This is a genomic window from Agarivorans sp. QJM3NY_33, from assembly GCF_050870865.2.
GTDB lineage: Bacteria > Pseudomonadota > Gammaproteobacteria > Enterobacterales > Celerinatantimonadaceae > Agarivorans.
Genome location: NZ_CP194039.2, coordinates 114084 through 229426 on the forward strand (window position 1 = coordinate 114084; position 115343 = coordinate 229426).

Annotated in this window: 97 protein-coding genes and 2 pseudogenes (2 of these 99 cut by a window edge); 80 read left to right on the plus strand and 19 right to left on the minus strand. The window is 46.4% G+C overall.

Going from position 1 to position 115343, the window contains the following annotated elements:
* The 3 genes in view from ACRRSY_RS00540 to ACRRSY_RS00550 are tightly spaced (each overlapping or abutting the next) and all read left to right on the plus strand, a layout consistent with a single transcriptional unit that may run on beyond the window.
* Positions 1-1032 carry the 3' portion of an amino acid ABC transporter permease/ATP-binding protein gene (locus ACRRSY_RS00540; protein WP_432464149.1) on the plus strand. 495 nt of this gene lie to the left of the window's left edge, so only the last 1032 of its 1527 coding nucleotides appear in the window; the start codon falls outside the window, past its left edge; its stop codon occupies positions 1030-1032.
* Complete coding sequence (locus ACRRSY_RS00545) at positions 1029-1769, plus strand: class II aldolase/adducin family protein (RefSeq protein WP_432464150.1); 741 nt, start codon at positions 1029-1031, stop codon at positions 1767-1769. The genes ACRRSY_RS00540 and ACRRSY_RS00545 overlap by 4 nt, the downstream gene beginning before the upstream one ends.
* Complete coding sequence (locus ACRRSY_RS00550; protein ID WP_432464151.1) at positions 1769-2686, plus strand: 2-hydroxyacid dehydrogenase; 918 nt, start codon at positions 1769-1771, stop codon at positions 2684-2686. The genes ACRRSY_RS00545 and ACRRSY_RS00550 overlap by 1 nt, the downstream gene beginning before the upstream one ends.
* A 12-nt stretch (positions 2687-2698) precedes the next feature.
* Here the strand turns inward: ACRRSY_RS00550 and ACRRSY_RS00555 are convergent, their stop codons facing one another.
* The 3 genes from ACRRSY_RS00555 to yjeH form a co-directional block, all read right to left on the minus strand.
* A complete protein-coding gene (locus ACRRSY_RS00555) occupies positions 2699-3202 on the minus strand; it encodes a M48 metallopeptidase family protein (RefSeq protein WP_432460603.1) in 504 nt (167 codons plus the stop codon).
* A 104-nt stretch (positions 3203-3306) separates the two neighbouring features.
* A complete protein-coding gene (locus ACRRSY_RS00560; protein WP_432464152.1) occupies positions 3307-4248 on the minus strand; it encodes a DMT family transporter in 942 nt (313 codons plus the stop codon).
* A gap of 348 nt (positions 4249-4596) precedes the next feature.
* On the minus strand, positions 4597-5865 hold the full coding sequence (gene yjeH / locus ACRRSY_RS00565; protein WP_432464153.1) for an L-methionine/branched-chain amino acid transporter: 1269 nt from the start codon (positions 5863-5865) through the stop codon (positions 4597-4599).
* A 339-nt stretch (positions 5866-6204) separates the two neighbouring features.
* Here yjeH and cobA point away from each other — a divergent pair, with 339 nt between their 5' ends.
* Complete coding sequence (gene cobA / locus ACRRSY_RS00570) at positions 6205-6999, plus strand: uroporphyrinogen-III C-methyltransferase (protein WP_432455156.1); 795 nt, start codon at positions 6205-6207, stop codon at positions 6997-6999.
* Positions 7000-7056: 57 nt separating this feature from the next.
* Here cobA and ACRRSY_RS00575 read toward each other — a convergent pair whose 3' ends face one another.
* Complete coding sequence (locus ACRRSY_RS00575) at positions 7057-7935, minus strand: DUF2167 domain-containing protein (RefSeq protein ID WP_432455155.1); 879 nt, start codon at positions 7933-7935, stop codon at positions 7057-7059.
* A gap of 225 nt (positions 7936-8160) precedes the next feature.
* Between ACRRSY_RS00575 and ACRRSY_RS00580 the strand changes: the two genes are divergently transcribed.
* From ACRRSY_RS00580 to folE, 15 genes are all read left to right on the plus strand, one after another.
* Complete coding sequence (locus ACRRSY_RS00580) at positions 8161-8943, plus strand: PhzF family phenazine biosynthesis protein (protein ID WP_432455154.1); 783 nt, start codon at positions 8161-8163, stop codon at positions 8941-8943.
* A 330-nt stretch (positions 8944-9273) separates the two neighbouring features.
* Positions 9274-9918: an outer membrane protein OmpW gene (ompW, locus tag ACRRSY_RS00585; protein WP_432455153.1), complete on the plus strand. Its 645-nt coding sequence runs from the start codon at positions 9274-9276 to the stop codon at positions 9916-9918.
* A gap of 567 nt (positions 9919-10485) precedes the next feature.
* On the plus strand, positions 10486-11583 hold the full coding sequence (locus ACRRSY_RS00590) for an ABC transporter substrate-binding protein (RefSeq protein ID WP_432455152.1): 1098 nt from the start codon (positions 10486-10488) through the stop codon (positions 11581-11583).
* Positions 11583-12638 (plus strand): FecCD family ABC transporter permease, encoded by a 1056-nt coding sequence (locus ACRRSY_RS00595; protein ID WP_432455151.1) that lies wholly within the window; start codon positions 11583-11585, stop codon positions 12636-12638. The genes ACRRSY_RS00590 and ACRRSY_RS00595 overlap by 1 nt, the downstream gene beginning before the upstream one ends.
* Positions 12639-12640: 2 nt before the next feature.
* A complete protein-coding gene (locus tag ACRRSY_RS00600; RefSeq protein WP_432464154.1) occupies positions 12641-13426 on the plus strand; it encodes an ABC transporter ATP-binding protein in 786 nt (261 codons plus the stop codon).
* A 35-nt stretch (positions 13427-13461) separates the two neighbouring features.
* Positions 13462-13902 (plus strand): pseudoazurin, encoded by a 441-nt coding sequence (locus ACRRSY_RS00605; RefSeq protein ID WP_432455149.1) that lies wholly within the window; start codon positions 13462-13464, stop codon positions 13900-13902.
* Between the two features lie 3 nt (positions 13903-13905).
* Complete coding sequence (locus tag ACRRSY_RS00610; protein WP_432455148.1) at positions 13906-15117, plus strand: MFS transporter; 1212 nt, start codon at positions 13906-13908, stop codon at positions 15115-15117.
* 494 nt (positions 15118-15611) lie between these two features.
* Positions 15612-16766, plus strand: coding sequence for an efflux RND transporter periplasmic adaptor subunit (locus ACRRSY_RS00615; protein ID WP_432455147.1), 1155 nt, complete (start codon positions 15612-15614; stop codon positions 16764-16766).
* Positions 16767-16769: 3 nt separating this feature from the next.
* Positions 16770-19922, plus strand: a complete 3153-nt coding sequence (locus ACRRSY_RS00620) for an efflux RND transporter permease subunit (RefSeq protein WP_432460606.1) — start codon at positions 16770-16772, stop codon at positions 19920-19922.
* A gap of 240 nt (positions 19923-20162) precedes the next feature.
* Positions 20163-20597, plus strand: coding sequence for an Lrp/AsnC family transcriptional regulator (locus ACRRSY_RS00625; protein WP_432464155.1), 435 nt, complete (start codon positions 20163-20165; stop codon positions 20595-20597).
* Positions 20598-20603: 6 nt separating this feature from the next.
* Positions 20604-20810, plus strand: a complete 207-nt coding sequence (locus ACRRSY_RS00630) for a DUF3565 domain-containing protein (protein ID WP_432455144.1) — start codon at positions 20604-20606, stop codon at positions 20808-20810.
* A 78-nt stretch (positions 20811-20888) separates the two neighbouring features.
* Positions 20889-21440: a DUF3833 domain-containing protein gene (locus tag ACRRSY_RS00635; RefSeq protein WP_432455143.1), complete on the plus strand. Its 552-nt coding sequence runs from the start codon at positions 20889-20891 to the stop codon at positions 21438-21440.
* A 95-nt stretch (positions 21441-21535) separates the two neighbouring features.
* On the plus strand, positions 21536-21946 hold the full coding sequence (gene folX / locus ACRRSY_RS00640; protein ID WP_432455142.1) for a dihydroneopterin triphosphate 2'-epimerase: 411 nt from the start codon (positions 21536-21538) through the stop codon (positions 21944-21946).
* Entirely contained in the window at positions 21936-22673 is a 738-nt protein-coding gene (gene folM, locus ACRRSY_RS00645; RefSeq protein ID WP_432460607.1) for a dihydromonapterin reductase, read from the plus strand. Before folX ends, folM begins: the two co-directional genes overlap by 11 nt.
* A 54-nt stretch (positions 22674-22727) precedes the next feature.
* Entirely contained in the window at positions 22728-23408 is a 681-nt protein-coding gene (gene folE / locus ACRRSY_RS00650; RefSeq protein ID WP_432455140.1) for a GTP cyclohydrolase I FolE, read from the plus strand.
* Between the two features lie 192 nt (positions 23409-23600).
* Here the strand turns inward: folE and ACRRSY_RS00655 are convergent, their stop codons facing one another.
* Positions 23601-24947 carry a DEAD/DEAH box helicase gene (locus tag ACRRSY_RS00655; RefSeq protein ID WP_432464156.1) on the minus strand — a complete coding sequence of 449 codons (1347 nt, stop codon included), beginning with the start codon at positions 24945-24947 and terminating at the stop codon, positions 23601-23603.
* 268 nt (positions 24948-25215) lie between these two features.
* Here ACRRSY_RS00655 and ACRRSY_RS00660 point away from each other — a divergent pair, with 268 nt between their 5' ends.
* Positions 25216-25686 (plus strand): YaiI/YqxD family protein, encoded by a 471-nt coding sequence (locus ACRRSY_RS00660; protein ID WP_432455138.1) that lies wholly within the window; start codon positions 25216-25218, stop codon positions 25684-25686.
* 72 nt (positions 25687-25758) lie between these two features.
* On the plus strand, positions 25759-26319 hold the full coding sequence (locus ACRRSY_RS00665; RefSeq protein ID WP_432455137.1) for a pyridoxamine 5'-phosphate oxidase family protein: 561 nt from the start codon (positions 25759-25761) through the stop codon (positions 26317-26319).
* Positions 26320-26351: 32 nt separating this feature from the next.
* On the opposite strand, the gene ACRRSY_RS00670 is transcribed toward ACRRSY_RS00665, so the two are convergent.
* Positions 26352-26843, minus strand: a complete 492-nt coding sequence (locus tag ACRRSY_RS00670) for a MarR family winged helix-turn-helix transcriptional regulator (protein WP_432455136.1) — start codon at positions 26841-26843, stop codon at positions 26352-26354.
* Between the two features lie 138 nt (positions 26844-26981).
* On the opposite strand from ACRRSY_RS00670, the gene ACRRSY_RS00675 reads away from it, so the two are divergent.
* The 7 genes and pseudogenes from ACRRSY_RS00675 (at position 26982) to ACRRSY_RS00705 (ending at position 32595) form a co-directional block, all read left to right on the plus strand.
* Positions 26982-27974 carry an ABC transporter substrate-binding protein gene (locus ACRRSY_RS00675; protein ID WP_432455135.1) on the plus strand — a complete coding sequence of 331 codons (993 nt, stop codon included), beginning with the start codon at positions 26982-26984 and terminating at the stop codon, positions 27972-27974.
* 58 nt (positions 27975-28032) lie between these two features.
* Positions 28033-28932 (plus strand): ABC transporter permease, encoded by a 900-nt coding sequence (locus tag ACRRSY_RS00680; RefSeq protein ID WP_432455134.1) that lies wholly within the window; start codon positions 28033-28035, stop codon positions 28930-28932.
* Positions 28925-30136 (plus strand): quaternary amine ABC transporter ATP-binding protein, encoded by a 1212-nt coding sequence (locus ACRRSY_RS00685; protein WP_432460610.1) that lies wholly within the window; start codon positions 28925-28927, stop codon positions 30134-30136. Before ACRRSY_RS00680 ends, ACRRSY_RS00685 begins: the two co-directional genes overlap by 8 nt.
* A 285-nt stretch (positions 30137-30421) precedes the next feature.
* Positions 30422-30803, plus strand: a pseudogene (locus tag ACRRSY_RS00690) (GNAT family N-acetyltransferase).
* A 291-nt stretch (positions 30804-31094) separates the two neighbouring features.
* Positions 31095-31628: a GNAT family N-acetyltransferase gene (locus tag ACRRSY_RS00695; protein ID WP_432455130.1), complete on the plus strand. Its 534-nt coding sequence runs from the start codon at positions 31095-31097 to the stop codon at positions 31626-31628.
* A gap of 2 nt (positions 31629-31630) precedes the next feature.
* Positions 31631-31879 carry a DUF2164 domain-containing protein gene (locus ACRRSY_RS00700; protein ID WP_432464157.1) on the plus strand — a complete coding sequence of 83 codons (249 nt, stop codon included), beginning with the start codon at positions 31631-31633 and terminating at the stop codon, positions 31877-31879.
* 23 nt (positions 31880-31902) lie between these two features.
* Positions 31903-32595 carry an aspartate/glutamate racemase family protein gene (locus ACRRSY_RS00705; protein ID WP_432455128.1) on the plus strand — a complete coding sequence of 231 codons (693 nt, stop codon included), beginning with the start codon at positions 31903-31905 and terminating at the stop codon, positions 32593-32595.
* Positions 32596-32696: 101 nt separating this feature from the next.
* Here the strand turns inward: ACRRSY_RS00705 and ACRRSY_RS00710 are convergent, their stop codons facing one another.
* Positions 32697-32897 (minus strand): cold-shock protein, encoded by a 201-nt coding sequence (locus ACRRSY_RS00710; protein ID WP_137672498.1) that lies wholly within the window; start codon positions 32895-32897, stop codon positions 32697-32699.
* Positions 32898-33463: 566 nt separating this feature from the next.
* Between ACRRSY_RS00710 and ACRRSY_RS00715 the strand changes: the two genes are divergently transcribed.
* Together ACRRSY_RS00715 and ACRRSY_RS00720 are read left to right on the plus strand one after the other, a co-directional pair.
* Positions 33464-34354: a DMT family transporter gene (locus ACRRSY_RS00715; RefSeq protein ID WP_432464158.1), complete on the plus strand. Its 891-nt coding sequence runs from the start codon at positions 33464-33466 to the stop codon at positions 34352-34354.
* A gap of 1 nt (position 34355) precedes the next feature.
* Positions 34356-34955 (plus strand): glutathione S-transferase N-terminal domain-containing protein, encoded by a 600-nt coding sequence (locus ACRRSY_RS00720; RefSeq protein WP_432455126.1) that lies wholly within the window; start codon positions 34356-34358, stop codon positions 34953-34955.
* 74 nt (positions 34956-35029) lie between these two features.
* Here the strand turns inward: ACRRSY_RS00720 and dbpA are convergent, their stop codons facing one another.
* Together dbpA and ACRRSY_RS00730 are read right to left on the minus strand one after the other, a co-directional pair.
* Positions 35030-36418, minus strand: a complete 1389-nt coding sequence (gene dbpA, locus ACRRSY_RS00725; protein ID WP_432455125.1) for an ATP-dependent RNA helicase DbpA — start codon at positions 36416-36418, stop codon at positions 35030-35032.
* 280 nt (positions 36419-36698) lie between these two features.
* Positions 36699-37172 carry an NYN domain-containing protein gene (locus ACRRSY_RS00730; RefSeq protein WP_432455124.1) on the minus strand — a complete coding sequence of 158 codons (474 nt, stop codon included), beginning with the start codon at positions 37170-37172 and terminating at the stop codon, positions 36699-36701.
* Positions 37173-37377: 205 nt separating this feature from the next.
* Between ACRRSY_RS00730 and dmeF the strand changes: the two genes are divergently transcribed.
* The 7 genes from dmeF to ACRRSY_RS00765 all read left to right on the plus strand — a co-directional run bounded on the left by dmeF (position 37378) and on the right by ACRRSY_RS00765 (position 47931).
* Positions 37378-38301 (plus strand): CDF family Co(II)/Ni(II) efflux transporter DmeF, encoded by a 924-nt coding sequence (dmeF, locus tag ACRRSY_RS00735; RefSeq protein ID WP_432464159.1) that lies wholly within the window; start codon positions 37378-37380, stop codon positions 38299-38301.
* A 1-nt stretch (position 38302) separates the two neighbouring features.
* A complete protein-coding gene (locus ACRRSY_RS00740) occupies positions 38303-38719 on the plus strand; it encodes a MarR family winged helix-turn-helix transcriptional regulator (protein WP_432455122.1) in 417 nt (138 codons plus the stop codon).
* A gap of 437 nt (positions 38720-39156) precedes the next feature.
* Positions 39157-40905: a methyl-accepting chemotaxis protein gene (locus ACRRSY_RS00745; protein ID WP_432455121.1), complete on the plus strand. Its 1749-nt coding sequence runs from the start codon at positions 39157-39159 to the stop codon at positions 40903-40905.
* A gap of 421 nt (positions 40906-41326) precedes the next feature.
* Positions 41327-43069 carry a methyl-accepting chemotaxis protein gene (locus ACRRSY_RS00750; protein ID WP_432455120.1) on the plus strand — a complete coding sequence of 581 codons (1743 nt, stop codon included), beginning with the start codon at positions 41327-41329 and terminating at the stop codon, positions 43067-43069.
* A gap of 293 nt (positions 43070-43362) precedes the next feature.
* The gene (locus ACRRSY_RS00755) at positions 43363-44544 is read left to right on the plus strand and encodes an efflux RND transporter periplasmic adaptor subunit (RefSeq protein WP_432464160.1); all 1182 of its coding nucleotides are present in this window, start codon (positions 43363-43365) and stop codon (positions 44542-44544) included.
* A 2-nt stretch (positions 44545-44546) separates the two neighbouring features.
* The gene (locus ACRRSY_RS00760; protein ID WP_432460621.1) at positions 44547-46487 is read left to right on the plus strand and encodes a MacB family efflux pump subunit; all 1941 of its coding nucleotides are present in this window, start codon (positions 44547-44549) and stop codon (positions 46485-46487) included.
* A gap of 1 nt (position 46488) precedes the next feature.
* Positions 46489-47931, plus strand: a complete 1443-nt coding sequence (locus ACRRSY_RS00765; protein WP_432464161.1) for an efflux transporter outer membrane subunit — start codon at positions 46489-46491, stop codon at positions 47929-47931.
* Between the two features lie 104 nt (positions 47932-48035).
* Here ACRRSY_RS00765 and ACRRSY_RS00770 read toward each other — a convergent pair whose 3' ends face one another.
* Complete coding sequence (locus ACRRSY_RS00770; RefSeq protein WP_432464162.1) at positions 48036-50087, minus strand: serine/threonine-protein kinase; 2052 nt, start codon at positions 50085-50087, stop codon at positions 48036-48038.
* A gap of 386 nt (positions 50088-50473) precedes the next feature.
* Here ACRRSY_RS00770 and tagH point away from each other — a divergent pair, with 386 nt between their 5' ends.
* The 23 genes from tagH (at position 50474) to ACRRSY_RS00885 (ending at position 80661) form a co-directional block, all read left to right on the plus strand.
* Positions 50474-51820, plus strand: a complete 1347-nt coding sequence (gene tagH / locus ACRRSY_RS00775) for a type VI secretion system-associated FHA domain protein TagH (RefSeq protein WP_432464163.1) — start codon at positions 50474-50476, stop codon at positions 51818-51820.
* Positions 51817-52281 carry a type VI secretion system lipoprotein TssJ gene (gene tssJ, locus ACRRSY_RS00780; RefSeq protein ID WP_432460625.1) on the plus strand — a complete coding sequence of 155 codons (465 nt, stop codon included), beginning with the start codon at positions 51817-51819 and terminating at the stop codon, positions 52279-52281. Before tagH ends, tssJ begins: the two co-directional genes overlap by 4 nt.
* A gap of 19 nt (positions 52282-52300) precedes the next feature.
* Positions 52301-53623, plus strand: a complete 1323-nt coding sequence (tssK, locus tag ACRRSY_RS00785) for a type VI secretion system baseplate subunit TssK (protein ID WP_432464164.1) — start codon at positions 52301-52303, stop codon at positions 53621-53623.
* 24 nt (positions 53624-53647) lie between these two features.
* A complete protein-coding gene (tssL, locus tag ACRRSY_RS00790) occupies positions 53648-54952 on the plus strand; it encodes a type VI secretion system protein TssL, long form (RefSeq protein WP_432464165.1) in 1305 nt (434 codons plus the stop codon).
* 21 nt (positions 54953-54973) lie between these two features.
* Complete coding sequence (gene tssM, locus ACRRSY_RS00795; protein WP_432464166.1) at positions 54974-58513, plus strand: type VI secretion system membrane subunit TssM; 3540 nt, start codon at positions 54974-54976, stop codon at positions 58511-58513.
* Positions 58495-58713, plus strand: a complete 219-nt coding sequence (locus tag ACRRSY_RS00800; protein WP_432464167.1) for a TagF domain-containing protein — start codon at positions 58495-58497, stop codon at positions 58711-58713. The genes tssM and ACRRSY_RS00800 overlap by 19 nt, the downstream gene beginning before the upstream one ends.
* A complete protein-coding gene (gene tagF / locus ACRRSY_RS00805) occupies positions 58695-59381 on the plus strand; it encodes a type VI secretion system-associated protein TagF (RefSeq protein ID WP_432464168.1) in 687 nt (228 codons plus the stop codon). Before ACRRSY_RS00800 ends, tagF begins: the two co-directional genes overlap by 19 nt.
* Before the next feature lie 29 nt (positions 59382-59410).
* Positions 59411-60184: a PP2C family protein-serine/threonine phosphatase gene (locus tag ACRRSY_RS00810; RefSeq protein WP_432464169.1), complete on the plus strand. Its 774-nt coding sequence runs from the start codon at positions 59411-59413 to the stop codon at positions 60182-60184.
* A gap of 8 nt (positions 60185-60192) precedes the next feature.
* On the plus strand, positions 60193-61305 hold the full coding sequence (gene tssA / locus ACRRSY_RS00815; RefSeq protein WP_432464170.1) for a type VI secretion system protein TssA: 1113 nt from the start codon (positions 60193-60195) through the stop codon (positions 61303-61305).
* Positions 61306-61352: 47 nt separating this feature from the next.
* On the plus strand, positions 61353-61868 hold the full coding sequence (gene tssB, locus ACRRSY_RS00820) for a type VI secretion system contractile sheath small subunit (RefSeq protein ID WP_432455107.1): 516 nt from the start codon (positions 61353-61355) through the stop codon (positions 61866-61868).
* On the plus strand, positions 61865-63358 hold the full coding sequence (gene tssC / locus ACRRSY_RS00825) for a type VI secretion system contractile sheath large subunit (protein WP_432455106.1): 1494 nt from the start codon (positions 61865-61867) through the stop codon (positions 63356-63358). Before tssB ends, tssC (ACRRSY_RS00825) begins: the two co-directional genes overlap by 4 nt.
* A 32-nt stretch (positions 63359-63390) precedes the next feature.
* Positions 63391-64944 (plus strand): type VI secretion system contractile sheath large subunit, encoded by a 1554-nt coding sequence (tssC, locus tag ACRRSY_RS00830; protein ID WP_432455105.1) that lies wholly within the window; start codon positions 63391-63393, stop codon positions 64942-64944.
* Between the two features lie 4 nt (positions 64945-64948).
* Entirely contained in the window at positions 64949-65758 is an 810-nt protein-coding gene (locus ACRRSY_RS00835; RefSeq protein ID WP_432455104.1) for a type VI secretion system accessory protein TagJ, read from the plus strand.
* Positions 65758-66234, plus strand: coding sequence for a type VI secretion system baseplate subunit TssE (gene tssE, locus ACRRSY_RS00840; protein ID WP_432464171.1), 477 nt, complete (start codon positions 65758-65760; stop codon positions 66232-66234). The genes ACRRSY_RS00835 and tssE overlap by 1 nt, the downstream gene beginning before the upstream one ends.
* Positions 66235-66237: 3 nt before the next feature.
* Entirely contained in the window at positions 66238-68067 is a 1830-nt protein-coding gene (tssF, locus tag ACRRSY_RS00845; protein ID WP_432455102.1) for a type VI secretion system baseplate subunit TssF, read from the plus strand.
* Positions 68064-69041, plus strand: a complete 978-nt coding sequence (tssG, locus tag ACRRSY_RS00850; RefSeq protein ID WP_432455101.1) for a type VI secretion system baseplate subunit TssG — start codon at positions 68064-68066, stop codon at positions 69039-69041. Before tssF ends, tssG begins: the two co-directional genes overlap by 4 nt.
* Positions 69042-69072: 31 nt before the next feature.
* Positions 69073-71655, plus strand: a complete 2583-nt coding sequence (tssH, locus tag ACRRSY_RS00855; protein ID WP_432455100.1) for a type VI secretion system ATPase TssH — start codon at positions 69073-69075, stop codon at positions 71653-71655.
* Between the two features lie 191 nt (positions 71656-71846).
* The gene (locus ACRRSY_RS00860; RefSeq protein ID WP_432455099.1) at positions 71847-72326 is read left to right on the plus strand and encodes an Hcp family type VI secretion system effector; all 480 of its coding nucleotides are present in this window, start codon (positions 71847-71849) and stop codon (positions 72324-72326) included.
* 70 nt (positions 72327-72396) lie between these two features.
* Positions 72397-74211 carry a type VI secretion system Vgr family protein gene (locus ACRRSY_RS00865; protein WP_432455098.1) on the plus strand — a complete coding sequence of 605 codons (1815 nt, stop codon included), beginning with the start codon at positions 72397-72399 and terminating at the stop codon, positions 74209-74211.
* Positions 74212-74219: 8 nt separating this feature from the next.
* The gene (locus ACRRSY_RS00870; protein ID WP_432455097.1) at positions 74220-74507 is read left to right on the plus strand and encodes a PAAR domain-containing protein; all 288 of its coding nucleotides are present in this window, start codon (positions 74220-74222) and stop codon (positions 74505-74507) included.
* Entirely contained in the window at positions 74500-75378 is an 879-nt protein-coding gene (locus tag ACRRSY_RS00875) for a hypothetical protein (RefSeq protein WP_439033341.1), read from the plus strand. Before ACRRSY_RS00870 ends, ACRRSY_RS00875 begins: the two co-directional genes overlap by 8 nt.
* A gap of 16 nt (positions 75379-75394) precedes the next feature.
* Positions 75395-79792, plus strand: a complete 4398-nt coding sequence (locus tag ACRRSY_RS00880; protein ID WP_432464173.1) for an RHS repeat-associated core domain-containing protein — start codon at positions 75395-75397, stop codon at positions 79790-79792.
* On the plus strand, positions 79792-80661 hold the full coding sequence (locus ACRRSY_RS00885; RefSeq protein ID WP_432455094.1) for a hypothetical protein: 870 nt from the start codon (positions 79792-79794) through the stop codon (positions 80659-80661). Before ACRRSY_RS00880 ends, ACRRSY_RS00885 begins: the two co-directional genes overlap by 1 nt.
* Here ACRRSY_RS00885 and nfi read toward each other — a convergent pair.
* Positions 80654-81328 carry a deoxyribonuclease V gene (gene nfi, locus ACRRSY_RS00890; protein WP_432455093.1) on the minus strand — a complete coding sequence of 225 codons (675 nt, stop codon included), beginning with the start codon at positions 81326-81328 and terminating at the stop codon, positions 80654-80656. The two genes, ACRRSY_RS00885 and nfi, sit on opposite strands and share 8 nt — an antisense overlap.
* Before the next feature lie 314 nt (positions 81329-81642).
* Here nfi and ACRRSY_RS00895 point away from each other — a divergent pair, with 314 nt between their 5' ends.
* The 5 genes and pseudogenes from ACRRSY_RS00895 to ACRRSY_RS00915 all read left to right on the plus strand — a co-directional run.
* Positions 81643-81960, plus strand: a complete 318-nt coding sequence (locus tag ACRRSY_RS00895; protein ID WP_432455092.1) for a hypothetical protein — start codon at positions 81643-81645, stop codon at positions 81958-81960.
* Positions 81961-81968: 8 nt separating this feature from the next.
* On the plus strand, positions 81969-82721 hold the full coding sequence (locus ACRRSY_RS00900; protein WP_432464174.1) for a PoNe immunity protein domain-containing protein: 753 nt from the start codon (positions 81969-81971) through the stop codon (positions 82719-82721).
* Positions 82718-83524: a PoNe immunity protein domain-containing protein gene (locus ACRRSY_RS00905; RefSeq protein WP_432464175.1), complete on the plus strand. Its 807-nt coding sequence runs from the start codon at positions 82718-82720 to the stop codon at positions 83522-83524. Before ACRRSY_RS00900 ends, ACRRSY_RS00905 begins: the two co-directional genes overlap by 4 nt.
* A 244-nt stretch (positions 83525-83768) precedes the next feature.
* Positions 83769-84524 (plus strand): EndoU domain-containing protein, encoded by a 756-nt coding sequence (locus tag ACRRSY_RS00910; protein WP_432464176.1) that lies wholly within the window; start codon positions 83769-83771, stop codon positions 84522-84524.
* Positions 84525-84567: 43 nt separating this feature from the next.
* Positions 84568-84803: pseudogene (locus tag ACRRSY_RS00915) on the plus strand (hypothetical protein); the annotation flags it as partial.
* Positions 84804-85473: 670 nt separating this feature from the next.
* On the opposite strand, the gene cspE reads toward ACRRSY_RS00915, so the two are convergent.
* The 4 genes from cspE to dgcN all read right to left on the minus strand — a co-directional run bounded on the left by cspE (position 85474) and on the right by dgcN (position 88878).
* The gene (gene cspE, locus ACRRSY_RS00920) at positions 85474-85686 is read right to left on the minus strand and encodes a transcription antiterminator/RNA stability regulator CspE (protein ID WP_432455084.1); all 213 of its coding nucleotides are present in this window, start codon (positions 85684-85686) and stop codon (positions 85474-85476) included.
* A gap of 340 nt (positions 85687-86026) precedes the next feature.
* The gene (locus ACRRSY_RS00925) at positions 86027-86884 is read right to left on the minus strand and encodes a D-amino-acid transaminase (protein WP_432455083.1); all 858 of its coding nucleotides are present in this window, start codon (positions 86882-86884) and stop codon (positions 86027-86029) included.
* 12 nt (positions 86885-86896) lie between these two features.
* Complete coding sequence (gene dgcA, locus ACRRSY_RS00930; protein WP_432460639.1) at positions 86897-87871, minus strand: N-acetyl-D-Glu racemase DgcA; 975 nt, start codon at positions 87869-87871, stop codon at positions 86897-86899.
* Entirely contained in the window at positions 87871-88878 is a 1008-nt protein-coding gene (dgcN, locus tag ACRRSY_RS00935) for an N-acetyltransferase DgcN (protein ID WP_432460640.1), read from the minus strand. The genes dgcA and dgcN overlap by 1 nt, the downstream gene beginning before the upstream one ends.
* Positions 88879-89694: 816 nt before the next feature.
* On the opposite strand from dgcN, the gene ACRRSY_RS00940 reads away from it, so the two are divergent.
* From ACRRSY_RS00940 to ACRRSY_RS00960, 5 genes are all read left to right on the plus strand, one after another.
* Positions 89695-91059: an alanine/glycine:cation symporter family protein gene (locus tag ACRRSY_RS00940; protein ID WP_432455080.1), complete on the plus strand. Its 1365-nt coding sequence runs from the start codon at positions 89695-89697 to the stop codon at positions 91057-91059.
* Between the two features lie 78 nt (positions 91060-91137).
* Positions 91138-92217: an alanine racemase gene (gene alr / locus ACRRSY_RS00945; protein ID WP_432455079.1), complete on the plus strand. Its 1080-nt coding sequence runs from the start codon at positions 91138-91140 to the stop codon at positions 92215-92217.
* A gap of 496 nt (positions 92218-92713) precedes the next feature.
* Entirely contained in the window at positions 92714-97276 is a 4563-nt protein-coding gene (locus ACRRSY_RS00950; protein ID WP_432464177.1) for a thrombospondin type 3 repeat-containing protein, read from the plus strand.
* Positions 97277-97300: 24 nt separating this feature from the next.
* Positions 97301-97936 (plus strand): outer membrane beta-barrel protein, encoded by a 636-nt coding sequence (locus ACRRSY_RS00955; RefSeq protein ID WP_432460642.1) that lies wholly within the window; start codon positions 97301-97303, stop codon positions 97934-97936.
* A 372-nt stretch (positions 97937-98308) separates the two neighbouring features.
* The gene (locus ACRRSY_RS00960; RefSeq protein WP_432464178.1) at positions 98309-99235 is read left to right on the plus strand and encodes a homocysteine S-methyltransferase family protein; all 927 of its coding nucleotides are present in this window, start codon (positions 98309-98311) and stop codon (positions 99233-99235) included.
* Positions 99236-99386: 151 nt separating this feature from the next.
* On the opposite strand, the gene ACRRSY_RS00965 is transcribed toward ACRRSY_RS00960, so the two are convergent.
* Positions 99387-100076, minus strand: a complete 690-nt coding sequence (locus tag ACRRSY_RS00965; protein ID WP_432455074.1) for a GntR family transcriptional regulator — start codon at positions 100074-100076, stop codon at positions 99387-99389.
* 358 nt (positions 100077-100434) lie between these two features.
* Between ACRRSY_RS00965 and ACRRSY_RS00970 the strand changes: the two genes are divergently transcribed.
* From ACRRSY_RS00970 to ACRRSY_RS00995, 6 genes are all read left to right on the plus strand, one after another.
* A complete protein-coding gene (locus ACRRSY_RS00970) occupies positions 100435-101622 on the plus strand; it encodes an ABC transporter substrate-binding protein (protein ID WP_432464179.1) in 1188 nt (395 codons plus the stop codon).
* A 91-nt stretch (positions 101623-101713) separates the two neighbouring features.
* The gene (locus ACRRSY_RS00975) at positions 101714-102583 is read left to right on the plus strand and encodes a branched-chain amino acid ABC transporter permease (protein WP_432455072.1); all 870 of its coding nucleotides are present in this window, start codon (positions 101714-101716) and stop codon (positions 102581-102583) included.
* 4 nt (positions 102584-102587) lie between these two features.
* On the plus strand, positions 102588-103559 hold the full coding sequence (locus ACRRSY_RS00980) for a branched-chain amino acid ABC transporter permease (RefSeq protein WP_432464180.1): 972 nt from the start codon (positions 102588-102590) through the stop codon (positions 103557-103559).
* Positions 103556-104338, plus strand: coding sequence for an ABC transporter ATP-binding protein (locus tag ACRRSY_RS00985; RefSeq protein ID WP_432455070.1), 783 nt, complete (start codon positions 103556-103558; stop codon positions 104336-104338). Before ACRRSY_RS00980 ends, ACRRSY_RS00985 begins: the two co-directional genes overlap by 4 nt.
* 3 nt (positions 104339-104341) lie before the next feature.
* Positions 104342-105064, plus strand: coding sequence for an ABC transporter ATP-binding protein (locus ACRRSY_RS00990; protein WP_432464181.1), 723 nt, complete (start codon positions 104342-104344; stop codon positions 105062-105064).
* A gap of 5 nt (positions 105065-105069) precedes the next feature.
* Positions 105070-105765 (plus strand): aspartate/glutamate racemase family protein, encoded by a 696-nt coding sequence (locus tag ACRRSY_RS00995; protein ID WP_432460650.1) that lies wholly within the window; start codon positions 105070-105072, stop codon positions 105763-105765.
* Between the two features lie 103 nt (positions 105766-105868).
* Here the strand turns inward: ACRRSY_RS00995 and ACRRSY_RS01000 are convergent, their stop codons facing one another.
* Entirely contained in the window at positions 105869-108049 is a 2181-nt protein-coding gene (locus ACRRSY_RS01000) for a phosphatase PAP2 family protein (RefSeq protein ID WP_432464182.1), read from the minus strand.
* A gap of 248 nt (positions 108050-108297) precedes the next feature.
* On the opposite strand from ACRRSY_RS01000, the gene ACRRSY_RS01005 reads away from it, so the two are divergent.
* The 4 genes from ACRRSY_RS01005 (at position 108298) to ACRRSY_RS01020 (ending at position 113634) form a co-directional block, all read left to right on the plus strand.
* Complete coding sequence (locus tag ACRRSY_RS01005) at positions 108298-108984, plus strand: hypothetical protein (RefSeq protein WP_432464183.1); 687 nt, start codon at positions 108298-108300, stop codon at positions 108982-108984.
* A 687-nt stretch (positions 108985-109671) separates the two neighbouring features.
* Positions 109672-110526 carry a diguanylate cyclase gene (locus tag ACRRSY_RS01010; protein ID WP_432464184.1) on the plus strand — a complete coding sequence of 285 codons (855 nt, stop codon included), beginning with the start codon at positions 109672-109674 and terminating at the stop codon, positions 110524-110526.
* 11 nt (positions 110527-110537) lie between these two features.
* Entirely contained in the window at positions 110538-112031 is a 1494-nt protein-coding gene (locus ACRRSY_RS01015; protein WP_432456117.1) for a methyl-accepting chemotaxis protein, read from the plus strand.
* Positions 112032-112266: 235 nt separating this feature from the next.
* A complete protein-coding gene (locus ACRRSY_RS01020) occupies positions 112267-113634 on the plus strand; it encodes a (Fe-S)-binding protein (RefSeq protein ID WP_432464185.1) in 1368 nt (455 codons plus the stop codon).
* Between the two features lie 287 nt (positions 113635-113921).
* Here the strand turns inward: ACRRSY_RS01020 and ACRRSY_RS01025 are convergent, their stop codons facing one another.
* Entirely contained in the window at positions 113922-114110 is a 189-nt protein-coding gene (locus tag ACRRSY_RS01025; RefSeq protein ID WP_432460653.1) for a hypothetical protein, read from the minus strand.
* Between the two features lie 12 nt (positions 114111-114122).
* A protein-coding gene (locus ACRRSY_RS01030) for an alpha-amylase family glycosyl hydrolase (RefSeq protein ID WP_432464186.1) crosses the window boundary here: on the minus strand, positions 114123-115343 show its end. Its footprint extends 2334 nt past the window's final position; only the last 1221 of its 3555 coding nucleotides appear in the window; the start codon falls outside the window, past its right edge; the stop codon is at positions 114123-114125.

The following is a 115343-nucleotide window of genomic DNA, read 5'->3' on the forward strand; positions in this document are numbered from 1 at the left end:
AGTTCATTGGTCTCGGCGATCTCTTTACACGAACTGCTAGCCACCGGACAACGGTTATATTCGCAGAATTTCTTAGTCTTGGAAACGCTATTGGCGGTTGCCGTTTATTACGTGATGATCGTGACGGTGTTTGGCTCAGTTTTACAATGGTTAGAGAGGAGAATGGATGTACCGTCGCGTAGCCCAGAGAGCCTAAGTGAAGCGCAATGTGCTGCTCTACGCCAAACGGCTCAGCCGCTAGGGGTCAATAAAGCCAGTGTTCAGACGGGCATGCCACCTGCGTTAGAAATTCAACAATTACGCAAGTCCTATGGCCAAAATACGGTGCTTAAGCAAGTTGATTTAAAAATTGCGCATGGTGAAGTGCTTAGCATTATCGGTCCCTCTGGCTCGGGTAAAACCACTTTGATCCGCACGATTAATCGTTTAGAGCAGATCGACAGCGGTGAAATCGTATTGTTTGGTGAAGACTATATTAAAGGCGGTGCCTTGGTTAACAAAAAAGCAGTACGGGCCGGGATGCTGCGGATTGGTATGGTTTTTCAAAGTTTCAACCTCTTCCCACATATGACGGCGCTCGATAACGTGATGCTGGCGGTTCGTTATCATGGGCAAGCTAAAAATCAGGATTTGAATCGGCGGCAGGCCCTTTTCCTATTGGATCGCGTGGGGCTACTGGCGCATGCCGAAAAATATCCGCACCAACTCTCTGGAGGACAACAGCAGCGGGTTGCTATCGCTCGCACCTTAGCCTTATCGCCAGATATTATTTTATTCGATGAACCGACTTCGGCGCTCGATCCAGAAATGGTTGGTGAAGTCTTAAAGGTGATACAAGATTTAGCCCGTGAGGGCATGACCTTAGTGATTGTCACCCACGAAATGGACTTTGCCTTGTCGGTTTCAGATCGGGTGGTGATGATGGAAAATGGATTACTTCAGGTGAATGCCAGTCCAGCGGAGATCATGCATGCTGATAGTGCGACACCTGAACTATTGCGAGTGCGCGAATTTATGGGGAGACAAACATGAGTTTAAATGTGTGTGAAGAACGACAGTTGCGTCGTGATTTGGCGGCGGCCTATCGTTTAGCGGCCATGTTGGGATGGGAAGATACAATTTATACCCACTTTTCGCTTCGACTCCCCGGATCTGGTGAGCCCAAGTTTCTGATTAATCCTTTTGGACTGATGTTTGATGAGGTTTCTGCGAGCGACTTAATTGTCGTGGATGGGCAAGGGAAGGTTCTTGGAGGACAAGCCGATTATAATCTTGCCGGTTTCACCATCCATAGTGCGGTGCATATGGCCCGCGAAGATGCGCATTGCGTGATGCATACCCATACATTGGCTGGGATGGCGGTGGCGGCCTGCGATCACGGCTTATTACAGTTGAATCAAATTAGCACCGAATTTTATCAAGGGATTGGTTACCATGCCTATGAAGGGGTGGCTTTTAATCTTGAAGAAAGAGCGCGTATTCAAGCTTCTTTGGCGGACCATATGGCGCTGATCTTACGCCATCATGGTTTGTTAAGTGTTGGTCATAGTGTTGCGGATGCTTTCCAAATTATGTTTTATTTGAACAAAGCCTGTGAAATTCAGCTGGCCTGTGCTCAGATTGCGGCACTGACGCCAGTCTCGACGATCCAAACTCAATTAAGCGACTATGCGAGCCAGCAGTTCCGCAAGGTGGCACACGAGCGTCAGGTGGTGTGGCAGGCTTGGCTGCGCAAGTTGGACCGGATGGATCGGAGTTATCTAGATTAATGAGCCAAACATCGATTCTAATTGCGAGTAATGACCGCGATTTTGCGGACTCGTTACGCCAAACTTTTATTGAGCAACGAGCGGATATAAGGATTTATTTGGACGGTGAAACTGGTGCGGATCAAGCTTCTGTTGCCGCGTGCTGGTATCCCGAGCAACAATTACTGCAACGTTATCCAGGCTTGAAAATGCTGCATTCGTTGGCCGCTGGTGTTGACCATTTGGGGCCAGATTTATTAGCTTGCGGTCTACCGGTTTGCCGTATTGTGGACTCACAGCAAAAGCAGGGCATGCTTGAATATGTCTTGTGGGGCGTGCTGCATTATCATCGTCATTTTGATCAAGCCTTGCACAATCAAAAGATACAACACTGGCAACGTTATCCTCAACGGCCCGCTCAGCAGCTCACTGTGGCAGTGATGGGGCTTGGCGAGATTGGGGCTCATGTTGCGTTAGGTTTGGCTCAATGGGGCTACCGAGTGGTGGGTTGGTCTCGCAATCAAAAATCCTTGGCGAAAGTAACGACTTATTGCGGGGAGTCTGCTTTCGCGGCGTTTTTAAATCAAGCAGATATATTAGTCAATTTGCTACCGCTGACCCCTTTGACTGCGGGGATTTTGAATGCTCAGTTATTTCAGAAACTGCCACTCGGAGCGGCTTTAATTAATGCTGGGCGTGGGGAACATGTAGTAGATGAGGACTTGATCGCAGCGCTCGATCAAGGACGTTTGCGCGGGGCGATTTTGGATGTCTTTGACGAAGAACCTTTGGCCGCAAAACATCCTTTATGGCTACATCCCAAGGTTTCTGTGACCCCCCATATGGCTTCTGAAGCGTCGAATACGGCAATTGTGACGCAGCTGCTGGAAAATACCCGTCGATTGGCCCAAGGCCTAGCTTTGCTGCATCAAATTTAGCCTGTGAAAACACTAATAAATGGGCCCGAGCTCTTCCAGTTGGGTAAGGTAGACCCGAGTATCAAACTCTAGCTGGTGGTAGTTGGGCAGCATATGCTGACAGAGCTGATAGAAGGCTTTGTTATGCTCTTTTTCTTTGAGATGGGCCAGCTCGTGCACCACAATCATCTTTAAAAAAGGTTCCGGAACTTTTTGAAACAGTTTGCTGATGCGAATTTCGTTCTTGCTCTTGAGTTTGCTGCCTTGTATTCGGGAAACATAGCTATGTAGGCCCAGCGCATGTTTTACCACATGAATTTTTGGATCGTAAATCACCTTGCTTAAGGGGGCCGATTTACGAATATAACGATTTTTTAACTCGGTGGCGTAGTCGCGTAGCTCTTTGTCATTATGGATTTGGTGGACCTTGGGGTATTTGTTCAGTAAAAACTCGGCTAATTGTTGCTGGTCGAGTAAGTACTGGATCCGGTCACTTAATTCGCTGGGGTAGGCACTGAGGTATTTAAGAGTCGACATGGTCGGGCTGTGGCTCCTGTGCAAGGGTTAATTCAATACCCACTCGGCGCTTAAGGCCGGGCGGGGCTGGCGCACTATAACGAATTTGGCGCCAAGGCTTAAGTTTATTTGCGGTTCAGCAGCGTCACGGCCGCCACCACCAGACCGATGCCGAGGATTTGCCCCCAGCTGACCGAGTGTTCTAATAAATAGCAGGCCATCAAGAGGGTAAAGATCGGCCCGACACTGCCAGAGATGGCGGTTTTTTGTGCGCCGATTCGATGGATCGCTTCGCTAAACAGAAAGGAGGGGATCACCGTTGAAAACAGCGCCATACACAGCGCATAGCCATAAACGGACGGAGCATAGTGGTTGAGCTGAGTTGAACTATCTTGCAATGAAAAGTGAACAAAGATAGCTAAACTTGCGGCAATCATCGCAATACAGGTAAAAGCCTGGCTACCGATTTGACTGACTATTGTTTTACTGAAAACCAGATAGCAGGCAAAGCTAAAGGCGCTGGCAATCACCAGCCCGGTGCCTAGCAGTAGATCTTGATTGACCATTTGGCCCTTGGTTTCACTCCACATCATCATGGCAACACCTAACCAGCTGAGAGGTAAAGCGAACACCACCAGTCGTTGTGGTTTTTGGCGGTAAATCAGCCAACTCAGGATGATGGTAAAACTGGGGTAGGCGTAGAGCACCACACGTTCCAAGGGGGCTGAGACATACTGCAATCCACTTAAATCCAAATAGCTGGCAAGGTAGTAACCGCTGATGCCAACTGCTGCTGCCTTTAAGAGGTGGCTGGCGATCGGCTTGTGAGTAAAATGGCCCTGTTGCCACCACCATAAGCCAAGGCCGACATAGAGCGGTAAACTAAAGGCCATGCGCAGGGTCATTAGGCTAGTGGGGTCGATGCCATGTTGGTAGGCGAGTTTTATCCAAATGCCTTTCAGTGAAAATAAGGCGGTTGCGAGCAAGGCAAACAGTAAGCCAAGACTGCTGGGAGCTAGGGGGATGCGCCGTCGTGTGGCAAGGCGAAAGTAGTGGGTAATATTCATGTCTTGGCTGCCTTCTATGGAGAGAGAAAGAGGCTACGAAGGCATGTTCACCGGCTGCGCTTCGCAGCCAGTAACAATTAAATCTTATTGTTCACCGCTGCTCGAGTTCAGCTGCCACCACAGATCAAGCCCTTGACACCTCGCATTGGTGCGGAGCAGCAGCTTACTGTTGCTTAAGGTGTGATGGAATAAGTGCATGCTTGATCCTTGATGGTGGATCTTTAATCTAAGTGGAATGCCCTGTGAATTCAAGGCGGTATTTTGTTAAATCGGGATAAAGCGCGGGTCAAACAGGCAGCGCCGCTCCACTGAGGGCGCTGCGATGCGGCAAAGACATTAATTTATCCCTTATCCGGCTTGGTTTATTTTTGATCTGGCTCTGGCTCTGGCTCTTAACAGGGCGTGTCCGCTAAGGAAAGCCAAGCAGAGTAACAGTGCATAGGCACTTTGCCAACCGAGTTCGAATAACAGCAGAGCACACAGGGCTGCACTAAATAGTGCGAGGTAGCGAGCCACTCCCGGCAGAAGAATACTACCGGCGAGCATACTGAGTAGGTAGACCACAATAAAATTGCCATTGGCGTAGCGGATCAGGTGCTCTAGGGGTAAGTCGAGGAGCCAAGCAGCGATACAACTGAGTCCGCAGGCACCCACGATGCTAAATAAGGCAGTTGTTGGCACCTTGCTCTTAGACAAATGTGCAAATAAGCTTGGCAGTTGCTGTTCGTCGGCCATACTCCATATGAGCCGAGCAAAACCTTGAATGTAGATGTTAATGCTGGCAAAACAAGCCAAGTAACCTACCATCGCCGCCAGCCATTTGGCCTGCGGGCCAAACAATATGGCGACCAAATGGGGCAGGGATTGAGTATTCGCGTATTGGTTGCCAAAGGCTCCGTATTTTAAAACCACCACCGAGGCCGCCCAATAAACAATGCCAGCCAATAGCGCGCCGAGTAATAGCGCGATCGGAAAATCCCGTTCTGGGCGGCGAAACTCTTCGCCCATGTGGGCAAAGGCTTCGATGCCGACAAAACACCAAAACATAACGGTGAGTGCTGGGGCGATACTGGGCACATCAATATGACGGGGAAGCTGTACATCGGTCAGGTGAATATCGGCTTTCCACCATAACATGCCCACCAACGTGATGATGGCAATAGCGATTAAACCCTGTACATTTCCAGATAGTTTTGCGCCTCCTAATCCCAAGAGTAGCATTGCGAAGAGGCTCAATAGTTGGATTGCCAGTGCGCTGAAGGCGCTGAGCTGAAACAGTGATTGCCAAAAACCTGTGGCCATCACTAAGGCTGCTGGCAAACCTACGGGTAGCACCGAAATAAACAGAAAGGCGGTCATCTTTTCTGCCCGGTCACCCAAGGCTTTTCCTACAAAATGGGCCGCACCTCCGGCATGGGGGTGACGCTTGCCGAGTGCGGCAAAGGTAAAGGCAATCGGTAATACCAGTGCCAGCAATATTAACCATGCCACCAAAGCACTTCGCTCGGCGATACTGGCGGCCATGGCTGGTACCACAAAAATTCCGGTTCCTAATAATGAGGTCGCGAGTAAGGCGACACCTTGGCCAATACCCAATTGTTGATTTAAACGGCTCATCCTAGACTCTGTTTGATAACGGTTAGCTAGAGATGATAACGCCGAACCGCAATTTTGCTAGCTGTTAAGTCAACGGAATTGCGCGACAGAGTGTCGGTACTGACCGTGAATTTAACGGTGCGCGTGGTGAGGTTTGATGAGTAGAGTCGATGGCAGAGAATGCGTTGAATTTGAGCAATATCAAGACATTTTTAAGGACGGTGTTCATCCTCTTAGCTTACTGGTATTCTAGCCCAAATACAGTTTAACCGCTGTGATGACTTCCAATAAATGGTAAGACAAAACAATGGCTTAGATTATTTTATAAAACATAGACTTTAATTTTATAGCGAGATAAGCATGTCTGACAGTAAGCCTGATGACCAATATACCAACTCCTTTCAACAGCAACAGGGCTTTGTCTCGTTGGTGGGAGCGGGTCCCGGTGATCCTGAGCTATTGACGGTCAAAGCGGTGAAACGGATCCGCTGCGCCGATGTGATTGTTTATGATCGCTTAGTCTCGCAAGAGATTCTTGATTTGGCCTCACCCACAGCCGAGATGGTGTATGTGGGTAAAAAGTTGGACCATCACTTTGTGCCGCAAGCCGAGATCAACCAAATCTTGGTTGAGCAAGCCACACTGGGTAAACATGTGGTGCGTTTAAAGGGCGGCGACCCGTTTATTTTTGGCCGCGGTGGTGAAGAATTACAAGCTTTGGCCGAGGCGACGATTCGCTACGAGGTGGTACCTGGTATTACGGCTGCGGTAGGCTGCACCGCCTATGCGGGCATTCCACTGACCCATCGAGACCACGCCCAGAGCGTGCAGTTTATTACTGGTCACTTAAAACAGCACGGTGAAGATATAGATTGGCCTTCTTTGGCCCACGCGAATCATACCTTAGTATTTTATATGGGCTTGAAGCAATGTCCGCAGATCCAAGCTAATTTGTTGAGCAATGGCTTAGCGGCTAGTACTGCTTGTGCGATTATTGAACGCGGTGCCACGCCACAGCAACGGGTTTTCACGGGTTGTTTGGCGCAATTGGCTGAGCTGGCGGCGCAGGCCGAAAGTCCTTCGCTGATCGTGGTGGGTAGCGTGACCAAATTACATCAGCAACTGGGATGGTTCAAGCCAGAGCTGAGTGATTGATTTTGCTGGATTAATAAAGCCGAACATCGTCCGGCTTTAGCTTGGATAGCGAATGATTTAATCGGCTTTTTTACGGCGAAAAAGACCTTTTAGCAGCGCCCCTAAACCGACCACGATAATGACTGCAAATTTCTTTAAAAATAACAGTGCGACCACGAAGAAACCAGTTTTAGCTATCACTTTCCCTGCCACTAAAGCGCCTAGGCCGTAGGCCGCCACTTGGTCGATATCGGGATTGAAATCGAGATAGCTAGAGCCTTGATCGAAGTTGGCTAAAGCTAATACCGAATCCAGATTTGCAGAGATGGTTGCCAGCTGATCCATGTTGGCAATAAAGTTTAGTACTAACACACCTTTTCGACCTAAGATCCGAATGTTGTAGTTTAGGGTATGGACTTCTTGGTCGCCAAATTTGAGTTCTTTTGCCCAGTGTAGTTTATGGTGACTAGCATCATAGTAAGGGCTTGCTGCCCAGCCGACTAATTGGATGCTTTCATAGCCTTGTTCGATCCGCTGCTGGTTATCGGCCTTGGTATCGGCTTGCATTTCTTGCAGTAGTTCAACATAGTCGATGTCTTCGGCATCGCTATCTGAAACGTAACCATCTTCCTCGTACTGGATACTGACTGCCCATGAATCTGAATCAAAAGGGGTATACTCTGCGGGGAAAAGCATGCCTAAAACCTGCTGTCCCGGTGGATTACCCCACACTTGTTCCAGTACCGTTTTTGAGTCTTCCGGATTTAAGTAATAAAAAGAATCGGGAACGTTCAAGGTGGCGTTGGCATCGGAAATGACAATTTCACCGGTCTGCCGATCTAAGGACTGCCAGATCCCACGCGCCCACTGTTGGTAGTCTTGATCGTTTGCATCGTTGCTGCTGGCCGTTGCGGATAAACATAACAGCAGGCTGCTGAAGATGATTCGGTAAAACATAACTATCCCTGTTCTCGTATTTGATGTCGGCGGCTATTGTAAATGACTTGCTGCCTATTTTATTGATTCAAATCTCCATCGTTACAAGTAGTTGTAAATGAGCTACTTTTATTTGCTAGTGCCATGGATGGTGTAAGATGAGATGCATCAGGCAATGCGACTCTCATGAGGCTCATTTCATAGACTCAATGCCTAACACATGAGCAAGGGGGCTCGCGAAGCGCTTTGAACGACAAAATAAGGGGCTGGAATATCAAATCATATGTCTACGATGTGTTTTGTGGTGAATTTGCCGCAGGCAATCCTTGTGGCGTGGTGGTGCTCGAGCGCTGGCTGAGTGATGCTGAGTTACTCGACTTAACCAGAGAAATTGCCCAGCCAGTGACATCTTTTGTACTTGTCGAAGACAAAACTTACCACATTCGGTGGTTTTCACTGCTGGGTGAAATAAACCTTTGTGGGCATGGCAGTCTGGGGGCGGGGGCCGAAATCATCAAGCGCTACCAGCGCAAGCAAGTCGACTTTCAAAGTCGTTATGGTCAGCTAAGGGTATCGGAGAACCAAGGTTTTTTTTCAATGACGCTACCTAGTTGGCGGGCAAAACCATATGCCTCAAATATGCTGGGCAATGAATTTTTGCTACCTAAACATCGGGATGTATTTACCACCCGAGATATGGTTCTTGTTTTGGATTCTGAAGCGGCTGTAGCGAGTTTTAAACCCGATTTTGAACAGCTCAAATTAATCGAAGATCAGCATGCCTTTATGGTGACGGCACAATCCAGTGATAATGAGTATGTACTGCGATACTTCGCCCCCAAGATTGGGATCCCCGAAGATCTCGCAACTGGCTCTGCGCATTGTTCTTTGGCGCCCTATTGGTTCGATCAATTAAAGTGTCGAGAGCTATATGCACGCCAGCTTTCCAGCAGTGGTGGACAATTTAAAATCGAAAAAGCGTCGAATCAGGCCATCGTGCTCTCTGCTCAGGCGAAACCACGGATCTAGTTTAGGCGATTGAATGGGGCCTCAAAGGTCTTGTTTTTCCTGTCATGCCACCAACAACCAGCTTAGATCTCGCACCGAACATTTCTGTTAAACAAGTGATTCTGAGGGATGACTGCTTGTCCATTTTAATGACTGGTTTTAAAGGCTTTGGTCAATATCTATCGCCATGTCAACACTTATTGGCAAATGTTAATTAAGATCACGCGTCGAAATAATTTATGCTGTATTTTGTTGCAAATTGATATCCATCAAAGTCGTATGGTTATTTCGTGTTACTGTGCGCAAACAAAATAGCAACGTTTGATCAACCATAAGTAAAGGAAAAATAAAATGAAAAAGACGTTATGTGCGATTGCTGTTGTTGCCGCATTCAGTTCTAGCAATGTATTGGCTCACGAGAAAGGGGATTTCTTTGTGCGTGCCGGGGTTGCGAGTGTGATACCGAATGACAGTAGTGATGGTATTTTGGGGACTTCGAGCCAGTTGGCGGTTAATTCGGATACTCAATTAGGCCTGAACCTTGATTATATGATGAGTGATAATGTTGGAATAGAGTTGCTCGCCGCAACACCTTTCTCGCATGAGATTTCTACCGATCTGGGGGGGCTTGGAAATATCGGCAAGACCAAACACTTACCGCCAACTTTAATGGCGGAATATTACTTTGGTGATTCGCAATCAGCCTGGCGTCCTTACATCGGTGCGGGGGTGAATTATACGACCTTTTTTGATAGTTCTTTTAATAGCACTGGCACCAATGCCGGTCTCAGTGACTTGAGTCTTGATGATTCTTGGGGACTTGCTGCGAATATCGGGGTGGATTATAAACTCAATGAAAATTGGTTCTTAAATGCCTCGATATGGTATGCCAATATTGAAACCACTGCTCACTACAAAGCGGGCACGGAGAGTAAATCTACAGATGTGAAGATCAACCCGGTTGTGGTGATGCTCTCTGGTGGCTACAAATTTTAATGATGCGCGATTGAAAGAAACGCGAATACATTTTTCTTGCGTAGTGCTTGATTAGCGCGGTATCAAAGGATCAAAGTATTGGCTGTTAAATTTGAGTTTTATGGTCTAGTTTTTTTGACTACGGGCCATAAAGCACAAATTAAGCGAATTGATTGGCGGCTAACTCGATGAGTTAGCGCTTATTTCAAAACTCGTATAATTTAATCTACTGTTCAATATTTAGTTTCAAATTTTAGGGAAATTGCAACACCTTCAACTAAACGCTTGCTGTCATTCCCCAGCTAGAGTCCCGCAGCTTAAAGCCTGTTAGTTTGTTGAATGAACTAGTTTACTGCATGGAGCTCGGCTACTGCGCTTAGCGTGATGCTATATGCCATCATCTATAGTGCGCAGTGACATCAGCCCTTCTTTTCTGAGCATTGCTCTGCTTCTGGATCTTAGCTCTTTCTTGGATAAGTCTCGCTTAAAAAATTCAGGTGAAATTTAACTTGCTTCAATCTTAGTAATCCATAGAATGCACATGATAATCATTATCACTCGCTTTTTAGATGCTTTATGAGGTTTTAAATGAAAGGATTGGCGTTTAGCGCAGCTTTAGGGATGTCTTTGTGGTCGATGACGGCTCAAGCAGAAGTTAAAATAATTGAAGATGTATTGGGTCGCTCCGTGCAAGTGGATGTGCCAGCAGAGCGCGTGGTACTAGGATTTTATGCTGAAGACTACATGGCAATTGGTACTGAGAAGGCCTTTGATCATGTGGTTGGGATCTCTAAAGATACTTGGCAAGCCTGGCGCCCCGCGAGTTGGCAGTTGTACACCGACTATCGCCCATCACTAAAAGCCATTCCAGATGTGGGTGAAGTTGAGTCGCAAACCTTCTCCGTTGAAAAAGTTCTGAGCCTAAACCCCAGTGTGTTGTTATTGGCTGACTGGCAGTATAAGGGCCTTGGAATGGATGTAGACGCCATTGAAGACGCCGGTATTCCGATTGTGGTGGTGGATTACAATGCTCAAACCTTGGAGCGTCACTTAAAAAGTACTCAAATTATCGGTGAATTAACTGGCCAGGAAGCACGCGCCGCGAAAATTGCTGATGAGTATCAGACGGTGGTTGAGCATATTCACGACACTATCGCCAAGGCCAAGTTACCAAAACCACGTACTTACGTAGAGTTTGGGAACCAGGGTCCTAGTGAGTATTCTTTCACCTATGGTAAAAATATGTGGGGCGCGATGGTCACCAGCGCGGGTGGCGATAACATTGCCGCGCCATTCATCGAGTGGTGGGGACCAATCAATCCAGAGCAAGTATTAGCCTCCAACCCGCAAGTGATCTTCATTACGGGCACCGAATCGGGCAAAAAATCGGATGCCATGGTGATGGGTCAAGGGATTGCTCAATCGCTGGCGGTAGAGCGTCTTAAAGGTTTCACTCAACGTGCTGGCTGGGAAAGCCTGGACGCTGTCAAGAACAAACGTCTGTTCGGTATTTACCAAGGTGCATCGCGCACCATCCTTGACGGCAGCATGCTGCAATTTATTGCAAAAGCGCAGTACCCAGAGCTTTTCAAAGCACTCGATCCGGCACAAAATTATCTTGATTTTTATCATAAGTATTTGCCTGTAAGTCCTAAAGGCAGCTTTGCCGTACAAATGACTGATTAATGCTAGCATCCAGCCTCATTGCAGATGCGGTCAATCACCAACGTCGCTCGGAAAAGCGGCGTTGGTGGGTTTTGGCCGGCTTACTGCTGTTACTGGCATTTTCCTTTTTGCTGGATATTGCAACCGGACCTTCATTATTGGGCCTGACGGATGTGTTTCGGGCCTTAATGGAGGGGCTTGGTGCGCCTGTTGAGGTGACCACTACCACTAAAGTGATCGTGATGAATCTGCGTTTGCCCATCGCCTTAATGGCGGTTGTGGTTGGTGGATCTCTGGGGGTGGGTGGCGCTGAAATGCAAACCTTACTCAATAATCCGATGGCCAGCCCTTATACCTTGGGGATGGCGGCTGCAGCGGGTTTTGGCGCCGCCTTTATGTTGTATCTTGGCGGCTTGGGTTTACATTCGCAAATCGCGGTGCCGCTGGGTGCCTTCGCCTGTTGCATGTTATCGGCAAGTTTGTTGTTTGGCCTGGCGATGATGCGACATATCACTTCCGGTCAATTAATTCTGGCCGGCATCGCCTTGCTATTTTTGTTTCAGTCGCTGCTTTCCTTGGTGCAATTCATCTCATCGCCGGAATTAAGCCAGCAAATTTTGTTTTGGTTATTTGGTAGTTTAACCAAAGCCAATTGGACCAATTTTCTAATCACCGCCATCGTAACGCTGATTTGTGTCGCGGTGTTGCTGAAAGATGCCTGGCAACTAACAGCGCTTCGCTTAGGGGAAGAACGGGCGAAGAGTCTTGGCGTGAATGTGGCTCGCTTGCGTATTAAGACTCTGATTATAGTGGCCATTATGACCGCAACCGCTACCAGTTTTGTTGGCATAATCGGCTTTATTGGTATTGTGGCGCCTAACATTGCCCGTATGCTGGTGGGTGAAGATCAGCGCTACTTCTTGCCATTATCATTTTTGGTGGGGGCATTTTTGCTGTCCAGCGCCTCGGTGTTGTCGAAAGTGATTGTACCCGGCGCTTTATTCCCCATCGGTATTGTAACCGCGATTATTGGTGTGCCGTTTTTCTTTTGGTTGATTATGAGTAAGAGGCGCTAAGCATGCTGGAAGTCCGTGAATTATCTCTGGCATTTGATGACTTAGTGTTGGCTGATCGTCTTAGCTTTTCGCTGGCTGCCGGAAAGACCCATGTGATTATCGGCCCCAATGGGACCGGTAAAAGTTCCTTGCTAAAAACCTTGTTTGGTGACATTCAGCCACAAGGCGGAGAAGTACTGTTTGAGCATACCCGGTTGACCAAGTCCAACCTGAATCCTTGGCGCCAGCAGTTTGGCTATATGCCGCAGGATATTCGTCTGGATGTGGGTTTGAGTGCCTTAGAGGTGGTGCTGTTGGGAAAAATGAGTGCACTTTCCCTCAAACTAGACGATTCCTTGCTCGAGCAAGCCTTACAGGCTCTGGACGCCATTGGTTTATTGCACTTGGCAAATCGCGATGTGCGAACCTTGAGTGGCGGCCAATGCCAGATGGTTTTGTTCGCTCAGGCTTTGATGCGTCAGCCTAAGATTTTAATGCTGGATGAGCCGGTGAGCGCTTTGGATCTGCATTTTCAGCAAGTGCTACTGAACCATCTCGATCAGCAAACCAAAGCCAAGCACTGGGTTTCACTGATGATCCTGCATGACCTTAATCTGGCGGCGCAGTATGCCGACAACTTATTGGTGTTGAAAGATGGTCACTTGATTGCTCAGGGGGCACCAAAAGATATTTTGTATCCAGAGCTAATTGATAAAGTGTACGGGGTAAAAGTAGACGTTCAACTGGACAGTTTAGGGGCGCCGTTTATTCGAACGCGACGGCCCGGTCACGCAGCCGTTCACGGATAAAAACCATCAAATAAAATCGATCGAAGGAAATGAAGATGTCGAGTAAATACCTTGTTTTGGCCCTGTTGGCATGCTTGTCTGTCAGTCCGCTGTCGGCAAAGGAATGGCAGGTTAAAATGTTGAGTTATGGGGACGCCGGTTCGATGGTATTTGAGCCCGCTTTTTTGCAGGCGGAAGTTGGCGACAGCGTTACTTTTGTTCCCAGCCAGTCAGGACATTTTGTTAAGTCTTATGTGGTGCCGGAGGGCGCGTCGGGCTGGGCCTCTAAAATGGATCAAGCTTATACCATTACGCTGGAGCAACAGGGATTGTTTTTGTATTACTGCCCACCACATTTAATGATGGGCATGGTAGGGTTGATTCAGGTTGGTGAGGCGGTGAATAAAGCCACCTTTGAACAAAAATATCCGCGTTTACGTGCCAAAGTGGCACTCAGCCCAGAGCGAGTGGATGCTGTTGTTGCCCAGATCAAATAGTCGATGAAAGCAAATCATTTGCTGGCCGACTGGCAAGGCTTGTCAGCTGCCAGTCGTGTATTGGTGATTAATGGCTTTAGCTTTAATCTTGGCTTCTATATGTTATTGCCGTATCTGGCAGATCATTTACAGCGTTCGCTTGGTTTGTCGCCTTGGTACGTTGGTCTGGTGATTGGCTTGCGGGTATTTAGTCAGCAGGGCATGTTTCTGGTGGGCGGCACTCTCGGCGATTATTTCGGTTACAAGCGCCTAATTCTGGCTGGCTGCGTGGTACGGGTGGCTGGTTTTGCTCTATTAGGCGTCGCCGAAAGCCTTCCCTGGTTGTTACTCGGCGCCTTTTTTACGGGGTTTGCCGGAGCGCTCTTTACCCCATCCAGCAACGCCTATCTGGCTTATGAGGCGCCCGATCTGGCGCGTCGAGACCGGATTTTTGCGCTGCAAAACTGGACCAGTGAAGCGGGCATGTTGTTAGGTCCCTTGCTGGGCATTCTTTTGGTCGCCAAAAATTTTATGTGGGTTGGCTGCTCTGCCGCCGCGATTTTTGCGATTTTGTTTTTGATCCAATGGCGCTACCTACCCAAATTAGCGGCTCAGGCAAATCGTGAGCAGGGAGCCCAGCCTTTTTGGTTGCAGTGGCGGTCGATGTTACAGCATCGGCATTTCATGGGCTTTATTGGCTTTGCCTGCGCCTTTCAGTTGTTGTTTCATCAATTGTATTTGGCACTACCCAATGAGGTGCAAATGCGCGGCCTGAATTCAGATGTGATCACTTGGGTATTTATGACCTCTTCGGCACTGGGTATTGGCTTACAGATGCCCATCAGTCGTTGGGTGGCTCGAAATATTGGTCCGGCCGCGGCGATGGGCATCGGTTTAGCCCTAATGGGCCTGTCCTTTTTGTGGTTTTTAGTCAGTGTATCTTCTTGGCAGGCCGCCAATTTTATCGCTTATGCGGTGATGTTTAGTTTCGGCTCGATGCTGGTTTTACCCCTACTGGGCTCGTATGTGGCCCGTTTTTGCAGCGCAGCTGAGCTGGCCAGCCATTATGGTTTATACGCCTGTATTGGCGGGGTTGTGGCTTTGCTTGGTAACGTTGCAGTGGGTTGGTTGTTAGACGTCGATGCTTTACCGCGCCAGTCGGTTTGGCTCGGGCTTGCGTTGATCGGTTGTTGCTCGGGCTTTGGCCTGTATCGACAGGTTCGTCATTTACCTTAGTGCTAGAGGTGGATTGGTGATTGATTTGGCAGGATCAGCATGGCGAATGACTTGATTGTGGTGTGCTAACCGCCACGACTATAAATGAGCGCTCGTCATTAGCATTCCGAGTGTTGCTTAAGCCGTAGTTGCCTATTGCAAAGAAATGTAAATTTTATATCTATTTAAAGTCAAAGATATAAAAATCATTATTTTAGTTAATTTTATATGGAGTAGAGGGCAAGGATTTAGATAGTTTTTGACGAAATTTTCAGTCATTAACTCTTAGCTTTTTCGACTTTGATGACAAAAACACGACAGAAAGATTAAAGCTTAAGCACTATGGTGGTTTGCTAATCAATTTTGTTCTCATTCACACACCATTCGCTCATTCAAATGACTCAATATCTACTGTAATTACAGGCTTGCAGTGAGTATTTAGTTCCTAATTAAGGCTTAGGCGCATGTTGCGTCGAGCAAGTATTCAGCCATTTTTGCAGTCAGGAGATTTATGCATGACTAAAGTATTTAAATCATTCCGTTTTACTTTGCTCGGTTTAGCGGTGGCGTTTTCCCTTCTTGCTTGTGACACTGAAACAACCAAGGCGAAACCTGCAGCGGCTCCAGCGATGCCTGCGGTTACTGTCGATGCGGTTGTCATCAAAACCCAGCCTATAGAGTTAGCAACCCGTCTTCCGGGTCGCACCAGTGCTTTTCGGGTTGCAGAAGTTCGGCCACAGGTGGAAGGGATTGTTTTGCAACGCTTGTTTGTTGAAGGCAGCACGGTCAAAAAAGGTGATGTGTTATTTCAAATTGACCCTGCAAGCTATGAGGTCGCGTTAGATAGTGCTCAAGCGACGCTTGCTTCAGCGCGAGCGGTACTCGAAAGAGCAGAGCTACAGCTGAATCGTTATCAAGCTTTGATAAAAAAACGAGCGATCAGTCAACAAACTTACGAAGATTCCCAAGCGAGTTATCGTGAGGCGGTGGCATCGATTATGTCAGCTAAAGCGGCGGTTAAATCGGCGCAAATTAATTTAGATTATACCAAGATTAAGGCCCCTATCTCGGGTCGTATTGGCTTGTCGGCGGTGACTGAAGGAGCCTTAGTGACCGCAAATCAAACAACTTATTTGGCGGTGATTAAACAGCTGGATCCTTTGTATGTAGACATTTCTCAGTCTAGCTCTGATTTGATGAAACTACGCAGTAATCATCCTCTGGGCGAAAAAACACTGGGTGCGATTCAGTTGTCGCTGGACGATGGGACACCAGTAGCAGAACCAGCAAGCTTGCAATTTGCGGATGTGAGTGTAGACCAAGAAACAGGCACGGTGAATCTTCGCGCCTTGGTACCTAACCCCGATTTGTTGTTATTACCAGGCATGTATGTTCGGGCCGAAGTCCCCACCGAGACTCGTGCTGAAGCGATTCTGGTGCCGCAGCGGGCGGTTAGCCGGGATGTGACCGGACGCGCTCATGTGATGTTGGTGAATTCAAAAAATGTAGTTGAAGATCAAGTGGTTGATGCAGTTCGAGTGGTGGGGACTCAGTGGTTGATTGATGCTGGCTTAAGTGTGGGCGATCAGGTGATCGTGAATGGCCTACAAAAAGTGAAACCCGGAAGTGCAGTGCAGCTGAATATCTTAGCACTTGATGAAGGACAGTAAACTATGGCTCGTTTTTTTATTGATAGGCCCATTTTTGCATGGGTAATTGCCATTGTTATTATGTTAGCAGGGGTGTTATCGATTACGTCACTACCGGTGGCGCAATATCCGACAATCGCTCCGCCAGCGGTGAGTATTTCTGGGAATTATCCAGGCGCTTCGGCACAAACCGTAGAAGATAGTGTGACGCAAATTGTCGAACAAAACATGAATGGTATTGATAATTTATTGTACATGTCATCGACCAGTGATTCTTCGGGACGCTTCTCTACCACCTTGACCTTTGCGTCAGGCACCGATCCAGATATTGCGCAAGTACAGGTTCAAAATAAGCTTAGTGTGGCGGAATCTTTACTCCCGACTGCAGTGGTGAATCAAGGGATCTCGGTTGCCAAATCATCCAGTAGCTTTTTGATGGTGATCGGCTTTTATTCCAAAGACGGTAGCATGAACAATATCGACTTGGCGGATTATGTCGTCTCTAAGGTGAAAGATCCTTTGAGTCGAACCGAAGGGGTTGGTGAACTGCAGGTATTTGGTTCTCAACATGCTATGCGTATCTGGCTCGATCCACATAAGCTGAATAAATATAGTTTAACGCCAGTTGATGTGACCAACGCTATTAGCGCGCAAAACACCCAGGTATCGGTGGGTGAATTAGGCGGCGCTCCTTCGGTGCCGGGTCAGCAGCTGAATGTGACCGTGACCGCGCAAGGGCGTTTGTCATCGGTGAAGCAGTTTGAAAACATTCTATTAAAGGTAAATAGCGATGGCTCGCAAATCCGCTTAGAAGACGTTGCGAGAGTGGTGCTGGGAGGGGAAAGCTATGCTTCGGTGGCGCGTTATAATGGCCACTATGCAACTGGCTTGGCGATTACTTTGGCTAGTGGGGCGAATGCCTTGGATACTGCCGAAGCGGTGACAGCAAAAGTTGCTGAGTTGCAGAAATTTTTCCCTGAATCCTTGGAAGTGGTATATCCCTACGACACCACGCCATTTGTCAGAATTTCTATTGAAGAGGTCGTGCAAACGCTCTTTGAAGCCATTGCATTGGTATTCTTGGTGATGTTCTTGTTCCTCCAAAACTTTCGGGCGACCTTGATCCCAACTATTGCGGTTCCTGTTGTATTATTGGGAACTTTTGGAGTGATGGCGGCATTTGGCTTCTCGATCAATACCTTAACCATGTTTGGCTTGGTTCTGGCGATTGGCTTGTTGGTCGATGATGCGATTGTGGTGGTTGAGAACGTGGAACGGGTGATGGCCGAAGAAGGCTTGTCTCCGCGTGATGCCACGCGAAAATCGATGGGACAAATTACTGGTGCACTGGTGGGGATTGCTCTGGTGTTGAGCGCAGTATTTGTACCAATGGCCTTCTTTGGGGGCGCTTCAGGCGCGATTTATCGACAGTTTTCTTTAACGATTGTTTCGGCCATGGTGTTATCGGTGATCGTTGCGATGGTGTTAACCCCGGCGCTATGTGCAGCGTTGTTAAAGCCGGTCAGTGAAGGCGCGCATACCCCTAAACGTGGGCCTTTAGCCTGGTTTAACCAAGGCTTTAATGCCAGTACCCAAAAATATCGAGGGGTAGTGCAACGTGGTGTACATCAAAAAATCCGCTATGGGATCGTTTATATTGCGGTGATTGCTGCCTTGGCTTCGCTGTGGAATAAATTGCCAACGTCATTTCTTCCCGAGGAAGATCAGGGGGTATTGATGGCGATGATTCAACTACCTACTGGTGCCACTCGTGAGCGGACCATGGCAGTATTGGATAAGGTTCGGGGGCACTTTCTCGAGGGCGAAAAGGACGCCGTGGAGTCGGTGTTCTCGGTGGCTGGTTTTAGTTTCGCGGGCAGTGGTCAAAATATGGCGATGACTTTCGTGAAGCTGAAGGATTGGGATCAGCGTACCAATCCAGGGCTATCGGTGAAGGCGATTATAGGTCGAGCTTGGGGGGCTTTATCTCAGGTGAAAGAAGCCTCGATATTTGCCTTTAATTTACCGCCAATCCCTGAATTAGGCACCGCCAGTGGTTTTGATGCTTACCTGATTGATGAAGGTAATTTAGGTCACGAAAAAATGATCCAGGCGCGTAATCAGTTACTGGGGATGGCTGCTAATAATCCGAATTTAAACGCGGTGCGACCTAACGGCATGGAAGATGCCCCTCAATTTCGAATTGAGATTGATTATGAAAAAGCCATGTCAATGGGCGTTGCGGTGAGTGACATCAATAGCTCTTTGCAAACCGCTTGGGGTTCTAATTATGTGAATGATTTCATTGATAATGGGCGGGTTAAAAAAGTATATGTTCAAGCAGATGCGCCATTTCGTATGAACCCAGACGATTTCTTGTTATGGCATGTTCGTAATGCCAACCATGAAATGGTGCCGTTTAGCGCATTTGCAAGCACTCATTGGAGCTATGGTTCACCACGTTTAGAGCGCTTTAATGGGTCACCAGCTCTTAATATTCAAGGTGCGGCAGCGCCGGGTAAGAGTACTGGTGACGCGATGGATGCGATTGAAGCGATTGTAAGTCAGTTGCCGCAGGGAGTGGGTTTAGCTTGGAATGGCGTGTCTTACCAAGAGAAGCAAAGTGGGGCGAACTCGGCCTTGCTATATTCGATCTCCTTGTTGATCGTATTCCTTTCTTTGGCGGCCTTATATGAAAGTTGGAGTGTACCATTCTCGGTGATAATGGTGGTGCCACTAGGGATTTTTGGGGCAATTATTGCTGCAACTTTCCATCACTTATCCAATGATGTGTATTTCCAAGTTGGGCTATTAACAACAGTGGGATTGTCGGCGAAAAATGCCATTCTGATTGTTGAGTTTGCGAAAGCACAATATGACCAAGGGATGGACCTTATCGCTGCGACCGTAGAAGCTTGTCGGATGCGTTTACGCCCAATTATCATGACTTCTATGGCCTTTATTTTAGGAGTATTACCTTTGGCCTTAAGTTCTGGTGCTGGGGCTGCTAGCCGTAACGCGATTGGTTGGGCGGTTGTTGGTGGTATGATTTCAGCCACGGTACTCTCGATATTTTTTGTCCCAGTGTTCTTTGTTTTGGTGATGCGTCTATTTCGTACCCAGCCAAACACTATTCAGCAAACAGCGGGAATTGAGCAGACTACAGAGGATAATTAATTGAGTAGGCCGGCGCACTTATTGGAATTGATAGTGCTTTAAACTAATTTTGTTCGACATGTTTTCAACACCATCAGCTTGGCTGATGGTGTTTTTTTATGCGAAAACGATAGCCATGGATAAATTTCTCGCGGGTCGTTGATGACGCTCGCCAGCGCGTAGGAGTCGATTTCCCTGTGTTTGATTGTTGAGTACGGTCAAAGAGCCTGCTATAACATTTGCTGGTGCTGATATGATGGAATGATATTTTTGGATAAATTTGATCAACAGATTGTTGCATTGTTGGTAGATAATGCCCGTATGCCGGTGAGTCAAGTTGCCCGTGAAGTGAGCCTGTCGCGTTCGGCGACCGCTGAACGGATCCATAATTTAGAAAAGCATGGGATCATTAAGGGTTATCATGCAGAGCTTGGGCATGGCGACCAGTCACCGTTGATTGCAGCGCATTTTGAATTACGTTATAACGAACATCATTGTGAAGCCTACGCGGCGTTTATGCGAAAAATTCCTGAAATCAAACGTTGTCAGTCGATCAGTGGCGATGTGGATATGTTGCTCTATGTTGAGGTGGAGTCGATGGCTCGTTTAGAGGCGATTCGTCTGCAGCTGGAGCAGATGGAAAAAATGGTGATGGTTCGCACTCACATGGTATTACGCGAAATGTTTAATCGTTAACTTCATATGGATCAAGTGATTGTGGGCTTTCATCTGGATGAGCAGCAACATTGGATTGCAAAACTCGCCTGTGGCCATAGCCAGCATTTACGGCATCAGCCACCATGGCAAAATCGTGCTTGGGTGTTCGATCATCACGCTCGCTTAAGTCGCCTAGGTCAAACCTTGTACTGTACCAAATGCCTCAAATCGGTTCCTGCCGATTGGATTTAATCATTATTTCAATTTCATCGATCGTTTTCAGTTGTTTCCCCGTTATAAGCATAGGATTAGGCTGCAAGGTAGATTGTTATGCGATTGGCGCAAGGCAGACATCGACGCTATTTACTTTTCATCGTTTTACTGGCTGGCCTATTCGGTTGTGCTCGTGATGATGTGGGTGCTTATGCTGCAAACCACCCACAATTGATACTGAAAGATTTTTTCAATGGTGAGTTAACCGCCCATGGTATTGTAAAAAACCGAGATGGTGAATTAATCCGCTATTTTAATGTTAGCATGCAGGCCCGTTGGGATGAGCAGGGGCAGGGAACACTTGACGAACACTTCGAATTTGATGATGGGGAACGACAACGGCGGATATGGACTTTACAGCCGCAGGAAGATGGTGGTTACCTCGCCAGTGCTAATGATGTGAGTCAACCAGCAAGCATGCGGATCTCCGGCAATGCGTTGTTTATGGAATATGTATTAAGTTTGCAATACCAAGGGAAGCCTTTGGACGTTAATGTGAAGGACAAAATGTATTTGGTGAACCCGCGTACCATCATTAACGAATCGCAAATCAGTAAATTTGGTTTTACGCTTGGCTCTGTGAGCTTGGTGATCCAGAAGCTGCCTTGAGCACAAAAGCTAATTAAATAAAGTAAATACCTTGTTAATTTCTAGTAAACTAGACTAGGTATTATGAATAGCATCATTTAATAAGAGAGAATTGGATGTCGAATGTGTCTAATCTAGCGCCTCTGGCGAGCAGTTTTAGTTTAGATCCTGCCCTGATTACGATTACTAATTTGCGGCTTCGTACCTTTATTGGTTTTAATCAAGAAGAGCTGAGTAAACAACAAGATGTGGTGATTAACGCAGAAATTCGTTATCAGGCTAGCCAAGCCTGTGTCGCGGATAGTGAAGATTTGGCGCTGAACTACAAGCTGATCACCAAAGCGATGATTGCCCATGTGGAGCAGGGGCATTTCAGACTGCTCGAAAAATTATGTGCCGATTTGCTGAATCTGGCGATGAGTGAACCAAGAGTGATTAACGCACGGATTACGGTGGATAAACCGCATGCCTTGCGGTTTGCCGATTCGGTATCGGTGACTCTATCGGGCACTCGTAATGCCGATTAAGGTTAGTGAAATTCACGCGCCAGTTTTGATTACTGGTGCTGGACAGCGACTCGGATTAAGCATTGCTAAAGACTTGTTAGCTCAGGGCTATCCGCTTCTGATTAGCTACCGTAGTGAAACCGCTGGTGTTGCCGAGCTACGTGAACTGGGGGCGGACTGTGTGGCGGCCGATTTTAGCCAAGATGCCGGTATTCAAAGTTTTATTACTTATGTGTTAAACCATTATTCGGTGTTGCGGGCGGTGATCCATAACGCTTCGCAGTGGTTAAAAAATGCAGCTTTAGACGATGAACATGAGTTGATGCGTCAGATGTGGTGTGTGCATGTGACGGCTCCGTATCAGATGAATTTGGCCTTCGAAAGTCTATTAAATCAACAGCATCAAACTGGCGAGACCAGCGATATTATTCATTTAACGGATTATGTGGCAGAAAAAGGCAGTGCCAAACATATCGCCTATGCTGCCAGTAAAGCTGGTCTGGCCAACTTGAGTCTCTCTTTTGCTGCTCGGCTCGCGCCTGCCGTGAAAGTTAATAGCATTGCGCCTTCGTTATTGATGTTTAATCAGCACGATGACGCAGCGTATCGTCGTAAGGCATCGGCCAAATCGCTGATGGCGAAAGAAGGCGGCGCGACTGAAGCGGTCGCCGCGGTGAATTTTATTATGAACAGTCAATATTTAACGGGTCGCTGCATTGCTTTAGACGGCGGTCGTCACCTCGTTTAATGTGAATAGCCCTGCATGGGCTTGACCTATCAAGACAATCTAAAGGAAGTGATTATGAAAGTAGCGTTAGCCGAAAAAAAATTTAGCAAAGACGCTTGCTTGTCACCGGAGGCAATTCAAGTACGCCAAGCCTTGATTGCAAGAGGTATCGAAACCCCCTTGCTAGAAAATCAGTTAAGCAACGAGCAAAAGTACCAAAAAATAAAGGCTTCATTAACTGAGGTGGTGAGTACTCTGGGTTTGGATCTTCGTGATGATAGTTTGGCGGAAACTCCGCATCGGATTGCTAAAATGTTTGTGGATGAAGTGTTCTCAGGCTTGGACTATTCGCGTTTTCCCAAAATTAGCATCATTGAGAATAAAATGGCGGTGGAAGAAATGGTGAAAGTTGCCGACATTTCCTTTACCAGTACCTGTGAACATCATTTTGTGACCATCGATGGTTTGGCGAAAGTGGCGTATATTCCCAAAGATAACATCATTGGTTTGTCGAAAATTAATCGTATTGTTCGTTTCTTTGCCCAGCGTCCGCAGGTGCAGGAGCGTTTAACCCAGCAAATTTTAGTTGCTCTACAAAGCCTATTAGGCACCGAAGATGTGGCGGTTTCGATGGTCGCGACCCATTTTTGCGTGAAGGCGCGAGGGGTGATGGATGCAAGTTCTTCTACCCAAACCTCTGCTTTTGGTGGTCAATTTAAGTCGAGTCAATCCACGCGTAGAGAGTTCTTGGCCTAAGGCCCGGATTTAGTGATTAATTTTACCACTATTTTTGATTTGACTGATGAAGCAGCCCAAAGCAGGGTGATGTATGCCATGGGGGATGTTTAAACAACGCTTCATTTTAAAGCAAAATTCAGCGTTGCTGTTCAAGGCACCTTGGTGAAGGTGTTTTCCCCTATTGCCTATTACAACAGGGGAACATTCAGTTTATTTATTGCCTGAAGTACTGCTTGCAGGTTTCGCGAAACGTTTACTCTTCGCTGCACCACCAGTATGTCGGCGATTTTTCCCAACTGGCTTATTGCCGCGGGCATTTTCACTCGAGCGTTGTCCATCTTGGTGTTCAACGCGTGGATTTCTCGGTTTTTTGGGTTTTTTCGGTTTTATTGGGCGACCGTCTAAGCGAGTCGGTGGTAGCACGACACTCGGCTCAAAACCGGCCTCTTCTTTACGCTCCAATAGTGCTCCAGTTAAGCGCTCGATACCACTGAGGTCGGCAATTTCATCGGCACAGACCAATGAGATGGCTTGACCAGTCGCGCCTGCGCGACCCGTTCGACCAATGCGATGCACATAGTCTTCAGATACATTCGGTAAATCAAAGTTGACTACTTGTGGCAGTTGGTCAATATCCAAGCCGCGCGCCGCGATGTCAGTGGCGACTAAGACTCTTACTTCACCACTTTTAAAGTTGGCTAAAGCTTTGGTGCGTGCACCCTGGCTTTTATTACCATGAATTGCCGCTGCACTGATGTTTCGCTGTTCCAGATGTTTGGCTAAGCGATTCGCTCCATGCTTGGTTCGGCTAAATACTAAAACTTGCTGCCAGTCATTTTGTTTGATGAGTTGGGTCAATAAGCCTGACTTCTTGCTTTTATCAACAGGCACGATCCATTGCTCGACCGTTTTGGCTGCCGCATTACGCGGCGTCACAGAAATTTCGACCGGATCTTTTACCAAGCTCTTGGCTAGCGTGCGAATTTCATTGGAGAAAGTCGCTGAAAACATTAAGGTTTGACGCTGTTTGGGCAATAAAGCCAGAATTTTTCGAATGTCATGGATGAAGCCCATGTCCAACATCCGGTCAGCTTCATCAAATACGATGACTTCCAGTTGTTGGAAGCGAAAGGCATTTTGCTGGTATAAATCGAGTAAACGGCCTGGCGTTGCCACTAAGACATCGGCGCCACGACGTAGTTTTTGCATTTGCGGGTTAATTTTAACCCCACCAAATACCACGGTAGAGCTTAAAGGTAAGTTCTTACCGTAAGTGGCGACACTTTCACCAACTTGAGCCGCTAACTCGCGGGTGGGCGTTAATACTAGCGCTCGCACCTGATTGGCTCGGGCTTTTGGCCCCTTGGATAATATTTCTAACAGCGGCAAAGTGAAGCCGGCGGTTTTACCGGTACCGGTTTGCGCGGCTGCCATGATGTCTTTACCTTCTAAAATCACAGGAATAGCTTTGGTTTGAATGGCTGAAGGTGTGTCGTAGCCTTGTTCGGCAACGGCTTCAAGAAGGGGTTTGGATAAACCCAGGGAATCAAAGCTCATAGAAAATTGTCTCTTGTGGTAAGTGGTTAAAACATGGCCGCCGAATTGGCTGGGCGTGCAGCTTACAGCAAGTTCGCCAAGAGCGCCATCCTTGCAGTTACTGATGCAAGGTTTTGCCATTGATTATGGCAGCCGCAACCGACTCTGTCTTGTTTTCCCCGGCTTGATGGAGTCGCGTTGGTCGCTGTTGATGGGAGCTTGGCTTGTAATTGAGCAGATTTTAGGCATAGTGAAAACTATTAAGTGAAGTAAGGAAGATAGTTACAGTATGAAAATTTGGGTTGATGCCGATGCCTGTCCGGTGGTGATTAAAGAGATTCTGTTTCGGGCTGCCGAACGTATGCAATTACCGTTGATTTTAGTGGCTAATCAATATATTAACACGCCGCCTTCGAAGCTGATTAGCAGTATTCAGGTTAGTGCAGGTTTTGATGTCGCGGATAATGAAATTGTGGCGCGGGTAGCACCGGGGGATTTGGTAATTACCGCTGATATTCCTTTAGCCGACGAGGTGATTAGTAAGCAAGCGCAAGCCCTGAGTCCACGGGGTGAACTGTATACGAAAAATAATATTAAAGGGCGGCTGAATATGCGGGACTTTATGGATACCTTGCGTTCCAGTGGGATGCATGCAGGAGGCCCTGCGGCGATGAATCAATCGGATCGAAAGGCTTTTGCCAGTCACCTTGATAGAATTTTGGCTCGTTACCTGCGCGAGTCGCCGACGAAGCCATCGTGAGTGTCAGTCGCGATATTATAGTTGACTCGTTTCAGCGTTGATTTTGATAGCAAATATGAAAAGGAGGAGCAAATGGGAAAGCAGTTTGTGTCGATGAGTCATCAGCATATTGAGTTTATTGAGCAACAACAGCTATTTTTTGTTGCCACGGCAGCCGCACAAGGCAAAGTGAATGTTTCACCCAAGGGAATGGATTCTTTTCGGGTACTCAATTCGCAACAAGTGCTTTGGCTTAACTTGACTGGTAGTGGTAACGAAACCGCAGCCCATGTGCAGCAGCTGCCTCGGATGACAGTGATGTTTTGCGCCTTTCAGGGGAAACCGTTGATCCTTCGTTTATATGGTCAGGCGACGGCTATTCACCGTGCTGATGAGGCTTGGCAAGACTATATCTCGATGTTTCCTGCACAAGCAGGCGCTCGCCAAATATTCTTGCTAGAGATAGAGATGGTGCAAGGTTCTTGTGGTCTATCAGTCCCATTTTTTGACTTTGTGGGACCGCGAGATGAGTTAAGTTCGTGGGCTGAAAAACAAGGCGAAAGAGGTATTGAACAGTATTGGGCTAAGAAAAATCAACGCAGTCTCGATGGCGTGGCTACCCATATTGTCAACTTATCTAAGCCAGCCACTTAAGCTCAAATTATCATTTGAGCTGTAAGTAATTTTTAACGTTGTAGTTCTTTATTTGGTGCTTCAATGTCTAATAATGGGGACGCATCAATTTCTTCGGCATTCATCATCGCTGCAACGTGTTGTAACGAGGATAAGATCTGAGTTTTTTCCCAGTCGTTCAAATTTTCAAAACGCTTAATAAATTGCTCGTGTAATAGCGGTGGAACCGTGGTTAATATGTCCATGCCTCGCTCGGTGAGCCGTGGGTTGACGATGCGTCGATCGGTCGCGCTACGAACGCGTTCAATAAGCAGCCGTTCTTCCAAGCGATTCAGGATGGTGGTAACCGTGGCCTGGCTTAACGAGACTTGGTCAGATAGCCGCTTTACCGTTACTGTGCCTAATTCTTCAATTGCCCTGAGGACCATCACTTGAGGAATTGTTAAGCCACAGGCTTTTACAATGCGTTTCGACTGTAAGTCAGTCGCGCGGATAATTTTTCGAAGCGAGATGAGAACATCTTGCCAGTACGCTGATTTTTCCATGGTCACCGAGCTTTTTGATTTTTGCCTAGTATATCCCATACTTAGCCTACAGGGTATGTTCAGCTATTCGTTTGAACTCTAATTATTAGAGATGTATTATTAGCGCCACTAACTGAGGCATCAAGGAAGGAAATAATCATGAAATTTAGATACGCAGCATTGCTGTTAGTCTGTGGTTTTGTTCAGGCAGAAGAGGATTGTGGCAGTGTAACCATTGCCGATATGAATTGGAGTTCTGCATCGCTGATCGCCAATGTAGACAAGTTTATCCTTGAGCAGGGGTATGGCTGTGAAGCGGAGCTAGTTCCTGGTGATACAATGCCAACCACAGTTTCGATGATTGAAAAAGGCGAACCTGATATTGCGCCAGAGTTGTGGACCAACTCGGCCAAGGATGCCTTGGAACGCGGGGTCGCCGAAAAACGCATTCGTTTTGCTGGACGTTCGCTCTCCGATGGCGGAGAAGAAGGTTTTTGGGTTCCACAATATATGGTTGACCAATATCCTGAACTGGCCACTATCGAAGGCATTAAGCAACATGCCGATTTATTCCCACATCCTGAAAGTAAAGAACTTGGGGGATTTTATGGATGTCCGGCGGGCTGGAATTGCCAAATTTCATCTGGGCATCTATTTACTGCTTTGGCGCTAGAAAAGTCGGGCTTTGAATTAATTGATCCTGGTTCGGGTGCTGGTTTATCTGGCTCTATCGCAAAAGCCTATGCACGCAAGCAGGGTTGGTTTGGTTATTATTGGGCACCTACGGCGGTATTGGGAAAGTACAAGATGGTCAAAGTTGACCTTGGTAGTGGTATCGATGAGCAAGAGTTTTTGAGCTGCACCACACAAGAAGACTGCGTTAATCCTAAAGTGACGATGTACCCACCTTCTGCGGTGTACTCGGTGACGACCGAAAGTTTTGCCAGCAAAGCACCACAAGCTTATGGATATATTACTAAGCGAGCGTTTAGTAATGCCCAAATGAATCAATTATTGTCATGGATGGAAGACAATCAAGCTGATGGTGATGCTGCTATGTATCATTTCTTAAGCGAATTTCCAGAGACTTGGAAAGCTTGGGTTTCACCCGAAGTGGCTGCAAAAGTTAGTCAAGCGCTAGCGAGTATGTAATTGATTGTTTTATAGGCCAGCCTCAGCTGGCCTTTTTCATTTATTAAGAGGTAGTTTTATGGCGGATTCGTCGTGGCTGGATAGCTTTCCACAAATGAGCCGAGCCGATCTTATTATGATACGCAAAGGCCTAGATGGGGCATATCGAAGTTTTTCCCGAGAGTATGGCGAGGCCATTGAGTCGTTTTTCGATCCCTTACTACAATTTTTAGTGTGGTTCGAAAAATTACTTATCAACACACCATGGTGGTTAGTTTTATTGGTTTGCGCGGTGTTAGTTTATCTGGCCAGCCGTTCTTGGAAACTGGTGATCGGCAGCGTGGTATCGCTATTGCTGGTGGGATATTTTGGTATGTGGGAAGACATGATGCGTACCATGAGTATTATTACCGTTTGCACCATGCTGGCGATTGCTTTAGGGATCCCCATTGGGATCGTAATGGCGCGCTCTAATCGTGCGCAAGCCATCATCACCCCAATGCTTGATGTGATGCAGACGCTACCAGCCTTTGTGTACTTGATTCCGGTGGTGATGTTGTTGGGTATTGGTAAGATTCCAGGTGTTATCGCCGTGGTTATTTATGGTATTCCTCCGGTCATTCGCCTCACTAATTTGGGGATCCGTTTAGTAGATAAAGAGGTTTTGGAAGCGGCCACGGCCTACGGCGCTAACGCTTGGCAGAGGTTATTTGGGGTGCAAATACCCTTGGCGATGCCAACGATTATGGCGGGTATAAACCAAACCATTATGATGGCTTTATCGATGGTGGTGATCGCTTCCATGATTGGGGTGAAGGGTTTAGGCCAACCCGTACTGAAGTCGATTACGAATCAGTATTTTACTCTAGGTCTACTCAATGGACTGGCAATTGTTGCGCTGGCAATTATTTTCGACCGGACCTCTCAGGCTTATGCCAAGCGTACTCAAGCGCATTTACAAGGACTCAAACATGACTAAGTCGCTAATTAAGATTGAAGGCTTATATAAGTTGTTTGGGGAAAATGCGAAGCAAGTGATGTCGATGGTTGAGGCTGGCAAGTCTAAGGACGAAATCCTCGCTGAAACTGGCCATACTCTAGGTTTGAAGGATATTAATTTAGAGATCAAACAGGGTGAAATTTTCGTAATTATGGGGCTTTCTGGCTCCGGGAAGTCGACCTTAATTCGTCATTTTAATCGTCTGATAGACCCGACTAAAGGGGTGATTAGTATTGAAGGCACCGACGTGATGAAGTTAAGCCCTAAGCAGTTGCAGGACTTCCGTCGCCATAAAATGTCGATGGTTTTTCAACGTTTTGGTTTAATGCCTCATCGCAGTGTGATTGAAAATGTCGCCTATGGTTTAACGGTGCAGGGGCTTGCTAAAGAACAACGTTTGGCGAAGGCGCAGCAATGGCTAGATACCGTCGGTTTAAGTGGCTATGAGCAACAATATCCCTCACAGTTATCGGGAGGACAACAGCAGCGGGTTGGTTTGGCGCGGGCCTTGTGTACCGATGCTGAAATCTTGTTGATGGATGAAGCCTTTTCTGCCTTAGACCCTTTGATCCGTAGCGAGATGCAAGATCAGTTGATCGAGTTACAAGAAAGCCTGCATAAAACCATCATCTTTATTACTCATGACTTGGATGAGGCCTTGCGTCTGGGAGATCGGATCGCAATTTTAAAAGATGGTGAAGTGGTGCAGCAGGGCACGCCAGACGATATCTTATTGAATCCGGCCACCGATTATGTAGAAGCCTTCGTGAAAGATGTGAACCGTGCTCGAGCCTTAACAGTGGAGACGGTTATGCAGCCTCCCGCGCGTCGAATTACTGCCGATACCATTAGTGAAGCCTTGATGCAGATGAAAAAAATCAAAGGCGACTATGCCTATCACGTGACGGAGGAGGGTTATCAAGGAATCGTCACCCAAGACGCATTGGAGGCTGCCTCGAAAACCCATGGTGATGCCTGCTTTACGTCGAGTGAATGTGAATATCAAGATGTCCCGACAATTTCTCCGGATGCGGCGATTGAGAGTGTGCTCACCGATTCTTTAGAAACGAGTTATTCGCTGCCAGTGGTTGATGATGAAGGGAACTTAAAGGGCGAGCTTACCCGTCGCTCGGTGGCAGAGGTATTTGCCGACTCGGATTCTGAAGCGAGTTCGGTAAAATAAAGTCTTCTCGTTCAACTACAGGTACTGTTCTCCGAATATGGCTTCTGTTTTACTAGGGGCTGTTGAACTTGGGGATTTGTAGGTTCGAGATCACCGCTCACTATCCAAGATAATGCCCTAAGTTTGGTTACACTGAGTCTACGGGAGAATGTAGTCCTGAGTTTTAGTATTGTGCCAATCGCGGCAAATCATGATCTGGAAGTGAGCCAAATTACCGAGCATGCAGGCTTGGAGTTTGGCGCTGTGGGGGAGGGATTTGGTCCTTCCGACGCAGAAGTGAAGTTCATGAGCCAGCACTATCGTCAGCCGAAAGCAGGTTATTGGGTCGCTTTGGTCGATGGTCAGGTCGCTGGATGCGGTGGTATTGCTTGCTTGGATCCAGCGAATGGCAGCTGTGAACTACGTAAGCTATTTGTATCACCGCACTATCGTGGCCGGGATTGGGAAGGCTTTAGCGCTGCATTGTCTTCAATTTGCGACGGAGCAAGCTTATCAACAGAGCTATTTAGATACCTTGAGTAGCATGAAGTCGGCAATTCACTTATACACTTCTTTGGGATTTAAACGATTAGTGGAGCCCTTTTGCGGTAGCATTCATGATGGCTGTGATGTGTGGATGCTAAAGTCCCTAGCGATGAATGCAGATAAAAATTTTATATCCGCCTGAGTCGTGAGAAACACGCCGGTGATGAATCACCAGCGTGTTTGTTGTGGTGTTTAAGCTAGGGCCAGTACTTCATCTAAATTGATGATTTCTAATATGCCACTCCAGATTTCTCCTTCTTCACTGTTCATGTAGCAGAAGCCATTTAGCCAACCTGCTTTTTGTTAGTAAAGTCAGTGAATAGCGGCTTGGATTGCTCTGCGTTACCCTATTGAAGGTACTTTGCTTGTGATTGTGAGGTGCTTTGTTTAAATTGTGACTTTATTATCGGGCTTTTAAGTCTTTGGAGTCGTCATGATACGAAGCGTTGAACCGCAGGATTTGGCGCAAATGTGTGCCATTTATAACCATTATATACGTAATTCAGTTGCTACCTTTGAAGAACATGAAGTGAGTTTGGAGGATTTCAGTCAGCGCATCGAAAAAATTACCCAGCGTTTTATTTGTTTAGTTTATCAAGGGCAGGATAAGGTCTTGGCTTATGCCTACGTGAGTCCTTGGAAGGAGCGCAGCGCCTATCGTTTTTCAGTAGAAAGTTCGATCTATGTTGCCGCGGATGCTGCTGGTCAAGGTGTCGGTCGAGCACTTTATCAGCAACTCATCGAGACCCTGAAAGATTATCCTGTGGCTACTATTTTAGCTGGAATATCCTTGCCTAATCCTGCCAGCATTGGCTTGCACCAAGTTTTGGGTTTTAAAAATGTGGCTGAAATTGAACGGGTTGGCCGCAAATTTGGGACTTGGATCAGCGTTGCTTACTGGCAGCGACACATTAAAACCGAGCAACAACTGCTGCAGCTAGAAGCAAGTACGGATCTGGAGCCTTAACCATGTCTGAAATTAGTTTTTCTAAACAACATAAAGATATTTTGGTCGCTAAGGTCCAAGCATATTGTGAGCAACAGCTGAATCTCGAGATAGGCCAGTTTGATGCTGAGTTTTTGCTCGATTTTTTCTCCGAAGAGCTTGGCGCATTCTATTATAACCAAGGTTTGCAAGACGCCCAAACAGTGGTGCAGAGTCGAGTTGATAGCATCAGCGATGCACTGTATGAAATTGAGAAACCCACTAAGTGGTAATGGATGAGGAGTGAAGCGTCATCATGAAAACAATTGGCATTTTAGGGGGAATGAGTTGGGAGTCTAGTTTGAGTTATTATCAGTTACTCAATCAAGGCATTAAACAGGCTATGGGCGGCTTACATTCGGCCAAAATTAATTTAGTCAGTGTCGATTTTGCTGAAATAGAAGTTTTGCAACATCGTGGTGATTGGGACGCTTTGGCCGATAAAATGGTCGCGGGGGCTTTGGCGGTGCAAGCGTCAGGTGCAGATTTTTTGCTGATTGCTACGAATACCATGCATAAGTTAGCGCCTCAGGTGGTGAATGCGCTCGATATTCCATTACTGCATATTGCCGATGCGACTGCCCAATGTTTGCGCAAAGACCAGATCCGTCGCGTAGGTTTATTAGGAACCCGCTTTACCATGGAGCAGGATTTTTATGCTGGTCGTCTGCGGGAGCATCAGCTTGAGGTCTTGGTTCCCGATGAGCATGGCATGGCACTGGTTCACGATATAATTTATCAGGAATTATGTCAGGGCATGATTTCGGCAGCTTCTAGAGCGATTTATTTGCAGCAAATTGAAGCGCTGCATGCTCGAGGGGCCGAAGCGATTATCCTCGGTTGTACCGAGATTGGTTTGTTAGTGAAACAGCAAGACACTGCGATCAAACTATATGATACAACGGCTTTGCACGTTGCAGCTGCGGTAGAATTTGCCTTAGAAGAATAAAGGCAGAAAAACAAAAACGGCCCCAAAGGACCGTTTTATTAGCTTAAAGCTAGTGTCTAATTAATCGTAGACTAATTGGATACTAATGCCTTAAAAGCAGCTTAGGCAACAGTTACGTTTGCAGCTTGAGGACCTTTTGGACCTTCTTCAACTTCAAACTGAACTTCTTGACCTTCAGCTAAGGTTTTGTAACCGTCGCTTTTAATTGCACGGAAGTGAACGAATACGTCTTTTCCGTCTGGACGCTCAATGAAACCAAAACCTTTTTGCTCATCGAACCATTTTACGCGACCTGTAGCCATGAGTAATCTCCAAAATATAATAAATAAAATTTACGCCAAAAGCGGGCAAATTATAGGGTGCCGAAAGATGCAGAAATTACTGACGAACAAACAAGTAATGATCCGAAAATCATGCAATTGTATGGGGCATAAATATCCGCTGTAACCTTTACCAGCGAGCAGAAGTGTAACTTATATTGGGGCAATGTAAAGGTGAATGTGTGATCTTCTCGATCTGTTTCGAGTAGTTTATAAGCAATATTACTGGATTATCTCGCCTGGAACCGCGTACTGCTTGGCTGTAGCTCGCTTATTGTGCCAATCTTGTCATTAAAATTTCATTTATGGCACTGATTGTTTACAGTTTTAAGGTTTCATTCTCTGGTGACGTTGCTTGAGGGCGATCCGCCATGATTGATATGGATAGTGATCATTTACGGGCTGGTGTTATTTGGATGTATTTTTTGTTCGAGCTAAGGCGCTTTAGTGAGCTTGTCTGATGATGACTTCTGAGATAGAACAGAGGTGAAGATTTATCCACGAGTCGAACTCCAGTATGCTGACTCATATCCCGTTTGATTGAGAGTATGCCTGTGTTTAAATGGTCCTCCCGTTGGCAAACTAGTGTGGCCACCATCATCGCTTTGATTGCTTTTGCGGGTAATTCAGTCTTATGCCGCTTGGCCTTAGCTGAACAGCAGATGAATGCTGCAGCCTTTACTAGTGTGCGCTTATTTGCTGGCGCATTGATGCTGAGTCTATTGCTGGGCATGCAGTCTAGAAAAAATACTGGGGGGGGGCGCGGAAGTTGGTACTCGGGTGGTTTGTTATTCATTTATGCGAGTTGTTTTTCTTTTGCTTATCTTTACCTCGATACAGGTATTGGTGCCTTAATCCTATTTGCTGCGGTGCAATTGAGCATGCTTGGGATGGCGGTACTCAAAGGTGCGCGTTTGCATTTGGCGGAGTTATTGGGAATTATTTTGGCCTTTAGTGGCTTGGTATGGTTATTGATCCCTTCCAATGAGCGTCTGCAGATTTCGCCATTAGGTTTTAGTTTAATGGCCGTCGCTGGGATTGCATGGGGTTTATATAGCCTTAAAGGCCGAGATTCTGTTCGTCCTCGAGTGGATACCACATTTAATTTTTTGCGTAGCCTGCCTTTTTTGTTACTGCTCATCCCTTACTTGAGCTCAATTAAAATCATCAGTAGCGAAGCGCTATTATTGGCCTTGTTATCCGGTGCGATTGCTTCTGGTTTAGGCTATTGGATTTGGTATATTGCCTTAGCGGGCTTATCGGCAAGCCAAGCCGCAGTCGTGCAGTTACTGGTCCCGATTATTGCCGCGGGTGGTGGTTGGGTATTTGCCAATGAGTCTTTGGATCCAAGCTTTGTACTATCGGCAAGTTTGGTGTTGGGTGGTATTTTACTGACTATTCTCGCGGGGCGGCAACGGTCTCTTTCAATAAGGAAATAAAATGACTCGTTCTCTAAATTTGGTGGTGGGACGTGGCTCGACTTGGTCTATTCGTGCTTATTTGTGTTTGCAACTGATTGAATTTGAGTTCGATCTAAAGGTAATCGCCTTGGGCGAAGTGGGTTACCGAGAGGTTTTGGCGAAGTATTCAGCGAACGGCTTGGTACCAGTGCTGCAATTATCCAATTTAGCTATTCATGATTCGCTGGCCATTGTCGAATACCTGAATGAATGTTCGGCTGGGAAGTTATTCCCAGTCGATCCGAGGCAACGCGCCTATTGTCGTAGCTTGTTAGCCGAGCTGCATTCGGGCTTTAGCCGGATCAGGACTCAGCTTCCCTTTGAGTTTGCTCCGCTGAGCACTCAACCCGATGGTAGTGGTTTGACTGAAGAATTGGCGCGCTTGCAAGCGATTTGGCAACAGTTTGGAGCCGCTTTTGCTTTTGGGGAGCCAGGGGCGGTGGATGCGTTTTATGCGGTTATGGCCCAGCGTTTACACCATTACGGGATTGATTTTGAGGGTGCTGCGGGTGCTTATCAACAGTACTTACTTGGGTGGCGGCTATTTAAAGATGCGCTGGCCGACGCTCAGCGTTGGTAACGGGCGCGGCGGCTTGAGATCTGGCTTAAAATGAGCCAGGTGTACTGTAGCGGTACACTTGGCTTCAGCAGCTTTTAGCAGGGTAAATGGCGAACCCGAAACGAGCGACCTTTCATTTTTCCGTGCTCTAACTTTTTGCGTGCGCGTTTTAAAACTTCCCGCTCTACAGCAACATAGGCGCGGTTATCGAATAGGTTTATTTTGCCCACTTGCGCTCCTGCGATACCATCTTCTCCGGTGAGAGCGCCTAGGATATCCCCTGCTCTAACCTTTTGTTTCTTGCCGCCATCAATTTGTAGGGTGGCCATGGTTGGTGGGGGGGGCGTCTTATTCAACAAAGTCATTGGCGGTAAATCTTCATCGACGATTGGGCGTGCTAAATAGTCTTCTAATAAGGCAACTTTGTAATGCTCATTATCGCTATAAAATGAACAGGCAATCCCTTTACTACCTGCTCGGCCAGTACGGCCTATGCGATGCACATGGATTTCTACGTCACGGGCAATCTGGTAGTTAATTACGGCATCTAAGGCGTCAATATCTAAACCACGGGCCGCGACGTCGGTGGCGACCAAGATGGAAGCACTATGATTGGAAAATTGCACCAGTGTTTGGTCACGATCGCGTTGTTCTAAATCGCCATGTAATGCTAAGGCATTAAAGCCTAACTGTCGTAATTCGTCGGCGACTTCCTGAGTTTCCCGTTTGGTATTACAGAATACTACACTTGATTTAGGGCGATGTTGTAACAACAGTAAACGCAGGGCAAGCATTCTTTGTTGGTTGTCATCGACCTTGAAAAAATGTTGAGATATTGAGCTGTCATCGTGGGTACTGGCGACTTCAATGCGAACCGGCTCACGCATAATGTGTTTCGAAATACTCTCGATTTGTTCTGGAAATGTAGCACTAAATAATAGTGTTTGACGTTCACTAGGTGCCAAATCAATGATCGCGTCGATCGCGGATTGGAAGCCCATTTCTAACATTCGATCGGCTTCATCTAAGATCAAATTTTTGACGTGGTCTAAGCGTAAAGTGCCTTTGCTGAGATGTTCTTCAATACGACCGGGGGTGCCAACGACAATATGTGCCCCATGTTCTAAGGAGCCAATTTGTGGGCCAAAGGGCATGCCTCCACACAGCGTGAGTACCTTAATGTTATGGATACTGCGAGCTAATTTACGAATTTCTTTGGCAACTTGGTCGGCTAACTCTCGAGTTGGACATAGCACCAGCGTTTGAATTCGAAAACGTTTCACTTCCAACGCATTGAGCAAGCCTAAACCAAAGGCAGCAGTTTTTCCCGAGCCAGTTTTCCCTTGAGCAATCACATCTTTGCCGGCCAAGATTGGGGGGAGACTTTGCGCCTGAATTGGCGTCATCGAGCAATAACCCAGGGTTTCCAGATTTGTTAATAAATCGGGGTGCAGGGCAAGGGTAGAAAAATCAGTTTGGCTCACAATGGCGTCCTCTTCGAGGGTGAAAATAAAGTGTCGACCGCAGCAGCAATTGCATCGGGGGCGCGATGATAGCTGAAAACCGCGCACAATTGGGTAAAAAATAGCAATTTTTTGCCCGCTAGTGAGAACCGTTATTGCCAATAATCTTAGTAATCAAGTATATAAGCGAGCAGCAAAGATGCCGACTATTGCTTATTATGCTCAGATTATTGCCGATACAAAGCAAACTTTGCTTAGCCAAGCGGCATTTGTGTTTTTGCCGCTGGGTTTGCTTGACGTGTTAGATCAACAGATCTTGATCGATGGCTTGATAAGCGCTGGCCGAGTTGATTAACGCGTGTGCGGTAAGGCTGGGAACCCCATATACCAGGGTTTCAACGGCATAATCATCCGAGAGCTTATCTAGTAAAATCGCAAAATCGCCGTCTCCAGACAACAGCACCACCATATCTACATGGCGTGCGGCTTCGAGCACATCGATGGTAATACCCACATCCCAATCGCCTTTGGCACTGCCATCGCGGCGCTGAATAAATGGTTTGAGTTTGACCTCAAAACCGATGTGTTTTAGCGCTTCTTGAAACTTTTGTTGTTGGTTATCTCCGCGATCGATGGCATAGGCATAGGCGTTGACGATATCCCCTTGATGTTGCAGTTGTTGCCAAAGCCGACGATAGTTAAATTGCCGACTATAAGCCTCGCGACAAGTGTAATAGATGTTCTGTACATCGGCGAACAGGGCGATTTTTTTCACAAATAATCCAATCAAATAGCAAGCACTCTAGACTAGCGGCTGGTTGAGTCGGATGCAATCGAAAGCCTACTGGCGAGATTGGCATTGAGATCGAGCAGTCGTTTTGTGGGTTGTTCGGTAAGACTTGAATATTAAAGTATTTAGATTGACAAATAGTTTGATTATCAAATATTATTCATTTCAAATAATTTGGAGTTGAAACAAAATGTTGCATCAGTCTGATCCTGCTACTCAACGTCGTTGTCGGGCCTTTGTTAGTCATAGTCCTCAAGGTGAGAGTCGGACGCGTTATGTGTTAGCTCTCACCGTGGTGACCATGTTGTTAGAAATTACCGCTGGAAGCCTATTTGGCTCGATGGCCTTGTTGGCTGATGGTTGGCATATGGGTACCCACGCAGCCGCCTTTATGATTACGCTGTTTGCTTACCGTTATGCGCGTACTCATGCGAATAATCCGGATTTTTCCTTTGGGACCGGTAAGGTGAGTGTATTAGGCGGTTATAGTAGCGCTATCGCCTTAGGGATGGTGGCGTTGTTAATGGCAGTAGAATCGATAGAACGCTTGTTTAACCCGCTTTCGATTCAGTTTAACGAAGCTATTGGTGTGGCACTGCTTGGCTTGTTGGTTAATCTTGCAAGTATGTTGTTATTACAAGAAGGGCATCATCATGGTCACGACCACGACCACGACCGTCAAGGTTCTCATCCGCAGGACCACAATTTAAAAGCCGCTTATATGCACGTTCTGGCGGATGCCCTTACTTCGGTGTTGGCTATTGCTGCGTTATTTATTGGTAAATATCTTGGCTGGACTTGGCTCGATCCGGTGATTGGTGTGGTGGGCGCTTTGGTGATCAGTAAATGGTCTTGGGGTTTGATTAAGCAAACCAGTCCAATTTTACTGGATGCGAATATTGCACAAGTCTATCAGCAAAAAGTTCTTGCTTGTTTGGAGCTAGGAGGGGACAAGGTCAGCGATATTCATATTTGGCGAGTGAGTGCCGATCATTATTGTGCAGCGATTTCAATTATTAGCCCATCGCCACGGCCTTTAAGTGAATACAAGCAGCGCTTAGCCCAATTTGATAAGATCCATCATCTAACTATTGAAGTGAGCCATGGAGCGTGACATGCAATCCCTAACCACCCTTAATCATTTATTGACCGAGTTTTACGACAAGTTTTCTTCTTGGGAATTGTCGGTGGTTAAAGAGAGTGCTTACTCCTTGGCTCAGGTGCATACTATCGAGGTGCTGGGTAATCATGGGGCCATGCGGATGAAAGAATTGGCTGAGAAATTGGCCATTACCACGGGGACGCTGACGGTGCAGGTAGATAAATTAGTAACCGCTGGTTTAATCGAGCGACGCGCACAACAAGATGACCGGCGGGCTATTGTGGTGGCTTTATCCGAACAGGGTTTGCAGGTCCATCAGTATCATAACCAACGCCATCTTGAATTAGTCACGGATTTAACTCGTCATATCGACGCGCCACAGCTAGAAGTCTTAATCGATAGCATGCAAAAAATGAATCGTGAATTTTAAGTCTGGTGAGTGGTTTTGTTTCAATTGAGCGCTTCACCGCTTCACTAAAATCAGGTCGAAATAACAAGGCTCTCTCATATTTGCAAGCCGTTTGTGATGAGTTGAGAGCTAGTTTGCGTATTCATGAACTTTCGCTTGCACTTGCCTTGTCAATCCCCTTAGAGTGCAATTCTTATCTTTCATTATTATTTTCCTATATAAATATCAATAAGGTAGTCGTTGTTGTAACTGCCTTCTTTATGGCTATAAAACTGACTATTTGGAATTTGAGATTATACTTAGTTCTATAACTAAATCGGTTTGTGCTGCGCTAGGCTTGCTTGACATGAAGTTCTGGCGTTTTACTGAGTTATGGCAAAGGCATTCAATGCTGCGCTGGCTTGAAGATATCTAAAATTATTCAGCAGCCTCTCGCGAGGTAAGTTAATGGAGTTACTATGTTGAAAACGTTTTCATTTAAAGGGAAGTTGATTGCTTTGTTTGTTGCGATTATAGCGGTGACTTTGCTTACTTCTTATGTCAGCGTGAATCACTACATCAGCCAATATATTTATCGCTCAGATAGCACTAACATTCGGGTTCATCTTCGCTTAGTACAAGACAAGATAGCTTCAGATATTAACGCCAAGATCCTGCTGGCTAAAAATATTGATGTTGGCCTGGTGAATGTTAAACAAATTCATGAGCAAAGCGGCTTTTATCGGATTGTGAAGCTAATTTCGGAAGACATGGGGGTGTCTAACGAAGAGATGTTGGAAGAAGATGAACAACTGCGCCCGTATGTGGACCAATGGCAAGCGGCCAAAGGGCAAGATATTGCAATCAAGGTGATATTTGAAGAACAGCGTCCTTTGTTGGAAATTATTAGCCCTAAGGATGGTGAGTTTTTCTATCTGGATTTAAGTTATCTGGTAGCCCTGTTGCAGGACTCTTCCATCGACGGTAGCTATATGGAACTGGTTGATGACAATGGCGAGCAATTATACAGCGATAAACCGCAACAACAGAATGCCGATTTAGAAGCCATCCCGATGCCCATCAGCGTGAATGGTAAGCAGTGGCAGTTAACGGGTTTTATTGACCCGGCGTTTATTCAAGCCAATACCAACCGGTTGAACAATGCGATTACCTTGAGTTTGCTATTTGCTTCGTTATTTATTGTGGCCCTGAGTATTTTTGCCTTACGACTAGCTTTTAAACCGATTAATTCCTTACGTCAATTGGTACACGACTTGGCCCAAGGTGATGGCGATTTATCACGGCGTTTACAGGTGGAAAGCCACGATGAATTGGGTCAAATAGCAGAAGACATCAATCATTTCATCATGAAGTTGCAAGCGATGATGTTGGAAGTTGCGGGAGCGGGGCAAAAAATAGCGGGAGAAGTGAGCAAGCTCTCGGAGCGGGTTAACGCGAACCAAGAGTTGTTAAATCAACATACCCAAGAGACGGAACAGGTGGTGACAGCAGTCACTGAAATGAGTTCGACCTCGGAATCGGTGGCGCAAAGTGCTGCAGATACGGCTTCGCTGACTCAGCAAGCGAGTGAAGAGGCACAACGCTCTCGAGAGGTGGTTCAGTTAGCCGTTGAAAGTGTGAATCAATTGGTGACGGAAGTTGATGGGATGTCGGAGTCGGTACAAAAGACCACCGAAGATACTCAAATGATTGGCGAAGTGCTGAAGGTGATAGGAGATATTGCAGCACAAACTAACTTATTAGCATTAAACGCGGCGATAGAAGCAGCCCGAGCAGGAGAGCAAGGACGTGGTTTTGCGGTGGTAGCTGATGAAGTGAGAGCATTGGCGGGTCGAACTCGCGACAGTACCGAACAAATTGATGCGATGTTAGCGACCTTGCGTAGTGGAAATCAAAATATCGTGCATAGCATGGAAGCGACAAAACGCAGTTGTCAAAGTAGTGCCGAGAATACTTCACAGGTGATGGGCTCATTGGATGTGATGGCAAATGCGGTGTTAGAGATTAATGATTTGGCGACTCAAATCGCGACGTCGGTGGAAGAACAAAGCTTGGTGGCAGAGGAGATTAATCGCAATATGATTGCCATTGGTGACGTGGTGCATGTGCTCCGAGAGCGTGGCGACGAAAGCCTCGCAAATACCAATAGCTTATCTGATTTTAACCACTCTTTAGAGGAACAGGTGGGCCAATTTAAGCTCAGTTAATTCTGCGTTTAAGAACGTTTATTTCGCTACATTCGTCGAAAATAGCCTATGACTGGTTCTATTTTCGACGAACTTCCCCTTAGCTATGTTATCTCTTTTCAGAGCATGTCGTTGGTGTCGATTGATTGGCGTGTGCCTGTTTATCAGCCGTTAAATGTCTACCAGCAGCGCGGATGTATGGCATGGGCATCGGCCAAATTTCTCATTTTTGTATATCCCCCCCCATTGACTTACCCATAACGTTTGCCAAATAGTCTCGGAAAGGTCAAGGGTGTTGCACACTGGTATGACCATTAACTATCTGTATTTTATCGTAAAAATTGTAAATCTGCCGATCGACTCAAAGAAATAGATTTTTTTGATATATAGACTAGCAGTTTGCCCTTAAACGCAGGGCCCTTGTATTTATGGAGTAAAAGCTTTGAAAGGTTTTTCATTTAAGGGCAAATTGATAGCATTATTTGTTGCGATTATAGCGGTGACTTTGCTTACCTCTTATGTCAGCGTGAATCACTACATCAGCCAATATATTTATCGCTCAGATAGCACTAACATTCGGGTTCATCTTCGCTTAGTACAAGACAAGATAGCTTCAGATATTAACGCCAAGATCCTGCTGGCTAAAAATATTGATGTTGGCTTGTTGAGTGTAAAAACAGCACCTGAACAAAGCGGTTTTTATCGAGTGCTGAAAATGGTCTCATCACAAATTGGTGCGACTAACGAAGAGATGCTAGAGGGGGATGCACTCAAACAGTATTTCGATAAATGGCAAGCGGCCAAAGGGCAAGATATTGCAATCAAGGTGATATTTGAAGAACAGCGTCCTTTGTTGGAAATTATTAGCCCTAAGGATGGTGAGTTTTTCTATCTGGATTTAAGTTATCTGGTAGCCCTGTTGCAGGACTCTTCCATCGACGGTAGCTATATGGAACTGGTTGATGACAATGGCGAGCAATTATACAGCGATAAACCGCAACAACAGAATGCCGATTTAGAAGCCATCCCGATGCCCATCAGCGTGAATGGTAAGCAGTGGCAGTTAACGGGTTTTATTGACCCGGCGTTTATTCAAGCCAATACCAACCGGTTGAACAATGCGATTACCTTGAGTTTGCTATTTGCTTCGTTATTTATTGTGGCCCTGAGTATTTTTGCCTTACGACTAGCTTTTAAACCGATTAATTCCTTACGTCAATTGGTACACGACTTGGCCCAAGGTGATGGCGATTTATCACGGCGTTTACAGGTGGAAAGCCACGATGAATTGGGTCAAATAGCAGAAGACATCAATCATTTCATCATGAAGTTGCAAGCGATGATGTTGGAAGTTGCGGGAGCGGGGCAAAAAATAGCGGGAGAAGTGAGCAAGCTCTCGGAGCGGGTTAACGCGAACCAAGAGTTGTTAAATCAACATACCCAAGAGACGGAACAGGTGGTGACAGCAGTCACTGAAATGAGTTCGACCTCGGAATCGGTGGCGCAAAGTGCTGCAGATACGGCTTCGCTGACTCAGCAAGCGAGTGAAGAGGCACAACGCTCTCGAGAGGTGGTTCAGTTAGCCGTTGAAAGTGTGAATCAATTGGTGACGGAAGTTGATGGGATGTCGGAGTCGGTACAAAAGACCACCGAAGATACTCAAATGATTGGCGAAGTGCTGAAGGTGATAGGAGATATTGCAGCACAAACTAACTTATTAGCATTAAACGCGGCGATAGAAGCAGCCCGAGCAGGAGAGCAAGGACGTGGTTTTGCGGTGGTAGCTGATGAAGTGAGAGCATTGGCGGGTCGAACTCGCGACAGTACCGAACAAATTGATGCGATGTTAGCGACCTTGCGTAGTGGAAATCAAAATATCGTGCATAGCATGGAAGCGACAAAACGCAGTTGTCAAAGTAGTGCCGAGAATACTTCACAGGTGATGGGCTCATTGGATGTGATGGCAAATGCGGTGTTAGAGATTAATGATTTGGCGACTCAAATCGCGACGTCGGTGGAAGAACAAAGCTTGGTGGCAGAGGAGATTAATCGCAATATGATTGCCATTGGCGACGTGGTTCATTCGCTGCGGGAACGAGGAGAGGAGAGCCTCATCAGTACCAATGGCTTATCGGATTACAACCATGCCCTAGAAGCACAGGTGGGCCAATTTAAGCTCAGTTAAGGTTACATACTAGGAGCGGTGTGCTTGCGCGAAGCATGCTGACGTAGTGGCGTCGAAGTTCAGTGTATCGGTTCGTTATACTGTTTAGGTCGCGCCATTACTACCTCGCGTTTAAACGGACGAGGTTCAATTTTCTATTGCATCATCTTTAGCCGCTGGCGGCTATTGTCAGCGATACCTTTACGCTTCTTTACACTTGTAAGACTGCCTCTTTTAAATGAAATCGTTATACTAAATAACCTGCTGAATTATCAGGCTAAATTTTTTAGCTGTAACTTTGATGTCTGAATAGTATGAAAAAATTTGCGAAACGTTTATCGATGGTTTTAGTGCTGTTTTTGTTCGTAGCAGCAGTTGGATCGCTCTATTACAGCTCTCGCCCTGAAGCCGAACCAGCTTATGTGACTGAAGCTGTACAACGCGGTGATATTGAAAATACCGTATTGGCAAACGGCATGTTGCACCCTGCCAAGCTAGTCAATGTTGGGGCGCAAGAATCCGGGCAAATCAAACACTTAGCTGTTGGGCTTGGCGATGAAGTTACACTGGGCCAATTGATTGCTCAAATTGATAGCCTGAGTCAGCAAAATGCCTTGAAGCAAACGCAAGCGTCATTAGCCAGTATTAACGCGCAGTATCGTGCTAAGCAGGCGCAAATTCATCAGGCCTTACTTGAGTATCAAAGGCAACAACGAATGCAGGCCGATAATGCCAGCTCACGTGCGGATTATGAAGTCGCAGAGGCAAATCTTGCCATCTATCAGGCTGATCTGGAGCAATTAAAAGCCGAGCAGCAACAAGCTGCGATTACCGTGGATAGCGCCAAGGTTGATTTAGGTTATACCACGATTGCTGCACCCATGGCTGGTACGGTGGTATACACCTCAGTAGAAGAGGGGCAAACCGTAAATGCGAATCAAAGCACTCCAACCATCATCGAATTGGCACAACTCGACACCATGATCGTGAAGGCGCAAATTTCGGAAGCGGATGTGATTCATGTGCATCCTGGCCAAGACGTTTATTTCACCATTTTGGGTCAAGCCAAACACCCCTATCGTGCGCAATTACAGGCCATCGAGCCTGGACCTACCTTAATGGATGGTGATGATAGCGATCTGAGTGTCAGTGACAATGAAGCGATTTATTACAATGGTTTATTTGAAGTGGAAAATCCCGGTCATACCTTACGAATTGGCATGACAGCTCAAGTGTCGATTGTGTTGGATAAGGCGCAAGACACCTTACTGGTTCCCGCTCAAGTGCTACAGAGAAAGCCGGGTTCTAAAGGCCGCTATCAAGTGCCGGTGTTGGTGAACCAGCAGCTGGAGTATCGAGATGTGCAAGTGGGCATTAACAATAAGATCCATGCCCAAATACTTAGGGGTTTAAATGAAGGTGAGTTAGTGGTTGTGGGGGCTCCTGGTGAGAGTAACGCCGCAGGTAATCGCCGTCGTTCGCCAATGGGTTTTTAGTCATGAGTGAAGCCTTACTAGAAGTCTCCAACATTTCGCGTTCTTTTAGTGCTGGAGAGCAGCAGCTGACGGTTCTCAAGCAAGTGAGTTTATCGATCCAAAAAGGGGAAATGGTCGCAATTGTGGGAGCCTCGGGCTCGGGGAAATCCACCTTGATGAATATTCTAGGTTGCTTAGATAAGCCGACTCAGGGACGTTATTTAATCCAAGGTCAGGATACTTCAACCATGGATGTAGATCAGTTAGCCGCCCTGCGACGTGAGCACTTTGGGTTTATTTTTCAGCGTTACCACTTACTGAGCGATTTAAGTGCGGTGGCCAACGTTGAAGTGCCGGCGATATATGCGGGTAAGAATAAGGTCGAGCGTAAAGCACGGGCACAGGATTTACTGAGCCGTTTAGGTCTGGCTGACCGTTTCGACCATAAGCCGAGCCAACTCAGCGGTGGCCAACAACAGCGCGTGAGTGTTGCGCGCGCGTTGATGAATGGTGGTGATGTGATTCTTGCGGATGAACCCACTGGCGCACTAGATAGCCAAAGTGGCGAAGAGATGATGGCGCTGTTACGCGAGTTACATCACGATGGTCATACTATTATTTTAGTGACTCATGATATGCACGTGGCACAATTTGCTGATCGTATTATTGAAATCAAGGACGGTGAAATTCTCAGTGATCGCCGCAGTAGCGCTGGTTCGACAGCGACACTGGCTAAAGTGATGTCAACGAACAAGCCCGGGTGGTTTGCTTGGGACCGCTACTTAGAGGCCTTGAAGATGGCCCTGTTAGCGATGTCGAGTCATCGCTTACGCACTTTTTTAACCATGTTAGGTATTATTATTGGGATTGCTTCGGTGGTATCGGTGGTTGCCTTGGGTGCTGGTTCACAACAAGCCATCTTAAAAAATATCGCTTCGATGGGTACCAATACCATTGATATTCGACCGGGTAGCGGTTTTGGCGACCGACGTTCGGGTCGGGTTCGTAGCTTAACCGCAGCCGATGCCGATGCGCTAAAACAGCTATCTTTCGTCGATAGCGTGACGCCTTCTTTAAGTACCAATGTCACCATTCGTTTTGAGAATCAAGCGGTAACAGGTAGCGTGGAAGGTGTGGGACCGGAGTATTTTCGAGTAAAGGGTTATCAACTCGCGCAGGGTCAATTTTGGGATCAAGCCAGTGTCGATTCCTTAGCGCAACAAGCGGTCATCGATAGCAATACCCTTAAGTCGTTGTTTCCTGACCAGTCCCCGCTGGGTCAAGTGGTGTTTCTGGGCAGTTTACCGATCCGCATTATCGGCGTCACTCAGCCCAAAACCAGTGCTTTTGGCAATAGCGATTCGCTAAAAGTATGGTTACCTTATACCACGGTTGCAGGGCGGATGATTGGCCAGCGTTACCTCAATAGCATTACGGTGCGCATCGATCAGTCTGCCCCCAGTAATGCTGCCGAGCAAGGGATTATTAGCTTGCTTAAAATGCGTCACGGTAAGCAAGACTTTTTTACCATTAATACCGATACCATCCGACAAAATATCGAGAAGACCACCGCTACCATGACCCTATTAATTTCTGCTATTGCGGTGATTTCTTTAGTGGTTGGTGGCATTGGTGTGATGAATATTATGTTGGTATCGGTGACCGAACGAACCAAAGAAATTGGCGTGCGGATGGCGGTTGGTGCGCGTCAAAACGATATTTTACGTCAATTCTTGATTGAAGCAGTGTTGGTTTGTTTGTGCGGTGGGGCGATTGGTATCGGCCTAGCATATCTGATTGGGTTTGTTTTTGCGTCTACTGGCGGTAGTTTTCAGATGATATATTCAACCAGCTCGATTGTGGCAGCCTTCGCTTGTTCCACCTTAATAGGTATTTTATTTGGCTTTTTACCCGCCCGGAATGCCGCCAAACTTGATCCCGTTGATGCACTGGCAAGGGAGTAGCATGATGAATTCACAGTTGTATAAGTACAGCACTGTTGGGCTCGCAATGAGCTTATTGACGGCTTGTTCTCATTTCAGTCGCAGTGAGTTTCATCCACCCGAGGTGCTTACGCCGCAAGTTTGGCAAGACGCAGTCGAACCAAGTGAGGCGACAACAAACACGCTTGCTAGCCGTTCGCTTAGTCAAGATCGTTGGTGGGAGAAATTTAATAATCCTGAGTTGGATCGACTCATCGAACAGGTATTGCAGACCAACAACAATTTAAGCTTGGCAACTTTAACCTTGCATAAGGCCCGTTTAGAAGCTGGCTTGAGTGAAGATCAACTCTATCCTCAGTTGTCTTCGAGTTTGTCTGCTGGTCGCAGTAAAGACTTCAATGATGGGGCCAGCAGTGGCTCCTATCAGGCGAATATTTCGGTGGGTTATCAAGTCGATCTGTGGGGTAAGGTTGCGGCAGATATCGATCAGGCGCGTTGGTTAGCCATTGCCAGTGCTGAAGATCGTGAAAGTACCGCACAAAGTTTAGTTGCCACCACCGCTTCACTATATTGGCAACTTGGATATCTCAAGCAGCGTGTTAGTCTCAGTAATGGTAGTATTAAAGACGCGCAGCAAACCTTGCAGTTAACTCAGTCCCAGTACCAATCGGGGGCGGTGACCATTCTCAATGTATTGGAGGCGAAGCGCAGTCTGGCCAGCCTGCAAGCCAATCATAGCCAGTGGTTACAACAGCTTCACGAGGCGCAAAATGCCTTGGCAATCCTTTTTAATCAACCTCCTGCAGAGGACCAACTGCAGATAAAGCAATTACCCGAAGGGCCGATGCCCTTGGTGATCGAAGGCGTTCCCGCTGATATTTTAGTGCGGCGTCCCGATGTGAAGGCCGCGCTGTATCAACTGAAGGCAGCCTTGGCCGGCAAAGACTCAAGCACTGCGAGTTACTTGCCCGCCTTGAGCCTAACGGGATCGCTAGGTAGCTCTTCGAATCAGCTGAAAGAGTTGTTACGTAACCCTATTGGGACGTTGGGAGCAGAGTTAGCGTTACCTTTTTTACAATGGAATCAATTGCAGCTTAATCAGCAGATATCCGAAGTGCAGTATCAGTCGGCAGTGGTCCAATACCGTCAAACTCTCTATCAAGCATTTGAAGATGTTGATAACGCATTATCGGCACGCCAGCAGTATCTATATCAAGGGCAGCGTTTAATTGAGCAATATCAAAGCGCCAAAGAGGCGGAGCGGATCTATCAAAGTCAGTACCGAAATGGTGCCGTTGGGATTAAAGATTGGCTAGATGCGCAAGAACAATTGCGTAACGCCGAGGCTTTGCTACTGGAAAATCGTTACCAACAGTTTGTTACTCAGGCGACCTTGTACTTAGCTTTAGGGGGAAGTGACATTGCCCCACAGTTAGCTGGTAAATCGAGCGATATAAAGTCTTAGTTGTTGAGCCGCAGCTGCTTTACTCGCTGGCGGCTTAACTTATTGCAGTCACAAGTTTGTAGTCTCGAACAAAAATGCGCTACGAGCTCGAGTACTTTACTTAATTAAGCATTCTCGGCAGTGGCGCGGGCATCTTGTACTTGAGTCATTAAATCTTGTGCTTTTTTGATCACTGCGCTGGCTTCTTTAGTGCGACGTTTTTGTAGTAAGTAGTCGGAAAAGCGTAAGTATTTATTTGCCATACGTTGACGAGTCTGTACCAGCAAAGAGAAATCATTAGGAAGCTGTTTCGCCATCGATCGTACTTCTTTAGCCAGCTTATCGAGTGATTTGATTCGGTTCATATTATTGATGCGTTGCTGAAGGTCATCAAATTGGTGTTGATATACCAATTCAGCCGCATGGTAGGGGAAGTCAATCTGTTGATTTTTGGCTTTGGCTTGCTGGTAATCCGCCATTTGCTGAATTGCTGACTTTAAGGCATTTGCTTGGGCAAGGCGTTGCTGCTGTTGTTCGCTATTACCAAAGAAGGCTTCGCCAGCTTCGATCATTGAAGCGAGTTTGATTACATCGAGCTTGTCGCGCGCATTGTCAAATAATTGGGTGAATACCTGCTCTGATTTCTGGTTAGGTTGAAACTGAAAATCTGTTCTAACCTGCATTAAATCGCGGTAGATGGTGTAGATATCATCACCGTCTTCACTATGTTGGTAACGACCTTGCTCTAGATGTGTATTGAGACGTTGGCTGAGTGCTTCCACTGTGCTCATCCATCCCTGATTGATATCTTCGGCGGTTAGGGCAAGAGCGTAAGAGTCTGGATAGATGCGATTTACCTCTTGTAATAGAGACTGAATGGCATAGTAATCAGGATAAGCTATGCCTTTATTATTAAGCAGATTGTCAATTTTTTTTTCATAGTAATTAATTACCAAGCCTTGCTTTTGACGCAATAAGGCTTGTTTAGGGATTGCTTGTTGATCGGTAATTGTTGCTAACAGCGGCAGAAATTGTTGTGGGCTTAGTGCTAATAATTCACGATTGGCTTGTTCGATTTGTTGTCGCGAAGCCAAGTCGAGTTGTGACTGTTGGACCTGTTGGTGTAAGTGCTGATAAGTCACACCTGCGGAGGCAATCAGAGCGAAGGTCAAGCAAACACTTAGGGTTGGGTTTATATAGCTTTTGGTTAAGTCTTTTTCGAGTGTAGCTAAATCAGTTGTTCGTTGCTTAATGTTAAATTTTAGACCTTTTTTTAAACTTGCCCAGCGTAATATGGAGACATGCTTGGGCTTGTCAGGGAATATATTTTCTTTTGCCGCTTGATTGACGGGCTTGCGATTAAATGGGTGCTTACTGGTAAGTAATTCATAGCTGATGCAACTAAAGGCAAACACATCGTCGGCGATGCTGGGGTTTGCGCCTGCCAATAACTCTGGAGACGCATAAGTGGGGGTAAAGCCACTAACTGGAGAGGTTTCTTCTGGCTTGTCAGCCGCATATTGATCTGCATTTAAATTAAGCGCTCGGGATACGCCAAAATCGAAGATCTTAATGGTTCCATCACGTGCCAGCATGATGTTGCCAGGCTTTAGGTCCGCATGAACTACACCGTTGTTATGCGCATAACCTAGGGCCGATAGTAATTGCTTCAGTAAAGCAAGGGCGCTCTTGAAAGGCAGTCCATGAGGACGGTGACTTTTAATTATTTCATCTAGAGTTTGTCCGTCTAGCCATTCCATGATCAAATAATAGTCTTCTTGGTCAACTCCAAAGTCATAAACCCTAATGATATTTGGATGACTCAAACGCTGGGTTTTTCTGGCTTCTCTGATCAGGATCCGAGCTGCGTCGGGCTGGTTATGAAACTCTTTCTGTAGCAGTTTAATCGCAACATAGGGCTGGCTATCACCAGCCGCTTCAAGTAATAAATCTTTCGCTCGATAGACATCACACATCCCACCGTGTCCTACCAGACCTTCAATTTGATAACGTTTTTTGATCACCCGATTGATCATTTTACAGTCATTGCTGTTGGACGTTTCGCTTTCTTGGATTTTTGAGTCTGCTAGGTTATTCGATTGATATATTTGTGTATGACCGACCTTGGTTTCGTCTTTTAATTTTTTGTCAGTATGTTTTTTACTTGAATCATCCATGAAGCCGCCGTATATAATTTAACCAAATTTTTGTTATGGTGATTTATTTAATTTGTCATATAAATGAATTTATTTTTTATTGCCACTAATAACCAATATATTATCAGCGGAGTATGATGCCAATCTTTACTGAGTTTTCCTTATTGGGAGTCCGTCCTCTCAGTTCTTTCAGTCTAAATAATTTAAATTACATTAACAACAATATAATCACTAGTAAAATTCGAGTTAATTTATATTTATAAAAAGTTTTTATTTTTATTGATTAAATTATTCTTTGAGTGTAATAATACGGCCTCTTTTTTGTAATGATATTTTGGTCATTAGTTATCTTGGGTTGATGGGTTCTACTTAAAGTAAAAGAGAATGCTTCTAGGGGACGGAAGATTATGGATTTGTGTTTATCTGTGATGAGTTATCACAGGTTTACCTCTGGCGTGGAAGAAAAAAAACATTTCTTCAGTGATTCAGGGGAATCGGTACTGACGATTGGGCGGGCGAGTCAATGCTCTTGGTGTTTACCTGATCCAGAAAGAGTGATCTCTAGCCGTCATGCTAGGGTCGAGTTCAATCAGGGGGTATTTTGGCTTTACGATACCTCAACTAATGGGGTTTTTGTTAATCGTTCGGTTGAACCCATCGAAAAAGATAAACCTTATCAATTGGTTGATGGTGATATCTTGGCGATTGGTGATTATGAAATAGCGGTCAATTTGTCTGCTTTACCGGAGGACTTGCAAACTCAAAAAGTAATCTCTGCGCCTGTAGCTGCAGAAGATTTTGGCGTTCTTGCTGAGCCGTCATCGCCAGCTCCTAACTCGCTCAGTTTAGATTCCAGTCTAAATGCCAATCTAAGTGATGCTTTTATCTTGCCCTCAGCTCTGACGCAAGATTCGTCATCAAATATTCCAGAGGATTGGAATGCTTTATTTGCTAACGATCCTAGGATTGAAAAATCGTTAAGCCTTGAGCCTGAAGTGACTGAAGAACAGCCTATTAATACAAAAATAGTCCATTCGCAGACACTCAACGCTGGCGTTGCCAAAGCAGAAAAGCTGACGTCAGCTTTTGTTTCGGATATTGATCGGGGTCAGTCTCGTCCATCGGCAACACCACTCTCAGCAAATTCGATTGATGAGCAGACGCATCTTGGTGCTTTTTTAGAAGGGATGGGCATTTCTGCCGATCTTATTTCTCAAGAAAATCCGATCCGTTGGTGGCATCAATTAGGAGGGATAACTAGGGACTCTCTCGATGGGATTATGAACACTTTACATAATCGAGCAGCATTTAAAGAAAATACTCGGATTAACCAGACGACTTTTCGTAAAAATGAAAACAATCCATTGAAATTTTCAACCAATGCTGAAGACGCCCTTCATAACTTACTACAGCGTAAGACCTCAGGGTTTCTCCCTCCTGAACGAGCGGTAAAGGAAGCCTTTATTGATCTCGAGCGACATGAATACGCCTTGCTTTCCGGTGTTGAGGGGGCCGTGGCGAGTGTCATGCAATTGCTTGACCCCAAATCGATAGCGTCGAAGGTCCACAATACGCAGGGCATCGCGAAGTATTATTCGGCAATTGAAAAGCATAAAAGCTGGAATCGTTATTGTTCGGTACACAGTGATTTAGAACATGAATTTAGCCAAAACAACAATGCTTTCTATATGGAAGATTTTGCGAAGGCTTATGAGGCGACTTTAAAGCGCATAGACCAAAAGGGACAACGATGAGCAAAATAGGGAAATTAGTACTTAGTATGCTGTTGAGTATGTCAATGTTGGGCTGCACGGTAGCCAATTATGTAGTCGAACCATATTCAAAACTGCAATTTAGTGTGGCTAAAAATGTTAACCCCGATATTACTGGGCGAGCTTCTCCTGTGGTGGTGAAGGTTTTCGAATTGTCTTCAAGAACCTTGTTTGATAGCCAAGATTTTTTTGCTTTATATGATGATGCAGCCCAAGTTTTAGGCCCAGACTTGATTCATAAGACTGAGTTTGAATTTGAACCTGGCAGTCAGTCTGAATATAAGTTGTCACTTTCCCCTGGGGTACGTTATGCCGGCGTTTTAGTTGCGTATCGAGATATCGACACCGCGAGTTGGCGAGAAGTTGTCACAATCGATCCTACCAATTACAAAACTTTTAATATTCATGTCGGCGAACTCGCCGTATTTGTTGGTAACCCATGATGCAATTGGGGAACAAGAAATGAGCGATTTTTGTCGTGTGGCTTGGACTGAGGGTATGTTTTTGCGTCCTCAGCATTTTCAGCAACAAGAACGTAGTTTAAGTTTTCAGCAACAACAAATGTTGCAGCAGTCAAACTACTTTTGGGGAATCAATGAGTTAGTGATCGACAACGCATTGTTAAGTCATGCGAAGTTCGGTTTGTCAAAGATAAAGGCTTACTTACCTGATGGCGCGTTGATGGTTTCTCCTGAACGCGATCCATTACCGGAACCGCTATCGCTAGATAGTCGTGTTCGCGACCAGATGGTGTTAATTGCGATTGCGACCGAAAAGTCGAATAGTTTGAATGTATCGGCTCAAGCGAATAGCGTCACGCGTTACCGTTTTGTTGATCACGAAGTTGCTGATACCTCGCTCGGTAATGATGCAATAGAGGTACTGCAGTTGGCCCAGGCTGGCTTTGAATTGAAGCTAGAAAGCGACAATTTATCGGGTTACACAACTTTGCCGGTTGCCAAAATTAGTGCTGTTTCTAAAGAGGGGCAAGTGACTTTAGATGGAAAATTTGTACCTCCTTGGCTGAATGCGCAGAACAATGCGGTGCTAAAGCAGCACTTATTAGAAGTTCATGGTGTGATGCGTCAACGGGCAGAAGCTTTAGCTGCACGGATTGGCGCTGGTCAGGGTAGTACTAGCTCAATTGCCGATTTTTTAATGTTGCAGTTACTGAATCGCTATGATGCATTGCTGGGGCATATCTTACATACCAGCGGTTTGCATCCTGAACGCCTATATCAAGAATTGGCGAGTTTGGCTGGGGAACTCGCTACTTTTTCTAGTAAGAATAAGCGAGCACCGCAGTTGCCTGCATATCAGCATCAACAACTCACAGGAGTATTTGGTGACTTGATGGTAGTGCTTAACCAATATCTAAGCATGGTGCTTGAGCAAACCGCGATTCAGTTGCCTTTAGATCAAACTAATTATGGTATTCGGATTGCTCAAGTGCAAGATAAAGGGCTGCTTGATCGCGCTGAATTTGTGTTGGCGGTTACTGCCAGCCTTAGTTCCGATGAGTTACGCAAGCGTTTCCCCGCGCAAGTGAAAATTGGTCCGGTAGAGCATATTCGAGATTTGGTTAACAACCAATTGCCGGGTATTTCCGCTGTTGGTTTGCCAGTTGCACCGCGGCAAATTCCCTATCATGCCGGTTTTCATTATTTCAAATTGGATAAGAGTAACGACTATTGGGCGCGCCTAAGCGCGAGTGGTGGGATTGCCATCCATTTGTCGGGTCATTATCCAGAGCTTGAAATGAATCTCTGGGCGATTAGTCAGTAATTTGAGTACCAAGGAAGAGTATTGATGTCAGAAGCTACAGTGATGAAGCCTCGGCCAGGGAATCGCGGCGCGAACAAGTCTGTCAGCGATTTAGGCAAAATTGCGGCTAGCGCGGCAGAAGCCGAATGCACCGTGGTTATCACGCCTTCGAAAAATAAGGAACGGGGGGTTCAACTCCCTAAGTTTGGCGATAATCCCTTGATTGACGAAGCGAGTGTTTTGTTATCGATGGTGGGGCAAATTCGATGTACTGCGAAGCATGGAGATATCGCGTCGTTACGCCAAGTGTGCATCGATAAGATTCGGGATTACGAAGCCAATTTACGTCACCTACAAATGAGTGCCGAGCAAATTGAGGCGGCACGCTACTGCATGTGCTGTTTTATCGACGAGACGGTACTCAATACTAACTGGGGTGGACAGTCGATTTGGGCGAGTGACAGTTTACTCTCGACTTTTCACTCGCAAACTTGGGGGGGGGAGTACTTTTTCACCTTACTCGATGAAAACTTAGTCGCCCCTCATCAAAAGGCCTCCCTATTAGAGCTGCAATATTTATGTTTAGCCTTAGGGTTTGTCGGAAAAATGCGGGTAGCAGAGCGAGGTCAAGACCAGCTAGAAGCCTATCGTCAACAAGCATTTGAACGTTTACAAATGATACATGGTGAGTCTGAAACTGCCTTATCTTCACAAAGTAACGCTAGTGTCAATATGATGAAGGAGGCTGGTGGTGGGATCCCAATCTGGGTGCTGATGGCTATTTGGGGTGTGCTACTGCTGTCGATTTATATGGCCAGCAGTTATTTCATTAATAACTATTCAGATCAGGTATTCAATCGACTCAATACTTTGGCGCGATGGGACGCTGCTGTCGAAACTTCGGTTGAGCGAGATGACCAACAATTATTGATGTTGCAGCAGCGTTTACAAACAGAAGTTAATCGGCAATTACTGGAGATTCATCCGCTCAGTGATCGAGTTCGTATCACGATTCATTCAAGCGAGTTATTTGCGCCAGGAAGTGCAGAAGTGAAGTCTGCACTGGTGCCGATATTACAAAAACTGTCTCGAGCTTTAGAGTCAACCAGTGGTCGGATCCTAATCACCGGACATACCGATAATCAACCGATCTTTACTAGTCGTTACCCATCTAATTGGCATCTTTCGTTAGCGCGAGCGACCGCCGTTGCTAATACCATGTCGGTGGGCACTTTGTTACAGGGGCGCTTGTGGCCGGAGGGACGAGGTGACTCAGAGCCTCGAGCAAGTAATGACTCAGAATCTGCGCGGGCGTTAAACCGTCGGGTTGAGATTGATTTGCTTTATTAAGCATTGTTAAAGGATCTAAAAATGTTTATCAGGTTGTTTTTTCAACGCTTATTACAGTTATTAAAATCCAAATGGACGATTAAAGTGATTGGCTTTTTAGCTTTATCCTTTTTAATTTGGTTTGGTGGTCCGCTCATTGCTATTGCTGGCGCAGAGCCCTTCGTGGGGGCATTAGCGCGTTGTTTGACGATTCTTATTGTTGCGATGATCTGCACCGTGTATCAGCTATGGCAGCATTTACGCCGTCATAAACAAGATCAACAAGCGGTTCAATCGTTACTCGATGGTGAAGGGGAACAGAGTAACGATGAAGATAGCCGTAGAGAAGTTGAGACGTTACGTGAGCGAGTGGTGACTGCATTAGAAGTACTTAAGAATTCCAACTTGGCAAGAGGCCAAGGGGTATATCAATTGCCTTGGTACATCATGATCGGCCCTCCGGGAACCGGAAAAACCACGGCTCTAAAAAATTCAGGTTTAGAATTTCCCTTGAAAGACAAATTGGGAGATGACCCCTTAGCTGGCGTGGGTGGGACGCGCCATTGTGACTGGTGGTTTACCAACAAGGCCGTATTAATCGACACCGCAGGTCGTTATACCACTCAAGATAGTAACAACGTAAAAGACGCTAGAGCTTGGTTGGGTTTTCTCGGATTACTTAAAAAGTATCGAACCAAGCGGCCAATTAATGGTGCTGTTGTTACGGTCAGTTTGGCGAGTCTATTGCAGCAAACTCGTACCGAACGCAATTTACATGCTCGGGCAATTAAGCAGCGTATTCATGAGCTTAAAAATCAGCTCGGGATGCAATTTCCAGTCTATGTGATTTTAACTAAGGCCGATCTAATCGCAGGATTTAGTGAATTCTTTGCTGATTTGAATGCGAATGAGCGCGAGCAAATTTGGGGGATTACCTTTCCTTTGGTCGCGGAAAATCCGGAGTTGGGTGTTGTTGGTCAATTTAATCGAGAATTTCATGGCCTTCTGAAGCGGATCCAAGGTCGATTAAACCAGCGTTTACAGCAAGAACGAGATATCGATAAACGAACCTTGATGTACGAATTCCCGAAACAAATGCATTTATTGCAATCGAGTATTGATGATTTTCTAAAAGAGGTTTTCTCGCCGAATGCTTTTGAAGAAGCGCCTATGTTACGTGGTTTATACATTGCGAGCGCAACCCAAGAAGGGAAGCCAATTGATCGTGTGATGACCAAAACGTCTAGTGGTTTAGGTTTGGGTCAGGTGCCACTGAAACAACAGGCCGGGGAAACTAAAGGCTATTTCATTAAACGTTTATTAGAGGATGTGATTTTCCCTGAGCAATATCTTGGCTCGGTTAATCGATATCACCAAAAAAATGCCTTGTGGACTCGCCGATTGGTGATTGGTACTTGTTGTTTGAGTTTATTGCTATGCAGCGTGTTCTGGTACAACAGTTATCGTTGGAACAAGCAGCTCGTTGATCATAGTGAGATGGCGGTTAGTCAATATCAGGATCTGGTTAAGCCGAGTTTAAGTAAAGATACCGATGTGATAACCCTTGTCCAGGCTTTAAATCTGTTGCGTGACTTACCCGCAGGTTTTAGCCATCAGCTGGTCGATAAAGATGTTCAGCGGATGGGTTTGTATCAAGGTGATAAAATTGGTCAACCAGCACAAGCGGCATACCAACGAGCCTTACAGGGATATTTTGCGACTTACCTCACCAATGCGCTGAAAACTGAGTTAGCCGAAAATGAGGTCTATTTGGAGTACCTCTATGAGTCATTAAAGACTTACTTAATGATTTACGATGCTGAGCATCGAGATCTAGAGCTGTTATATAGTTGGTTTGAGGTGTATTACGAACGCAAACTGCCGGGCGAAATTAATCAAACCCTTCGCCAGGATCTGATGGCCCATACTCGCAATTTGTTTCGTGTTGGGGTCAATACGGTTGCTGTCGATGAGCAGGCGATAGCGCAGGCGCGTAGTGTATTAACCCGGATGCCTTTGGCCGAACGGGCTTATCAACGCTTGCGTATCGAATTTCTTTCAAGCCATGTCGCTGATTTTAAGTTGAGTGATGTGTTGGGACGCCAAGGTCGCCAAGTGTTCAATCGTTCAAGTGGTACCCCTTTGCATGAGGGGATCCCTGGTTTGTATACCTATAGTGGATTCCACGGTTTATTCCGCATTGAAAATAATCGGATTGTTAAACGTTTGATGGAAGACAGCTGGGTGTATGGCGATAGCTTATCGATTGATGAAGCCACTCGCGATGAAGTGGTGCAAGCGGTGAGAGAGCGTTACTTTAAAGACTATGTTTATGAGTGGGAGCAGTTACTCGCAGACATTCAACTGAAACCTTACGCTTCGGCACGAGAAGGTGCCGAGTTAGTTCAAAAGCTCACAGGCTCTGAGCGGCCGATGCAAAGCTTGATCCTTGCGGTGCAAAAAGAGTTGCGCTTAAGCGATGTTACGCTTAGTGATAAAGCTAAGCTGGCAGGGGATGTCGCGGCCAATGCGGCCGACGTGGCGTTTAAAAATCAAAAGGCTCGAATTAACCGTTTTTTACCCAACGATATGTCGGCGGCGAAGCTTTCCTTGCCCGGCGTGGAAGTTGAAGCGGAGTTTGAAGATTTACTCAGTATTAACGAGGCTGACTTAGAAGGTTTGCAAGCTTCACTATTAGAGCTTCGCGATTATTTAGAGGTTTTATCAGAGTCGAATAATAAACGCGCTTATACCAGTTTAATAAATGATAGTAGCCAGGCTGCGGTTAGTAGTGCCTTACGCCGTAGTCGAAAAATGTTACCAGCTCCTTTTGCCTCATGGATGAGTGAGTTGTCGAATCAAACCGTCGCCTTGGCTAAACGAGGCGCGCAGGTTCATGTGAATACGATTTGGAAGGATAGCGTCTACAAGGAATATCGAGCAGCTATTCGAGGTAAGTACCCGTTTAGTCATAAAGCCACTGAAGACGTTAGACTCAAAGATTTCTCTCGCTTTTTCGGTTATGGCGGAACCATGGACCAGTTCTTTGAGCGTTACCTAAAGTCTTCGGTCGATACCAGTAAGCGAGTCTGGAAGCTAGAACGCTCGGTGGGAATTGATGCAGACTCCCTCAAGGTCTTTCAACAAGCGCGACGGATCCGCGACGTATTTTTCGAACCTGGTACCCAAATACCGCGAGTGGAATTTGGTTTAAAGCCCCTATCTCTGGATGCCCATATCAATAACTTCAGAGTTGAAATGGGTGAGCAGGAGTTGGTTTACCGGCATGGACCGCGGCGTACTTCGCATTTCATTTGGCCTGGCGACGCCAGTCGCAGTACCCGTTTAGCTTTTGTACCACCTAAATCGGGCCATTCAATTTCTGAGACGTTCCCTGGCAATTGGGGCTTGTTTCGAATGCTCGATGGTTTGTTAGCGCAGCGTCCAGCGAGTCGTAAAGACAACATTCTCGATATCGAAATTAAAGGGAATAAGGTAAAGCTCGAGTTAATTCCGAATACTGCCATGCACCCTTTTTGGTCTAACGATTTGGCGAGGTTCGCATGTCCAGTCAGCCTATAAGCGGATTTGGTTATTTTGGAAAAGTCCCAGCTCGAGGTGATTTTATTCAAGGTCATTTACCCAACGATTTTGTGAGCGCTTGGCGTGAATGCTTGGTTGTCAGCGGTGACGGTGGTCAGTTGGGAGCAGCGTTATTACAGTCGGTTACGAGTTTTTGGTCTAACGATTTGGCGAGGTTCGCATGTCCAGTCAGCCTATAAGCGGATTTGGTTATTTTGGAAAAGTCCCAGCTCGAGGTGATTTTATTCAAGGTCATTTACCCAATGATTTTGTGAGCGCTTGGCGTGAATGGTTGCAAGCTGTGACCGCTGTCAGTCGCGAACAACTCGGAGAGCAATGGTTAGATCGTTATCTGACCAGCCCCATCTGGCATTTTGCTCTTTCTGCTGGCGTATCAGGAGAGTCTGCGATGGGGGGAACGTTGATGCCTAGTGTTGACCAAGTTGGTCGCCACTTCTACTTCACTATGGCTAAACCTGTGAATGTGCAGCCAGTCAGTCTTTGGCAGCAGCGAGAGTGGAGCGAGCACAGTGAACAGAAAGTACTTAAATTGCTTGATGATGATACCGACGTACAACGTTGGGCTGAAAGCATTCGTCAACTCGACTGGTTGGAATCTATCGCAGTAGCTAATCCAGTATTAAATGGCGCCAAAGACTCTCAACAACTGGTATTAGAAAGTGAGCAAGTAATCAACAGTGAAAACTTATTGCATTTGCAACTACGTCAGAGCTTAGGGCGCTACTGCATATGGTGGACTCATGGTTCTGAGCATGTACCTGAATGCACGCTGGTGACCGAAAGTTTGCCGTTAGTTAGCCAGTTTTCAGCCATGTTAGATGGGCAATGGGAGCATTGGGGATGGTAGCGCATTCAACATTGTTAGACGGATTTTTTGTGAGTTTCGCACGAAGCCATCCTGGAAAAGTGCGTCCATATAATGAAGATGCTGTGCTTGATTTACGTGAAGCTGGCGTGTGGGTGGTTGCCGATGGCATGGGGGGCCATGCGGCCGGAGATATTGCCAGTCAAATGGTGATTGATAGTGTGACGCAAAGTGTTGAGTCAAGCCCAACTGAGCATTTAAGCATTGATTGCCTACGCAAGGCCTTACTTGGTGCCAATCAGCAAATCATTGACTATTCGCAGCAGCACTTAGCGGGGAAAACGGCAGGCAGTACGGCTGTGTTACTGCAGATTCGAGATGGTTTCTATCATTGTCTTTGGGTCGGGGATAGTCGTATTTATCTGTTTCGCGATCAGCAGTTACAGCGTAAAACTCGCGATCATAGCCAAGTCATGGAAATGGTCGAACAAGGTTTAATTGCTGAGTCTGAAGCAGAGCAGCACCCTTTGTCGAATGTGATTACTCGAGCCATTGGGGTAAGTGAAGCGCTGACCGTGGATCAAAGCTCCGGTCAGTTGCTACCGGGAGATCAATTTTTATTGTGCTCCGATGGTTTAACCAAAGAGCTCAGTGATGCTGATTTGGCGATGTGCATGCAAGCGAACAGTGTTTCTGATATTGGTTTGGCCTTGATGCATTCCGCTTTGGTGAAAGGCGCGAGTGACAATGTGAGTTGTGTGTTGGTGAAGGTATGTCAAAGCGATACCGGAACTGATGAAGAACATTGTGACGATACGGTTCCCGTATTTTTTAATCGGCGCTAGGAGCTTAAATGTTTGACCAACTGTTCGAGATTGATTTTCTGGCATTAGCAAAGCCTCTATCTGAAGCGCGACCTTGCGGTGAAGACCCGCGCTTAGATGCTTCACCTTTATCGACCTACTTTACGCTTAAAGATGTTCGTAATGGTGCTCGGGCCGCAGAGCGTAATGCCTTGGTGGATAACGAGCCGCTTTTGAGCCTCGCTCATGAGTGGGACCCCATAATTCAGCGAGTTCCCGAGGTATTGCTCGATACTTGTAAAGACTTAGAACTCGCGGCTTGGCTGATTGAAGCCTTGGTGCGCCGCAAAGGATTTAAGGGCATAAAACTGGGCTTTGATGTTGCGCGTAGCCTGATTGAACAGCATTGGGAAGATCTGTACCCCAGCCCAGATGAAGATGGGCTACTTACTCGCGTCGCGCCTTTGATCGGACTTAATGGTTATGACGGTGAAGGCACCCTGTTAATGCCGATTGCTTGTGTGCCTTTAACCGAGCTGGTTGAAGACCAAGCCTATTCCTTGTGGGAATTTGAACAAGCGAGCGAAGTGGAGCGTTTCGATGATACTAAGCGTAGCCAGCGTTATGCCGCTGGCGCGGTGCGGCTGGAAGATATTACTCACACGGTGAAAGCGACTCGAGGCAGTTTTTTTGTTGAGTTGTTAAGTGATATTGAAGCCGCCATGGAATCCTATCTGCTTTTATCACAGTGCATTGATGAGGCGGTTGGCGAACCGCAGCCCAGTTCTCACATCGCTAAGCGTCTTACTGAATGTGCAGAGGCGGTACGTTATATCGCCGCTGATAAATTGGCTGAAGCTGAAAGCCAGTCAATGACGCAGCAAGTGAGTATGGCCTCGACAGATGGCGCGCTTTCTGCCGCGGACGCAGTTAGTCCTCATTCGCGGTTAAATAGCCGGGTAGAGGCGATTGCTCAACTGACAACAATAGCAGATTTTTTTAAACAAACAGAACCTCACTCGCCAATGGCTTATGCCATTGAGCAAGTGGTTCGTTGGAGTGGAATGAGCTTACCGGATTTACTCCAAGAGCTGATTACAGATAACGATGCTCGAACCGGGTATTTCCGATTGACCGGAATTATATCGGAACAACAAGACTAACGTGGTGCTTAGCGCTCTACGTGTTAATCAATAACAAGGAGATTGATATGGACAGTATCCACGGCAAGTTGTCTCGGGTACGCAAACCAAGAGTCCACATTACTTACGATGTGGAAACTGAAGGTGCTGCAGTTAAAAAAGAATTACCGTTTGTCGTCGGAGTGATGGGGGATTTTGCGGGCGACAATACCACGGCATTGAAGCCGCTTAAAGACCGTCGTTTTATTCAGATCGATCGCGACAATTTTGATGATGTATTGAAGCGAATGAATCCTAAATTAGAGTTTAAAGTGGATAACAAACTTGCGGACGATGATTCATTGATGTCCGTCGAATTGGCTTTCCAGTCGATGAAAGATTTTGATCCTGCAGCCGTGGTTAATCAAGTCGAGCCATTACGTAAGTTGATGGATACACGTAATAAGCTTCGTGATTTGATGACCAAAGTCGATCGCTCAGAAGACTTAGAAAATATTTTGGAAGAGGTCTTAAATAATACCGACTCTTTGCAAAAATTAGCGGGTGAACTAACGAAAGATGTTAATCCGGAGGGCGCAGCATGAGTCTTGAAAGCCAAACCGTTCTAGACCCAAGTGTTGAACAAGCGCAGGGCTCTATCTTGGAGCAGGCGATTGGCGCGACGAAGCAGACGGACTACTCTCGCTCAGAAGAATTGTTAAGAACACTTACTGAAGAAGCGTTGAAAGGTACCGTGACTTGGAATAAAAATCTTACCGTAACTTTTCGAGAAGCGATTGCCGGGATTGATGAACTTATTTCCAAGCAGCTTGCTGAGGTGATGCATCACCCAAGTTTCCAAAAGCTGGAAGGATCTTGGCGTGGTTTGAATTACTTAGTGATGAATTCTGAAACTAGTCAAACTCTGAAAATTCGAGTGCTCAGCATGAGTAAGAAAGAGTTGCATAAAGATTTGAGCAAAGCGGTTGAATTTGATCAGAGCCAAATTTTCAAAAAGGTTTATGAATCTGAGTTTGGAACGCCAGGGGGTGAACCTTACGGTGCCTTAGTTGGTGATTATGAGTTTACCAATCATCCAGAGGACATCGAAAGTTTAAGTTTGATGTCGAATGTTGCAGCGGCCGGCTTTGCGCCCTTCTTATCGGCATCATCACCGGCTTTATTTGGTTTTGATAACTGGACCGAACTAACCAAGCCTCGTGATCTTGAGAAGGTGTTTGAGTCTTTAGAGTACACCAAATGGCGTTCATTCCGCGAAAGTGATGATTCTCGATTTGTGACGCTAGCTATGCCGCGAGTATTGGCGCGTTTACCTTATGGTGAAGCGACAACGCCGATTGAAGAATTTCGTTATGAAGAGTTTGAACTTGATCCGCAAACTGGCATGTCGAAAACCACTGAGCATGATGAATACTGTTGGATGAATGCTTCCTATGTATTAGGTGCGCGGATGACCGAAGCTTTCGCTAAGTATGGTTTTTGTACTGCTATTCGTGGTGCCGAGGGAGGCGGCAAGGTTGAAAACCTGCCTTCGCACCTCTTTGTTTCCGATGATGGCGATCCAGATTTGAAATGCCCAACTGAAATTGGCATTACTGATCGACGTGAAGCGGAATTGAGTAAATTAGGTTTTTTGCCTTTGTGTCACTATAAAAACACCGATTACGCAGTGTTTTTTGGCGCGCAAACCTGTCAAAAATCCAAGCGCTTTGATAATCCAGATATCACTGCAAATGCGGCTATTTCTTCACGTTTACCATACATCATGGCTACCTCTCGTTTCGCTCATTACCTTAAGGTGATGGCTCGCGACAAAATTGGCAGTTTTATGGAAGCTGAAGACGTTGAGAATTGGTTGAATCGATGGATCTTAAGTTATGTCAACGCCTCTGAGGGAGGCGGTCAGGAGATCCGTGCGAAATACCCATTAGCTGACGCTAAGGTTCAGGTAAAAGAGATCCCTGGTGCGCCGGGTTCCTACAACGCCGTGGCTTGGTTACGGCCTTGGTTGCAGATGGAAGAACTCACCACATCGTTGCGCCTGGTCGCAAAAATTCCAGAAATTGGCGGATAATTAAAAGCGGGCCGCAAGGTCCGCGTTTTCTCATGACAATGACTCAAACTTTACCATCTCTGCGCTTTGTGGATAGCCAAACTTTGCAACAAATTGATGTTGAACCGTTGCGGATCGATGCGGATTGGTGTGCCCAAAGTGAAGTCGTGGATCAATTTCTGGCCACTGAAGATGCCTATCTCGCCTTGCGTATTTGGCTGGAGAAGGATAATCAGCAGCTTGAATCATGGTCTGCAGAGCGCTTGCGGCCAATTTTACTGCGGGCTATTCGTGATATTGATGAGCGCCTGAATAACCAAGTGAATGCGATTATTCACCATCCTCACTTTCAACAGTTAGAGGCAAGTTGGCGGGGGCTTGAGTATCTTACTGCCCAAATAGGTCCGCAAGAACACAGCCTTGTGACCAAAGTGAAGTTGATTAGTATCAGTTGGCAAGAGTTGTGTCGCGATGTCTCTAGAGCCATCGAATTTGATCAAAGTGAGTTATTTAAACAGATCTATAGCAATGAATTTAATATGCCTGGTGGAGAGCCCTTTGGCATGCTTGTCGGCGATTATCGAGTGAGTCATAAAGCGCGTAACGGTATTGCGATAAATGATTTAGAAGCGCTGCGGGCTATTAGTCTTACCGCCGCAGCCGCTTTTGCTCCTTTTGTCACGGGGGCAGATCCTTCAATGTTGGGGGTCGATTATTTCAGTGAATTGGCGTCGGTGCGTGATATTGCGGCGCAGTTCTCTCAAGATGAATACCTGTTGTGGCGCAAGTTAAGAAGTCAGGAAGACTCGCGATTCTTAGGTATTGCTGCACCAAATATCTTGATGCGGGAGCCATATCAGCAAGATGGCCGACGTCAAGAAGGCTTTATGTTTGTTGAGCAAGTGAATGATCCGGAACGCGATTATTTATGGGGAAATGCGGCCTATGGTGTGGCTTCGGTAGCGGTACGTGCATTTAGAGAGTCGGGTTGGTTCAGTCAAATTAGAGGCTTACAGCCGGGTCAATATAAACATGGTCTGGTGTTTGACTTGCCTGGTTCAGATTTTAAGCTGTCACGGCATATTCGTTCAGCGAAGCCCCCAGTTAATTTGCAGGTGGGAGATCGACTAGAGAAACAGTTGTCTGATAGCGGTTTTATTCCGGTCTCCACTGTTCCTCACACCGAGCACTTAGTCTTGTATAGCAATGCTTCGGTGAATCTACCTAAGCATTATGACAGTATGGCGGTGGCGGTGAATGCGCGCCTCTCCTCAATGTTGCAATATGTATTATGTGTCTCGCGATTTGCTCATTATCTCAAGATTATAGGACGTGACCGGGTCGGCAGATTTGATAGTGCCCACTTGATCGAACGTGATCTACAGCGTTGGTTGCATCGCTATACCACCGCCTCCGATGAGGCATCTGACGAAATCCGAGCCCGTTATCCGCTGAATGAAGCCAGTATCCAGGTTAAAGAGCAGCGGGGTAAACCCGGCCATTACTACTCCATTATTCATTTACGACCACATTTTCAGCTGGATCAGATGGTATCCAGTATTCGCTTGATAACCGAGTTATCGCCAAGCTACCACCAAGCAGGATAAATAGATGCAACAACAAATAAAACAGTTGATTCAACAGGGACAGTTAAGTGAAGCAATTGCCGCGACTATCGCGCATTTAAAAGTAAAACCTAAAGATTTAGATACGCGCAGTAGCTTTATTGAGTTGTTGTGTATTGATGGCCAGTTAGAGCGCGCCGATCAGCAGTTAGATCTATTGGTGAAACAGCACCCGCAATGTGTACCAGGGGCATTAAACATGCGTCAGTTAGTACACGCGGCTCAATCTCGAGTTGATTTTGCGCACGGTGGCGATACCGCCAGTTTGGTGAGTGGTGCAAAGCAAAGCTTAACTCAGCTTATTGAATTGCGTTTAGCGTTGCTCAATAAAGATCAGCGTGCATTAACGCGTGCAGCGCAGCAGTTGGAGCATTTGCGTGAATCTGCTGAGTTAACAATCAACGATCAAACTTGCACTGAACTTCGTGATTTAGATGACAGCTTAGCGGGTTACTTGGAAGTGTTTGGCTCAAATGGCTTGTATTATTTTGTGTCTTTTGCCGATGTGACTTGGCTAAAGTTACTCCCCGCGACCAGTCTATTCGAACAGATCTGGCGTCGTGCTGAATTAGATATAAAAGATGGTCCTTCAGGTGAAGTATTCCTGCCGATGACTTACCTCGCTAGTGAGAGCGACGCTGAAAAATTGGGTCGCGAAACAGATTGGCAGCCCTTGTTAAATAGTGAGTTCTTTCAAGGACGAGGGCTAAAAATGTGGCTAGTAAACGATAATGCGCTGGCTATATCTTTGCTTGAGTCTTGCTCTACTCTTAGCTGCACAGAGACGGTTGAGTGATGAGTGGTTTACCAGCTTTGCAACTGTCCTTACTTGATCGTTTGTGTAATACCCATGATGACGCGCTGGCTTCAAACGGCGTTTACTCTATCTATGGTCGACAGGCTTATCGGCAAAGTATTCGTCGAGATCTAGAGGCCTTGCTGAATGCTAAATTGCATTGGCATACCTGGCCAGAGTGGTACCACGAGCTCGATCTTTCTTTATTTAGCTACGGACTACCCGATTTCTCGTCAATGCCTTTAAGTAGTCAGGATGGAAGAGAGAGGCTCTGTCAGATTGTTGAACAAACGATCCGCAAATTTGAGCCGCGCTTTATTGATGTATCGGTGTCGACGGTAAGCGATGAGCAACCGCTGGATCGAGTATTACGTTTGCGGATCCATGCCTTGTGTCATGCCGATCCTGAACCGGAAGAGATGACCTTCGATTCCGAAGTTGAACCCGTTTGCTTAGGCATAAAAATAGTTGAGTAAGTCATGAGTGATGAACTATTAAAGTATTACAATCGTGAACTTGCTTATCTGCGTCATATGGGGGCCGAGTTCGCCGAACGTTATCCTAAAGTGGCTGGGCGTTTGCGGATCAGCGAAGAAAGTGTCGAAGATCCGCATGTATCTCGTTTATTAGAGGGCGTTGCTTTGTTAACTGCTCAAGTGCGGCAAAAGCTTGATGACAGTTTTCCTGAGCTTACGGAAGCTCTACTTGGTCAACTTTACCCTGATTATCATGCACCGATCCCCTCGATGTCAGTGATTAAGATGAGCACTCAAAACGTCACTGACTATAGTTTGATGATCCCTAAAGGGACGGAATTAGATACCCAAGTTCCGGGCTATAAAAGTTGTCGTTTTAATACGTGTTACGACGTGCAAATGTGGCCGATAGAGCTTACTAAAGCGAGTTTTGAAAGTGCCCCCTTTAAAGCGCCTCGGCCCAATTTTCAAAAGCATGTTAGCGCCGTTTTAAAATTAAGACTGAGTTGCGAATTTGATGATGTGTCGTTCCGTGATTTAGGTATCGACAAGCTGCGATTCTATATTCACGGCCAACCACAGCTGAGCTATCAACTTTATCAATTAATTTTTCAATCGAGTGTTGGTATGGCATTTGCCAATCCTGACAGTATGCAGGCTCGCCAATATTTGCAAGCAAGGCATATACATGCGGTCGGCTTTGCCGATGAAGAAAAGGTCGTACCTTACGAACAACGTAGTTTTAATGGCTACCGTTTGTTGGTTGAGCATTTTTTATGTCCTGAGAAATTCATGTTTTTTGAGCTTCAAGATCTGGAGCCCAATTGGTTTGGTGAGCAGCATGAAGTGGACCTATATATCTATCTTGACGCCGATTCTGATATTCTGGCGAAACAGCTTAGTGCAGATAACATCTTACTTGGTTGTGTACCAGTGGTGAATCTGTTCGAAGATGAGTTGGAGCCGCTGCGCTTAGATCCCGCTCGGTTTGAGCATCGTCTGGTGCCTCGCTATCGTGATGCGGATATCTCCGAAGTGATTCGCATATTAGATGTAGAAGCTTTTGATCAGCACGACAATGGTGTTGCAGTCACGCCTTTTTATGGTAGTCAGCTTCCTCATTATGTGCCTGCGGGTCATCTATTTTGGACGCTGCGTCGTGAATTCAACAAATGGGCGGGAGGCCATGACGAGCCGGGCGTAGAGAGCTATTTATCAGTGGTTGATGGCAATGCGAAGCCGCTGGATATCGAGCAGCATGAACAATGGCTGATTTCAGCGAAAGCTCTGTGCAGTAATCGAAATTTGCCTGCAAGACTGCCCTTTGGTGGTGGTCAACCCTCGGTCGTGATGCCCAGTCGCGCTGACTCTCTAAAAAATGTTCGCTGTTTGCTGCCATTTAGCGAACCGGTGCGACCGGCAATGTTTGATGCTTCTCGCTGGCAATTGGCCAGTCACCTAACGCTCAATCACTTTACTCAGGCAAATGCAGTCCAGTTGTTGCAGGAGTTGTTGCAGTTGTACGACTTTAAACAGTTACCGCAAACCAAGGTGTTGATTGAAGCTATCACCAGTCTGGATGTTCAGCGAGCAACCGCAAGAGTCGTACAAAATGGTCGAGTTGGTTTCTGCCACGGTTCGGACATCGAGCTTGTATTTACCAACCAAGATTTGTCTGGCACCAATCTGTTCTTTTTTGGCAATGTACTGGCACACTTTTTTGCACAATACACCACCATTAATAGCTTTACCCGTTTAACGATTCGAATACTGGGCCATGCTCAAGCATTGCATCGCTGGCCCGCCTTGGCGGGAGATATGGAGCTGTTATGAATCTCTTTGAAGGCTTAAATAGTGGCAGCGAACAAGATTTTCATCATAGTGTGGTCGCGATCCAAGCAAGTCGGGGGGGCGTTCATCATGGAATAGGCTCCGATACGCTGCCAAAGCACGAAGCGCTGCGTTTTAAAGTGCCGCAAAATTTAGGTTTTCCGGGAAAAGCCTTAGCGAAGGTGGTGGTGCCAGAGTCGGCCTCGCAACCTTACCAGGTGTACGTCAATTTCATGGGCCTAACCGGGCCTAGTGGCGTATTACCCAGCCATTATAGTGAATGGGTCATGGAACGTTGCAAACAAAAAGATGAATCGATGCGTGACTTTTTAGACATCTTTCATCACCGCGTTATTTCTTTGTACCACCGCGCTTGGGAGAAATATCAGTACCCACTGCAATATCTGCGTCGCTTACAAACTGGGCAATCCGATCCTATTTCTTTGGCTTTGCACGCATTAGCGGGGACTTCTACTTCTAGTCAACTTTATGTCGGCGGACTGTTTTCTCAAACCATACGCAGTGCACAAGCCTTAAAACAAATCGTTCAGCTGATATCAGGCTGTCAGGTGGTGGTTCATCAGCGAGTCGGGCAGTGGCTGAGTTTAAATGAATCTGAGCAAACGCAGTTAGGAGGCCGATTCACCCCTGAAGGTCAGCATGCTCAGCTTGGCAGAAGTGCCACCTTGGGCAGCAAAATATGGGATGTGGGCTCAGCCATTGACATTGATATTCAGGCCGACAGTCAAGCGGCGGCTCAGCGTTTGTTACCAGGAGGGCCGTTATTGGATCTATTGCAACAAACCGTGGCCGCATATTTACCGAATCATATTCGTCCTCGTTGGAGTTTAAGTGCACGTTATCGAGATATGCCGAGTGGGCGTTTAGGTCATTGCAGCTTGGCTCTTGGGCGCGGCGCATCCTTAAGCATGAATAGTCGGCACATGGAACAGTACACCAAGATAGTGATTGCGTAAGCGCATTCGAAAGCAAGGAAAGGGAATAAAAATGACCACAATGAGTTTGAAATCAATGGTTGAGAAGCTGTCGCCAGCTGCCAAGCAAAGTTTAGAGTCGGCCGCCGCGCTATCTAATAGCCGTAGTCATTTTAGTGTTGAAGTTCAGCACTGGCTGTTGGCAATGTGTGAGCAGCGCAGTGAGGATTTATACATCATCGCTCAGTATTATTCGCTTGATTTAGCGGGCTTTATTCAGGATTTAAATCGTAGTCTTGAACAAGCTAAAACGGGTAATCCACAAACCCCAAGTTTGTCTCCGCAAATTGTGAGTCTATTAAGTGCAGCATGGATGGTCGCGACGATTGAATACCAGCAAACCAGCATTTTTCCAGTGCATATTCTTCACGCTTTATTGAGTGACGATACTTTAAGTTTCACCACCATGGATTATTTGCAACATTTGGAAGCCATTGAGGTTAGTCAACTGAGCCGTATTTGGTCGGGCCTGCAAAATAACGTTGGTGATGGCACTGTTCAGACTCAATCCTCAGCTAAAACGCCTAACTTAGAGCAGTTTACCATCGACTTAACCGAGCAAGCTCGACAGGGCCAACTCGACCCAATTTTAGGGCGTGATGATGAAATCCGTCAGATGATCGATATTTTAACTCGTCGACGGCAAAATAACCCAATTTTGACAGGTGAGGCTGGGGTGGGTAAAACGGCCGTTGTGGAAGGTTTAGCTCAACGTATTGTCGCCAAAGATGTACCTGAATCATTACAGAATGTGAGGATTCAGGTCTTGGATTTAGCCTTGCTACAGGCAGGTGCTGGGATGAAGGGCGAGTTTGAAAATCGTTTAAAGTCGGTGATCAGCGAGGTAAAAAACTCGGCAATCCCAATCGTTGTTTTTATCGATGAAGCGCATACGTTAATTGGCAGTGGCGGCCAAGCTGGGCAGAACGATGCTGCTAATTTACTCAAGCCAGCCTTGGCGCGGGGTGAACTGCGAACAATTGCCGCTACAACTTGGGCTGAGTACAAGAAATATTTTGAGAAAGACGCTGCCTTGACGCGTCGCTTTCAAGTGGTGAAAGTTGAAGAGCCTAGTGAAGACAAAGCGATCGTCATGTTGCGAGGTTTGCTGCCAGCGATGGAAAAGCATCATCGAGTCAGTATTAGCGATCAAGCTTTACAGGCAGCAGTTTGTCTTTCAAATCGTTACATTAATGGTCGTCAACTACCCGATAAAGCGGTGGCCTTGCTCGATACAGCTTGTGCCCGGGTAGCGATGAGCCAAGCGGCAACGCCAAGCCAGGTAGAGCATTTACAGCGACAGCAGCAACAACTCAGTGCTCAAATTGAGCAATTAGAGAGAGAACAGTTGACGGGTTCTAATCATCAAGCCCTACTTAGCCAACTTAGCTGCCAATTGGTAGATGTTCAAGCTGCCTTTGCGCAAGCCGAAAGCACTTGGCGTGACGAACAGGGTTTGGTGAAAAAAGCCAAGCAGTATGTTGATGAGATTTTAAATGTGGATCATGACGATCGGCTTGAGTTACGTCGTCAGCTGGTGGATTTGAAAGCCTCTTTAGCGGAAGTGGCTCAACCGATGGTGTTCTTAGAAGTTGATGAATTACTCGTTGCAGAGGTGATTGCTGATTGGACGGGTATTCCTCTTGGGCGGATGCAAGCTAATGAGATAACTACGGTTTTGAACTTATCACAGAAAATGGCCGAGCGGATTATCGGCCAGGATCACGCTCTAGATTTAATCAGCAAAGTAGTACAAACCACCCGTGCTCATCTCAGTGACGAGCGTAAGCCCAATGGGGTGTTTTTACTCACGGGACCCAGCGGTACAGGTAAAACGGAAACCGCTTTAACTTTGGCTGAACAGGTCTATGGCAGTGAAGATAACCTCACGGTAATCAATATGTCGGAGTTTAAAGAGGAGCATAAAGTCTCTTTATTAGTCGGCTCTCCTCCGGGATACGTGGGGTATGGTGAAGGGGGCGTGCTCACCGAGGCTGTGCGGCGCAAACCTTACAGCGTGGTATTACTGGATGAGATGGAAAAAGCCCACCCCGGAGTGCAAGACATATTTTATCAGGTCTTCGATAAAGGCTCGATTAAAGATGGTGAAGGTCGAGACATAGACTTCAAAAATACCATCATCATTATGACTTCGAATGTTGGAACTGATACCACCACTGCTTTGTTTGAGGATCAAGAAACAGCCCCTGATATTGACGGCTTAAAACAGGCGCTTAACGATGACCTGCTCGCCGTATTTAAGCCGGCTTTTATCGGTCGCTTAAATGTGATCCCTTTTATTCCTCTAAATCACGTCACACTGCAGCAGATTGTTCGTTTGCAGTTACAGCGTGTCGAACAACGGTTTTCCAAGAGTTATAAAGGAACATTACGTTTTTCTGAGCAAGTCGCTGAATATTTGAACCAACAATCAAATAACGCAGATATAGGTGCGAGGGCGATTCAAAATAATATTCAAAATGATTTATTGCCGATTATATCGAAAAAGGTGTTGGAGGCTGTTTTTTCTAAGAAAAATGTCGGATCAATCTTAATCGATATACGTGATTCTAATTATTGTGTAGAAACAGAGTGATTTATGTTTATTTATTGATATAAATATCTATAATGTGTTATTCGAAGTTGTGATGGTTGTCTTTTTAATTTGTTTTTTACTGGATTGATTTGTGAGATGGCTGCGACAAGTAAATTTGCTCGTTTAAGGCGATGCATTAATAACCTAGCCCTTATGGGTATATTTTTAAAAATTAGCTAAAGGAACTTAGCATGCAAGCAAATACTTATTTGAAATATGGTGATATTAAAGGCGAAGCAACCGCTGAGCAGTACAAAGATCTAATTACGCTGTTATCAGTTGATTGGTCGGTGAGTCGTGAGATCACTTCTCATACGGGGACTGCCCAAGATCGTGAAGCGAGCGCAACGCGCTTATGTGATGTCACAATTTCAAAAATGCAAGATAAAGCTTCGCCTGATTTATTCAAAGAAGCCACTATTGGTAAGGGTAAACCAGCAGTTTTCCACATTACTAAGCAAGGTGAAAAAATTGAAGAAATCATGAAAATCGAGTTAACCGATGCGATGATTTCTAGTTATGCTGTTTCGATTCAAGATGATCGTCCGGTAGAGCACATCACGATTTCTTACACTGAAATGATGATGACCGTTACCCCAACTGATGATCAAAATAATGTTCAAGCACCACTTGTTTACGGCTATAGCGGTGTTAAAGGTCAACAAATGTAATTGTTCTTACCTATGGGGTAGTTTTTAACTATCCCGTTTTTATCTTTATTTATTGTGAAAAATGAGAAATATGAAAAAGGCAAGCCAGAGCAAGAATATCATACAAATAGAAACACCTTTAGGTAAGGATGTACTCCACCTTACTCAATTTGATATTCAAGAAGGTATCTCTATTCCTTTTTCTATAAATGTTTCTTGTTATAGCAATGGTCAGCTTATTTCTCAGGATGATCTTATTGGTAAATCAGTGACGGTTAAATTAGATTACCAAAAGTCTGAAGAAACTGTTACTCGCTATTTTAATGGTTTTGTTTCTAGCATCCATGCATTAGGTAGTCGTATTTCTAGCGAAGCCGAAGGGGAAAAATATCAGGATTATCGTTTGCAGCTGGTATCGGGTTTACATTTTTTAAAGCAACGAATCAATTGCAGAATTTTTCAGAAGCTTAGTGTAGAACAAATTGTCAAAAAGATACTTACTGAACACGGTGTACCGATGCAGAGCGAGCTTAAGTCAACTTACTCGAGTTTGGCATTTAAGGTTCAATACAACGAAAGTGACTTAGACTTTGTGCATCGCCTATTAGAAGAGGCGGGCATTTTTTATTTTATAGAACATCGTAAGAGCAAGCATTCTGTGGTTTTAGTCGATGCTTTGACCGCTTACCGAGAGGCTGAAGAGTCGCAGGTCGTTTTTACTACCGGCTCCTTAGCCGAAGCGCATGTTTTTTCTTGGAACGGTAATTTTCAGCTCCCTGCTGGACGCTCGGTTAAGTATGGATTTGATTTTATAAAGCCCAAAGTAAAACCAAAGGGCGAGCAACAAAAAGTAGCCGTAAGTAAACAGCAATTAAGTAGTGAAGTCTTTGAATACTATGCTGGTTCTGAATTAAACCCGGAGTTGCAAAATTCTGCGAATATTGCTTTAGAAGCGATGCAAAGAGATACCTTGTTGTGTGCTGGTGGTAGTACTTGCGCGACTTTTTCGGCAGGCCAATACTTTACTTTCAAGTCTCATGAAGATCCAAAACAGCTGAACAAAAGTTATTTGATTACCCAGCTGTCTTTAAGTGTCGCCATCGTTAGTCAAACGGGAGCCGCGAAAAATAGTGGTCAGGTATTACACAATCAGTTTTCGTGCATACCTTCCGAGGTGCTATTCAGACCGTTACAGGTCACCCCGCGCCCCTTGATCCATGGCACTCAAACCGCCTTAGTCACAGGCGATCCTGGTGAAGATATCCACGTGGATAAATATGGCCGGATTAAAGTCTTATTTCATTGGGACCGTGAAGCCAAGCCAGATAGCAGTAGTTCTTGCTGGATCCGGGTGGCGCAAAATTGGGCGGGTAGCCGTTATGGCGCATTTTTTTTGCCGAGAGTGGACCAAGAAGTACTGGTGAGTTTCCTCAATGGTGATCCCGACCAACCAGTGATTACCGGAGCGTTGTACAACGGTGATCAAATGCCGCCCTACGCTTTACCCAGTAAGAAATTCCAGTCGGGTATTAAAACGCGTTCTACTAAAGGGGGCGGGGAAAGTAATTTCAACGAGATCCGTTTTGATGATGATGCCGGAAAAGAACTGCTCTACCTGCAGGCGGAAAAAGATCTACAAACCGAAATTAAGCAGTGTCAAATCGAAAAAATTGGTAAAGATTTGACGATTGAGGTAGCGGAGAACCAGTCGCAGAAGATTGGAAAAACCCTGCTGCTTGATGTTGGAAAAAATCTTGATCTTGTCGCTGGAAGCAAGGTCACAATTAAGGCTGGTGGTGCCTCTATTATTTTATCGAGTGGTGGCAATATCGACATTAAGGGCTCGTCCATTTCTATTAATGGTTCGGCTATCGCCCTTAAGGCGCCTTCCATCTCGTTAAACTAGGAAATTACATGGGTAAGCCAGTCGCAACGTTGGGGTCGTTTCATATGTGTCCTAAGGTTGAAAATAAAGTACCCCATGTGGGAGGGCCCGTTGCCAGTGGTAATGGAGGAGTCACTGTGGGCGGGATGCCAGTTGCCTGTGTTGGTGACAAATTAGTGTGCATTGGCCCTCCAGATTCAATTTCTACGGGCTCCGGTTCGGTCACTGTAGGGGGAAAAGCGGTAGCTCGCTTAGGTGACTCGACCGACCATGGTGGCAAGATATTGGCAGGTAATCCAACGGTGTTAATTGGCTAAGATGATTTTAACACTAGACATTGAAGCGATGCAGTTGGGCCAATACGATGACCCAGTCAATATTTTTGAGCTTAGCGAGAAGCAGGCCTTGCAGCCAGAATTAAGGCTTCATCAGCAAGGCTGCTTACGCCATTTTAGCTTTGACCACACAGTTACCGAGCGCTTGCTTGAGCTTCGTTGGGATGCCGATGCGGTTTTCGTATTACTACCCGAGGCCCCGATTGTTCAGGCTAAAGGGAAAGACTATCAGCGGCTTCTTGACTTGATCCCTAGTATAAAAGGTTTAGCCAAAGTGTATTTGTTCCCCTATGGCCGGAGTGCTTTGCAATTAGCTATGCGTCAAGCGGTTAAGCTGTTTTCGCAACAGCAAGTGAGTGATATTCAGCTCATTGCCTACCATGAGGACCCGCGTTTAATCACTCTTGTGAGAGAACCGAGCACTCCTGCCAGCCAATGTTTTATTGCCGGCCGACTGCGTCCAGCAGACAAAGGCTTTGTGATCCCTTGGACCGGTTACGAAGTGCAGACTTCAGATAAAAGCACTCAAGCTACGATTGCAGCACTGATTCAGCGCTATCAGCGTCAATGCGGCAAGTCGCTCAGCCAATGTTATTTCCCAACTGCGTTGCCGCAAGCTTTGAGGGATGGCTGGTTACACAGTGTTGAGTATTTTCAAGACAGCCTTACATCGCGCAGCCAGTTTATCTTTGCCGATGCACTGATTGGCGACTTGGGGGTGTGTAGTGGTATCTATAACTTATGCCATTGTTTAATGCTGTATCAGCAGCAAAAATATGCTGGAACAAGCTTTCAGCTGGCTCTTTCCGATGATGCCTATCGGAGCGCAATGACGCTTCGTTGGGTCGCTTAGTGGTGTAAACAGCAGTATGGATGGAACCCAAAAACAAGTTGTAACCGCTAACGATGGTTTTGCTTATGAGTTTTTTAAAGGCATTAAAAAAAATACCTCAATATCAATTTCTTTTACTGATGTCGCGAGCGTTGAGCTGTTTTTAACGAAGTTTAATGGGGCCGTCAATGCTGCTGGAAAAGGGCTGCATACGGTTTATCTTTTGTTGCCTTTAAATAAGCGAAAGCAGCCGCGGCAACAGCTTGTAAATGCTTTACTCTCTGGCGAAATTTGGTGTTATCAGCAGCGGGTAAAACAGTTGCCGATTTCATCTCCTGCTTCGACTCCCTCTCGGAGTTCATCCGTCCAAAATGAACCCAAAGCTCCGGGAGGGCGCTCGAAGACTCAAGTACAAACTCAAGACCAGTACGCAAGTGAGCCTGTTGCACAATCGATTGATCATCAAGATACCGTATTGTGCGGCGATCCTGTTGCGATGAGTAGTGGTGAGGAAGTCCTTCAGTTGGTAGATGTTCATCTACAGGGGCATGTAGCACTGTGCTGGCAGCGTATTTATCGTTCTAGTTGCTCCCACCTTGATCTGGGACTGGGTCTGGGTTGGCGTAGTAATTTTCATTATAGCTTAGAGGAAGATTTCGGCGAACAGCCGTGCTGGCAATTTACCGACGCATTGGGTCAAGTATTCCGCTTTCCATATGTTGCCGTCGGAGCCAAAAGCATTCAAGTTAAATCCGGTATGGTGCTGCGGCATCAAAGTGATGATATTACCATCAGTCACGCGGATGGCAAAACACTGTACTTTAGTAAAACGCAGCAAGCTTGGTTACTGACCAAATTAAGTGAAGGAGTGGATCGTGCATTCTTGTTGAGCTATTCAGCGGCGCATCGACTGATTGGTGTCGCGGTGAATCGTAGTCAACGGATCTATTTACGTTACGACCTAAAGGGCCATTTACTTGAGGTGTGCTCTAGTAGAGCTCAAGATGCGCAAATTTATGCGAATTATGGTTACGATGACAAGCGTCGGTTGATTCGCGCAAGCAATCGCTTCGCTCAGCAAGAGCACTACCGTTATCAGCAAGGTTTGTTGATCCAAAGAACACGCGCTTCGGGATTTCGTCACTATTTCCGCTGGGATGGTAGTGACCAACACGCTCGGTGTGTTGAGCAGTGGGGCGATAATCAGCACTATCATTATCGTTTTGAGTATCAGCCGGAACAAGGGATTAGCCGTAGTTTCGATAGTTATAATAACTGTTGGACTTACTTGCATAATGCGCAGGGTCAATTGCTTAAAAAAAATGCGCCCGATGGTGCCACCTGGCGATTTGAATATGATGAGTTCCAGCGAAAAATTAGCCAAACTGAACCAAATGGGACAACTACGTGTTTCCATTATAATAGTGCAGGCCAGTTAGTTGCCGAGCTCCATCCTAACCAAAGCTTGACTTGTTATTCCTATAATCGTTTAGGTTTTGTGAATCAGATTGACTATGCCGATGGTTCATCACTCAAACGGGAATACAACAGCTTAGGTTTACTTACCCAAGAAATCGACGTTCAAGGTGTGGTCACTCAATATCGCTACGATGCGCACAGTCGTTTAATCAACAAGTCTGCCGGTAATCAGCCTGCACAGTTATTTTGGTGGAATGAACAAGGTCTGCTGAGCGCCAAGCAAGTGGGCGATGCCCTGACGCGCTACAGCTATAACGCTATTGGGGAATGTAATGGTGAAGTGAATGCCTACGGTTGGGTTAGTCAGTATGTTCGTAATGCCCAAGGGCAGCTGATTGAGGTAGTTCATTATCACCAAGACCAGCCACAGCAAACCCGGTGCCAGCGATACGCCTATGACCAAGCTGGACGGCTCAGCGCCCGAACCAACCCGCTTGGTCATACCACCAACTTTGAATATCAAGGATTATCGCAGCCTAGTAAACAGATTAACCCCGATGGTTCATGGCTTGCTTTTAGCTACGATAAGGAGCGCAACCTAACAGCCATTGAGCGTAGCGACGGTCAGCGTTATCAATTGGAATACGACAGTTGTGAGCGTATACGTCAAACCATCGGTTTTGATGGGCGCGAGCAAGCCTATCAATACAACCTGGCTGGTCAACTAATACAGTTAGTGGAAAACAGCGAGCGTTTGGTGCAGCTGAAGCGAAATAGCTTAGGCCAAGTGATTGAGCAGCGTAGCACCGCCAATGGCATGACTTTAATTAACGACTTTGCTTACAACTTACAAGGCAAACTAAGCCAAGCCAATAATAGCGCTCGTAAAATTCGTTTTAATTACTTTGCCAATGGTCAGTTACAGGAACACTGGCAAGACGACTGGCATATCCGCCATCAGCTTAATCAGCAAGGCTTGCGCAGCCAAACCCGCTTACCTGACAGCAGTATGCTTCGTTATCGCTACGATGAACACGGTCGCTTAAGTGAACTAACATTGAATGGCCAAGCACTGATATCCCGCCAGTTTAATGCCAGCGGCAGCGAGCTAAACCGCGAGCTCAGTGCTAGTCATCAACAGCATAATCATTACGACCCTCAAGGGCGTTTGCTGAAGCAAGAGTGGCAGGGCGACACATTAAATCTGGCGCGTGACTACCGTTTTGATGATGGCGACCAATTGCTGGGGGTCAACGATAGTGAGCTGGGCGCACAAAATTACAGCTACGACCCGCTTAGCCAACTCACCAAGGCCACCTCTCACAGCGGTGACAATCAAGCCTTTAGTTTCGACAGTTTTGCTAACCCCAAACAAGGCGAGTTGGTCGGCGATAAACTGCTGATGCTCAACGAGCGCAGCTACCGCTACGACCGCTACGGCAATCAAGTACTCGCTAGCCAAAGTAAGGTGCGTCAGCAGCGGGTATTTAATGGTTTGAACCAACTGGTCCGGCTGAGTGAGGGGGGAAAACATGCTGAATATCATTACGATGCTCTTGGGCGTCGTAGCCGTAAAATCACCTCCAGTGGCACCACTGACTATCTCTGGGAGGGCCAACAGCTAATCGGTGAACACTGCCAAGGGCAATTTACCTGGTATGTGTACGAGCCTAATAGTCACCGCCCACTGGTCATGATTAAACAAGGGCAGGTTTACCACTACCATTTAGACCATATTGGCACGCCTATTCGTTTAAGTGATGAGCAAGGCAACATCGTATGGCAAGCCCACTATCAGGCCTACGGCGCAATAGAGCAACTAAGCGTTAAGCAAATAGACAACCCGCTGCGTTTTCAAGGCCAATACTTTGATGATGAAAGCGGCCTGCATTATAACCATCACCGTTACTACTGCCCACAGCAAGGGCGCTACATCCAGCAAGACCCGATTGAACTACTCGGTGGCTTAAACCTCTACCAATACACTCCAAGCCCGACTAACTGGGTAGATCCTTTGGGTTTGTGTAAAGAGGATGGTGCCCCTTTGGTTGCTGGACTCCCTCTATTGGCTCCGGCTGCTCAGCCCTTAGCATCAACAGGCTCGCAAGTATTAGGACAATACGCTACGCGGCAAGCCGCCAACCAAGCGGTTTATGCTGTTGCGGAAAGGTCTTTATTGGCGTCATTGATACCCAAAACACCATGGGCACTGCTGTTTTATTCGGCTGAAGTCGGAGCGGGTTCAGATGATGTAGCCGGTTTTATTCAGCAACAAGCTCAGCAAGATGAGCTGGGGCATCGAACGTGGTTGGCTAATGGTGGTGATGGTAGTATTGAGGAGTGGAAGTCTCGGGGTAAGCCCTCTGAGTTGGTGGCTAATGTTACTGAGGAAACTGGCTTGGCAGATGAATTTAAGCTGAGCGATGGGCAGAAAAATGATATAGTTTCTATCAGAAAAATATTTGGAGATAATTTAAATTCTAGAGTTGAAATTGAAGCTAATGCATTAATTGCAGCAGGTAGAACGGATGGGGTAGCACTTTCTTGTGCTGGTATAGCTGAGCAAGGCATTGTGGGTGAAACCTTTCAAAATATTCCTTTCTCTATGAAAAAAGGAAGAACTTTCCCGGGCACTGAGAGGTTTGGGGAAAATAATGGTTTCATCAGAATAACAGACCAAGCGGCTTACTTGGATGAAGTAACAAGGCTGTATGCGAAAACTGGTAATGATTTAAATCCTGTGATAAGGGACCAAATCAAAGCGCATGTGAGGCAAGGTGCCGAGTTTGGACTTCGTGATGAAAAAGGGTTGAAGGGTATGCCAGGGCTTCATGCGGAAATACAGTCTGCAAATTATGTGTTGAATCAAGTGAAAGCAAAGCCAGGTTTTGATATTAGTAACGTACAAGTTTCAACCTATAAGCTTCAGAACAGCCCTGGTCAAGGTGGGCCATTTACAGCTTGTAATCATTGTAGTGGTATTTTACAGGGTTTTGATATATTGACTGGTCATTGATGATGATAGTAGTTAAAAGTGAACTTGAATTTGATAGTTTCAATAAAGCGTTCTATTGCGGGAGCTTGTTTAGTGGTGTCATTATAGATGTTGTCGATGGTGTTGTGGTTGAAAAAAAAATATGTCGCCAAGGGAAAATAGTTGGCGATTACACCTTACCATTTCCACTTTATGAAACCAGTAAACTAGAAATTGATGCTGAATTTTTAGACGGATTTGACGAACCTTTTAAATTTCGAGGAGAGCTATATAACGGTGTTGCTTACTTTTTTTATAAGGGTGAACATTCGATAGTAAAACAGTATGACAATGGAGAGGAAGTCTCGGAAGCAAAGTATTTAAATGGCATTTTACAAAGTTTAGAGCATGCTGAACAGGATGATCGCATGACACAAGATTATGTATGGGATGAGGGTGGAAGTATTAAAGACTTTTGTATTCATGCTGTAGGTAAGTTTCAGATGGCCCTGCATTTTGAGTCTGAAGAAAAGATATCGTTATTGACTGTACGTGGTCACTATTTCCAAGAAATAGAAGCATCAAAAGGCTTAGTATTAGTTGATAAGTTTTATAGTCCAGACTTCTTGAGAGAGATTAGTGGCGGAACGAAGTTAAATATCTCTGGTTCGAATATAACTGATAGTATGTTTAGTGATTTACTTCAGGGTGATGGACTGAAAGACACTCAGCAGCTTCAAATATATAATACTGGTATAACTAATGTAAGTTTTCAAAAAATAATCAGACTGATTAAGCTTTCTGAGTTGTATGTGGAATCTGACATTTTGACAAATGATGATGTAAAGCATTTCAAACTAGCACATCCTAACTGTTATGTGAGGTTTAATGGTGAAGAAGTTATTATTTAGCTTTTAAGGTTGCACGAACTGTTTGATCCGCTTGTCGAGTTGTCTCTGGTAGCCGGTATTTAGGAGAGAGTTTTAGTACCCATTCACAGGCCGTTGCGAGTGAAATACGGTGGCCGATTGAAACGTAAATAGGATTGATACCAGTTTGCGTTCTTAATGCATTACCAATTATTTCATTGTTATCAACAAGAGGCGCAATTGCGCCTCTTGTTGTATCTGGATTTTCATGTTCTCCGAGTAATCGTGTCTTGCCACAGCCGACAGTCGGTACATCAAAGATCACTCCCAAATGACAGGCCAACCCAAAGCGCCGGGGATGAGCAAGACCTTGTCCATCACAAATGACTAAGTCAGGTGTGTGTTTAAGCTTTGAAAAGGCCTTCATTAGCGGTGGTAGCTCGCGAAAAGAAAATAGACCAGGAATGTAAGGGAAATTAACAGTATCAGTTGCTGTCGCTGTTTCGATTACTTCTAAAGTAGTTGTGTCAAGAATGACGGCTGCAGCTATTAGTTTGTTGCTTTCCTTGGAATAGGCGACATCAACTCCGGCAACCAGATGAATTTTACCAAATTGATCTTTTTGTATTACTTTAGCTGCAAGTGAGTGCTGAAGTTGCAAGGCTTCTGTTTCAGTAATATCCCAAGAGTGTGTAATGACTGGCTGCATAAGAAATCTGTATCTGTTTGGTTACAGCAATGAACATCATGGGCACTTAATCCAATATACTTATGTATTGCCCATTCGTTATGCATTCAGTTGCATGTAGTGGTTAGAAACATTCTATTGCTTTGGGTGATCGTTTTGTCCCAAAGGCTATAATTAATCAGCATATTATGCACGTTTTCAGTTGTTGTAAAGGGTGAATCGCCCTTAGTTTGTCGGAGGCTAACTTTCTTGAGAGAATTAGCCAATGAGCAAAAGAATTACCTATTCCCCAGAAGTCCGTGAACACGCAGTGCGCATGGTTCTGACATCAGAACGTGAGTACTCGTCCCGATGGTGTTTACCAACACCCCAATCCGCCCCCTGATTTTGTGATTACCGAGGCGAAATACGGCAAATCGCGCTTGGGTAAGACAACGACTGGCAAGCAGATGAGTGATGACTGGGTGACGGACAAGCGCCTAAGGGATGCAGGCATCACTAGCAGGAAAGAGCGTGATAGGATTCTAGACGCGCTTGACGAGGGTGATGGTAGTGTTGAAAAAATGTTAATCCGCAATAAAGCAGATGGCACAGTCGTCGCAAAGCGATTAGATAAGCACGCTAAAGTTGTTAGTTCAGGATTGATTTTATAAGGTACAAGATGATTAGGGATACGAATAAAAGCAAAGAATATTTTGAAGAGTTAGTTGACTACAGCCAAGAGTCGATTAAAAAAAGAGCTCTAAAGCTTTCATCACAAGCTGAGTTGGGTGTTTCAACCAAGCTCAATTTGTCTTTCCGCCTACTGACAAATCATATTGTGTTAATGCAAGAACGCTATTCGCTTGGGGATGACTTAAGTGAGTTTGAGTATCTCTTAGAAATGGCTATTGAGTATCGCCGCAAACAGAAGCAATTCGCAGATGCCTTGCCTTCAAATGAGCAAAAATATCGTATTGGTTGGGAAGAAATTCGCGAAGATTATTTGGCAGACATTTTTTTGAAATGGTTGAGTTTTGCCTATTGCTTAGATATGGGGCAAGCCTACTACCAAGAGGTCTTAGATTTAATTGGAAACCAAGGTCGAGATGCCTTGTTTGATAACATCGCGGTTAGGCTGGGCGATACCGAGCGCGAAGTTGCAGAGAGCGTCTTGTTCAAACGCCGCTTCAACAAACTGTTCAAAGTGATTGAGGCTGAACCTGCTGAGCGCCCTAAGCTGATGTTGGCTTACTTAGATGCATGGTACAAGCTAGAGGGTAGCCCAGATTACCACTTGATGGATGGAGAGGCTTACGATGGTTATTGGTGCTGGGAAGCGGCTTTAATTACTAAGCTTTATGAGATAGATGACCGCCTCTATATCGACCATCAATACTACCCCAAAGACTTGGTTCACTGGAGTGAGCAGTGATTCGAGACCAACGCCGTGATGAGGCCTATTTTAGCGAGCTGTTAAGCGATTTAGACGAAGCGCTAGCAGAAACCCAACAGGCGCTAGATGAAGGGGTTTTTACCTCGCTCAGTGAACAAGTCGATGTGGCCCAGCAACTCTTCCAGCTTGCCATCATGCGTGCAGTCGCGCATTACTCTTATGGTAGCGATATGGTCTCTCTTAAGTTATCCGTGTTGGCGATATTGCCTTATCGCCAGCAGCTAAGTGCCACCGCAGATAAACTGCCCGCTGTACACCAATGTTATCGCCAAGACTTTGAGCGTTTAGGTGGGGTAGGTGAAGCCTGCGGCTCAGCCAATATTAATCGCTATGTTTACGCTTTATGGTGGTTAGCCTTGTTGGTTGCGGTGGGGGCAGAGCAAACGCATATTCAACAAGTTCTAGACATCATCGCAGAGCGGGGTAACGATGCGCTATTAGACCGTATTGCCCATAAGTTAGGGGATACTGACCGCCCCATTTCTTCCACACTTTACTACCCCTGCACATATCAAGCGCTATTGGATGCCATAAATAGTAAAGGCGATGCTCAAGCAGAACATCTGAATGTGTTTATAAGGCAGTGGTACGACAGCCTAGAAGATGCAGATTGGTTCGATAAGCATTTATGTGACTGTGAATTTGAATACACCGACTATTACGTTGGCTACTGGTGCTTTGAAGCGGCTTTAATAGTCACGCTTTTTGACACTCCTAAAGCATCCATGAATGAGCATGTAATGTTTCCCCGCGCCTTAATTAAGGGGGTTGTTCGAGGCTAATGATTCAACTTTCATTTATAGATTTTTATATTTACAAGGCTAAGTAAGCAATCACCTAATCCCTTGGCTTGGGTGGTGTCAATAAACCTAATGACATAAAAGCAGTGCAAGCGGCCTGCATGATAACCATCACCGTTACTACTGCCCACAGCAAGGGCGCTACATCCAGCAAGACCCGATTGAACTACTCGGTGGCTTAAACCTCTACCAATACACTCCAAGCCCGACTAACTGGGTAGATCCTTTGGGTTTGTGTAAAGAGGATGGTGCCCCTTTGGTTGCTGGACTCCCTCTATTGGCTCCGGCTGCTCAGCCCTTAGCATCAACAGGCTCGCAAGTATTAGGACAATACGCTACGCGGCAAGCCGCCAACCAAGCGGTTTATGCTGTTGCGGAAAGGTCTTTATTGGCGTCATTGATACCCAAAACACCATGGGCACTGCTGTTTTATTCGGCTGAAGTCGGAGCGGGTTCAGATGATGTAGCCGGTTTTATTCAGCAACAAGCTCAGCAAGATGAGCTGGGACATCGCACGTGGTTGGCGAATGGTGGCGATGGGAGTATTGAAGAGTGGAAGTCTCGTGGTAAGCCCTCTGAGTTGGTGGATAGTGTTTCAGATAAGTCTGTCGATTTAAATGCAATTGCGACTAGAGATGTTGGTAATGTTACCGCACCCATTGATTTCGATGGTCACATTCTGAGTGGAGAAGTCAAACCAAATGGAAATGTGGTTGGTGGTCATTCGACAGCGACAGGTAATGTACGTGTGATACCAGGAACTGAGTCTCAACCAAATGCTCAAGGCGTATATACCGCTCAGATAGAAGTACCAGACCCGTCTAGTCCTGATGATTTCTTACCTAAAACTAATAATGGTGGTATATCTACGATGTTTCCAGATTCGTGGTCCGCAGATCGAATTAAAGTCGAGGTGGATGCTGCTTACCAAAATAAGGTGGTTACTGGAAATAAATGGAGCGGTGTAACACCTAGAAGATAACCTAGACACCCACCCTAATTGGTAAAAGTAGGCATAAGCAACAATGCTTATATTCATATCCAAATATACAGGGTGCTTGTTTGTGTCGCGTTCACGTCAATCACAGGTCAGTCTCCAAGATACACCGTACTATCAATGTGTCTCCCGCTGTGTTCGGCGTGGATTTCTTTGTGGCAAGCCTCTCACTCCGGGCAGAGCTATGAGCATCGCATAGAGTGGGTAGAGCAGCGTATTCTTCTGTTAACTCAGGTGTTTGCCATCGATGTTTGTGCCTATGCTACTGCCTAACTAGACACCCAACCGAATTATAACGGCAAGCTGGTTGAAAAGCGCAGCAGGCAGTGGCGCTGGGGCTATGATGACGGCCGCCGCCTGGTGGCCGAGCATAGCTCGGAGCAGGGGCTGACCGAATATCGCTACAACGCGCGCGGGAAGAAGGTCGCCGTAGCCGTAAAATCACCGCCCAAGGCCAATTTATCTGGTATGTGTACGAGCCCAATCGCCACCGCCGTATTCTTCAAAATGGGAGCTATCTTAGGTCTTGATAAGTAAAGGCTTGGTTTATATGTTTGTTTGAGCAATATGGATGCTCACGATGATTTAACAACGGCTATTTGTGTTTGCCGTTATTAGAACATGATGTAGTTTGAGAAGAAATATGCTACTTAGCGGGTTTATTATTTTGTTGGCGTGATTGTTGAAACCAAAACCGTTGTCGACCTGTTGAACGAGACATAGATGTCCTTATAATTTTTATTTAATGAAGCGGTACGATGCGATATTTAAATTATCGATGTATTTATTATGAAGTAAATAGAGGAGGTCATGACACTAACAAGAAGTCGTTATTGGAAATGCGTTGATGATCTAAGTTACAGAATAAATAGTGGATTAATCGTTAATAGAGCCAACGTAAATGCCAATGTAGCATTTACGTTGATAGCATATATTATATTGCTTCTACGTTAGCAGCTTGAGGACCTTTTTGGCCCTGCTCTACGTCAAATGATACTTTTTGGCCTTCAGCAAGGGTTTTAAAACCTTCTGAAGCAATTGCGCGAAAATGTACGAATACGTCAGCGCCACCGTTGTCTTGAGTGATAAAACCAAAACCTTTGTCTTCGTTAAACCATTTTACTGAACCAGTTGTTTTATTAGACATATTGTGTCCCTTAATATTTAAAATTCATAAAGTTATCGCGATAATGCGAGCGCTGAAATTGAATTATTGAATGTGACGATAAAGCTAAGGGAAAACTGAGGATAACAACCGTAACGAAGAAATTCTGAGGTTTACATTTACTTGATGGTTCACTAATAACTCTGTATAGCAGAGCAAGATAATAGTACCTGAGTTTCGAGTATTGTAAAGCCATATTTGAAATATATAAATTCAGTGGATCCTGTCGGGGCATGTTTTTATAGTGTTTACGCTGAAGCTCAGCTAGAGAAGGAAGACCTGATACACATTTGTATCAGGTCTGAGAATTGTCTTGAGCGACTTATATTGCTGCCGCTTGTGCGACTTTAATGTATATTTCACGTAGCTTTTGGGCAATAGGACCTGGTTTGCCATCGCCAATCGCTTTGCCGTCAATCTCAATCACCGGCCATACAAAGGTGGTTGCCGAACTCACAAAGGCTTCTTTCGCTGCATAAGCTTCTTCAATGGTGAAGTTGCGCTCTTCCACTTCCAGTTGAGCATCTTCGGCGAGTTGTAATAAGCTAGCGCGAGTGATGCCATGTAGAATGTCGTTACTTAAAGGCCGAGTAATGATTTTCCCTTGCTCGGTGACGATATAAGCGTTGTTTGAGCTTCCTTCGGTGACATAACCGTCTTCAATCAACCAGGCATCGCTAGCACCAGCTGCTAGCGCAGCTTGTTTCGCTAGGCAGGGGGCAAGTAAGCCTACGGTTTTTATGTCGCGACGTTTCCAACGAATATCAGGGATGGAAATCACCTTCATGCCTTTGGCGGCTTTGGGGCAGTCGATCAGTGGGCGGGATTGGGTGAATAATACCAAGGTCGGAGCGGTGTCTGCTGGAAAAGCAAAGTCGCGATCACCGGCATTACCACGGCTAAGTTGCAAGTAAATGCCACCTTCTGTTAGCCCATTTTGCTTGATCAGTTCGCGTTGGATCTCGGTGAGCTGCTCGCCGCTCACTGGCAAGGTCAGTTCGAGCTCAGCGCATGAGCGTTCTAAGCGGGCCAAGTGGCCGGCATTATCGATGAGCTTGCCATCGAGCACCGCGGTGACTTCGTAAACCGCATCCGAGAATAAAAATCCACGGTCAAATACCGAAACTTTTGCTTCTAACTCAGGGACATATTCCCCATTCACATACACGATACGTTGCATGATTATTTCCTCTTAGCCCCACAGCTGTGCTGTGAAAGGCAACATCTCATTATTATTAAATTCAAAGCCGTGTTCGATGTCTTCACTGAGTAGCAGGGGACCATCGAGGTCAACAATTTCACAGCCCTGCGCTACTACAAAAGCTGGTGCCATGCTAAGCGAGCTAGAGAGCATACAACCCACCATGATTTGTAGACCGGCTTGTTCGGCAAGTTCTTTTAAAACCAGTGCTTCGGTCAAACCGCCAGTTTTATCAATTTTTATGTTGATCATGTCATATTTACCGATAATGCCCGGTAGGCTCGCGCGGTCGTGACATGACTCATCGGCGCAGATAGGGATCGGTCGCGATAGACTTCTTAAAGCCTCATCGTCACCCGCTGGAAAAGGCTGTTCAATCATCGCTACATCTAACTTAATCAGCTCAGGGATCAGTGAGTTATAGAGTTCAACTGTCCAAGCCTCGTTAGCGTCCAAGATGATCTTGGCGTTTGGTGCACCTTGGCGGACGGCTGCGACGCGTTGCAAATCTTCAGCTCCACCGAGCTTCAGCTTAAGCAAGGGGCGAAACGCATTTTCGGTCGCGGCTTGCTGCATCTTTTCCGGTGTATCTAAAGATAAGGTGTAGGCGGTGGTGAGAGCCGCTGGCGTGGCTGACACTTTTTGCCAAATGGAAATACCTTCGTGCTTACATTCTAAATCCCACAAGGCGCAGTCTACGGCATTACGCGCGGCACCCGAAGGTAATAACAGTTGTAGCTCTTGGCGCGACAGGCCTTCACGTAAGCGTGGCAAAATCCCTTCAAGCTGAGCGAGTACACTGTCGATAGATTCTTGATAGTGGGCGTAAGGAACACATTCGCCACGGCCAATTTTTCCTTGGTCTTCCAGCTCGACAATAACCGTTTCTGCTTCGGTTTTACTGCCGCGAGAGATGGTGAAAGTTCCGCGGATTGGCCAACTTTTTGTAGAGAAACGAACCTTCATTATAGCTCCGCTAATTTTTCAACAATACGGCCTACACCTTGACGGAATGGATCAACGACTGGCAAACCAATGTTTGATTCAAGTTGCGCCATATAATCTAGAGCTTCTTTTTCTTCTAGCTGAGAAGTATTCACTGAAATACCAACAAATTGTACGTTTTTATTGGTGAGGCTGGCAGTTGCTAAGTTGGCCTGCATACAAGTGTCGATATCAGGTAGTGAATAGTCGGGGACGCCACGCATATGGGTGCGGGTTGGCTCATGACATAATACCAGTGCGTCAGCTTGTGAACCGTGAATGAGACCTGTAGTTACGCCGGCAAAAGAAGGGTGAAATAAAGAACCTTGACCTTCGATGATATCCCAGTGGTCAGCGCTATTGGCTGGTGCAATCGTTTCAATGGCTCCGGCAATAAAATCGGCCACCACGCAGTCGGCGCTCACGCCTTCACCACAGATTAATATTCCGGTTTGTCCGGTGGCTCTAAAGTCGGCATTAAAACCCTGCTTTTGAGCTTCTTTTTCGATAGCTAATGAAGTATACATTTTACCGACTGAACAATCGGTACCTACCGTGAGTAGACGTTTTCCGGCGCGTTTTTTACCACTGGCGACTGGGTAGGCTTGGCTTGGGTAGCGAACATCGAATAATTGGCGACCATGCTTCTCGGCACATGCAACGAGTTCTGGGATGTCGCTGAGTTTGTTATGTAGACCCGCCGCGATATCAAGACCTGATTCTAGTGCTTCAATTAATACACTAACCCATTCATCGGAGATGATGCCACCGCGATTAGCGACACCAATGACCAAAGTTTTTGCTCCTGCAGTTGCAGCTGCCGCAATCGAGAGGTCCTCTAAGCCGCAATCCGCATTACAAGAAGGGAGGCGAAATTGACCCACACAATACTCGGGATGCCAGGTTTTAATGCCTTGGGCTACTTTGGCTGCAAGTTGATCGGCTGCGTCGCCAAGAAACAATAGATAAGGTTTTTTCAGTTCCATCATTAATACTCCGTAAACGTGTTGCTGGTGAGTCACTATTTAGGCATCAGCAGCGTCATTGATCTTGAATGTTGATAAAAACTCTCTGCAAGAAACATGACAAAATTTCGCATGTAGTGCTTCTTATGGTCAAAAACACTTTACTCAAAATGAGAGGATCTGTTGGCAGATGACAGAACTAGGGTATTTTTGATAGCCTTATCATATTTAGGAAATGCTGTTACTTTTGTTTTTGGTGGGGATTAATGTCTTAAAAATTTTGCGTTCCAGAATATTTCATCAGCAATGATGGAAACTTGGATTTATATAATATTGATCTTAAGTTCCTCGGTAGATGGATGCTCTGCGCCTCTGTCTGATATTTTTATTCATCCCATCTGACTTTTTATTTCGTCTCATGTAGGTACATCGAATGTGAATGAGGAACTGCGGTTATTTATTGCACCCAAATGGGGCTTTGTTCTGTGATGTTGCACATATTTGGTGCTATTTAGCTATTTTTTCGAATTGATTTACACTACTATGTCAAATGTTAATAAAATGTATCAGTATGTTTCTATCTGCCTTTTGTCGATAAAAGAGGTTTAAATAGAGCATTTATAGATAGCGTTTTATTCTTGCTTTTGGCTTGTAATATGGCGAATTATTCTAGTGAGTAATAAGCTGTGTCCATGTTATGACTATTTAACATTTGTTAGTGTTGGTCGTCGCTAAGCTACTCATAACACGCCGTTATGGATGGTGTTTGGTAGATTGGTCTACTACTTGCTGTGACTAATCTAAATCGCTTTCTTAAATATAATTATGGAGAACAAATAAATGGACTTTATCTCTGGGCTGATTGGCCAGCTCAATGGCATCGTTTGGGGTGTACCAATGTTGGTGTTAATTTTGGGCGTCGGGATATTTCTCACCGTAGGCTTGAAGTTTATGCCGATCCTCAATATTGGCCCGGCTTTTAAACTGATGTGGGATGGCCGAGGAGCAAGTGGTAAAGGTGAAATCCCGCCTTTTCAGGCATTGATGACGGCGATGTCAGCCACTGTTGGTACGGGTAATATCGCGGGGGTTGCGACAGCGGTCTTTATTGGTGGTCCGGGAGCATTATTCTGGATGTGGATGACTGCTTTATTAGGGATGGCCACCAAATACGCCGAAGCCGTATTGGCGGTTAACTACCGTGAAAAAGATGAAAATGGCAGCTATGTTGGCGGCCCAATGTATTACATCAAAAATGGTATGGGCAAGAAATGGGCCTGGCTGGGCACCTTGTTTGCGGTATTTGGCGCGGTGGCATGTTTTGGGATTGGCAACGCGGTGCAGTCAAACTCGATTGCCCAGGTGCTAGAGTCTAACTTCTCATTTTCGCCGTTAATGGTTGGCTTAATCATTATGGTACTGGCGGGCGGGGTTATCCTTGGGGGCTTAAAACGAGTGGGTAAGTTTGCTGGTGCCTTGGTGCCAGTGATGGCGGTTGCCTATATCGTTTGTGGCCTTATCATTTTGCTGATGAACCTTGGAGAAATTGGTCCAGCGATTATGACGATTCTAGAACATGCCTTCACGCCGGCTTCGGCTCAAGGTGGTTTTGCTGGTGCAACAGTCTGGATGGCGATCCGTTTTGGGGTGGCGCGCGGGGTGTTCTCTAACGAAGCCGGTCTCGGTTCTGCGCCGATTGCCCATGCGAGTGCTCAAACTGATGAACCTGTTCGTCAAGGCTTGATTGCCATGTTAGGAACTTTCCTTGATACCTTGGTTATTTGTAGCATTACCGGTCTGGTGATTGTGATTTCAGGCGCTTGGACCGAAGGTGCCTCGGGGGCTGCGTTGACCTCTGCCGCCTTTGAGCAAATTTTACCTGGCTGGGGCGGTTACTTGGTTGCTATTAGCCTTGCTGTATTTGCTTTTACCACGATCGTTGGTTGGTCTGTTTATGGCGAGCGTTGTGCTGAATACCTGTTTGGTCCTAAGGCCGTTCTACCGTTTCGTTTATTGTTCATTGTGGCTTTGCCGGTCGGCGCAATTATGGAGTTAGACTTTGTTTGGTTGCTGGGTGATACCCTGAATGCAATGATGGCTATTCCTAACTTAGTTGCCTTAGCGGTGTTAAGTCCGGTGGTCTTTAAGTTAACCAAGCGCTACTTTAGTCAGCAGCAAGCGCCTAATGGGGTTACCGAGTCATAATTTTATTGTGTGAATCAGCCTTGCCAAGCTTCGACCTTGGCAAGGTGCCATCTTTAATTTTCTAGTGAAGGAGGAAGGATGCTCACTGCAGAAGCTGTGATCGATCTACAGGCTTTACAGCACAATTATCAGGTTTTGAAGCGGCTTTGTCCCAAGCAGCAGTTGGTTGCAGTGATTAAAGGTGATGCTTACGGCCACGGTTCGGTGAATGTCGCCAAAGCCTTGCCTAGTGCTGATATGTTTGCCGTGGCGAGAATTGAAGAAGCGCTGGAACTGCGCGCAGCAGGTATTATCACGCCGATCCTACTGTTAGAAGGCTGTTTTTGTAGCGAAGATTTAATGCTCGCTGCCGAGCACCAATTTCACACCGTGATCCATAGTGACTTCCAGTTACAACAGTTTACCGCAGCACATTTGCTCAGGCCTTTGCACGTGTGGGTGAAGCTCGATACAGGCATGCATCGAGTGGGGATTGAGCGTCCCCAGTTTAATGACTTTGTTCAGCAGCTTCAGGGCTGCGTTAATCTCGCCGGTGAGCTGGGTTTTATTAGCCACTTGAGCTGCGCTGATGACTTAGATTCAGCTACCACCCGCCAGCAAATAGCCTTATTTGAAGACTTAACCAAGGACTATTCTGGGCCCAAAACCCTTGCGAATTCGGCTGGCGCGCTGTATTGGCCCGATGCGCAATATGACTATGTGCGCGCCGGGATCTCGTTGTACGGTATTGCTCCTAATGAGCAACAAATTGGTCAGCAACATCAGTTAAAACCAGTGATGAGTTTGAAGTCGAAATTGATTTCGGTGCGTCATCACCGCAAAGGTGAACCGATTGGATACGGTGAAATTTGGCGAGCCACAGAAGATACGCTGATAGGAGTGGTCGCCATGGGCTACGGTGATGGTTATCCTCGTTCAGCACCCGCAGGTACGCCAGTCTATATTAACGGACGGATTGTCCCCATTGTGGGTCGGGTATCGATGGACATGCTCACGGTTGATTTGGGCGCTGATGCCGGCGATCAAGTGGGTGATAGCGTCGAGTTCTGGGGTCGTCAATTACCCATTGAAACGGTGGCTCAAGCCATTGATACCATCCCCTATGAATTGTGTATTAAGTTGACTAAGCGAGTCGTTAAAAGTAAGGCGTTTACCTAGCGAAGTGGTATTCCGCTAACACTATTATATTGTTATTAAGGGGCAGAATAATTGCCCCTGTTTCCCGCCGTATCTCTTCCTTAAAACTATCGATATAGAAGGTACTCGCTTAGTTTGGTTTGTCGATACCTTTGTTAAGCTTGTCTAGAGCATGTCTAAGGGAGTAAAAAAGTATTCGCTTTAGTCATTTTTATATTCTTAAGTTGAAGGCCAGATAGAACCTACCAAGATTTTTGTTTATTTTTTGTTGAAAAATTACTTCTACACCGACGAATCAACCTTTTTCATCTATTTGAGTTCGTGCAACTCATTGTATACTTGAATCTATTTTAAGAAACATGATATAAATCAAATTCAGATATTTTGTTAATGATAGGTTGCATTTTATCGATCTATTCTATTGTTGTCTCTCGATTTATATTTTCAAAGCTTTAACTAAGTATTGCCATCATCATTGAGTAGGATGATCCAATGTCGGGCGTTAAAAGGGAGTTTTATGCGCATATCAAGTTTATCCTCAATTGCTGTAGCAGCATTATTTGGGCTATCTATTCCGGCCTTCGCGGCTAATGACACTTATGCCCTCGATAGTGGCCAGCTGCGTTTTGGTTCTGGTGCAGAAACATCGATCACTGCTTCTGGTGTACTAAAACAACCTTTTTATTACGACGATGCGAATAGCACATGGTACAAACTGACTTATTCGAGCTACCCTCTCAGCAGTGCGATTGGGTTTGGCGGGGATGGCTCCGAGATTTGGAATGTTAATGGCACTATTACTCAAGATCCTACTTTAAGTAATCAGACCATCGATAGCTCGGCCTTTACTTTGTATGATGGCGTAAAGGGTTATGGAACGCTTACCACAAGTGGTTCGCTTGCCATAGATGAGGCCAATTTGGGTTATCAGGCGAGTTTTACCGTCGAGCAAGACTCTCCCTATGTTTCGATTACCATTAGCTTGAGCAATTTGGGGACTAGCAACGTCGAAAATCTTCGTTTCTGGATGGGGACGCGAGATGATTATGTGGGGACCGATGATAGCCCCACCAAAACACGTGGTAATTTAGTGGATGGTGTATTCACGCCGATTTCTACGTCAGCGGAGCAAGCGCAAGGCTTACAAATTGAAAGTAATAGTGGCTCCAGCACTAGTGGGGTGTTGTTTTATGTAAATGCTGATAATGGTTATGTGATCCACAGCGTTAGTCGTGGTTTTGAAAGGGTTACCGCTCAAGATCCTCGTACTTCTGCCATTACCGCCACTGGTGACGACGCTTATGGTTTTTATTTACGGATGAAGGATCTTGCGCCCGGCGAGACGGACTCCTTTACTTGGTATTACGCCGCAGGTGATTCATCTGAACTGCAAGCTTTGGCTCAGACCATTTATGACGCGGCTCAGGGTAAAGATGTTGTTGAAAACGTGCCGGTGGCTTTCGAAGATGAAGACTTTGTTGATGCTCAAGGAAATGTTGTTTCTAAAATTCGTATCGCTTCATTGCCAGAACATGGTGAACTTACATTAAATGGAGCCACGATCAGTGAGGCGTTAGAGATTAATAGTGCCGATTATAATCTGATTAGCTATGCCCCCGATGAAGATTTTGTAGGGACCGACCAATTCACCTGGCAGGCCTGGAATAGTTCTAATTCAGCATACAGTTCGGATATTAGCACGGTGACATTTACTATTCTCAGCGATTCAGATGGTGATGGTTCGGCGGATGTGGCGGATGAAGATATTGATGGCGATGGTGTCCTTAATGAAGATGATGCTTTCCCCGAAGACCCGACCGAATCCGTCGATACCGATGGTGATGCTATTGGTAACAATGCCGACACCGACGATGATGGTGATGGCGTAGCCGATAGCACTGATGCCTTCCCGCTTGACGCAGCGGAATCCGTCGATACCGATGGCGATGGCACCGGTAACAATGCTGACACCGACGACGATGGCGATGGCGTGTTAGATGCGGATGATGCTTTCCCACTTGATGTTGGGGAATCAGTTGATACAGATGGTGATGGTACCGGTAACAATGCCGATACCGATGATGATGGCGATGGTGTGTTAGATGTTGATGATGCTTTCCCACTTGATGCTGCGGAATCTGTCGATACTGATGGTGATGGTACCGGTAACAATGCCGATACCGATGATGATGGCGATGGGGTTGCCGATACTGGTGATGCCTTTCCATTGGATGGTAGTGAAATTATTGATACTGATGGTGACGGCACCGGTAACAATGCCGACACCGATGATGATGGTGATGGCGTAGCCGATAGCACCGATGCTTTCCCACTTGATGCTGGGGAATCTACCGATACTGATGGTGATGGCATGGGTAATAATGCCGACACCGACGATGATAATGATGGCGTAGCCGATAGCACCGACGCCTTCCCCTTAGATGCTGCCGAAACCGTCGATACCGATGGCGATGGCATTGGTAACAATGCTGATACCGATGATGATGGTGATAGGGTCGCCGATGCCAGCGATGCCTTCCCCTTAGATGCTGCTGAAACCGTCGATACCGATGGTGATGGTATCGGCAACAATGCCGATACCGATGATGATAATGATAATGTGCTAGATGCAGATGATGCCTTCCCTCTTGATGCAGCGGAATCTGTCGATACCGATGGCGATGGTATCGGTAACAATGCCGACACCGATGATGATAATGATAATGTGCTAGATGCAGATGATGCCTTCCCGCTTGATGTATCAGAATCCGTCGATACCGATGGCGATGGTATTGGTAACAATGCTGATACCGATGATGATGGTGATGGCGTAGCCGATAGCACCGATGCCTTCCCACTTGACGCAGCGGAATCCGTCGATACCGATGGTGATGGTATCGGTAACAATGCCGACACGGATGATGATGGTGATGGGGTTGCCGATAGCACTGATGTCTTCCCGCTTGACGCTGCGGAGTCTGTCGATACCGATGGCGATGGTATTGGTAATAATGCCGACACCGACGATGATGGTGATGGGGTTGCCGATAGCACTGATGCTTTCCCACTTGATGCAGCCGAATCCGTCGATACTGATGGCGACGGTATTGGTAACAATGCTGATACTGATGATGATGGTGATGGCGTATTAGATGCTGATGATGTTTTCCCACTTGACGCTACGGAATCTGTCGATACCGATGGTGATGGCACCGGTAACAATGCCGACACCGACGATGATGGTGATGGCGTAGCCGATAGCACCGATGCTTTCCCACTTGATGCTGGGGAATCTGTCGATACTGATGGCGACGGTACCGGTAATAATGCCGACACCGATGACGATGGCGATGGCATGAGTGATGAATGGGAGCTTGCTAATGGTCTTGATCCTCTCGATAGTGCTGATGCTGCTTTAGATTCTGATGGTGACGGTGAGAGTAACCTGGAAGAATTTACCAAGGGCAGTGATCCGCTCCGCGATACCGTGGCGCCTGTAATAACGCTTGATCCTGAACTTTGGTTTAATGCCACAGGCTTATTTACTCAGCTTGAATTGACTGCTGTTTCAGCCACCGATCATTTAGATGGTGAAATTGCAGTTGAGATGGTCGCCGGACAAACCTTACTGGAGCCAGGGGTACATACGTTGACTTATCGCGCCAGTGATGCGGCGGGTAATATCGCAGAAGTTAATCAAACTGTGAATGTGAGACCCTTGATAAACTTTACGAAGGACCAAACCATTTTTGAAGGGGATTCGGTAACGGTAGGCGTTGTGTTAAATGGCGAATCGCCGGTTTATCCACTCACGATTCCTTATGTTGTGTCTGGTACGGCGAGCAATGGATTGGATTATGTGCTAGAGGATGGCAACTTTGTTATTGAATCAGGCAAACAAGCGCAAATTAGCTTTGATAGTTTAAACGATTCGATTGCCGATGACGCCGAAACTATCGAACTAAGCTTGCTTGGTGATAGCGCTGAATTGAATATGGGAAATAGAACTTCCCACCTGGTGACAATTAGTGAAGAGAATATCGCGCCCGAAGCGAAATTTGCGATCCGTCAAAATGAGAAATTACGGGCAGTGATCGCACAAGATCAAGGCATGGTCAGCATTCAAGTACAGGTGAGTGATGCAAATGCAACAGATACTCATACTATGGTGTGGGATTTACCCGACAGCCTAACGGGACTAGCACCTGAGGGCGATACTTTGAGTGTTGATCCAAGTGACTTAGCCGCTGGTGTTTATACGATCGCGGTGGTGGTGACGGATTCAGGTTCGCCTTCGTTAAGTGACAGCGTGCAGACTAGCTTTACTGTCACTTCGATCCTGCCAGCCTTGTCGAATAGTGTCGATAGTGACCAAGATGGTTTGTCCGACTTTGAAGAGGGTTACCAGGATACAGACCAAGACGGTATTTATGATTACTTAGATAATCAAAATTTATCGTCTAATGTTGTCGGTCATCTCATTTCGGAAGGCAGTTATAACTTACTTGAATCAGATCCCGGAACCAGTTTACGGCTGGGTCAAGGTGCGCTGCAGGATGGTCGTGAAGGCACCTTAGTGGAAGAAAATGACATGTATAGTGATACTCAATCGCTTGACAGTGATGTGGTTACACATGTTGGAGGGATCTTTGATTTTGAAGTTCACAATATTCCTGAGCATGGGCAATCGGTGAATGTGGTGATCCCTCAGCGTGCTCAGATCCCGGAAAATGCGGTTTATCGTAAATGGTCTCCGGAGAGTGGCTGGCGTACTTATGTGGAAGATGCTAACAATCTGATTTCGTCAGCCCCAGGCTCAGAAGGTTATTGTCCACCCCCTGGAGATCCTGCGTTTGAAGTTGGCTTGGTGAGCGGGTATTGGTGTATACAGCTAACGATCGAAGATGGAGGTCCCAATGATGATGATGCGACAGCCAATGGAAGCATTGTCGATCCAAGTGGTATGGCGACTCGTCAGCCAATTACCGAAGGGGTGAGTGCTTCTGGTGGCGGCTCATTTGGTGGCGTGGCGGGTTTGCTATTGGTTGTGCTGGTGATGGTTCGCCGTCGTTTTTCGTAAGCAGTGATAAGGATATTTTTGAGAATGAAAAAACGATTCGTCTATGGATGTATTTTGGCGACCATCGCTTGGATGGGCTCGGTGCAAGCCGCCAGTTATGATGAGGGCAGTCCTTGGAAACTAACCCTTGGAGCAGGGCGGGTATTCAGTAATAGCGATGTGTCCGAGATAAACCGAGGCTTGAGTCAAGCAGGGCAAGATGTTCAGGTGTCTGATTTTGATGATAGTCGCTTAGGTTTGAGTGCTTGGTTGGCTTATCAATGGTCTGCTCACCATAGTGTGGAGCTTGGTTATGTCGACTTTGGTGACATTCAGGGGACTATCAGTGGTGACATGGTGGATCCAGATGAGCTACAAGCGGCACTGAATGACAATTTCCCACATTCTGCGAGAGGATTCGCGCTAACTTGGCGGCCATCTTACCGAGTGGTGAATAACATGTCGGTTTATGGTCGTGTTGGCCCTTATTTTTGGAAGACCAAGGTGAATGCAAGTAATGATTTAATCAATACCAGTCATTCAAGTGGCGTTGATGTCTTGCTTGGTGCGGGTGTTGAATGGAAAGTTGCACGGCGTTGGGCCGTTGGCATTGGTTGGGACCGCGGTTATTTTGGTTCCGACAATAATGATTTGATCTCCTTGAGTGTGAGTTTTCATTAGTAGGCTCTCTTGCGTCGCGTGAGCTTCAGCTGAGCAATTAGTTTGCCAAGCTCTGTGAATCAACCAGACAAGCCAAGCTTGTCTGGTTTTTTTATGGGGCGCTGAGCTGCTGTTCGCTTTAATACCAATCTAACTAATGATCGCTTCATTCTTGTTCGCCTAGATCACCGCCTATCTTGAGTTCTTCCTTCGTCTTGTTATTTCAGACATTCGCGATGTTTTCACCGTTGTCACGCGCCGCTCCCACAAAAGTTTCCCTTCGCAGAGACAGCGATTGAGAAAATCTTGAGATTGTTTTTGTTATTTATGGACATCTATACATCCAGATCGGTAGAATTTTGAAATCTTAATGACAGTTAAAGAGAAAAATTAATGTCGCAAACTAGCATCACCATCCTCGACGGCGGCATGGGCCGCGAATTAGCTAAACGTGGGGCGCCGTTTCGTCAGCCCGAATGGTCTGCTCTGGCGATGATTGAAGCGCCAGACATGGTGCAACAGGTACACCAGGCCTTTATCGAAGCCGGTTCGCAAGTTATTACCACCAATAGTTATGCTTTGGTACCGTTTCATATTGGCGAGCAGCGTTTCATCGAACAAGGACTCGAGTTGGTACAGCGCTCAGGTGAGGTGGCTCGCCAAGCGGTAGAGCAGGCTCAATCGACTTGCGCGGTGGCGGGTTCTATTCCTCCTTTATTTGGCTCTTATCGAGCCGATTTATTCTGTGCAGAGCAGGTTGAGACGGTGGCGACCCCGTTAATTCGTGGCTTAGCCGAGTATGTGGACCTTTGGTTGCTGGAAACGCAGAGTCTGATTGAAGAAACTCAATCGGTGACTCAACTTATTCAACAGCTTAGCGCTGAGCAAAAGCCTATTTGGGTATCTTTTACCCTGGAAGATGCAGAGCCGACCGCCGAACCTTGTCTGCGTTCCGGTGAAACGGTGCAGGCAGCGGTGAAAGCGATGTTTGGCTTGGGGATTGAAGCAATCTTATTCAATTGTTGTCAGCCCGAAATTATTGAAGCAGCCTTGCAGGTGGCCCAGGCCGAGTTAGCTGCCCATCCGGAGCAGAGCATCCGCTTAGGTGCTTACGCGAATGCCTTCCCGCCGCAACCTAAAGACGCGACGGCGAATGACGGCTTAGATGAGTTGCGCGAAGATCTATCGCCTTCGGCTTATCTTGGCTGGGCGGAGAAGTGGCAAGCCCAGGGCGCTTCGCTGATTGGCGGATGTTGCGGCATTGGGCCGGATCATATTGCGGCCCTGGCAGCACATTTTTCAGCGCCCACTTCAGCCTAGCGAGCAAACATCCCCATCACTCATGCTTTCTTAAGCTTTATCGGCTGAGGACCGCGTGGCTGGTGGGTAACAGTGATGCGCTGGCTAGTTCGCGAAGAACCACTCGCAGCATCTGTTGCCTACCCAGCCCCTTAATCATGGGCTGGGTACACTAATTTGAAAAAAGACTGGCGAGATCGGGGCGATGATCAGGCCGACTGGTCAGGTTGATATTGGCTTTGATGTGATCGATATGTTGCTGCATTAACTGCACCGCCAGCGCTTCATCCTTAGCACGCATCGCCTGCACAATTTGCAAGTGTTCATCATCGCGGCAATTACTCATGCCGACCGCCCCAAACATACCAATAATTAACGAAGACTGAGTGACTAAATCTTTCACCAGACGCAGCATCACCGCATTATCTGCCACCTGAGCCAAGCTAATATGAAACTGCCCCGAAAGCGTGATGGCTTTACGTCGATCGCCTGCGGCATGCGCCACAGATTCCTGTTCGAGGTGCTGGCTTAAGCGCTCAAAGTCGCCGGGCTGGGCTCGCTGGACAGCTAAACGCATGATACTGGGCTCGATGGCTAAACGGGCTTCGAATACATCTTGGGCCTGTTTTGTGGTAGGGCTGGCGACAAAGGCGCCCTTATTGGGTTGCAGCACCACCAGCTGGCGATTGGCCAGGGTTAATAATGCCCGCCGTACTCGCATGCGCCCCACGCTAAAGGCCTTACACAGTTCAGACTCTGCCAATTTGGTGCCGGGCGCCAGGCGCTGGTCGATTAAGGCTTCATAAATGCGCTCTACAATCATTTCTTCTTCGGCGCTATCGGCGATTTTATTGTCATTCATGGATAATTGTTAACCTTCCTGGCGATTCAAGCGGTGCAACATTTTAAACCACGCTGCACTATTTTCATTCATATCTTACGACATTTCACTGAATTAGCCTGCATTGTTTTGTTGCCCGAGAGGAGGCCGGTTCGCGCGATCCCCAACAAAACGGGGCTGCTAGCGCTATTGCGTAAAAAATGAACGGCTTAACCAGTGCATGGCATAAGCCTTGCTTGTTAACGATGCGAAGCGTGTATTGTTAACAATGTATTATTTGTGGTTAACGATCCATGAGTTTCAAGGAAAACGAAACCAATCATTTTTTATTTGCTGTTCAGTGAGAAGCATAAATGTGTGCTTTAAAGGAGATCATCCAATGCAATATCGCAATTTTATAAAGTATGGCCTGTTAGCCAGTGCTATCAGTATGACTTGTTCTACCTTTGCTTTTGCCGCCAATCCGGTGCTTAAAGTTGGCTTTGTTGGGGTGACCTCCGGTCCGGCGGCTGCCTGGGGGATTTCTAACCAACGTTCCATGGAGACACGCGCCGATTGGCTCAATGAAACCGGCGGCGTCACCATCGGTGATACGACCTACGATATCGAAATTGTTGCCTTCGATGATCAAAAAGATCCAAAACGCTCGATTGCCGGTATGGAGAAAATGGCGCAGGAAGGCATTCACTATGTGGTGGGACCAAACGTGGATGACGGCGCAGCAGCGGTTAGACCGGTGGCCGAGCAAAAGGGCATTATGTATTTTCCCTATGCCTTCCCCAAATCTTTATATACCAAACCGGCGTCAAATGCGGTCTTGGGCATGGTGGCGAACTATCAGTCGGGGCCCGCTATTTATGCCTACCTGATGAAACAAAAGGGCGTAAAAAAGGTCGCCTTTGTGGCTGCCAATGAGTCCGATCCGCTGAGTCAAAGAAACGGTGGGGTTGCGGCAGCCAAAGCCCTGGGCCTAGACGTGGTCTCAAGCAACGTGACTTACCAGGTGGATACCACCGACTTTACCCCGGTGTTATTGCCAGTGATTAAATCTCGTCCAGACTTATTGGTATTATCGGGAGTCTCTCCGGCCAACGCACCGCAGTTGATCCGCTCGGCACGTGAGTTAGGTTACAGCGGCCTGATCTCCACCGAAACGGCGCAAGATGCCAACGTACTCCAAGAAGGTGCCGGCAAGCTGGCCGATGGCTTTATCTCGGTGGGGGGCGCATCGACACCTGAGTTGGCCTCTGATGCCATGCGTGAATTTGTCGCGCGCTACACCAAGAAATTTGGTGAATATAATGACGAGTCAAATACCAAAGTTTATGCCCTGGAGTACATTCTTGAAACGCTGAAAGCCAATCCTCGCGCGATTGACGATGTGGCGGCTTTTCAAACCACCATGGATACCTTTGAGGCGCCCAACCCTTATATGGTGGGTGATGCCAAGTTGAGTTATGTCGGCATGTCGTCTTTTGGTCAAAAGCGTCAAGTGTCGGTGCCGCTGGTGGTGAATGTCTATCGTGATGGCAAATTTGAGACCTTATTTGTCGCCAATGTCGACTAGTTGCTTGCTGGCAGCGCTTTAGGCTGCCGATGCCTGGTCGCTTGCAGGAGCGATCAGGCGCTTTATAAGTTTGCTTTGTGAAGGCTTGGTTATGGAACAGATTATTGTAAATGGTCTCTACCTTGGGGCGCAGTACGCACTGATTGCCTTAGGACTTACCCTAATTTTCTCGCTGATGAATGTACTCAATTTCGCCCACGGACAGATGTATGTATTAGGCGGATTTGTCACCTATACCATCGTGGTGCAATTTCAGTTGCCATTCTTGGTGGGCTTGATCTTATCGGCGCTGACGCTAGCTGTGGTGGGAGCGCTGATCGAAAAATACTTATTTAGACCAGTGATTAAAAAATCCAAACGAGACGAGAGTTCGATGTTACTGGCGGCCGGTATTGCGTTTTTTCTGGATGCGGTGATCCTGCTGAGTTTTGGTGAGAAGCAGCGTGGCGTCCCGAAAATTGTAGAGGGTGTTTTCAACTGGGATTTTCGAGTGATTATGCCCTATGACCGGATTGTGATAGGCCTGATTGCCATCGCCATGATCGTGGTTTTCATTTTATTAATGCAGTATTCAAAGCCGGGGCGAGCCATGCGAGCGCTGGCTCAAGATAAGGTGGCCGCTCAGTTGATGGGGGTGGATGTGGACCGCTATCAGATGATTGGTTTTGCGCTGGGCGCCAGTCTTGCTGGTGTGGTGGGCGGCTTACTGGTGACCATTACCGGGATTAATCTTGGTATGGGCGGACCGGCGTCCATTAAAGCCTTCATGATGATCATGATTGGCGGAGCGGGGGTGATTTCGGGGGCGATAGCCGGCGGATTTATTCTTGGCATGTTAGAGAGTGTCGGCCTATCGGTGCTTTCGGAATATGGTGATATTACCTACTTGGTGATATTTGTCTCTTTGATGGTCTTTTTAGCCATTCGCCCGCAGGGGCTGATGGGCAAACCTTGGGGCTAAGCAAATGAATAGAAAAACAGTATTGAACGTGGCGCTATTTCTGGTCGCGGTTTATTTATTGGTGCCCTTGCTGATCATGCTCAGTGGCCGCAGTGATTTTTATTACACGCTCACTTCGGTGGCACTGCTATCCATTGCCTCGGCAGGAGTATGGTTAACCTTCTCGATTGGTCGGATCAATATCGGCCAGGGCGCTTATGCACTGGCTGGGGGTTATGTTTCGGCGATCCTGGTGACACAGTTTGAGCTTAATTTCTGGCTCACCCTGCCGCTGGCGGGCATCTTTTGCGCGCTGCTGTCGGTATGCATTGGTTTGCCGATCTTAAGATTGCGTGGCGTCTATTTTGCTATGGTCACGCTGGTGTTGACTGAGGTGATGCGACTCACCGCCCTGGCGCTTCCGGTGACTCAGGGAGCGAAGGGGATTACTTCCATTCCGCTGCCTCAGGCGCTGGAGATCTTCGGATTCAGATTGATCCCCGATTTTTCCAGCCTGGAAAATCCCAAGCTGGCTTTTTATTTGATGGCTGTGAGCATGATGATCGTCGCCTATGGAGTGGTGTGGCGTTTGGTGAATTCTCGGCTGGGTCATCTGTGCCGTTCGCTCCAGCAAAACGAAGAGCTATCGGCCTCGATAGGGGTGAATACCGCCTACTTACGTGTGGTGACCTATGCCATCTCCTCTTGCTTTGGCGGGATCGCGGGTGCCAGTTTTGTGGCAATTTCGCAGTCGGTTTATCCTTCGTCATTCCAGGTCGCCGACAGCGTGAACTTCATGCTGAATTGTTTTTTGGGCGGCTTGGGTTATGTGTTTGGCCCGATGCTCGGCACCTTGATGCTGTATTTTGGCTGGGATCTGTTGTTTACCGCGGGTAAGTATCAAATGCTGATTTTCTCTAGCTTGTTGATTATTTTGATGTTGGCGCTGCCCAACGGCGTGCTGAGCCTGCTGGAACGAAATAAGGAGCGCTCATGACAGCCTTACTCGAATTGCGCGCTGTGACCAAGCGTTTTGGTGGTTTAACTGCGGTTAACAATATTAGCTTCTCGGTGGCGGAGGGCGAGATCCTATCGGTGATTGGCCCCAACGGCGCGGGGAAGTCGACCCTGTTCCAGCTGATCTCATCGTTCCTGAACACCAGTAGTGGCGAGGTCTTGTTCAGGGGGCAGCGAGTCAATAATCTCGCGCCGCATATTGTGGCGCGTAAGGGCATTGTGCGCACCTTTCAGGAAACCACGGTGTTTCGGTCAATGACGGTGCGCGAGAACATTATTGCCGCCCATCATCTGCGCTCTAAAGCTTCCTTGCTGGGGTTCTTTTTCGGCACTAGGGCAGCCCGTGCCGACGAGCGCAACTTCGGTGAATCGGCAGATAATCTTATCGAATTTCTGGAAATGCAGGCGATTGCGGATGAACTGGCCTCCAACCTGCCTCAGGGCCACCTTCGAGCGTTGGGCATGGCGATTGGCTTGGCCACCGATCCGGCGGTGTTATTGCTCGACGAACCTTTTGCAGGGATGAATCACGACGAAACCATGAAAATGGTGACGTTGGTGAAACGACTGCGAGATGAGCGCCAGGTGACGGTGTTGCTGGTCGAGCATGACATGCCAGCGGTGATGAAGATTTCAGATCGGCTGATTGTGATTAACTTTGGCCAGAAAATCGCTGAAGGCACCCCTTCTGAGATTCAAAATAACCCCAAAGTCATCGAGGCCTATTTGGGCTCTGAAGACGCCGCGATCGGGATGTAAACTATGAGCGAAATACTGCGTTTGGATAATGTAGAACTGTATTACGACCACGTATATGCCCTGAAGGGAGTCAGTTTGAATCTTCAGCAAGGGGAAACGGTGGCTTTAATTGGGGCCAATGGTGCCGGCAAGTCGTCGATTTTACGGGCGATTACCGGTTTATCTGCCATTCACTCAGGGTCGATTAATTATTGCGGGGAGCGCCTCGATGGCACTGCCGCCGCCGAGATCGTGAAAAAGGGGATTGCCATGGTACCGGAAGGGCGGCGGGTATTTCCGTTGATGTCGATTAAAGATAATTTGTTGATGGGCGCATTTACTCGCAGTGACAAGGCGGGCATCGCCGAGACGCTGGAGAGTGTCTTAGAGCGTTTTCCGCGCCTGCGCGAGCGCTATCATCAGCAGGCCAGTACCCTGTCTGGCGGCGAGCAGCAGATGATGGTGATCGGACGCGCCCTGATGGCGAAACCGAAGTTGTTATTACTCGACGAACCCAGCCTGGGGATTGCGCCGAAGCTGGTGCAAGACATTGCCCGCTCGATTGTTGCTATTTCCCGCGATCAGGAGGTGAGTGTGTTGCTGGTGGAACAAAATAGTCGTATGGCGATGTCGATTTCTAATCGCACCTACGCCTTGTCAACTGGCTCGGTGGTATTGGAGGGCATTTCCCGAGAATTGATCCATGATCAGCGAGTGAAAGCCGCTTATCTGGGGGGCGAGGTGTAAACGCGATGCGAATTTTGCTAGTGAATCCAAATACCTCGGCGGCGATGACCGAAAAAATTGCCGCCTCTGCACGGCTGGTGGCCGCGCCGGGTACCGACGTGCTGGCGGTGCATTCGCTGCAGGGCCCTGCCTCTATCGAAGGTTACTACGATGAGGCGATGAGTGTGCCGGGGATGTTGGCGGCGATCCAAACGGTGGTGAATTATGACGCCATCGTGATTGCCTGTTTTGATGATACTGGCCTCGACGCCCTGCGTTGTGTTACCGATAAACCGGTGTTGGGGATCGGTGAGGCAGCCAGTCATGTGGCCTCGATGCTGGCCAATAAATTCTCGGTGGTGACGACTTTGGCGCGCTCGGTACCGGCACTGGAACATAACTTGTTGAAATATGGGATGGAACGAAAATGCGCCAAGGTTCGTTCTTCGGAAGTGGCGGTGCTGGAGCTGGAGCAAGCGAATCCGCAGGCCTTCGCCAAGATCTGTTCAGAGATAGAGCAAGCCATCGCGCAGGAGCGTGCCGAAGCCATCGTATTGGGCTGTGCCGGAATGACTGACTTGGCTGAAACGCTTGCCAACAAATATGGTTTACCGGTACTCGATGGGGTGTCCTGTGCGATCTCACTATGTGAAAGTTTGGTGCGTTTAGGCGTGAAAACCTCACGTTTGGGCGGTTATGCGGCGGCAGTGGACAAGTGTTAAGCTTGCCAGCGAGCCTTTAAGCCAAGTGACAAGGTTTATCTTCGCAATAAAAAAGGCCCCGAGAGGGGCCTTTTTCTATTTTTCTATACTTGGTTGCTGAGCATTACTCGTTAATGTGGGCAATCACAGAATTAGCGGTGTATTCCAGGGTGACCGAGTGCCCGGCTAAGCTTGCCGTTGCGTATTCACCTTTCAGGCCTTTAGCAGCGTTGATGAGGGTAAAGCTATCTCCTGCTTTAACGACTTGTTGGCCAGCCTCAAGCTGGATGTTGCCTTGATTAACATAAGCGACACCCGCAATCTTGATTTGCTCGGCATCGGCGTCGAGTACCAGTTTAAGCACCCCCGATTTTTGAGTAAAGTCACCGTCAATTTCCAGTGCGCCATGGCTATCCACTTGAACTTCACCACTGCTGAGGTAGAGGTCGCCGTGACCAAAAGCAGTCGGAGATTGTGCTGCTAATACTCCGCCAAGCAGCAGGGTGCCACCATTATAGCTATTGTTACCGCTTAGGTTGAGTTGGCCTGTACCATCTTTGCTGAGCATGCCTTCACCACTGATGTCGTTGCGCCACCAGTCTTGTGCGGCGAAACCACCTTCGCTGCGAACCATGGTGACATGCACATCGCCATTAAAGGCAGCATAACCATCGGCGGCAGCAACTAGGTTGATACGTCCCCAGCCATTGGTGTTATCCAACATTGGGTAGCCTGAATCGACTTCGGTGCTGGCGAGTACTGCGCGGCGTTGTGCATCACTCAAGTAAGGTTGGCGGGTGGCCAACAAGGCTTCGGCGCCTTCCGGAACGATGGGTGCTAGTCCTTTGGTGCCGGTTTGCGGTAGGCCATAGGTGAGGCGGAAGGTGTAGGCGTCTTTTAGGGCCTGATGATCGCGGTAGCGGTTGTTGTTAAATACATTCACGTTGAGGGTACCGTCATCGTTTTTGAAGCTTCCTTCGTTGGTGACGGTTTGATTTGCATAGTCATAAAGACTCATGCTGGCAGCGGTGGCTTTGCCGCCGAAGTAGTCTCGTGTTTTGTTAAAGGCTGCCGCGGCAACATCTGGTTGAGTATTTAAGGCAAAGCTTGCGATCATCATCGCTTGTACTCGTCCACCAATCACATCAATCGGAGAGTGCATACCGGCTAAGATGCGGTTTTCACCCAAGTCCGAGCCACGGGCAACCAGCGCATCAAAACGCTCGGGCAAGGCGTAGGCATAGGCCAAAGAGGCCAGAATACCGGCATTCGTGTGACCACTGGGGTAGCCGTTATCTTTACGACGGTTTTCGGTGGTAGGGGTATATAAAGAGTCGGCTTCATGGCTGCTCGAGTGGGCACGACGGGCACAGAACAGACCTGGGATCACCTTGACACTGGTAGTGTACTTGTCAATTCGGTAATCGGCGTTGGCTCGGCTGGCACTGCTGCCATCAATACAGCTAAAGGTTTCCACGGCGATGAAGTCCGTTTCTCCTTGGTCATTCATGCGCCAGGGACGCGGCGTGCCAAATAGGTATTTAGGGCCGCTGGTGGACGCGTAAGAATTTCTAAACAGTTGGGCGAGCTTGACCACATCGCCTAAGGTTGAGTCGGCAAGTCCACCATAGGTGGAAAAGCTATCGTTGTCGCCAGGCTTGTAACGAGTATTGTCGGTGACATCGCTGACTAAGATCTCTTGAAAACTGGCAAAAGCACCTGAGTTTGCCGCGTAGTCTTCGGTGAGTGGGCCAAAACCATCGATAGTGCTGTAGTTTTTACTGCGAATATCATCTAAGAATGCATAGAGCGTTTGTTGTTCGGTACGCTGAGCAGTAACATCCACTACATATTTGATGTTGGCTTGCCAGGTGGCCGGGTCTTTAATTTCGCTACCCGCGGCTACATAATCACTCGGCTGACCATTGGCTGCATTGTGCGGATTGGGGCCATCACCGGCTTTGTAACCATTGTCTGCATCGGTGTAATCTTTAGCATATTCCTGCCAATGATCGGTGGTTCCTTTCCATACATCGTTAATCCCACTCAATAAGGTATTGATCGGATTGCTGCTGAGGGTGAAACGGCCATTGCCATCGCTGCGTGGAATATAGGCAACACTGGGGAGTGGATCGCTGACATCGGGGATAGCCACATATTGTTCGAAACCCACACCTCGAGGCTGAGCGGGTTCGGTGATGGTTACTGCTGTGTCGCTGTCATTATTACAGGCGGAGAGTAAACTCACAGCAAGTGCGATAGTGCTGAGCTTAAAGAGCGGTTTGTTACTACTGCTGAACTTCATGTGTTGGTTATCCATTTGGTCGATTAATTACGTCGCGATGCTAATGGATATATATTTCACTTTTATTTAATTTATGTTTCAGTTATTACGTGAAAGATTAGTAGCTTATGGGGTACTGAGGGTGAATTTGACTCCCCTCTGAGTTCGTTGGCTAGTCATGGTTTGGTTGATCACGGTGCAATACTCAAGTCGTGGTAGTCTATAAATAAAATATCACGAACCAAGATGGTTTTTCAGAGGCCTGAGCAATGAAGGAATTTTTGCTACAACGCTTTGTGCAAATCGATTGGAGTTGCAATCAAGGGCAGTTGTTTGCCATCTTGCTCTTAGCGCTATGGTTATGGGCTATATGGCCAGCCAAGGCCATTGAGGCCTTGCTCAAGGATGGTAATAAGCAAACCAAGTTATTGCTCGTGCTGACGGCGATGAATGGATTGTGGTTACTCGACGGGAGTGTGACTGAGGGGATCCATGTTCATTTTCTGGGCTTAGTCACCCTAATGTTGATGTATGGTTGGCGAATGGCCACGGTGATGGCGATGTTGCCTACGATGTTTTTCGCCACATTGATGTTAAAACAGCCCTTCGATTTTGCTATTTATGGCTTGTTGGCGGTCGCCTTACCGACTTTTTTATGTTTTGCCGTGTATAGCCAAGTATTTAAGTATTTACCCCATCACTTGTTCGTTTATATTTTTTGTGGGGCATTTTTGAATGCCTTTTTGTCGATCATCTTTCATATTCTGGCATGGTCGGTTTGGCTGTGGTTGAGTAAAGACTACAGCTGGGATTTCTTGAACCAGAACTACTTGTTAATTATTCCATTATTGGGTTTCCCTGAAGCCTTACTGAATGGCATGGCGGTGACGTTGATGGTGGTCTACTGTCCGCATTGGTTATATGACTATTCTGACAACACCTACTTTGAACGTTAATAAGTGACACTCAAATCAAAGCGAATCGTTCGGTATTGCTCCCAATTTAATAAAGACTCTGTGCGCCAGCAGTAATCATTGGCATTGATAAAATAGAGATATCCAATCACTCTCGGTAAAATGGCCGTCGGTAGCTATTATTTATCAATCCGGTAACTTCACAGTTAAAAGTATGGTGCTTACATCGGTTTATTTGGAAAATAAGCTTATTCATCCCGCAGGTATTACCAGCAATAATCACGATACCATTTTCATCACGAACTCTATCTAAAAAGTATAAATATCTTGTTCTTCGATTAAGCAATAATTTTTTCCTGAGTTACAAATTAAATTTGTTGATTTTAAAATGAGGATTATTTTTAACAAAATAGTTTCAATAGTATTTGACACTTAAGTTGGATATTTTGTTTGTTGCGGATTGATTATTATTCGGTTTTTTTTGGTGCGCTTGGTCTATGTTGATGGACTCTACCTAATAAGCGAGTGAGCTGTTATTGTAAATAAATAGGCAGAGTTCTAAGGAAGCGACAGTTGATCTTGAAGACAAATGGAGCATTTAGTTTGTGATTTTGCACGATTAAACCCGCACGATTGCAGCAAAACATCGCGGATCTGCTATATATAAAATAGCAACTCAATCGTTAGTTTAGGTTATTAGCATAAAATGGCTAGATAGAGAGTCCTCATATGAACAATAAAGTTTTATCGGCAATTGCCCTTTCTCTGATGATCTTGCTGAGCCCTTTGGTTGTCGCCAAGCAGATAAACGTCAAAAAAGTTGAGGGTGATAAGGAGCTATTAATCTTTAACATATTAAAACTAGCGCTAAGTAAATCTTCACCGGAGCTCAGTTTTAATCAAGCCAATGAAGAGATGACCGAAAGTCGGTTAATTAATGAAGTGATCGCTGGCAATATTGATGTAATTTGGGGCGGGGCCTCTACGGCCAATGAAGAACAGATGCGGGTGGTACGTATTCCAGTGTTGAAGGGTTTACTGGGACATCGGATTTTTATTATTCGTAATGGCGACCAGCATCGCTTTGATAACATTAAAAACTTAAGTGATTTAAAACAATTAAAAGCTGGTCAAGGCACCTTCTGGGGGGATACTCAGGTGCTTAAAACCGCCAATATCCCTACCGTGACCACCATCAAATATAATAATTTGTTCCCAATGCTTGAAGGGGGGCGCTATGACTATTTCCCGCGAGCCGTGCATGAACCTTGGAGTGAGGTGAAAGGCCATCAAGAGCTTAACTTAACGGTAGAAAAAAATTTGATGCTGATCTATCCCTTCGCGATGTATTTCTATGTAGGCAAAAACAACCAGCAATTACATGATTTGATTTATAAAGGTTTTGAAATGGCAATCGAGGATGGCAGCTTCGATACGCTATTTTTTAACCATCCAATGATCAAAGCGGTGCTCGAACAAGCGAACTTAGGTCCGCGGATCCGGATCCATATCGACAATCCTTACATGCACCAAGACACGCCAACGGATCGCCCTGAGTTTTGGCTTGATATTAATAAATTATAGGAAGGTAAGTGATGAAATCAATTACTCATAAGTCGATGCTGATGCTCTCAAGCACCTCGCTTGTGGTGATGCTTATTGTCTTTTCAGTGAGTTATTCCCTCGCAATCAATTATTTTGAGCGAGTCGAAGCGCAAGAGATCTCTGGACTGAAAAAGACCTTCAGTATTGTTCTGCGTGAGCCGATTTTCTCTTATGATAAAGATCTTATTCGGGATATTTCCGCAGGTTTTATTGATGATCCAATTATTCATTCGATCACTGCTTTTGACCATCGTGGTAAGTTATTGGCCGAAGTGACCGAAAGTGGCCCCACTCCCGATAGCTCGGCACTGGTGAGCCAAGATGTCGAGGTAGTTTGGAGTGGTAACGATCCGATCGGTAAGCTGGCAGTGACCTTTAGAACCGATAGCAATGATGCCTTGCTTAACATGGTCAAATTTACTTTTGTGGCGATTGCGGTTGTCTTGTTAATTACTTTACAAGCCACCAGTTGGTTTACGTTGTCTAAATTTGTGGTTGGTCCGATTAAGGTGGTCGCGGATGCCTTAGCCACCATCGCGGCGGGGGGCGGAGATTTAACCAAAAGATTGGAAGTGAAACGCGATGACGAAGTAGGACAGCTAGCCACAAACTTTAATCATTTTATTGAGCAGTTGCAGGGCTTGATTGGCAATGTGGTCGATAATGCCACGGAACTGGCTACCACCTCTTCTGGCATCAAAGATTCTGCCAGTAATAACCTAGCCGCCATTCAGCGCCAATTATCTGAAACAGAACAAGCTGCAACGGCTTTGAATGAGATGTCATCAGCGACTAATGAAGTCGCCAAAAGTGCCAACAAAACCGCCGAACATACGCGAAGTTGTTCGGAATTGGCGAAAAAAGGCGACCAAATGGTGCTAAATACTGCTTCGCAAATTAATCAACTGAATGATGAAATGACCGCAACTGCCGATAAAATTACTCATGTGAGTACTCAAAGTGACACCATTGGTTCGGTGCTCGACGTGATTAAGGGCATTGCAGAGCAAACCAATCTATTAGCGCTTAATGCGGCGATTGAAGCAGCCCGTGCGGGCGAGCAAGGTCGGGGCTTCGCGGTGGTCGCCGACGAGGTTCGTAATCTCGCACAACGTACTCAGGAATCTACCATCGAAATAGAACGGATTATTGAAGAATTACAAGCAGCCTCTTCTAACGCAAGCGGTTCAATGCTATCCAGTCAAGAGGCGCTTCAATCAACCATTGAAGAGTCACAACTGGCGAACCAAACTCTAGAAGAGATACTCGAGAATATTAATCAAATTAATGATATGAACTTGCAAATAGCTGCCGCATCGGATGAGCAAAATATGGTTGCTTCTGATGTGAGTCGCAACGTAACTGAAATATTTTCCTTGTCTAATGAAATTACCTCTAATGCAGAAAATGTGCAGTTAGCCAGTGAGCAACTGAACGATCTTAGCAATAGCATTAAAAAACTATTGGCGAATTTCCACGTTTAAATAGTTTACTTCACGGCCTCTGGATCCAGAGGCCGCTTATTTCAGCGGCTAGGCTTAGCGACAGTGGTACTCATTTTTGCGATGTGTCTGGATTGTGACATTGACCTTCAATTGTGGGTATGACAAACGACAAAGCTCGCTTGCCAAGGGCTAAATGGCGGGCTACCCCCTGATTCCTCTAGGCATACTTCTTGATAACGCTCTTTAACTATGACAACACACGAGCGTCGCATCAATGGATAATAAACTGGATTGGTCAGCTTTTGCAGAGCAAGGCATGGGTGATGCCTATGCTGGAATCCCTAAGCAGGGTGGCGACTTTGCTAAAGCGGTGGCGGTTTGCATTGGCAGCGGTCATTGTGAGCGTAATCAACGTGGTGTGATGTGTCCTAGTTTTCGGATCACTCAGGATCCAGAGCAGTCTCCTGGAGGGAGAGTTCGGCTACTTAAGCAATATTTGAATCGTGATCTGGCTTGTGAACCAGAGCCTCAGTTAATGGCCGCTTTAGATCAATCGATGGATAGTTGCGTGGCGTGTAAGGGCTGCAAGCGCGAGTGTGAGAGTAACCTCGACATGGCACAAATTAAGGCCGAATATCTGGCTCAAAAGTTGGTGCAACAGCCGTTGTCGCGGCGCGATTGGCTATTTGCGCATCTGCCGCAGTTGCTCTATCGGCATCGGTGGTTGGGGAAGTTGATTGGTTTGCGTAATCGGGCTGCTTATCTTGCGAAACTTAGCGATCATTGGCTGGGTATTAGCGCGCGTATCGCCTTGCCTGAGCTGGCGACTCGACGCTTTGCTCCAGAAAAACGAGTTTACTATCCCTATCAGTCATTGAGCGCCCGACCTCCGCGTTCGGTGGTGTTATGGATTGACCCTTTTACTGCATTATTTCACCCCAAACAGGCTGATGACGCCTTGCACGTATTGCGTAGCGCCGGTTATGTGGTGTGGCTGGTTCATCCGGAGTCGCAAGCCGATAGGGTTTTGGATTCGGGTCGAACTTTGTTCAGTAAAGGCTTGATTGATAGCGCTCGTCAACAGGCCAGCTACTTGTTGGAAGCACTGGTGGTCCATGTGCATTTTGAGCGCCCGATTATCGGTTTAGAGCCCTCATCGCTACTGATGTTACGGGATGAATTCTTAACACTTGGTTTGGGGGAGGCGGCTGAACAAACCGCTAAAAAAGCGCTGCTTTTTGAAGAGTTTTTAGCTCGCGAAAGTCAGATGGCTGATTTCGCCTTAAAGCTGGTTGCTGAACCGCAATCAAAGCCGCTGCTGGTGCATGGTCACTGTCATCAAAAGGCGGTCGGCGCTATGAAATCGATGCGTCGAGTATTGCGCTTAGTAGCAGGCCTACAGTTTAAGATGATCGAGTCCACTTGCTGCGGTATGGCGGGTACCTTTGGCTTAGAGTCGGAACACATCGATCAGGCTCATGCCATGGCTGCGCAAGGTCTGCTTCCTGCACTGGCCCAGCAAACCGAGGCGACGATTATCAGTAATGGCTTTGGCTGTGCTTATCAAATCGAACAACTCAGTGGACGTAAACCACTGCATTTGGCCAGCTTCTTAGCGAGTCTAATTAAAAGGCCTCGCTGAGGTTTGGCCATTGCATGATAGAGAGTGCTGTTTGTATTTAATTTTCGCTGGAGACAAAAATAGTTAATTGAAGTCTGTGGTATAGCATTTGGTTCGTTAAGCAAATGGGGTGTAACCAAACGTAAATCGCTTTGAGCGGATGGCTGGTGATTGATTATTTAGCGCTGCCATGGTTCAACTCGATGACACATGGCCAGCTTTACCTCAATAAATAACATCGGGCTGAAAAAGCACTCAAGCGAAACCCGCCCCTCGGTGAGGATTGGCTGCCATAGTGCTACTTCCAACTATTGCTTTTTGGGTTTACTTTTTAACATTTCAAGAATGTTTTTCTTGGCCGCGCCTTTAATCGCTTCGTTTTCTTGGATCTGTTGGCAAGCGGCTTTTGTCCCTGAAGCCGGGTTACAATCGGCATATGCAGTTGAGCTGCCACAACAAATGGTAAATACGCACAAAATTAAAGATATTTTTTTCATTGATAGACTCCATTAGTGAATATTGTTTAAGGCGGTCATTGCTTCTTCTTGGGTTTCAAAGTATTGCTGTAATTGGTCGATATACCAGATTTCCGAGCCTTGTGTATTGTCGCCGGAATCCAATATTTGAATGTCCCATTGCTGCTTATTTGGCAAATAGTAATGAACGATGAATTTATTCGATTCTTCGATGACTAAGGTCGGGAGGCTGGGGTTTGATGCATTGAGGGTAAAGTTGTAGGTACCGGTTTGCTTAATTTGGGTTTTAATATTCTCGCTATCAGAACCATTGTATAAGGTTTTTTCCTGAGCAAGTTGCTGCGTATGATTTCCGGTAGGCTGAGTTCCAATGTTGACCGCTGCGCTCCAATTGTTGTCGGAAACTTTAAACTCGTAGTTTCCCTGTTTTAGGAATAACAGACCACGGTAAATAAGGTCTCCTCCGTAATTTAAGGGAATGGTTGTCTCCCAAGCATTCATGCTGCCGCGAACAAAAACCTTTTTGTTAAGGGGACCATAATCAATACTTTTATTTTGTTGTGTCATCACGGCAATCGTAGGACCACCATTTTGGTAGTTAAATCGGATGCTGTAATTGGCTGCGGCCGGAATATCCAGTACTAAAGACTGGAAATTATTAATTGGCGTTCGAACATTTGGCTTCAGTTGGATTGCGCTCGAGTGCTCGGAGGATAATGGATTTGAATGTTCGCCCATCTGATACAAGCCTGGTTTTAATGTGGAGAAGTTTAATTGGTAGAAGTTGTCCCCCATATAGCGAAGACTCTTGGCGCCTTGATCATGCCAAAGATCACTGTATAGCTGAATTGTCTGCCCGAATGGTCCTGGATCAGGCAGTAGTAAATGGAACTTAATGTCATCATAGGCAAAGTAGTAAAAGTTATATAACTGGCGCTTATCTATTGAACTAAATATATTCTCCGATACTTCTGAATTCGATAAACCTTGTTCTGCGAAAGGAAGTCCTACGTTCATTTTGGTCCAACTCTGGTCGGCAAATTTGAATTCTATGGTTCCTTTATCAAGCATTTTGCTCACCGAATACTGTCCATTGCCTTGGTTTATCATTTCATCGGCTAAACCCCATCCGTTCATGGACCCCCTTAGGAAGAAAGTTAAGTCAGTAAACTGGCTTGTAGGATCCGCTGAAAACTTGAGGCTTTGCGGCTTATTGTTGCTCGTTTGTTTGTGCTGAGAAATGTCGCCATTATT

Excerpts from the sequence above, each read along its gene's own strand:
- ACRRSY_RS00545 (WP_432464150.1), top strand. The coding sequence starts at position 1,029 with ATGAGTTTAAATGTGTGTGAAGAACGACAGTTGCGTCGTGATTTGGCG.
- ACRRSY_RS00550 (WP_432464151.1), top strand. The coding sequence starts at position 1,769 with ATGAGCCAAACATCGATTCTAATTGCGAGTAATGACCGCGATTTTGCG.
- ACRRSY_RS00555 (WP_432460603.1), bottom strand. The coding sequence starts at position 3,202 with ATGTCGACTCTTAAATACCTCAGTGCCTACCCCAGCGAATTAAGTGAC.
- ACRRSY_RS00560 (WP_432464152.1), bottom strand. The coding sequence starts at position 4,248 with ATGAATATTACCCACTACTTTCGCCTTGCCACACGACGGCGCATCCCC.
- yjeH (WP_432464153.1), bottom strand. The coding sequence starts at position 5,865 with ATGAGCCGTTTAAATCAACAATTGGGTATTGGCCAAGGTGTCGCCTTA.
- cobA (WP_432455156.1), top strand. The coding sequence starts at position 6,205 with ATGTCTGACAGTAAGCCTGATGACCAATATACCAACTCCTTTCAACAG.
- ACRRSY_RS00575 (WP_432455155.1), bottom strand. The coding sequence starts at position 7,935 with ATGTTTTACCGAATCATCTTCAGCAGCCTGCTGTTATGTTTATCCGCA.
- ompW (WP_432455153.1), top strand. The coding sequence starts at position 9,274 with ATGAAAAAGACGTTATGTGCGATTGCTGTTGTTGCCGCATTCAGTTCT.
- ACRRSY_RS00590 (WP_432455152.1), top strand. The coding sequence starts at position 10,486 with ATGAAAGGATTGGCGTTTAGCGCAGCTTTAGGGATGTCTTTGTGGTCG.
- ACRRSY_RS00595 (WP_432455151.1), top strand. The coding sequence starts at position 11,583 with ATGCTAGCATCCAGCCTCATTGCAGATGCGGTCAATCACCAACGTCGC.
- ACRRSY_RS00600 (WP_432464154.1), top strand. The coding sequence starts at position 12,641 with ATGCTGGAAGTCCGTGAATTATCTCTGGCATTTGATGACTTAGTGTTG.
- ACRRSY_RS00605 (WP_432455149.1), top strand. The coding sequence starts at position 13,462 with ATGTCGAGTAAATACCTTGTTTTGGCCCTGTTGGCATGCTTGTCTGTC.
- ACRRSY_RS00610 (WP_432455148.1), top strand. The coding sequence starts at position 13,906 with ATGAAAGCAAATCATTTGCTGGCCGACTGGCAAGGCTTGTCAGCTGCC.
- ACRRSY_RS00615 (WP_432455147.1), top strand. The coding sequence starts at position 15,612 with ATGACTAAAGTATTTAAATCATTCCGTTTTACTTTGCTCGGTTTAGCG.
- ACRRSY_RS00620 (WP_432460606.1), top strand. The coding sequence starts at position 16,770 with ATGGCTCGTTTTTTTATTGATAGGCCCATTTTTGCATGGGTAATTGCC.
- ACRRSY_RS00625 (WP_432464155.1), top strand. The coding sequence starts at position 20,163 with ATGATATTTTTGGATAAATTTGATCAACAGATTGTTGCATTGTTGGTA.
- ACRRSY_RS00630 (WP_432455144.1), top strand. The coding sequence starts at position 20,604 with ATGGATCAAGTGATTGTGGGCTTTCATCTGGATGAGCAGCAACATTGG.
- ACRRSY_RS00635 (WP_432455143.1), top strand. The coding sequence starts at position 20,889 with ATGCGATTGGCGCAAGGCAGACATCGACGCTATTTACTTTTCATCGTT.
- folX (WP_432455142.1), top strand. The coding sequence starts at position 21,536 with ATGTCGAATGTGTCTAATCTAGCGCCTCTGGCGAGCAGTTTTAGTTTA.
- folM (WP_432460607.1), top strand. The coding sequence starts at position 21,936 with ATGCCGATTAAGGTTAGTGAAATTCACGCGCCAGTTTTGATTACTGGT.
- folE (WP_432455140.1), top strand. The coding sequence starts at position 22,728 with ATGAAAGTAGCGTTAGCCGAAAAAAAATTTAGCAAAGACGCTTGCTTG.
- ACRRSY_RS00655 (WP_432464156.1), bottom strand. The coding sequence starts at position 24,947 with ATGAGCTTTGATTCCCTGGGTTTATCCAAACCCCTTCTTGAAGCCGTT.
- ACRRSY_RS00660 (WP_432455138.1), top strand. The coding sequence starts at position 25,216 with ATGAAAATTTGGGTTGATGCCGATGCCTGTCCGGTGGTGATTAAAGAG.
- ACRRSY_RS00665 (WP_432455137.1), top strand. The coding sequence starts at position 25,759 with ATGGGAAAGCAGTTTGTGTCGATGAGTCATCAGCATATTGAGTTTATT.
- ACRRSY_RS00670 (WP_432455136.1), bottom strand. The coding sequence starts at position 26,843 with ATGGAAAAATCAGCGTACTGGCAAGATGTTCTCATCTCGCTTCGAAAA.
- ACRRSY_RS00675 (WP_432455135.1), top strand. The coding sequence starts at position 26,982 with ATGAAATTTAGATACGCAGCATTGCTGTTAGTCTGTGGTTTTGTTCAG.
- ACRRSY_RS00680 (WP_432455134.1), top strand. The coding sequence starts at position 28,033 with ATGGCGGATTCGTCGTGGCTGGATAGCTTTCCACAAATGAGCCGAGCC.
- ACRRSY_RS00685 (WP_432460610.1), top strand. The coding sequence starts at position 28,925 with ATGACTAAGTCGCTAATTAAGATTGAAGGCTTATATAAGTTGTTTGGG.
- ACRRSY_RS00695 (WP_432455130.1), top strand. The coding sequence starts at position 31,095 with ATGATACGAAGCGTTGAACCGCAGGATTTGGCGCAAATGTGTGCCATT.
- ACRRSY_RS00700 (WP_432464157.1), top strand. The coding sequence starts at position 31,631 with ATGTCTGAAATTAGTTTTTCTAAACAACATAAAGATATTTTGGTCGCT.
- ACRRSY_RS00705 (WP_432455128.1), top strand. The coding sequence starts at position 31,903 with ATGAAAACAATTGGCATTTTAGGGGGAATGAGTTGGGAGTCTAGTTTG.
- ACRRSY_RS00710 (WP_137672498.1), bottom strand. The coding sequence starts at position 32,897 with ATGGCTACAGGTCGCGTAAAATGGTTCGATGAGCAAAAAGGTTTTGGT.
- ACRRSY_RS00715 (WP_432464158.1), top strand. The coding sequence starts at position 33,464 with ATGCCTGTGTTTAAATGGTCCTCCCGTTGGCAAACTAGTGTGGCCACC.
- ACRRSY_RS00720 (WP_432455126.1), top strand. The coding sequence starts at position 34,356 with ATGACTCGTTCTCTAAATTTGGTGGTGGGACGTGGCTCGACTTGGTCT.
- dmeF (WP_432464159.1), top strand. The coding sequence starts at position 37,378 with ATGTTGCATCAGTCTGATCCTGCTACTCAACGTCGTTGTCGGGCCTTT.
- ACRRSY_RS00740 (WP_432455122.1), top strand. The coding sequence starts at position 38,303 with ATGCAATCCCTAACCACCCTTAATCATTTATTGACCGAGTTTTACGAC.
- ACRRSY_RS00745 (WP_432455121.1), top strand. The coding sequence starts at position 39,157 with ATGTTGAAAACGTTTTCATTTAAAGGGAAGTTGATTGCTTTGTTTGTT.
- ACRRSY_RS00755 (WP_432464160.1), top strand. The coding sequence starts at position 43,363 with ATGAAAAAATTTGCGAAACGTTTATCGATGGTTTTAGTGCTGTTTTTG.
- ACRRSY_RS00760 (WP_432460621.1), top strand. The coding sequence starts at position 44,547 with ATGAGTGAAGCCTTACTAGAAGTCTCCAACATTTCGCGTTCTTTTAGT.
- ACRRSY_RS00765 (WP_432464161.1), top strand. The coding sequence starts at position 46,489 with ATGATGAATTCACAGTTGTATAAGTACAGCACTGTTGGGCTCGCAATG.
- ACRRSY_RS00770 (WP_432464162.1), bottom strand. The coding sequence starts at position 50,087 with ATGGATGATTCAAGTAAAAAACATACTGACAAAAAATTAAAAGACGAA.
- tagH (WP_432464163.1), top strand. The coding sequence starts at position 50,474 with ATGGATTTGTGTTTATCTGTGATGAGTTATCACAGGTTTACCTCTGGC.
- tssJ (WP_432460625.1), top strand. The coding sequence starts at position 51,817 with ATGAGCAAAATAGGGAAATTAGTACTTAGTATGCTGTTGAGTATGTCA.
- tssK (WP_432464164.1), top strand. The coding sequence starts at position 52,301 with ATGAGCGATTTTTGTCGTGTGGCTTGGACTGAGGGTATGTTTTTGCGT.
- tssL (WP_432464165.1), top strand. The coding sequence starts at position 53,648 with ATGTCAGAAGCTACAGTGATGAAGCCTCGGCCAGGGAATCGCGGCGCG.
- tssM (WP_432464166.1), top strand. The coding sequence starts at position 54,974 with ATGTTTATCAGGTTGTTTTTTCAACGCTTATTACAGTTATTAAAATCC.
- ACRRSY_RS00800 (WP_432464167.1), top strand. The coding sequence starts at position 58,495 with ATGTCCAGTCAGCCTATAAGCGGATTTGGTTATTTTGGAAAAGTCCCA.
- tagF (WP_432464168.1), top strand. The coding sequence starts at position 58,695 with ATGTCCAGTCAGCCTATAAGCGGATTTGGTTATTTTGGAAAAGTCCCA.
- tssA (WP_432464170.1), top strand. The coding sequence starts at position 60,193 with ATGTTTGACCAACTGTTCGAGATTGATTTTCTGGCATTAGCAAAGCCT.
- tssB (WP_432455107.1), top strand. The coding sequence starts at position 61,353 with ATGGACAGTATCCACGGCAAGTTGTCTCGGGTACGCAAACCAAGAGTC.
- tssC (WP_432455106.1), top strand. The coding sequence starts at position 61,865 with ATGAGTCTTGAAAGCCAAACCGTTCTAGACCCAAGTGTTGAACAAGCG.
- tssC (WP_432455105.1), top strand. The coding sequence starts at position 63,391 with ATGACAATGACTCAAACTTTACCATCTCTGCGCTTTGTGGATAGCCAA.
- ACRRSY_RS00835 (WP_432455104.1), top strand. The coding sequence starts at position 64,949 with ATGCAACAACAAATAAAACAGTTGATTCAACAGGGACAGTTAAGTGAA.
- tssE (WP_432464171.1), top strand. The coding sequence starts at position 65,758 with ATGAGTGGTTTACCAGCTTTGCAACTGTCCTTACTTGATCGTTTGTGT.
- tssF (WP_432455102.1), top strand. The coding sequence starts at position 66,238 with ATGAGTGATGAACTATTAAAGTATTACAATCGTGAACTTGCTTATCTG.
- tssG (WP_432455101.1), top strand. The coding sequence starts at position 68,064 with ATGAATCTCTTTGAAGGCTTAAATAGTGGCAGCGAACAAGATTTTCAT.
- tssH (WP_432455100.1), top strand. The coding sequence starts at position 69,073 with ATGACCACAATGAGTTTGAAATCAATGGTTGAGAAGCTGTCGCCAGCT.
- ACRRSY_RS00860 (WP_432455099.1), top strand. The coding sequence starts at position 71,847 with ATGCAAGCAAATACTTATTTGAAATATGGTGATATTAAAGGCGAAGCA.
- ACRRSY_RS00865 (WP_432455098.1), top strand. The coding sequence starts at position 72,397 with ATGAAAAAGGCAAGCCAGAGCAAGAATATCATACAAATAGAAACACCT.
- ACRRSY_RS00870 (WP_432455097.1), top strand. The coding sequence starts at position 74,220 with ATGGGTAAGCCAGTCGCAACGTTGGGGTCGTTTCATATGTGTCCTAAG.
- ACRRSY_RS00880 (WP_432464173.1), top strand. The coding sequence starts at position 75,395 with ATGGATGGAACCCAAAAACAAGTTGTAACCGCTAACGATGGTTTTGCT.
- ACRRSY_RS00885 (WP_432455094.1), top strand. The coding sequence starts at position 79,792 with ATGATGATAGTAGTTAAAAGTGAACTTGAATTTGATAGTTTCAATAAA.
- nfi (WP_432455093.1), bottom strand. The coding sequence starts at position 81,328 with ATGCAGCCAGTCATTACACACTCTTGGGATATTACTGAAACAGAAGCC.
- ACRRSY_RS00900 (WP_432464174.1), top strand. The coding sequence starts at position 81,969 with ATGATTAGGGATACGAATAAAAGCAAAGAATATTTTGAAGAGTTAGTT.
- cspE (WP_432455084.1), bottom strand. The coding sequence starts at position 85,686 with ATGTCTAATAAAACAACTGGTTCAGTAAAATGGTTTAACGAAGACAAA.
- ACRRSY_RS00925 (WP_432455083.1), bottom strand. The coding sequence starts at position 86,884 with ATGCAACGTATCGTGTATGTGAATGGGGAATATGTCCCTGAGTTAGAA.
- dgcA (WP_432460639.1), bottom strand. The coding sequence starts at position 87,871 with ATGAAGGTTCGTTTCTCTACAAAAAGTTGGCCAATCCGCGGAACTTTC.
- dgcN (WP_432460640.1), bottom strand. The coding sequence starts at position 88,878 with ATGATGGAACTGAAAAAACCTTATCTATTGTTTCTTGGCGACGCAGCC.
- ACRRSY_RS00940 (WP_432455080.1), top strand. The coding sequence starts at position 89,695 with ATGGACTTTATCTCTGGGCTGATTGGCCAGCTCAATGGCATCGTTTGG.
- alr (WP_432455079.1), top strand. The coding sequence starts at position 91,138 with ATGCTCACTGCAGAAGCTGTGATCGATCTACAGGCTTTACAGCACAAT.
- ACRRSY_RS00950 (WP_432464177.1), top strand. The coding sequence starts at position 92,714 with ATGCGCATATCAAGTTTATCCTCAATTGCTGTAGCAGCATTATTTGGG.
- ACRRSY_RS00955 (WP_432460642.1), top strand. The coding sequence starts at position 97,301 with ATGAAAAAACGATTCGTCTATGGATGTATTTTGGCGACCATCGCTTGG.
- ACRRSY_RS00960 (WP_432464178.1), top strand. The coding sequence starts at position 98,309 with ATGTCGCAAACTAGCATCACCATCCTCGACGGCGGCATGGGCCGCGAA.
- ACRRSY_RS00965 (WP_432455074.1), bottom strand. The coding sequence starts at position 100,076 with ATGAATGACAATAAAATCGCCGATAGCGCCGAAGAAGAAATGATTGTA.
- ACRRSY_RS00970 (WP_432464179.1), top strand. The coding sequence starts at position 100,435 with ATGCAATATCGCAATTTTATAAAGTATGGCCTGTTAGCCAGTGCTATC.
- ACRRSY_RS00975 (WP_432455072.1), top strand. The coding sequence starts at position 101,714 with ATGGAACAGATTATTGTAAATGGTCTCTACCTTGGGGCGCAGTACGCA.
- ACRRSY_RS00980 (WP_432464180.1), top strand. The coding sequence starts at position 102,588 with ATGAATAGAAAAACAGTATTGAACGTGGCGCTATTTCTGGTCGCGGTT.
- ACRRSY_RS00985 (WP_432455070.1), top strand. The coding sequence starts at position 103,556 with ATGACAGCCTTACTCGAATTGCGCGCTGTGACCAAGCGTTTTGGTGGT.
- ACRRSY_RS00990 (WP_432464181.1), top strand. The coding sequence starts at position 104,342 with ATGAGCGAAATACTGCGTTTGGATAATGTAGAACTGTATTACGACCAC.
- ACRRSY_RS00995 (WP_432460650.1), top strand. The coding sequence starts at position 105,070 with ATGCGAATTTTGCTAGTGAATCCAAATACCTCGGCGGCGATGACCGAA.
- ACRRSY_RS01000 (WP_432464182.1), bottom strand. The coding sequence starts at position 108,049 with ATGAAGTTCAGCAGTAGTAACAAACCGCTCTTTAAGCTCAGCACTATC.
- ACRRSY_RS01005 (WP_432464183.1), top strand. The coding sequence starts at position 108,298 with ATGAAGGAATTTTTGCTACAACGCTTTGTGCAAATCGATTGGAGTTGC.
- ACRRSY_RS01010 (WP_432464184.1), top strand. The coding sequence starts at position 109,672 with ATGAACAATAAAGTTTTATCGGCAATTGCCCTTTCTCTGATGATCTTG.
- ACRRSY_RS01015 (WP_432456117.1), top strand. The coding sequence starts at position 110,538 with ATGAAATCAATTACTCATAAGTCGATGCTGATGCTCTCAAGCACCTCG.
- ACRRSY_RS01020 (WP_432464185.1), top strand. The coding sequence starts at position 112,267 with ATGGATAATAAACTGGATTGGTCAGCTTTTGCAGAGCAAGGCATGGGT.
- ACRRSY_RS01025 (WP_432460653.1), bottom strand. The coding sequence starts at position 114,110 with ATGAAAAAAATATCTTTAATTTTGTGCGTATTTACCATTTGTTGTGGC.